Below are 115,343 nucleotides of genomic sequence, written 5' to 3' on the forward strand. Positions count from 1 at the left end.
GCAAATTTTACCCCTAGCGCCATACAAGCACACATAATAGCTGACACATGATGGACATCATCTAAAGCACTTGTTTCCAGTACTTCTAACTCTAAATAAGATGGATCTACATTTTTATGCTCAGCAAGTAGTGCCGTTAATCGCTGCGTAAAATCAGATTGCTGTAATTGAATACCTGCAATATTAACACTGGTATTAAATGGCTGTTGCAGTCCCATAGCTTGCCACTCACCAATTTGTGCTAAGGCAGTGTCAATTACCCATTCCCCTAATTCAATCATCATAGACGTATTTTCAATAACGGATAAGAATTCTATTGGACTTAGCAAACCACGCTTAGGATGTTGCCAACGAATAAGTGCTTCAACCCCAACCACTGTACCTGTTTTCATATTCACTTTAGGTTGATAGTAGAGTACAAACTGGTTATTTTCTAAAGCACTGCGAACTGCCTCTAAGCTTTCTCGCTGCACTTTAACAGCAACATCTTGTGCTGTATCAAATAAGTGATAACGGTTTTTCCCTGACTCTTTAGCCACATACATAGCTTGATCCGCATGACGCATCAGTTGGTCGGCATTGACATTATCTTGTGGGTACAAGGTTACTCCAATACTGGCAGATACATTCAACACGATCTCGCCGATAATAATAGGCTCGGAGACTGCACGTAATAATCGTGTTAATACTGGCTCACAATCATCAGCTGCTGTTGATAATGTTAAATCTGTTAACACTGCAACAAATTCATCACCACCAAGACGCGCTAAACTATCACCTTCTCGCAATGCTTTTTGCATGCGAGCGGAAATAGCAATCAAGACTTCATCACCCATTTTATGGCCATAAGTATCATTTACCGCTTTAAAGCCATCCAGATCTAAAAAAACAACGGCAAGAGATTCTTCATGACGATTACAGTGCAACATAGTTTGAGATAATCGATCAGAAAGTAATACTCGATTAGGAAGGTTAGTCAATATGTCGTAATGAGCAATACGCTCTAATTGATCTTGATGCTCTTTTATTAAAGTAATATCGTTTCCTAAAGATACATAATGAGTTGTAACACCTTGTTCATCACGTACTGCGCTGACTGTTTTAATTTCAGCATATACTTCGCCATTTTTACGACGTTTCCACATTTCGCCTGACCAATAGCCATCTTTTAATAACACTTGCCACATGTCAGCATAGTTTTGTTTTGCTTGTCTTCCAGGCTGAAGCTCACTTGGGTAATGCCCAATAGCTTCTTCACGACTAAACCCCGTTGTGGAGGAAAAGGTATCATTAACATCAACAATAATGCCCGTAGCATCAGTGATCATGATGCTTTCCCTAGCGTGTGTAAATACACTGGCAGCTAACTTAATTTTTTCCTCTACCAACTTACGACGAGTAATATCTTGAATTATGCCAACAACCCATAAAGGCTTACCTTGCTCATTATGCTCAAGAATAATTCCTCTATCCCAAATCCAAATTTGTTTATTATCACTTGGACGTATCATTCTATATTCAATACTATAAGGAACATTTTCGGTAACTAGCTTTTCAATAGCCTCATTGACTTTTTCTTTATCACCGGCAAAAATGCAACGTTGAAATTCTTCAAACGAATTCTCTAAATCAACAACACCTGTAATTTTTTCCCATCTTTTATTATGAAATACATCATTAGTTTCAGTATTCCAGTCCCACATTCCTTCGTGTGATACTTCTAAAACCCCTGCCAACCTTTTTTCATTTTTTTCAGCTTTATCTTTTAAGATAGTGATATCGGTAATATTATTGGCAATAATAACAACATTATCTTCCCCTTTACTGTTAACAAATGGGGTTTTTAAAGAAAGAAAATTGTTAATTTTTCCAGTTTTTATATCTGTAACATTCTCATAGACAACCTGGGGCTTTTTACTTTTAATAATGGCTTGTACACTTTCAGTGAAAAACTCTGTTTGCTCTTTATTACAGTTGAAATGTGAGTCATCTTTGCCAATTAAATTCTGAGGTGTGGTATTGTAAAAGTCAGCAAGAGCTTTATTCGAAAAAATAAACTTACCATGCCAATTTTTTGCCATTATCGGCTCAGGAATAGCATTAATAATATCTAGCAAAAACCTAGTTTTTTCTTGTTCTTCTTTAAGTTGTTGCTGATAATTAGCTGCCATTCTAAAGAATTCCTTATTTTACTTAACAATTCAATGAAGCATATAAACTTAATTATAAAGTAATAATTGTAGTCAATTTTTTAAAATAAGTGACATTAAATTCAAAAGTAATACTTCCACTTGCCAAATAAACAATTCAACTTGAACTCTGATTATTTAAGAAAACAGCGCTATTTCGTCTTCGGTTAGCGATCGCCACTCTCCCGGTGCTAACTCACCAAGTTCAATACCGCCAATTTTTTCTCGATGTAAACCTACAACACGATTACCAACAGCCGCAAACATTCGTTTTACTTGGTGGTATTTACCTTCCGTGATAGTGAGTAATACCTCACTCGTTGCCTTCTCTCGAGTATCAATTTCATCGTTACTTTCTGTACTGTTATGTTCCTCATCGTTATAAACTAACTCTAGAATCGCCGGACGTGTTAATGCCGGCTCTCCTTGTAGTTGAATACCTTGTTTAAATTGCTCAATTAATTCATCGGCTTGATGTTCAACAATTGCATTCCTAAGCCATACACGATATGTTTTTTGGCAATCTTTTTTCGGTGAAATAACATTATGTGACCATCTACCATCATCCGTAATAAGTACTAAACCTGTGGTATCGGCATCTAACCGACCAGCAATATGCAAATCAAATGCTTTATCAACATCAATAAAATTTAACACTGAAGGATAAATTTCATCCACGTTAGAACAAATAGAATCAACCATTTTGTGGAGCATAAAATAACGTGAAGTACGAGCAGTTAATACTTGACCATCTATGGTAATGGTATTGTTTTCATGTACCTGCATCGCTGAATTTTTTGCTACTTCACCATTAACACGTACTTCACCACTTTTAAGCAGTTTCTTTGCTTCGTTTCGTGTTAACTCCGTACTTTTACAAATAAATTTATCTAAACGCATGCTATTTCCTGGTAAATCAGCTTATGTCGATGTTTTGTTTGTTCAAACATATTAGTTTTAATGTTTTATCTCTTTCTAATACATAATTTTATTGCGCTATAAGTTTTAAATTATTCGGCTTCAGTCCAAAACCAATAACCTTGATCAAGTAACCCTACCATCAAAGTAACAAAGTGCTCATTTGTACTCCATGGCGCTAATTCACTTGGCGTAACGACTACCTGATTACATAAAAGTTTAATCACCGGCGCTATTTCACTATTAAAATTAATTTGCTCACCGTTGAGATAAAAAACGCCATCGTTTAACGTATCTTCAAAATAAAAAGCACGTAATCCACCTAAGCGTTTAATCGCATGAATAGCTAGAAGTTCACTAACTTCAGCTGCTTCAAAAGGCTCATCACTCGGCATTAGATCTAATTCATGTTTTGCATTAGTTAAAAAATTACCCACAAAATTTTTGAATAATTTATCGTCATCAAGTAAATTTTGTAACTGCTGTTTAATATTCGCATAATCACTATTAGTAATTTCTCCGCTATTGGTAATTGCTTTTCGCTGCGGGTCTTGAAGTAATTGACCACCTAATTCATTATCAATTAAGTGATCTGCAAAACCACTTAACAAGCTAATAGCAGAATTAGCACGAAAGCCTATTGAGAAACTCATTGATGGCTCTAAAGCAACACCTTCATGTGGAAAACCAGGTGGAATATATAAGATATCACCAGCTTCTAATTCAACATCGATAATCGCTTCAAAAGGCTCTACATGTAATAACGCTTCATGGGCAATAACTTCGCTATGTCGACCATTATCTCCAACTCTCCAATGACGCTTACCAGATCCTTGACAAATAAAAGTATCATAGTTATCAACATGAGGACCAACACTACCGCCTTCAGTAGCAAAGCTAGCCATTAAATCATCTAAGCGCCAATGCGGTAAAAATCTAAAGGGCTCTATTAATTCAGCTGCTTCTTCAGAAAAGTTATCTAGGGCTTGAATAACTAAAGACCAATCACGTTCACCTAAATGTTCATAACTTTCAAACGGGCCAAATTCGGCTTGCCACTCACCATTTCTTTTAGAGATCAGACGAGATTGCACCATTTCTTCCATCGCAATACCAGCAAATTCATCTGCTGCAATAGGGTCAACAAAATCTTTAAAACCTTGACGAATCACCACTGGTTTTTTCTGCCAATAAGTCGTTAAAAATTCATTTTTGCTCATTTGATTTAAATCTAAGTTATACATAATGCTCTCTAAGGTGTTTAAGTGTGGTTACTACTATTGGCTTACGCTTTATTATTGAGATTATACGGGGAAGTGAACCTAGTTTGAATGTTATTAAGTACAAAAAATTTACTTCCTTACAAAATTAGTTTTCTATTGTTACCTTTCCCACATAGATGCACCAATAAAGTAATAAATAAGTTACTTTTAAGGAATATACTTAATCAACAAGAATAACCCACCATTAAGCTTCTGTTACATTTGTTATTATGGGGCAGTCTTGCATCATAAACTAACAATTAACAACATAAAAAGTAATGAAAACAATTTAATAAATTGATTTTATTGACTTTATTAAATGGCACGAATACTGCTTCATTCTATAAAATATACGTTATTAGTTAATTTAATTTGAATAAATTGAAAAAAAGCACTTTATCATTATCTAAAAATAATCATATAAAAGAGCCAACTGCTAAGTTGAAAGTATTACTTGCAGAAAATAATCATGTAAAAGCGAAAGCTTTAATGGATGTGCTCACAAATACTGAATATGACATCTATCATATCGCTAATTCAGGTGTTCCTTTGTTAAAGGATGTAGAACAACTAAATCCTGATGTCATCATTATCGACATAGAGTCACCTGATCGGGATATGCTCGAGAATCTTAATAAAATATCTCAATTCGCCCCTAAACCTATTGTTGTTTTTTCTGAACAAGAAAACGATAAAACAACAATTAATCAAATAGTTAAATCAGGTGTCAGTGCTTATGTGGTCGGTGATATTGGTCAAGATAGAGTAAAATCAATTATTGATGTCGCAATTGCTAGATTCGGCCTTTTTCAAGGCATGAAACAAGAGCTTGCTGATACTAAGCAAAAACTATCGAGTCAAAAAAATATTGATAAAGCTAAACGATGGCTAATGGAAACAAGACAGCTTTCTGAAAGTGATGCCTATAATTTCATCCGAAAAATAGCTATGGATAACAGCCAGAAAATGGACGATGTTGCTAAAAACATTCTATCTGTTGCAAGTATATTTTAGAGAAAAAATCATGTTTAAAATTGAAAAGAAAAATATAAACTTAGGGTTTATGCCCTTAACAGATAGCGCTCCTGTGGTCATTGCTTACGAAATGGGCATGTTCAAAAAATGGGGGTTAAATGTTACCTTAACCAAGCAAAATTCTTGGGCTACCCTAAGGGATAAGCTCCATTTAGGTGTAATTGATGCTGCACAAATGTTGGCACCCATGCCAATAGCAAGTAACTTAGGTTTGTATGGTCAAGAATCACAAGTGATATCGCCATTGATCTTAAGTCGAAACGGCAACGGTATCACCATATCAACAGCCCTATATCAAAAATTATTAGCACATAAAAATAATACTGAAATTAGCATGCCATTTTCAGCAAATATTCTTAGCCCTGAAATAAAAGAACGTAAAAAAGAGGGCGAAAAACTTACCTTTGCTGTGGTATTTCCTTATAGCTGTCATTACTATGAACTCATTGAATGGTTAAAAGAAGGTAATATCGCTTTATCAGATATAAACTTGTTATTTGTACCGCCTTCTGGAATGGTACCATCAATGCAGTCAGGCGATCTTGATGGTTTTTGTGTCGGTGGCCCGTGGAATGCTAAAGCCGTTCGTGAAGGCGTAGGCGTAACCGGTGTAACTTCATCAGATTTATTGCAAGACTCCCCAGAAAAAGTACTTGGGTTAATGTCGTCTTGGCAAAGTAAATACCCTCAAACAACGCTCGCTTTAGTGTCAGCTTTATATGAAGCCTGCCAATGGCTTGAAAATGTTCCCAATCGTTTTGAAGCAGCAAGATTATTGAGCCGTGCCTGCTACCTAGACACACACATTGATGTAATAGCACCTTCATTGCTTGGCAGTTGCTTAACCTTTAACGGCACAACACCGCGAAAAGTAACAAGTTATAATCAATTTTCCACACTAGACGACCCAGAGTTTAACAAGCCTGCCCTAAATTGCGGTGAAAAAATTGCCGATTTAATGCAAGAATGTGGGCATATAAGCACCAAACAACGAACTAAACTGAGCATTGCCAATATTTATAGAGAAGATATATATCTAACGGCTATTAGCATTTGAAACAAACTTAATTCTACATAATAGCTAATCTCGAATATTAGTATAAATTATCAACTTATAAATTCGATTCACACTGAACATTAATTAAGGCTGATAATGTAAAGTAGAGGTTAAGCGGACAAATAAGCGCACCAAATTAAGGCGAGACTTTCCCAACATTGGATCAATTAAACAGTTTGAGCACCACAAAAAAAACCTAAAAAACACTAAACCATTGATTTAAATACAAATAAAAACAGTGGCACTAAATATGCTTTATTATTAGCATTATGTTTTCGAATTAATACAATCAACAGCGGTTGCATTAATATAAGTTGAAAACAATATAAGCTAAAAAATTACTAAAAATTTATCTCGTTAAAACTAATCGCACTGCAACGGCGTAGTCACTATTAGTTTGGCATTGTAGCCCATAGCACTTGGATTTTATCCAAAGTGCTATGGGCTTTTTTATTTGGAGAAAAGTATGTTGAAAATACCTTTAAAAAAGAAATGTAAAAAGTTATACCATGCTGCCATTGCCAGTATATGTATATCAGGTGCCTTGCTAACCTCGACTTTACAAGCAGCTGAATTAGGTTATCCAGAAAAAGAAGAACTGAAATTCGGTTTTATTAAACTAACTGATATGGCCCCTATTGCTATTGCATATGAAAAAGGCTTTTTTGAGGATGAAGGCTTATACGTCACCATTGAATCTCAAGCAAACTGGAAGGTTTTACTTGATGGCGTCATAGATGGTCGCTTAGACGGCGCTCATATGCTAGCTGGTCAACCAATAGCAGCGACAATAGGTTATGGCACTAAGGCTGATATTATCACGCCTTTTTCAATGGATTTAAATGGCAATGCCATTACTGTTTCTAATGATGTTTGGAAACAAATGAAGGTTAATATTCCTAAACAAGCCGATGGACGTCCTGTTCATCCAATTAAAGCTGATGCACTAAAACCTGTAGTAAGCAAATTCCTTAATGAAGGTACCCCTTTTAAAATGGGGATGGTCTTTCCTGTTTCTACACATAACTATGAATTACGCTACTGGTTGGCTGCTGGTGGTATTCACCCTGGATTTTATGCACCTCATAAAGGTGATACTTCTGGCCAGATTGATGCCCAAGCATTGCTATCAGTTACGCCTCCACCGCAAATGCCTTCAACATTAGAGGCTGGCACTATCCATGGATATTGCGTAGGTGAACCTTGGAATCAACAAGCGGTATTTAAAGGTATTGGTGTACCCGTAGTTACTGATTATGAAATTTGGAAAAACAACCCTGAAAAAGTCTTTGGTATCACAAAAGAGTTCGCCGAAAAATACCCGAATACCACTATTCGCTTAACCCGAGCGCTTATTCGCGCTGCAAAATGGTTAGACGATAACAATAATGCCAATCGCCCTGAAGCCGTTAAAATTTTATCTCAATCTAACTATGTTGGTGCTGATTATAAAGTTATTGCAAATAGCATGACCGGAACCTTTGAGTATGAAAAAGGCGATATACGTTCATTACCTGATTTCAACGTATTCTTCCGTTATAACGCAACTTACCCTTACTACTCAGATGCAATTTGGTATTTAACACAAATGCGCCGTTGGGGACAAATTAGCGATGACAAGCCAGATAGCTGGTACAAGGAGATTGCCGCAAAAGTTTATCGTCCTGATATTTATATGGCTGCCGCTCAATCTTTAGTTGATGAAAAAATAATGTCAAAAAGCGATTTCTCAGATCTAGCTGATGAAGACGGTTTCCGTGCCCCACAAAAACACTTTATTGACAATATTGTATATGACGGCACAACACCAAACGCTTATATCAATAAGTTTAATATTGGTTTGAAAAATGGTGACAAGCTTTAGCCCTTGAACAAACTTTAATGCGCATTAGTGCGCTGTAACCAGCGCACTAGGGAGAGAAAATGACTGCCTTAATAAATAAACAAAAGACAGGTATAACGCCTATGAATAGGAACAAAATCATCATGCCCTTGTTGTTAAAAAAAGTACAAACCTTTATTTTACCTATGGCCGGTATTTGCTGTTTCTTGCTGCTATGGTCATTAACTGCCAATAGCATTGAAACTTCACTAGGTAAGTTTCCAGGCCCTAGTGCTGTTGCAACTCAAATGGTTAACTTAGTTAATGAGCACAATACAGAACGTGATAAAGAAAAAGCTTTTTATATACGCCAAGATGAACGAAATGAAGCTCACATGGCAAAGGATCCTAGTTATCAACCAAAAGTACGCATGTACACCGGCAAAGAGACCTTCTTAGATCAAATAGTTACCAGTTTAATTACCGTATTAAGTGGTTTTTTAGTGGCTGCAATTATTGCTATTCCCTTAGGTATTGCTATCGGATTAAGTAAAAACTTGAATCGAGCGATTAACCCAATAATACAAGTATTCAAGCCGGTATCCCCTTTGGCTTGGTTACCCCTAGTTACCATGGTAGTAAGTGCTGTGTACGTATCTCCGGATCCAATGTTTGCAAAATCATTTGTTAACTCATTAATCACAGTAACCCTATGTAGCCTTTGGCCTATGGTTATTAACACTTCGTTTGGTGTTGTGTCGATGAATCAAGATTGGGTAAATGTCAGTAAAGTATTAAGTCTGCCAAAACTCGTACATATTCAAAAAATTGTTTTACCTGCGTCTGTTCCTGCCATTTTTACGGGTATGAGAATGTCATTAGGTATTGCGTGGATGGTACTTATTGCGGCAGAAATGTTGGCACAGAATCCAGGGTTAGGAAAGTTCGTTTGGGATGAATTCCAAAACGGTAGTTCACAGTCATTAAGTCGAATCATGACAGCCGTTATTGTTATTGGCCTTATTGGCTACATGCTTGACCGCACCATGCTGCAATTACAAAGAATGTTGTCTTGGGACAAATCAAGTGCGCAACTGTAATCAATAACAAAGAGGAAATCACATGAGTATTATTTTAGACATCAGTAAAGTAGATATGGTATTTCCAACCCCTAAAGGTGATTTCACCGCATTAAAGGGAGTTGACTTACAAATTAAAAAAGGGGAGTTCATTTCACTTATTGGCCATTCTGGTTGTGGTAAATCAACTGTATTAAATATTGTTGCCTGTATACACAAAGCAACTATTGGCGGTGTTTTACTGAACAATAAAGAAGTAACTGAACCGGGTCCTGAACGCGCAGTAGTTTTTCAAAACCATTCATTATTACCTTGGCTAACCGCTTATCAAAATATTGAATTAGCCGTAAAACGTGTATTTAAAAATAAAATGTCAAAAGCAGAGATGAAGGAATGGATTGAACATAATTTACGTTTAGTTCATATGGATCATGCGAAAGATAAACGTCCTGATGAAATTTCAGGTGGTATGAAGCAACGAATTGGTATTGCCAGAGCTCTTGCAATGAAGCCAGAAGTTCTCTTAATGGATGAGCCGTTTGGTGCACTTGATGCTTTAACGCGTGCACATATGCAAGACTCTTTAATGGAGATCCAGCAAAAGCTTAATAATACCGTGATTATGATTACTCATGACGTAGATGAAGCCGTTTTATTATCTGATCGCATTGTCATGATGACCAATGGTCCTGCCGCAACAATTGGTGAAATATTAGATGTTAATTTACCTCACCCACGAAACCGTTTAGCCCTCGCAGAAGATCCTGAATATAACCGACTTCGATCAGCCGTCTTAACTTTCTTATATGAAAAACAAAGAAAAGTTGAACATATATCGGTACCTGATACAGACAAAGTAAAACAGAAATCATCGAGTGTAGCTTAATTAATTGAGCAAAATAAAAAATATAAAAATAAGAAAAAAAAATAAAAAACATCAAAAAAATTTAAGGGATAACCATGCAAACAGAATATAAATTATACACAATTGCTGCCTTGACTTTATTAGCCACTATAGGTATTTCAGCTAACGCCAATGCAGAAAATCAAGCGAAAACAACCATTGATTTAAACTTACGTTACGAAGCAGTAGACCAAGAAAATACGTTAAAAGACGCATCAGCATTAACATTAAGAACGCGATTAAATCATACTACTGCTAGCTACAATGGCTTCTCAGGTGTGGTTGAATTTGAAGACTCTCGTCAAATTGCAGGAGTGGATGACTATAACGATACCGTTGGTAATAACGCAGAGTACTCTGTAATTGCCGACCCTGAGTCAACCGAACTTGATCAAGCTTTTGTACAATATAAACAAGGTAAGCTTACCGCAAAAGTTGGCCGCCAAGTCATCACGTTAGATAATCACCGTTATGTTGGCCATGTAGGATGGCGTCAAGATAGACAAACTTTCGATGCTGCAACAATCAACTACAACGCCTTAGAAAATCTTAATATCAGCTACAGTTTTCTTAATAAACGTAATCGCATATTTGCACAAGCAAATGACCTTCATTCAAAAGATCATTTAATTAATATTGCTTACAAAACCCAATACGGGCAACTAACTACTTATGGCTACCTTTTAGAAGTTGATGAAGGCACAACCAATGGTTTAGATACTTTTGGTCTGAGTTTTAAAGGACAAAAGGATAACTTTTCATATTTTGCTGAATTTTCTACTCAAGACTCTGAAAGTGGCACAACAGACTATTCGGCAACTTACATAGCGCTTGAAGGTGGCTATAGCTTTAATGCCGTAACATTAAAACTAGGTGCTGAAGTGTTAGGTAGCGATGACGGAATGTACGGTTTTTCAACGCCACTAGCAACCCTTCATAAATTTAATGGTTGGTCAGATCAATTCTTAGCAACACCTAAAGAAGGCTTAGTTGATCTATATGCATCATTATCAGGTAAAGCATTCGGTGGCGGTTGGACAGTAGTAGTACATGACTTTTCAGCTGATGAAGCAAGTGAATCTGTTGACGATTTAGGTAGCGAGATCAATGCCGTATATGCGAAAAAATTTGCTAACAATTATACCGCTGGTATCAAGTATTCAGCTTATTCAGCAGGTGATACTGCCTCAGGTAAAGTTGATACCGATAAGGTTTGGGTCTGGGTTAGCGCTAAGTTTTAACTCAGTGAAAACCGTTAATTATCTCACCCGACAATCACTAACTTGAACGAATAACAATATACAAGGTTAACTCCCGATATTTAAATGAGGAGTTAACAAAATTTATAAAACCAATATCAATATTGAAGCAGGTATCCAAATGAGCTCAAATAATCAACAATCAATAAAAAAACAAAGCGTGGTCGTTGTCGGTAACGGCATGGTTGGTCATCATTTTGTTGAGCAATTAGCTCAATTGAGAACAGCTAACCAAGCAATAGAGATAACCGTTTTATCAGCCGAATCTCGACTAGCTTATGATCGTGTGCACCTTTCAGAATACTTTAGCGGCAAAAGCGCTGAAGATTTAGCAATGACTGATGAGAAAACCTATCAAGATTGGGGGGTTAATTTTCAAACTAATGCAAAAGTCGTTGATATTGATCGTAGCAATAAAAATGTTGTAACAGAAAGTGGTCAAATAATCGATTACGACAAACTTATCTTAGCAACAGGTTCTTATCCATTTGTTCCTCCTATTCCAGGAAAAGATCGCGACCATTGTTTAGTGTATCGAACTATCGATGATCTTGATGAAATTCAAGCTAGTGCTAATGTCAGTAAAGTGGGGGTTGTTATCGGTGGTGGTTTACTTGGTCTTGAAGCTGCAAACGCCCTAACCCACCTAGGTTTAAAAACACATGTTGTTGAGTTTGCGCCACAATTAATGGGCGTTCAAATTGATGCTGGTGGTGGTCGATTATTAAAAGAAAAAATTGAAGCATTAGGCGTAGAAGTTCATACCTCAAAGGCAACAAATGTTATCGAAGATGGCGATAAGTGTCGTTATAAGCTTTGTTTTAGCGATGATACTACCTTAGAAACTGACCTTATTTTATTCTCAGCAGGCATTCGTCCTTACGACAACCTTGCGCGAACTTTCGATTTAGAATTAGGTGAACGTGGCGGTATTGTTATTAATAACCAATGCCAAACGTCTGATAAAGATATATACGCTATTGGTGAGTGTGCACTTTGGAACAACTTTATCTTCGGGTTAGTTGCCCCTGGTTACAGCATGGCCAAAGTGGCCGCAAAACATGTTATGGGGGAAAAAGAATCGTTTACTGGTGCTGATATGAGTACCAAATTAAAACTAATGGGCGTTGAAGTAGGCTCAATAGGTGATGCACATGCAAAAACATCAGGCGCATTAACTTATACTTATGAGAATCAGCCTGAAGGCGTTTACAAAAAAATAGTTGTTTCAAGTGATAAAAGTAAAATGCTTGGTGCCGTATTAATTGGTGATACTAGTGAATATGACTCGTTACTACAATACATGCTTAACGGTATTGATTTACCTGAATCACCAGAAGCATTAATACTCCCTTCTTCAGGTGAAAAACCAACATTAGGTGCAGATGCATTACCTGATACGGCCATGATTTGTTCATGTCATAACGTCACTAAAGGCGATATTATTGCCTCAATAGACCAAGGTGCATGTACTGTTGGTGATGTAAAAACCTGTACTAAAGCCAGTACTGGTTGTGGTGGTTGTGCTGCTTTATTAAAAAATGTTGCTGACGCAGAATTTGAAAATCGTGGTGTTGAAGTTAAAAAGGATATTTGTGAGCATTTTGCTTATTCACGTCGTGAAATTTTTGACATTATTACCGTCGAAGAAATAAAAACATTTGATGAACTTCTATCCTCGCATGGTAAAGGACATGGCTGTGAGGTCTGTAAACCTCTTACTGGCTCCATATTAGCCTCAGTATGGAATGACTATATTCTTAAAAAGCCACACTTATCACTACAAGACACTAACGATACTTACCTAGGTAACATGCAAAAAGATGGGACTTATTCCGTTGTACCACGCGTCGCTGGTGGCGAAATTACTCCCGATAAATTAATAGTGTTAGGTCAAGTAGCGAAGAAATATAACCTGTATACCAAAATAACTGGTGGCCAACGTGTTGATCTATTTGGCGCACGTGTTGAAGAGCTACCGCCTATTTGGCAAGAGCTTATCGATGCCGGTTTTGAAACAGGCCATGCCTACGGTAAATCACTTCGTACTGTTAAATCTTGCGTTGGCTCTACCTGGTGTCGATTTGGTGTGCAAGACTCAACCGCAATGGCAATATATTTAGAGAATCGCTACAAAGGGTTACGAGCGCCACATAAAATAAAATTTGGTGTATCTGGTTGTACTCGCGAATGTGCAGAAGCACAAAGTAAAGATATAGGCATTATAGCGACAGACAAAGGATGGAACTTATACGTTTGTGGCAATGGTGGCATGAAACCTCGACATGGTGATCTCTTTGCTATCGACCTAGATGATGAAACCTTAGTTAAATACATAGACTGTATTTTAATGTTTTATGTTCGTACAGGTGATCGTTTGCAAAGAACCTCTGTCTGGATGGACAATATGGAAGGCGGTTTAGATTATTTAAAACAAGTCATTATAGAAGATAGCCTTGAATTATCTGAAAGCTTAGAACAACAAATGGCATTAATTGTTGATACCTACCAATGTGAATGGAAAACAACGTTAGAAGACCCTGAAGCATTAAAACGTTTTAAACCTTTTGTTAATTCATCTAAACCCGATAGCAATATCATTTTTGTGCAAGAGCGCGACCAAATACGCCCGGCCACTAAAGATGAAAAAGCAACAAAAGTGTTAATTGAAGAAAAAATAAAGAAAATTGCTGAAGAAGCCTAAGGAATTAATCATGTCAGATCAAAATATAGCAGTAAAAAATAAAGACTGGCTAACAGTGTGTAGAACAAGTGATTTAATTAAAGATTCTGGTGTTTGTGCTTTAGTAGAGCAAGGTTTAGAACAGAAGCAAATCGCTATTTTTCATTTACCAAATACAGATAAAAAAGTATACGCCGTAGATAATTATGACCCTATTGGCGATGCTAATGTGCTGTATAGAGGCATTGTTGGCAGTGTAGGTGACGATATTGTCGTCTCCTCCCCTTTGTATAAGCAGCACTATTGTTTAACCACAGGAAAATGCTTACAAGAAGATATCAGTATTGATGTCTTCCCCGTAAGAATAATTGAAGACCAAGTACAGCTTTTTGTCTAATAACACCAGCTGACTATTAACTATATGCAAACAATCTCAGTACACACGTTTTCCCCCTGTAGTACTGAGTATTCTCTCTGTTGTTGAAAAGGTAAATTTTATGAGTTGTTCTCAATCGTCACATATTGTTCAATCTACTTGTGCGTACTGTGGTGTAGGCTGCGGTATTGATATTACGGTTGAAAATAATGAAGCCAATGCTCTCGTGGGTACGCCAGAGCATCCCGCTAATTTTGGTAAACTGTGCGTAAAAGGTAGCAATTTATTACAAACAACTGACTTAACCAATCGTTTACTTACACCACAAATAAACAATAAAACAGTTAATTGGCCTACAGCAACAAGCCATGTAGCAGAAAAGTTTTCAAAAATTATTAAAGAACATGGCCCCGATTCAGTTGCTTTTTATGTTTCTGGACAAATTCTAACAGAAGATTATTACCTTGCTAATAAGTTAATGAAGGGCTACATAGGCTCGGCCAATATTGATACTAATTCTCGGCTTTGCATGTCATCAGCCGTTGCCGCTTATAAACGCAGTTTTGGCGAAGATGTCGTCCCTTGTAGTTATGAGGATCTAGATACGGCTGAACTTATTCTCATAACAGGATCCAATGCAGCTTGGACACACCCGGTTTTATTTCAACGTATTGAAAGAGCTAAAAAGCGTAATCCAAAAATGAAAGTTGTTGTTATTGATCCTCGTAAAACAGCGACCTGTCAAATAGCTGATTACTTTTTACCGGTCAAACCAGGCAGTGATGCAGCATTTTTCAATGGTTTACTGAATTATTTAGCCCTCAATGAAGGACTCGATAACGATTATATCAACAATAACACTCAAGGTTTCGACGCAGCATTAGTAGAAGCAAGCCACTGGTCAATAGAGAAAGTCGCAACTTATTGCGATATTGAGCAACAAGATATTGAAAGTGTGTACCAATTATTTTTAACAACAGAAAAGGCAATTACCTTTTACTCAATGGGCATAAATCAATCAAGCTCAGGCGTTGATAAATGTCATAGCATTATAAATTGCCACTTAGCTACTGGTAAAATAGCCAAAGATGGTTGTGGTCCATTTTCAATAACGGGGCAACCTAACGCCATGGGTGGTAGAGAAGTTGGTGGCTTATCGAATCAATTAACAGCACATATGGATCTCGAAAACCCCAAACATCGTTCTACGGTTCAGCGTTTTTGGCAATCCCCCACTATGGCAAATAAAGCAGGTTATAAAGCCGTAGATTTATTTGATGCCATCGATGAAGGTAAAATAAAAGCCGTTTGGATTATGGCAACAAACCCATTAGTGAGCATGCCTGATCGTAAAAAAATAGCCAGAGCATTAACTAAATGTGAATTTGTAGTTGTGTCTGACTGTGTTGAAAATAATGATACTTTAGACTTTGCTGATGTAAAATTACCCGCAACACCTTGGTTAGAAAAAAATGGTACTGTCACCAACTCAGAACGTCGTATTTCGCGTCAAACTAATGCGATAGTACCTAACGGACAAGCAAAGCATGACTGGGAAATTATTGCAGACGTTGCGACGGCGATGGGGTATTCAGGCTTTAAATACTCACATGTAAGTGACGTTTTTCGAGAGTTTTCTCAATTATCTGGTTTTGAAAATAATGGTGAACGGATATTTGATATTTCTGCTTTTTCAACGATTACAACAGCACAGTATAATCATTTAAAACCAGTACAATGGCCTGTTAATGATACCTACCCTGAAGGTAAAAAACGTGTTTTTGAAGATGGTAAGTTTTCTACCCCTTCTGGCAAAGCTGTATTTTTTCCTATTAACCCTCAGATACCAACACAGAAAAAATCTGCTAAATATCCTTTTAGATTAAATAGTGGTCGCTTAAGAGACCAGTGGCATACTATGTCACGCACTGGTAAGGCATCACAACTTACCGCTCACACAGATAAATGTTATCTTTACATTAATCCAAATGATGCCGCACAGTTGCACATAGTTGATGATGAAATAGTCGATGTTTTGTCAAGCACAGGCAAAGCGACTGTTCATGTAAAATTAGATAAAAATCAACGAAGCAAAGAATGTTTCATGCCTATTCATTGGAATGAGCAATTTGCTTCTAGCGCTAACGTCAGTAATTTATATGCGAGTATTGCCGACCCTATTTCTGGTCAACCTGAAAGTAAACATGGTGCAATTACATTAAGCAAAACATCCTTTAAGCAGTTTGGTCAACTACATGTTGATAAAGACTTTATTGTTCAAACACAAGTTAATAACGAATTTTGGACTAAAGCCAAAACCAGTTATGGCATGCGCTTTGAATTTGCCAATACGCACGTTGAAACAGATATGTTAAATTGGTGTCAAACCACTAGTTGCATCTCAGGTGAATGGATGCAATTCACAACAGAAAACACCCATTATATCATTTGTTTACAAGCAGGAAAGTTAGTCTTTTTATGTTACTGTGCAGCAACAACCCCAACAATAGAAAGCGCATGGCTTGAGCATGCTTTTAGTCAAAACAATCTGCCTGAAACCGATATACAATCATTATTGTCTGGTACATCAAATGAGAGCTTTGCTAAAGGTAGACAAATCTGTAGTTGTTTTAATATTGGAGAAAAAGAAGTTATTAACGCAATAAAATCGGGGTGTCATTCAATTAGCCAGTTAGGCGATACGTTAAAGTGCGGTACTAACTGTGGCTCTTGTAAGACGGAATTAGGTGTATTACTTAGTGAACATAAGGAAAATAAAGAAGAAATAATGTTAACCATGCTTTAATCAGGTTTCAATCACATGCCATATAACGAATTGTTTTTAAAGGCAACATGTCAATATGGGGTCAAAGCTGGTTAGATATATTACTTCTATTATGGTTACTACTACGATTCACTCTTAATTTAACTGGCTACTCAGTAGCTTCTAACGGGCTAGTCGAATCATCTAAACTAATTCGGCGCGCTTCACTTTCCAGTAAAACAGGAATATCTTGCTCAATGGCATAAGCTAGTTTATCAAATTTACAAATAAGCTCTTGCTGTTCTTTATCATATTCCAGCTTACCTTTACACACAGGGCACGCTAATATTTCCATTAATTTTACATCAAAAGCCATAATTTCACTCTCTTCATTGGTTTTATCTTTAAGTAGAATCAGTTCACTTCTACCTTGGTAATTAAATTAACTAATTAGTTACTAGCTAAGTTTATAGCTAAACTAATAACTAGCTTAATAGTTTAACTCGTCATTATTGTCACTTTACTTAAAAAAACTTTATACTTTAAAGCTACTTATAGCCTGAATTAATACTTCTTTGTCTTGCTCTGAAAACTGGGCACTAACAGGTAAATACCACCAGTTCTTTTGCGCGAAGGCTCGACATTTTACCGCATCTTTCTCTGTCATTAATAGCGGTAAATCTGTTTTAAATTCAACAAAGTCATTAACAGTGAAGTTCTTATGGTCAATAAAGCCTTGTTGTGTTGCTAAATCAAAGCCTAGCGTTTGTAACGTATCAAAAAAACGTTGCGGCTCGCCAATACCGGCAATAGCGTTAACGATTTGCCATTGTTGAATAAAATCCGGTAACAACATTTTTTCACCCGTTATTACTTGAATTAATTCACAGCCTGCTAACGTCATGAATAAAGGCTTACTCACTAGCTGTTTAGTATGGTCTGAGTTGTTACCATTATAAATAATCAAGTCAGCTTTTTTTAAACGCCAAGTACCTTCTCGTAAAGGTCCTGCCGGCAACAGTAAGCCATTGCCAAAAAGACGCTTGGCATCAATAATTACCAACTCTAAATCACGTTGTAATCGATAATGCTGTAAACCATCATCGCTGATGACAATATTACACCCTTGCTCAATTAACTTTTCTGCATTAGCAACACGATCAGCGCCGATAACAACCGGAATATTACAACGTAGATAAATTAAAAGCGGTTCGTCACCTGCTTGATAACTCGTGCTATTTTCATCCAATAAATAAGGATAAACGTCAGCTTGACTGCCATAACCACGAGAGATAACACCAGGCTTTAATCCTAACACTTTCGCAAGTTCAACTAAGTGTATAACAACAGGAGTTTTCCCATTGCCACCTACGCTAATATTACCCACAACAATAACAGGAACGTCAACTTTATACGATTTTAATAAACCAAAACGAAAAGCGACTCGCCTTACTAAACTTATTAAATAAAATAATCCAGTGAGTGGTAATAATAAAGGGACAAGCCAATATTTTGCAGAGTGTTTTTTAAACCATACTTTTTCAATTAGTCGCACACTAACTCCACTCTTCAAATTGAGCACTGATAGCACAAAAAAATAGCATCACTTTACGATTCAAATTGAAAACGATGTAATTGTGCATATGCACCTTCTTTACCAAGTAAACTTTGGTGATTACCTTGCTCAACGATTTTTCCTTGTTCCATTACAATAATTTTATCTGCATTTTCAATGGTTGATAATCGATGAGCAATAACAATAGAGGTTCTATTTTTTTGTAATGTTTGCAACGCATCCTGAATATGACGTTCAGATTCAGTATCTAAAGCACTGGTTGCTTCATCTAAAATTAAAAAGGGCGCATCACATAATAAAGCTCGGGCAATAGCCACACGCTGCCTTTGACCTCCAGATAACAAAGCACCATTCTCACCAATATTGGTTTGTAAACCTTGCTCCATCTTCTCAGCAAACTCCATCACGTGAGCACTTTTCGCCGCAGCGATAATCTCATTGATACTTGCCTCAGGTTTCCCGTAGGCAATATTGTTAGCCAAACTGTCATTAAATAACACAACATCTTGTGAAACATAGGCAAATTGTTGTCGTAAGTCGTTTAAATAATATTCTTCAATATTCACACCATCGATAAGTATTTCACCTTCACTAGCATCATAAAAACGTAATAACAGTGCACTCGCTGTTGATTTACCACTACCAGATCGCCCTACTAACGCTAAGGTTTCACCGGTATCTAGTTCAAATGAGACGTTTTCAAGCGCCCACTTAGCTGGAGTAAGTGCATTTTTATCAAAATCATAAGCAAAATTAACCGACTTAAAAGCAATTTTACCCTGTGCTTTAGTTAAATGTTTACTACCAGTATCCTTTTCTTTTTCTTGATCTAATACAGAGAAAATACTAACACAAGCAGCCATGCCTCGTTGAAATTCACTATTTACATTAGTTAGCATTTTTAATGGTCTGAGCAACATAACCATGTAAGTAATAATACTCACAAAGCTACCGGCAGAAATACTGTCACGTAAAGTTTCAGAGTTAACAGCATAAAAAACAAAAGCTAAAGCAAATGACGCTATAATTTGGATAACCGGTACACTAGCAGATTTTGCCGCGACTAATTTCATACGCTGATATCGATTTTGGTTATTTATCTGCTGAAATCGCTTAAATTCTTCTGCTTGACCACCAAAAGTTAATACAACTTTATGGCCATTAAAAGTTTGCTCTGCTGCCGTCGTCACTTCCCCCATCGCACCTTGGATATTTTTACTTATTTTACGGAAACGTTTAGAGACTAAATTAACAATAATAGTAATAATTGGCGTGATCAGTATAAAAATAGCCGAAAGTTGCCAGCTGATATAAAACATTAACCCTAGTAATCCTAGAACAAACGCACTTTGTTGCACAATAACCAAGATAGATTTACTCACAGAATTCAAAACTTGCTCGGTGTCATAGGTTAATTTAGAAATTAACCCTCCGGTTGACTCCTTATCATGAAAAGCCACCGGCATTCCCATGATATGCTCAAACAAGCTTTGCTTAAGATCGGTGACCACATTATTTCCTACCCAAGCTAAGCAGTAATTAGCAACAAAGTGAAAAATTCCGCGAAAAACAAAGGCTGCCACAACAAAAACAGGCGCCCATTTCATAAAATCAGGATTACTGCCAGCAAGTCCTTCATCAATTAACGCTTGTAACTTTGACAAAAAGTAAACATCGATAGCTGCGTAACCTAACATACCAATAATAGATACAATAAAACCAAGTTTATAAGGTTTAGCATAACCAAAAAGACGCTTGAAGTTTTGCCTTGTTGTGCCGTTTGTTGAATTTTCCATGGGAGAAGTTATTTCACTATATCTGAAGGATATTATAATGAGCTGATTTTAACGTAGTTTAAGTCAACAACCAACTAATCAAAGCGAATTTGCAAACCAAAACGGCCATAAATCCTCGTGATAAGTATATTGAGTAATACCCTTTTCTGATAAATCTAAAACGATTTGTCCCGAAGTAGCACTATTAAGCATTTCAATATTGTTTGACTGATATCGTTCTACAACCTCAGTAACAGGCATACGCCAACGATTTAAATATCCAGCACTGACAATAGCAAGCTTAGGGTTAACATGACTAATAAAAGCATCGCTTGATGAAGTTTTCGATCCATGATGAGGTACAACTAACACCTCAGCCTGTAATTGTGGATACTGTTCAACAAGTTTACGTTCAACTTTTCTAGAGATATCACCTGTTAATAAAACTCGGTTATTTTTATCTGAAATAAGTAACACGCAAGAATCATCGTTATTATCGCCAACTAAGCTATCAGGCCATAAAAATTCAAACTTTACCTTTTGCCAATAAAATTCTCGTCCTTGTATGCAGTGACTGTTTTTATGAGCGTTACCACTTTCACTGTCAACGTTATAAATAAGCTCTTTAATTGCAATTGACTGCTTTAAAATTGCTAACCCGCCAGCATGATCGTTATCGCTGTGGCTGATAATCACTTTATCTAACTGAGTAATTCCTGAGTATTGCAAATACGGTAAAATCACAGCATCAACCATATTAAAACCACTTTTATATGCTGCACCCGTATCGTATAAAATAGCATTATCATCACGTTTCACTAATATTGATAAACCTTGACCAACATCAAATACAACTAATTGCCAATTATTAAGGCCATCATCTGATTTATCACTCACTTTTAACATGAGTAAGAAGAAGATAGCGCACATCAACGTGATGCTCATAGCTTTAGAAGGAAGTTTTATTGTTGCTTGAAAAAATATTAAAAATACACTTAATATTCCAAACAAAACGATCAAGCTAACATCAAAACTTGATAACCTAATTATCGCCCACGAGACATTTGATAAATAAGTCAAATAGTGCCAAAGAAGCATTATTGACTCTAAACAGATAAATATTACAACCTGAGATAATTCTGGCGAAATCAACATAACAAGCACTGATAATAAGCACAAAGGAATAACGATAACACTCATCCAGGGCACTGCAATAATATTGGCTAATAAAGCAACAAGGGATATTTGTTGAAAAAATATGGCACTAATAGGCATTAAAAATAAGGTTAAACTTAACTGAATAACCACCAGTCCTTTGATAAATAACCACAATTTATTGCCTGATGATAATAAACTTTTAAAGCGCCACAATGTGATAAAAATAATAATAACGGCATACACTGATAACCAAAAACTTGCGGTAAATAAACTAAAAGGCGTTGTTAAGGTGATCATAAACAAAGTAAGTAATAACCAACGTTTGATAGATACTTTTATACCTAATAGTCTTGAGCACCAATAAAGACTAAGCATGACAAGTGCTCGAACTGTTGGTAACGAAAAACCAGCCAAGTAGCCATAACTTAGCGCTGCCACCATACTTAAAGCAATAGCCAAATAGCGACTGTTTATTCTTTGAATCTTGTGACTATTGACAAAGAATCTCAGTGGTAGGTTTTTCATTAAAAACATGAATAAAAAGAATATTCCTGTTGCTACCAATCCAATATGCAAACCTGAAATAGCAATAAGGTGCCCTGTGCCTGTTGCTTGTAAAACCTGCCATAACGCTTGACTTAACTCAGTACGAGAGCCAAAACCTAATGCTAGTAATAAAGGAGACAAATCATGTTTTGGTAATAACTGTTGATAAGAACTAAAACTTTGCTGCCGTACAGAGACTTCATCTATAAGTACCCTGTTGTCTTTATTATTGACAACATAACCTGTCGCACTTATTTGTTTACTATTAAGCCATGTCTGATAACTAAAACTCCCTAAATTAGCTAAACCATGCGCTGGCTTAAATTTAACCTGCAAGCTAACTATTTGACCTTGTTGTAAAGATAACGTTGCATTATTCCAACTTAACCTGAGTTTTAATGCGTTGGTTAATTGGTTATTATTAATGTGAGTTACGTTAATATTAAACCGTATGCGATTTTCAGGTGACAACTTTTTACTTGAAGGATCTGGCAGCTCCCTTAGAGGTGAATGTAAAGTGAGAATATCTCCTTGTACCCACTGTGTTGTACTCGATAAAGCTAAAGCATCTAAATTATTTTTTTGCCATAATTGTTGAAAATTTACGGCATGAAATAACATCCAGCTTGCACCAAAGAGTAAACCTGAGCTTAGTCGAAAGGGTTTAAAAGAAGGATTAATACGTGAAGAGTAATAAAAAAAGGTAATAGATATAAATATAAGTGAAAATAGCACAAAAATATCTGGCACTATTGGTGAGAATAATGAGAATATAGCACCCAGAAAAAAACACGCTAACCACCAGTCCATAGTGAATAAAATACTTCCTGTATCAATTGCTGTGTAATCAATGTATTAACGAATAATCGACGATAAAAACTTGAATCTAATAGTAAGTATATGCCAAAAAAACTAATTAAGCGCATAATGCCAGACAATCAGCGTATCAAAGACAATAAACACTTAAGAATCTTTGGTGCTTTATTGCACAATCCTAACTTATGGCATATGAACCGTCATTCAGTAGCAAAAGCTTTTGCTGTTGGGCTGTTTTTCGCTTTTATTCCAGTACCTTTTCAAATGGTGTTAGCTGCAGGTACAGCCATTATGGTACATTCAAATTTACCACTTTCAGTTGCTTTAGTTTGGTTAACAAACCCGTTCACCATGCCTGCAATCTTTTATTTTTGCTATTCTGTCGGCGCATGGTTAATAAGCGCTCCTGTTCATGATTTTAAGTTTGAAGCAAACTGGCAATGGATAGCAGATAGTTTATCATCAATAGGTCCTGCATTTTTATTGGGCTGTGGCGTATTAGCCATAATTTTTTCTGTGTTAGGCTATTTTGGTATGCAACTCTTATGGCGTTACAGTGCGGTTAAAGCATGGAAAAAACGTAGCAAGAATGAAAAATAACTCAAAAACATCGTAATCCTAAATCAATTCGGGTTACGATGCCGCTAGATAAAATCAAATTATTAACGAGATAACGAACAATTTACTTCGGCTCTGGCCGCGTGATTGAAAAATGCTGATATGCCCTATCGGTAGCAATTCTGCCACGAGGTGTACGCTGTAAGAAGCCTTGTTGAATCAAAAATGGCTCAAGAACATCTTCTATGGTTTCGCGCTCTTCACCAATAGCAGCAGCCACATTATCAAGTCCAACAGGCCCTCCCATAAACTTGTCAATAATCGCATGTAATAGCTTTCTGTCCATAATGTCAAACCCTTCATTATCAACTTCTAACATATCAAGAGCTGATGCCGCGGTTTCTTGATTCACTAGACCATGAGTTTTAATATCAGCATAGTCCCGTACACGACGTAACAATCGATTAGCGATACGAGGTGTACCTCGAGAGCGGCGTGCAACTTCAAAAGCCCCTAGCTCATCAATATCTAAATTTAGAAAATGTGCTGAACGTTTAACAATACTGGTTAAATCTTCAACATTGTAAAACTCTAAACGTTGCACAATACCAAATCTATCTCTTAGTGGCGATGTTAACGCACCGGCTCTAGTGGTAGCACCAATTAAAGTAAAAGGCGGTAAATCTAATTTTATAGAACGAGCAGCAGGCCCTTCCCCAATCATGATATCAAGTTGATAATCTTCCATTGCAGGATAAAGTATTTCCTCAACTACAGGGCTTAATCGATGGATTTCATCAATAAAAAGAATATCATTTTCTTCTAAATTGGTTAACAGTGCCGCTAAATCGCCTGCCTTTTCTAACACAGGGCCAGAAGTGGTTCGAATATTAACGCCCATTTCATTAGCAACAATATTGGCTAAGGTTGTTTTACCTAGACCTGGAGGCCCAAAAATAAGTAAATGATCTAGGGGCTCTTCGCGTTTTTTAGCCGCAGGAATAAAAATTTCCATTTGTGCTTTAACATGAGCTTGCCCAGTATAGTCAGTGAGCATTTTAGGACGAATGGCACGATCAACACCTTCATCTTCAATACTTGCGACAGGCTCAATTAAACGATCTGCTTCTATCATTTTTATTTCCTATGATTACCGACACGCTTTGCGTTGCAATAATTAATATTATTTATGTTAGTAAAGGTTCTGCTTTAGGAGAGTACAGTGGCAGTATGAGTATTTACAACATCGATTTTAAAGAAAGGCGTATAATATCCTCGCTCGACATACCTTCATTATAAACAGCTTTAACAGCTTTATCTGCTTGTACTTGTTTATAACCTAATGAAATAAGAGCATTAATCGCGTCACCTTTATTATTACGGAAGGGATCATTCACAAAAGTATTTTCGGTGGTCAATTGTACTGGCATTGCATCCGTTGCTGGTGTTAACGAAGTGACTTGCCAGTCCTTTAAGCGATCTCGCATTTCAATTAACAAACGTTCAGCTGTTTTTTTACCGACCCCAGGAATTTTAACAATACCAGAGACATCATCATGGGCAACATAACTCACAAATTGATCAGCTGACATTGCTGATAATACCGCTAAGGCTAATTTAGGGCCAACACCATTCACTTTAATTAATAACCGAAAAAGCTTTCGTTCCGTCGTATTAGCGAAACCATACAATAATTGTGCATCTTCACGAACAACAAAATGAGTGTAGATAATCACTTGCTCATGCAATTCAGGTAGTGCATAAATACTTGTCATTGGCATCGTTACTTCGTAACCAACACCTGCACACTCAATGAGAATTTCGGGGGGGAATTTTTCAACTAAAGTACCAGATAAACGACCAATCACAAGATAAACCTAAAGAAAACAATTAATATGATAAAATCATACCACTAGATATTTATACAGTAAACTATTTTAATTCTGATAATATTTTAGTTAGTTTATATTTTCTGATAGTTTAGACTGTGAAGAACCAAAATACAGTGAATACAATTTTTCCTTATCGTTTAACTAAACGAGCAGTTACTAAAAATCAATTATTTACCAACAAGTATTAAGCATACAAATACATTATGAAAAAGACTTCTTTACCCAACAGAAAAATAAACATGGCTATTATTGGCAGTAATTTTATCGTGGATACCTTCTTAACTGCCGCAGTAGAAGTTGAGGAATTTAACTTTTACGCTATATATTCTCGTCAACAAGCGACAGGTGAAGCTAAGGCGTTACAGTATGATTATATAAATGATGGTAAAAAAGTAAAAGTATTTACTGATTTAGCTGTAATGCTTGATGATGACAATATTGACGCTGTATATATTGCGTCTCCAAATAGCTTTCATGCTAAACAAGCTATTCAATGTTTGAACGCCGGAAAACATGTCTTAGGCGAAAAACCGAGTGCATCAAATAGTAAAGAGTTAAGCGAAATATTATCTGCTGCAATAGAAAATAATTGTTGTTTTATGGAAGCATTAATGAGCTTACATCTACCAAACTTTTCATTGGTCAAACAGCATATTTATCGTATTGGAAAGCCGCGTAAATATTTTGGCCAATATTGCCAATACAGTTCAAGATACTCCCTAGCGCTCGACTCTTTAGCAAAAAATATATTAACGCCAGATAAACCAAGTCAAATACCTAATACTTTTTTACCCGAGTTTGCTAACGGCGCATTAATTGATATTGGTATATACCCACTTTATCCTGTTGTCGCTTTATGGGGCGAGCCTGACACTATTTCTGCCCAAGGCGTAAAACTCGAAACAGGAGTAGACGGTGCTGGTGATTTACAACTAAATTATGGAGATAAGATCGCTAATATCAGCTATTCAAAAATAAGTAATGGTGAAAACTTTGTAGAATTTCAAGGCGAATTAGGTCGATTAAGAATTGAATTTGTTGCATTAATGAGTAAAGTTGAACTGTTTTTGAATAATGGCAGTTATGAGTTACTCAGCATGAATAAAGGCACAAATTCAGATAAAGGTGTAATTGAAAATCATCAACCAATGAGTTATGAAATATCACATTTTATTGAATTAGTTCAAGCACATAAACACCTAAATAAACCAGTGAAAACAGTAAATATTGACGCTTTACAATCACCAGTAACCACCTGGGAATTAAGCAGACAGGTAATATCAATTATTGACCAAGCACGAAAGAAAATAGGGGTCATTTACCCTAATGATTAATTCCATTAGTTTATTTAAACTAATGGAATTAACTTAACTAAACTAAACTTAACTAAACTTGGCATTAGTATTAGTTAAGTATTATCTTAATCTTCTTCTCACTGTCTTTTGTGCTTGTCCGGTGAGTTTTGCTAAACTTTCATGGCTATTAGCATGGCATAATGCCACGGCTAATGCATCGGCTGCATCGGCTTGTGGTGTGCCAGGTAACCTAAGAATAGTTTTGACCATATGTTGCACTTGGCTTTTATCGGCAGCTCCTGTGCCAACAACAGCCTGCTTAATTTGCCTTGCGGAGTATTCAGCAATCAATAAATCATGATTAGTTGCTGCAACGATAGCAGCCCCACGAGCTTGTCCTAATTTAAGTGCAGAGTCTGGGTTTTTTGCCATAAAGACTTGTTCAATTGCGAACATATCAGGCTTAAATTGAAGAATTATTTCAGAAACGCCCGCAAAAATAGTTTGTAAGCGTGAGCCAAGATCTTCACCTTGACTAAGCGCTTTAATACAACCACTACCAAGATAGGTAAAACTGCGTCCTTCATAATTAATAACACCGTAGCCTGTAAAGCGCGAACCGGGATCAATACCGAGGATTATTGACATAGTAAATAACGAATCATTAGTTATAAGAACGACCGCCAGTATAACTGGCAATCGCTACTCAATACTATTTATTCGTCATCACTACTCTTTTCAAGCTTTTGGATACCTAACTCAGCTAACTGATCAGGATTAGCATTACCAGGCGCATTAGTTAATGGACAAGCCGCAGTAGTCGTTTTAGGGAACGCCATTACTTCACGAATTGAAGTTGTGCCAGTCATTAACATCACTAAACGATCAAGACCAAAAGCAAGACCAGCATGAGGTGGAGCACCATATTGTAGCGCTTCAAGTAAGAAGCCAAACTTTTCTTGTGCTTCAGCTTCATCAATACCTAAAATTCTAAAAGCAGCTGACTGCATATCTTGCTTATGGATACGTACTGAACCACCACCTAATTCACAGCCATTTAGAACCATGTCGTAAGCATCAGATAAAGCACCTAATGGATTAGCTTCAAGTTGCTCAGGTGTTAAATTCGTTGGTGCAGTAAATGGATGATGAAGCGCATGCATACGACCATCTATTTCTTCAAACATAGGGAAGTCAACAACCCATAATGGTTTCCATTCACCTTCTAATAAATCTAAATCTTCACCGATTTTAAGACGTAATGCACCAAGTGATTCACTTACTACACTATAAGTATCTGCACCAAAGAAAATAATATCACCTGTCGCCGCTTTAGTGCGTTCAAGTAATGCTTTTGCGGCATCCGCTGATAAGAATTTTAATATTGGTGATTGTAAACCTTCAACACCCGTGGATAAGGCAGCATCAATATCATTTACTTTCATCCATGGCATACCTTTAGCGCCATAAATACCAACAAACTTAGTAAGATCATCAATGCCTTTTCTTGAAAACTTCGCCGCTCCACCAGGAACACAAATAACAGCTACACGACCATTTTCATCATTTGCAGGGCCTGAAAACACTTTAAACTCAACGTCTTTGACTAAATCATCAACATCAACTAGCTCTAATGGATTTCGTAAATCTGGTTTATCTGAACCATAACGTGCCATTGCTTCAGAAAATGGCATACGAGGAAAATCACCTAAATCAACATCAAGCATTTCTTTGAATAGTTCACGGATCATTGTTTCAGTGACTTCCATCACCTGATCACTCGACATAAATGACGTTTCAATATCTATTTGTGTAAATTCAGGTTGTCTATCAGCACGTAAATCTTCATCACGGAAACACTTAACGATTTGATAATAACGTTCCATGCCAGACATCATTAACAATTGTTTAAATAATTGTGGTGATTGTGGTAAAGCAAAAAACTTACCTTTATGAGTACGACTTGGTACTAAATAATCACGCGCACCTTCAGGTGTTGCCGCCGTTAAAATAGGTGTTTCTATATCTAAAAAGCCTAAATTTTCTAATGAACTACGTACTTTTGACGTTACTTTTGCACGAAAACGAAGTCGCTCTGTCATTTCAACACGACGTAAATCAAGATAACGGTACTTTAAACGTTGCTCTTCTGAGTTTGTTTGATTTGAGTCTAATGGTAGTGGCGCTGACTTATTTAAAATCGTTAACTCTAAACCTAATACTTCAATAGCACCCGTTTTCATGTCTTTATTTACTTGACCTTCTGGGCGTGCTCTTACTTTACCTTTTAACTGAACACAAAATTCATTACGTAAAGTGTTTGCCGTGGCAAGTACTTCAGGTAAATCTGGATCATAAACTACCTGCACTAATCCTTCACGATCACGAAGATCTAAAAAGATAACAGCACCTAAGTCACGACGACGGTTTACCCAGCCACAAAGAGTGACTTCTTGACCAATATGAGATTCATTAACCTCACCACAATAAAGACTACGCATAGTTTTTGCCTTGATAATAATAGAAACTACTGCTTGCAGGTACATCATGAACAACCCATGAATAACTTAGTGCAAGCTTATAAATGCCGGATATTATAAAGCAATGAATAGTAAAGTCACCCTAACTCAGAGTGATTATTTCATTAACTTAACTGAACAGACATTCAAAAAGGACAGTTATGGCTTTATCCCATGTAAATCGATATTAAAATTCAACTTTGCAGGTTCCTTTGCTTATATATCGAATAAATATCAGTTAAAATAACTCAAACTGTTACAACAATGAAAGCCATGAATACTTCAGACACTAACTTAACCAATACTGATTTAATTTATTCAAACCCACACGCACAAGTAAAAGACTTTGCTTTTGACGCACAAGTTGTGGAAGTTTTCCCCGATATGATTTCGCGTTCTGTGCCGGGCTATAACACAATTATTGACACTATTGGCCGTCTGAGCCAACGCTTTGTACAACAAGACACCTTGATATATGATTTAGGCTGTTCTTTAGGTGCAGCAACATTAGCCATGCGCAAGCGTATAAAAAACACGAAATGTAAAATTATAGCCGTTGATAATTCACCAGCAATGATTGAACGCTGCACAATGCATATTAATGCTTTTAAAGGTGAAACACCCGTCGAAGTGATTGAAGCTAATATACAAGATGTAGAGGTGACTAATGCTTCAATGGTCGTGCTCAATTTTACGCTGCAGTTTGTTGATAAAGCTGATCGTCAAAGCTTAATTAATAATATAGCCGAAGGCATTAATGATGGTGGTATTCTTGTTATTTCAGAAAAAATATCTCATGGTGATTCTGTTATTGATGAGCACTTAATCGATTTACATCATAACTTTAAACGTGCAAATGGCTATAGTGAATTAGAAGTAGCACAAAAGCGTACCGCATTAGAAAACGTGATGCGCACTGACTCAGTAGAGCAACATATTCAACGTTTAAAAGAGGCTGGCTTTAGCCATGTTTCACCTTGGTTTCAGTGTTTTAATTTTATTTCTTTTATTGCAATAAAATAGTTAACCTAACAAATACTTTACCTTATATATTAATTTCTAAATAGAAGTAATCTACAGACAAACACTATGACAAATTTTAGTAACTTTTATCAACAAATTGCGACTAACCGTTTAAGCCATTGGTTAAACACTTTGCCTGCACAGCTTGATCACTGGCAAAAGAACGAACTTCATGGCGAATTTAAACATTGGCAGAAAACGCTAGAAGCCTTACCTAATGGTCAGAGTAACAACGTAGATTTAACCACAAGTGTTACTGTGGGTAGTAAGGGTGATTTAAATCCCGGTGAAGAAAAACGCTTAGAAAACTTAATGAAAAAGTTTAAACCTTGGCGTAAAGGTCCATACCATATTCATGGCCTGCACATAGATACAGAATGGCGTAGCGACTTTAAATGGGATCGATTAGCGGAACATATTGGCGATTTATCAGGTAAGTATGTTTTAGATATAGGTTGTGGCAGCGGCTATCATTTATGGCGAATGCGCGGTGCCGGAGCTAAATTTGTTGTTGGCGTAGATCCCACACAACTCTTTTTAATGCAATTTAATGCTGTACAACATTTCATTCAAGATAAAGCGGTTAACTTATTACCTTTAGGTGTTGAACAATTACCGGAATTAAAATCTTTTGACACTGTTTTTGCCATGGGCGTTTTATATCATCGCCGCTCTCCTATCGATTTCCTTTACCAGTTAAAATCACAATTAGTCAAAGGTGGTGAGCTAGTGCTAGAAACCTTAATTGTAGACGGCGATGAAAATACGGTATTAGTACCTGGTGAACGCTATGCTAAAATGCGCAACGTTTGGTTTTTACCAAGCGCTAAGGCAATGTGCGCATGGTTAGAGCGCTGTGGCTTTAGCAATATTCGAGTTGTAAATACAGATATTACCGCCTTAGATGAGCAACGAAAAACAGAGTGGATAGATACTGAATCATTGTCTGACTTTTTAGACCCAGAAGATAACAGTAAAACAATCGAGGGCTACCCAGCGCCACAAAGGGCTATTTTTATTGCTAATGCTTAATGAACCTAAGATCTCAGGTTCATTATTCTTTCCTACTAAATCCTAGGCTTTCTAAGCTAGTTTTGAGTTTGAGGTTTTAGGTAACTATCAATAATTTTTTGATAGTTACCGTTCGCCTTAATCTCGCTGATGCCATTATCAAAATCTTTCTGCAGTTGCTGATTGCTAAAGCCAGCAACATAATCAATATTTCCGAACAATGGATGAACGACAAATTCGGCATTATAAATATTCTTACTTAAGCCTTCTTTTTTCATTAAAGTGAGTAAATACTTAAAAATATCTATATCAATTACCAGAGCATCAACTCGTTGAGTAAATAATAATGCTACTTGGCTTTTCTGATCAGCTAATTCAACATAACTATTCGACTCTTTGAAAATATCATTGTATTCCTTTCCTAAAAACTTGAGCGCATTTTGAAATCCAGCAACGCGCATACCTGATAAATCTGAAATTTTTGTTATATTGACGTTATTATCTGCCAGTGTCACCACTACATTTCGGTAACTTATATAAGGTTTTGAAAGATATAACCCTAATTCATTTTCTGTCGTTGATAAGGTAATCAAGCCTTGAATATTACGTTTTTTATACACCTCTATATGCCTAGTCATTGGCAAATAAAAAAAGCTTATTTGATAGTGATATTTATCAAGTGCCGCCTGGATAATTTCAATTTGCATACCTTTATCATTCTCAACAAAAATAAAAGGCGGTTTAGATAAGCCGGCAAGCAAGATAATGTGATTATCTTCAGCACAAAATGCATTAGGCTGAATATAGGCAAAAAATAGCATTATAAAAACACTTGTTTTAACTAAAAATTTCAAAACAATTCACTCCTAAATTAATACCTAAATTAATACCCAAATTAATACTTAGCTCACTTCGAAATAAAGACTGATTGATACTATTTATTATTCGCTATAGTATCAATCAGTGTAACATCAATTGGTATATTGTTATTCATGAAAAATCAAGACGGTATGAGAAAGCTATGAATGAAGTTTGGTTGGAAAGACGTTTAAAGAAAGTATCAAAAAGACAACATGATCATCGTGATCCTTTTCAACGAGATCGTGCTAGAATTCTACACTCCGCCGCTTTTAGACGATTACAATCAAAAACTCAGGTCATGGGTAGCGGTCAAAGTGATTTTTATCGCACACGGTTAACTCATTCTCTTGAAGCTGCGCAAATTGGCTCAGGTATTACCGCACAACTTCGCTGTAAATACCCTCAATTATGCCAAACATTATTTCCAGTTACTGATAGCTTAGTGGAAGCCATTTGTTTAGCGCATGATATTGGTCACCCTCCTTTCGGGCATGGCGGTGAAGTAGCATTACATTACATGATGCGAGATCATGGCGGTTTTGAAGGCAATGGACAAACCTTTAGAATTGTTGCTCGTTTAGAGCCTTTTAGCGAACATCATGGTATGAATTTAAGCCGAAGAACGCTATTAGGTTTATTAAAATATCCACAAACATTAGAAAAATTAAGCAACGCCTCTAATCATTCAGTTATTGATAATTTCAGGCAGTTAAAAGCCGGTGAATGGCATCCACCTAAAGGGTTATATTATGATGATGAAGAAATAATTAATTGGCTACTAGCCCCTCTATCAGAAACCGATCGTGAATTATTTCAACAAATAAAAATCCAACAAAAAGGTCATAACAAAACTCGCTTTAAATCACTAGACTGCTCAATTATGGAACTAGCTGATGATATTGCTTATGGTATCCATGATCTTGAAGATGCTATTGTTACAGGGGTTGTTAATCAGAATGACTTTGACACTCATGTTATTCAAAAATTATTGCAATTAGATGACGCTTGGATTTTACAGTATTGCCAATCATTAACGAGCAACCTATTTAGCGAACAACATTATTTACAAAAAGACGCGATTGGTGGCTTAGTCAATTACCTAATAACCGCGATAGAATTAACTGATTTAAATGAACGTTATACTAATGTTAACTTCAAAGAGCCATTATTAAAGTACAATGCGACACTACCTAAAGTGACAATGCAAGTACTACAAATATTCAAAGACTTCGTTTATAACTTTGTTATAAAACAAACGAGTATTCAGCGACTTGAATATAGAGGCCAACAAATAGTGATGGAGCTATTTGAAGCATTATCATCTGATCCATTAAGGTTATTGCCCAAAAATAGTGCTAAACGTTGGCAACAAGCTAAAGATAATGGTGAAAATGAATACCGTGTTATTGCTGATTATATTGCAGGAATGACAGATGACTATGCTACAAGATTGTACCAAACGTTATTCTTCCCTAACGCCAATAGCGGTTATAATTTAAGCTAAGTAAATCACATAAAACGTAACTCATTGTTACTTTAATCAGTGAATGAGAATAACATTATTAGACTCATGATGACTTTGCATAATGATCTTTAAGGTCATAAGGTTAATAGCGATAGTCGTTAAATAGCCTTAGAAATATATCTACAAAGAGAATTGTTCAAATTCTTCTTCACTTTCACTAATCAAATAAGCTATATTCTCTAACGTTAAAAGCACGGCTGAAAACGACCACTTGTGCTTATTTATTACAAAGTAATATAACATTCCCCAACAGGTTATAGAGATAAATACAGGCCGATTTTATATAAAGAGTAACTTAGGCCAACCTCACTGGCTATATGATCATTTTTACTTGCTAAAATCACTAACAGCCTCGTTATTTAGTAAATTATTTATTTAGTAAATAACACAACTCGTTATTGCAATAAATGCCTTGTATTTGGCCGTTTTTGCTACGTATACAATTGTTCAATTAATTAATGAAATTGGTATTAGCTTAACTTTCCAATAACTAGCACAAATAAAAACAATTATCATTTGTATTACAAGTTACTAAATGTATAATGGCGAGAAATTTGCTAATAACAGAATAGATAACCTGAGGATAAACATGAAACTTAAATGTACTTTTGCATTTTCTACGTTAATTTTGGCTATGGGACTTCCGGCTTATGCACAAGCTGTACAAACAGAAAAAAGTGCAGAAATAGAAAATAATAATGTTGAGAAAATACTTATTGTAGGCGTTCGTCAAGACCGAGTTAGCAAAGGTGCCACCGGTTTAACGATGGAGCTTAATGAAACTCCACAATCAATTAGCGTTATAAGTGCAGAACAAATTGAAAACTTTGCTGCGAATAGTATTAATGACGTTATGAAAATGGCGACAGGTATTACCGTAGAACAAGGTGAAACTAACCGTACTCGATATACAGCCCGCGGTTTTGATATTCAAAGTACTCAAATAGATGGTATCGGCCTACCTAATGGTTGGGGACTTGTTACCGGTGCAATGGAAAGTTACGCTTATGAAAAAATTGAAGTTATTCGTGGTGCTAATGGTCAATTAACCGGTGTTGGTAACTCTGCTGGTACAATTAACTATGTACGTAAACGTCCAACCAATGAAAATGAAGGTGAAGTAGGTGTAACTTTAGGCTCGTACGATCTTAAACGTTTACAAGCCGATTATTCATTCTTTTTAACTGATAGCGGTAGTTGGGCAGCGCGCGTTATTGCTGTTGCAGAAGATTCTGGTTCATACCTTGATGCTTTAGAGGATGATCGCACTTATATTTCTTTTGTGGTTGATGGCCAACTAACAGATAATTCAACACTAGCCTTTGGTGCGTCACACCAAGATGCTAATAGTGATGGTGTTATGTGGGGAGGTTTATCATTAGCATACGCCGATGGCACACAGGCAGACTTTGATGTAAGTAGTAGTCCGACTCAAGACTGGACTATGTGGGATGCTGTAAATACAAACTTTTTTGCTGAATATACTTATACTTTTAATAACGATTGGGAAGTGAAAGCTACCTATAATAGACAAGCATCTAAGGATCAAAGTAAATTACTCTATGTTTATGATGCGCTAGGTTTGTTTGACAGCGAAACTAACTTAGGTTTAATTGCTTTACCTGGCCGTTATGATTCTGAGTTTAAAGCTGATTTATTCGATGTAACTGTTAAAGGTGAATATAACTTAGCGGGTAAAAATCACGAGTTAATGTTTGGTACAAGTTCCTCCAAAAGTACTTCTACTTCATTTACAAACCCTTCTATTGCCTCAGCACCATACTTTAAATATAACGGTTCAACTGTAACATACGCTCCAGCTTTCCCCTATTCAACAAACTCTGACGCGTTGCCTGAACCAGAATGGGATGATCAAGTTACATATGCCGATCTTGATGTCACTCTTACGCGTATATTTGGATCGACTAAGTTGAATATAACGGATGATTTATTTGTTATCGCTGGGTTTAATGCGATTGATTATAACCGTAAAGGTAATAATTCAGGTGTGGCTGTTGATAATGATGAAAGTGAAATTAGTCCATACCTTGCTGCAACATATATGATTAATGACGATGTTAATGTATATGTAAGTTACTCAGATATTTATCAACCATTAGATCAGTACGATATTGATGGTGAATTTCTAGACCCTAGCAAAGGTGTTAATTACGAAGTGGGCGTAAAAGCCCAATGGTTTGACGATAATCTATTGACTACATTTGCAGTATTTAGTGCTGAGCAAGAAAATATCGCCGTTTTTGCTGGTATTGATGATAACGGAACTTATTATTACGAAGGCGCAACAATGGATTCAACCGGTTTTGAGGTTGAAGTTGCAGGTAATATTACCGATAACCTAAATGCTAATTTCTCTTATACCTTTGTCGATATAGAAGATGAACTTGGTGAGAGCACTAGTGCATGGGAACCAAAAAACACGGTTAAATTCTCATTAGGGTATGCTTTACCGAAGTTACCAGAAGTTGAACTTGGTTTGGGTGGTAAATGGCAATCAGACGTTGAAAATGCTGCTGGCTCAGTGAAACAAGACGCTTACTTACTTCTTAATGCTTTTGCTAAATGGAGCGTAACTAACGATCTTTCTATACAAGCTAATGTTGATAACATTACAGATGAAAAGTATATCACTAGTTTAAAAGACATTGGTTTTTATGGCGCGCCTATCACAGCCAGTGTTGGCTTAACTTATAGCTTTTAAGCTTTAGTTAAAAGTTAAAAGTTAAAAGTATTCATTTTAACGCATTAAATATAATTCATCCTGAACACGATTAACTCCTGTTTGGTCATGTTAAATAGTTAATGCGTTTATTTTTTATAATCGGTATTATTGAAGCACATGCTACAAAGCTCCTTATAATCTGTTACATAAGCTGTTCTCATCTTCTAATTCCCTCGCTATACTGTAAAAATTAACAAGAACACCATTATTATTCAAAGCATTAGAAAGAATTATGATTAATACTTTATTTAAATGTAATATCAATTATCTATCGCGCCAAAATAATACTCCAACTCCATTAAACGATACCATTTAATAACTTATGCTAGACATTTACGCAGGCGAAAACGCCTTAACAACGATTCAAGAAAATGGCTTTAAACAAGAGCTGTTTACTAATTTCTTAGGTGCATCAGGTGGACCAAAATGGTTTACCCTTTTCGGCTTAGATAAATACCTATTCGGTGACTTCTTTAAAGAACGCACTACAGAATTAAACCTTATTGGCTCTAGTGCTGGAGCATTTCGTGCGGCTTGCTTCGCGCAAAAAGATCCTGTAGCAGCTATTTCTCGTTTAGCCGATAAGTACGCGCGTACAGTGTATGATGATAAGCCGACCACTGCTGATATATCAGATTCAGCTGTTGATATGCTGTCCCATATTTTTGGCACATCCGGTGTAAATGAAGTGTTAAGCAATAAAATTTTCAAAGCACATTTTATTGTCGCTAAGTGTAACGGGCTGACAAGCTATGAAAATAAAGCGGTTCAATGCGCTGGCTTACTTGGTAGTATGTTATTAAATAAAATAGATAGACGTTTATTAAGTTACCAATATGATCGATTTATCTATCGTCCTAAATCAAGCAATTTGATCATAAATGATCCATACAACTTTACTAGTCACTACATAGACTTTACCCAAGACAATATTCCTGATGCCCTTCTTGCTTCAGGCTCAATTCCCATGGTGATGTCTGGCATTAAAAATATTGCTAATTCCCCCCAAGGTACCTATAGAGATGGTGGTATTATTGATTATCATTTTGACTTTGCACTTCACAATGAAAAAGTGATTGATACCAAACAAAAAAAATTCGATAACCTTACCCTATATCCTCATTTTAGTGATACACCTAAAGCGGGTTGGTTTGATAAGAGCTCGTCTCGTCAAGTGCTCGATAAACATTATGAAAACACCGTATTACTAGTGCCTTCAGAAAAATTTATCCAATCATTACCTTATAATAAAATTCCTGATAGAAATGACTTTAAAACATTAGACGCTCCTACTCGTATTAAATATTGGCTTAAAGTATTGAGCGAAACAGACCGATTAGCAGATGCGTTTAATGAGTTTATTGCTAAACAAGATATCAATAAAATTCAGCGTTTTTAATTTACTCTTTTAACCTAATATCTTTAGCTTAATCAGTAGACTGATTAATATTATGTATGGTTATTGGTGATTTTATTTTAGATTACCTAGAGGAACTTTGCTAAAACGCTCTAGGCATGAGAAATAGCTATGCTAACTATACTAATGAATGAGCTTTATCCATAGTTCAAACGATGGCTAATCCGAAACAAATAAGCGAAAATAGTAATTAACTAACAGTATGTTGTGCTTGCATATTAATGAATAATCTAAAAATATGAGAGGAAATACCATGTATAAAATTGTTATCGTTGGCGGCGGAGCCGGAGGATTAGAGCTTGCCACTAAACTTGGTAATAAACTCGGTAGGAAAGGTAAGGCTCATATAACTTTAGTAGACAAAAACCACACGCATTTATGGAAACCTTTATTACATGAGGTTGCCGCTGGGTCACTTGATGATGGTATTGATGCGTTAAGTTATCGCGTGCATGCAAAGAGTCATGGTTTTAATTTCAAACTAGCTGCATTAAAAAATATTGATCGCGCAGCAAAGATTATCCAATTAGATAAAATCATTGATCCTGATGGCACTGAAATCTTACCAGAAAGCACACTAGATTATGACATATTAGTGATGGCATTAGGCAGTGTTACTAATGACTTTAATACAAAAGGTGTTAGTGATAACTGTATATTTTTAGATAATCCTCAACAAGCAAAAAGATTTCATCATTTAATGCTTAATAAGTATTTGCAATTAGGCGTTAAAGAAACCAATAAGGTCAGTATTGCTATTGTGGGCGCAGGAGCTACTGGCGTTGAACTTTCGGCTGAGCTGTATAATTCATTAGAGCAAGTCTCCAGTTATGGTTTTGAGCATATTAATAACACCGACTTAAAGGTTAGCCTAGTAGAAGCTGGCGAAAAAATATTACCCGCCTTGCCAGAGCGCATTTCTAGCTCTGCACACCAAGAATTACTTAACCTAGGTGTTGATGTTCGTACTAAAACAATGGTGACTGAAGCAACAAAAGCAGGCTTAATAACGAAAGATGGCGAACTTATTGAGGCTGACTTAATGGTATGGGCTGCAGGTATTAAAGCCCCCAATTTCTTAAAAGATATTGGAAGATTAGAAACGAACCGCATTAATCAACTAGTCGTTAAGCAAACATTACAAACAACGCTAGATGATAACATTTATGCCATTGGTGATTGTGCAAGTTGCCCGCTACCGCAAGGTGGTTTTGTTCCTCCTCGCGCTCAATCAGCTCATCAAATGGCTTCTTTGGTAGCAAAAAATATTTTTGCCACCCTTAAACAAAAGCCACTTAGAGAGTACAAATACACTGACTATGGATCATTAGTTTCCCTTAGTAATTACAGTACTGTGGGTAGTTTAATGGGAAGCCTTACTAAAGGTTCAATGAAAGTTGAAGGAAGCTTAGCACGCTTAGTTTACGCTTCTTTATATCGCATGCATAAGGTTGCACTGCACGGTTATATTAAAACGGCTTTAATGATGTTAGTTGAACGGATTAACCGTATTTTACGTCCTAGGTTAAAATTGCATTAACCTTGTATATATCTCTGACTGTATAACTAAAGGTAGGTCGACATTTATATCGACCTACCGAACAATCAGTCATCTATCTGCTAACTGATTATCAATACCTAAATAACGTTAAAAATATTACTTTAACTTTATAATACCAGCTAAAACTGCAATTGCTCCACCAGCCATTCCTGCCCAAGCTTCAATAGGTGTATCTCCATTTAATGTACGACTTAGCTGAGAACTAGCTGAATCATAAACGTCGTACCCCCATAAACCGAGAGCCGCCCCAGCAATGATAAGGATCACACCAATAATTCTGTTATCCATTTTTTACTCCTAATTAATTTTGTTGTTTACATGCAAGAAAAAAGATTGCACTAATCTTTTGTTATCAACCAAAGGGCATGTAAAATACCTGGGACATAAAAACATAAGCATAAGATAATGTTTATTAATAAATCTTTACCTACACCACTTTTCAAAAATACCGCTACAGGTGGCAATAGCAAAGCTAAAATAATGTGTATTAGTTTATTCATAAAATATATTTCCTTGTAATCATCTAAGTGTAAATTTTCCTGATCATATTGGCATACACGTGCTTTTTTAACTAAAAACATAAAACACCTTAGTTACCAATTATCATGGCTATTGTTTAAGCCTTCTCGTCAGCTTCAAACCATCGATAAACTATCCCGGCTAATATAGCTCCTACAATGGGTGCTACCCAAAAAAGCCATAATTGAGATACAGCCCAATCGCCCTGAAAAATGGCAACGCCTGTACTTCTTGCCGGATTAACTGATGTATTTGTGACAGGAATACTAATAAGGTGAATTAATGTAAGACCAAGACCGATAGCTAAAGGAGCGAATCCTTGTGGAGCACGTTTATCTGTAGCACCTAAAATAATTATAAGAAACATAAATGTCATTACAATCTCAATTACTAATGCCGCTGTTAAACTATAACCACCTGGAGAGTGCTCTGCATAGCCATTCGAGGCAAATCCCGCTGTAACATCAAAACCCGCTTGTCCACTAGCAATAATGTACAACACTGCTGCTCCTGCAATACCACCAGCAACTTGTGCAACAATGTATGGACCCAGTTCAGCAGCTGAAAATCGACCACCAGACCAAAGACCAATTGAAACGGCAGGATTAAGATGACAACCAGAGATATGCCCAATAGCAAACGCCATTGTTAATACCGTTAAACCAAATGCTAAAGAAACACCTAATAGCCCAATGCCAACATCTGGAAATGCTGCTGCAAGCACAGCACTACCACAGCCACCAAGTACTAACCAAAAAGTGCCTATAAACTCTGCACCCAATTTTTTTGTTAATGTCATTTTTATCCCTTTATAATTATAGAAGTAATATTCTGTTGGGCTCTTTATATATCAAGTTGAAGGTTACGCCATGCCAATTTACCTAATTAACTATAGCAGCTCGGCTATATTTCCAAGGTTTAATTTTTTGGCTTATGACATAGTAAAATGCCAACAGGTATTTTGAGTACTATGCTAGTACTAGCTCTAAAACGGATAAGAAACTCAAAAGTCACAATTTTTTATCTATTTAATAAAATTAATACAAAAAATTAAAAAACAATCGAATAATATAATCTACAAAGATTTAAAAAGTGCAGGAATAATAGCTGTCATTTAAGTAACCTTAGCTCGGTTTAATAAATCTTTCTCTAACCGTTATTTCTCCTTACTTCCTCGTTAAATTTACTTGCAATAGACTAGGTATTAACGCGAAATTTGCCTTGAATTAAGCAAAACTATCAAGTTAGAGTATAAAATATAGTTATATTATTAATAATTTCAATAAATTAAAAACATCTTAAACCGAGTTCAGGTTAAGTAAACTTAAATTAACTTGGGGTTTTTAGGGTAAAAACGTTCGGGTAGACTATTAATATGTTCAAAAAAGCGTGTATCTTTATAAGGCAATTTCATAAAACCTGAAATACCAATGCCGTCAATGGTTGGTAATAGTGCCATTAATTCTGCTAAGCATTGACTAAATTCTTCGCCTTTATCATGATTAAGTAACATCAAATAGCTGTGTATTTTTAAATGCTTAGGTAATACCTCAAAGATGATGCACCCTGTGTGATGAATTAAATTAATACGCGCCAAAACTTCCATCATTTTTTCAGGTAAATATAAATACTCATCGGGATCTTTGCCATCTTCAAAATAAGAATGAAGACGGGTAACATCGTCAATATCAGCAACATCACTGACTTCAAACGGTATATATTGCTTAGGGTCGGCGATAAAAGGCTTATTTGAATTATTACGTTCAATATGAAGGGTATTTCTGGCATTAAATAAGCAACTCTTAAACATACCAATACGAAAAATCCCTTGTGCTAAATGAATCATATTATTCACTGCACTTTCAAAAGAGTATTTTAAGCTGGGTTCAAACAAAGTTAAGTTTGAATCAACATAAACCCCTTCTTTGGCCCAACGAATAGCTAAACCACCAACAACAGGGAAGTTACCTAATCTACCCAATGCAGCAATAAAGGCTTTTTCATTATCGCCCATGCCCATTAAATAGTTTTTATAATATTTTTCTAGCTGCACATCATCAATATCACTTAAGCTATCACCATTAGCTTCTTCTCTTAAGAATGATTTGCGTGAGCCATAAACAACTGTATCTATTTCTCCTGCTTTACTCGCTGATTTTGATTTAACCCACACAGGAATAAGTGCTTCAGCTTTTATAACCGTCGGTTTATCTGATAACACTATTTGCTTTAAATAAGATAAATTTTTAAAAAAATAGTCACCTGCCTCACAACGTTTTTTTTCATCATCACTCAACATAGCCGTTAAGACATTAGCTAGCATCTTAGGTAGACCTAACGAATTTGGTTCGATGATTTTAGTGCCATATCGACACGATTGTCCCGACGCTATGGCATACAATGTGGCAGCTAAACCTTGTTCATCAAAACGCGGCGAAGACAAGCCACCACTAATTTGCTCTGGCCCTATAAAATAAACATCACCCAGCCTAGCATTGCTGTGTTGTAAATCACTACTCATCAAGTCCATGACATTATTACTGGTACTTTGTCCTTTTACATCAAGCTGCGCAATAACAGACGATCCCCAATCAATCAGTTGCACTAACCCTGTATTTTCATCAAAAACAATGTTTGAAGGCTTTATATCACCATGCACATAAGGTTTCCCTTTAGATTGGCTGTGTTGATGTGCCCTTTCGTCGCGTAAATACAGCAAAATTTCAGCTAACTGAATGGCAATACTAACGACTAACTCAGGGGCAAGAGGACCCCGTTGATGAGAAAGCTTTTCTAAATCAATACCTTTCGCTCGAGTCATTTGTAGAATTGATTGACGTTTGATTTTTTGATAATCAATCACTTTAGGGATTCTAGGGTGATTAAGCTGGCTTTGAATATCAGCTTCTTCACTCAACCTATCTTGAACATGCTGTGGTAAATTAGCACGAGAAAATTTGAAAACGACCTCTTCTTCAGCAATATTTACGGCGGAAAAAACAAAACCATAAGCTCCTTTCCCCAACAGCGCAATATTATGATAACCAAGAAACTTCAATTGTTGTTGACACAGCTCAACCCATTTCTTTAATTTTGTCGCATCTTTGTGGTTTAGCAGGTAAATAGATTGCTCTTCAGCAATATAGAAATGCTGAAGTTTTTTTTCTCCACTTTTTGTATTATTTTTAATTAAGATCTCGGTCACAAAAATATCGCCTGCCCTGCATTATTCTCTAAAAACTATTTATAAAAACGGCCTTCTGTTCAGTATACCTACTCTAGCAAGCTTTATTATCGGCTATTTATACTAAAACACATCTGCAAATACAAAAACACGCCCAATTTGAGCGTGTTTCAATCTATAACTTACCAATTAATTATATCAACGAGTTATACTTTTATACCCAGTGGTAAATAATTTATAAAGGCTCAGCGATAAACTATAAAACTCTCATCCTTGGGTAAATTAACTCATATGAACTAACATATTGCTTGGTTTTTCTAAAAAGGATTTCCACAAATTACAAAAACGCGCAATACTGCCGCCATCAATAACACGATGATCACCAGACCAGCTAACTTGCATAATACTGCGAGCTTCAACTTCACCTTTATCATTGAACCTTGGTAGCACTTGTACTTTACCTAAAGCAACAATAGCCGATTCAGGCTTATTTATAATAGGTGTTGCCACAGTGCCACCAATAGCGCCAATATTAGAAATTGTTATAGTGCCAAATTTTAAGTCACTACTTTGCACTCTCCCACTTCGCGCATCATTAGTTAAACGTGTAATATCAATCGCTAAATCTAAAATTGATTTAGTTTGTACTTGCTTAACATTAGGGACTAACAAGCCCACTTTTGAATCTACCGCCATTCCAATATTATGATCATTGAAGTAAGTTAATTCGGTACAATCTTCATTTACTTGACTATTAATTACAGGAAATTCTTTCAATGCTAACGAAATAGCTTTCATAAAAAAGGGCATCATCGTCAATTTACTATCAGCTTTTTCCAATACAGCCTTAATGGTAGGATCTTCTTTAAAGGCTAAACGTAGCTTTATCAACTCCGTCATGTCAATTTCTTCACAATAAGTAAAATGAGGAATCGTGCTCACAGAATCAACCATGGCTTTTGCCATTAATGCTTTAACACCTTTGATTTTTTCAACATAACTAGACTCTACTTGTGCTGACAATGTACTAGTAGCACTAATAGCATTATTGCCACCTTGCTCAAAAGCAACCACATCATCTTTGTATACCCGACCTTTTTTACCTGACCCTTTCACTTCACTAATATCAATATCTAATTCACGTGCAACACGGCGTACTGCTGGGCTAGCAATAGCCTTACCATGGCATAATTTATTATGATCTTCTTGAACTGACTTGGTATTACTTTCACTTATCGCTGCACTGCTTGATTCAACAACTGGTTTAATATTTTCAGCTGAAGCTGTTTCTTCAACCAACGTTTCTTCTGATTGTAAATCATCGGGTCTCATCGAATAAAGCGGTGCATGAACTTGTGCTATTTCACCTTGTTGATAAAATAATTTTTCTATTACACCAGCATGCATTGCCGGTATTTGTACTAATGCTTTATCTGTCATAACATCGGCAATAGGTTGATCTTCAGCTACTTGCTCACCTTCTTCTACAAGCCATTCAACAAGCTCACATTCAACAATTCCTTCACCTATATCAGGTAAAATAAAATCAATACTCATATTTTTTTCCTATTTTCTTAATCAGAAATCATTCAGTAAATTAATAGTTTACGCTGCGTTTAATAGCTTCATAAATTTTTAGATGATCGGCAACATATTCCTTTTCAAGTGCTAATGGGTAAGGTGTATCTAACCCACACACTCGCTCTACAGGTGATTCCAAATGTAAAAAACATTCTTGTTGAATAGTTGCTGCTATTTCACTAGCAAAACCTGCCGTTAATGGCGCTTCTTGAGTGACCAACAAACGACCCGTTTTAATAACAGAATTAGCAATTGTGTCGACATCCCAAGGTAATATGCTGCGTAAATCTATTACTTCACAAGAGATACCATCATTAGCTGCTAAATCAGCTGCTTTTTGTAATATTTCCATTTGAGCACCCCAAGCTAATAGGGTGATATCACTTCCTGTTTGTACAATTTCAGCTTTACCTAGTGGTAGTTGATAGTCTTCTGTTGGTACTTCCCCCACAGAAGCACGATAAAGGCGTTTAGGTTCAAAAAATAGAACTGGGTTATCATCACGTATCGAGGCTAATAGTAGACCTTTAGCTTGATAAGGATTACGAGGAATAATAATTTTTAACCCTGGCGTATGAGCAAAATAAGCTTCAGGTGATTGGCTATGGTATAAACCGCCTGCAATGCCGCCTCCATAAGGCGAGCGAATAGTTAATTTGCCCACATCAAATTCATTACCACTTCTGTAACGAAATTTAGCGGCTTCATTTACAATTTGATCAAAAGCAGGAAAAATATAATCCGCAAATTGAATTTCAGCTATCGGGCGTGATCCTTGAGCTGCTAAACCATTAGCAAAACCAATAATACCTTGCTCAACTAACGGGGTATTAAAACAACGCATTTTTCCATATTTATCTTGTAAACCAGAAGTCGCCCGGAAAACGCCACCAAAATGGCCAACATCTTCCCCAAAACATAAGGTACTTTCATCTTCATCCATCGCAATATCAAGGGCATTATTAATCGCGTGTAACATATTCATTTGTGCCATAACTAAAATTTCCCTGCAGTAAATGGATAGGCTTCTGGGTATTTATTTATATGTGTTTTAACTTGTTCTAATTGTGCTGTTAACTGAGCTGATGGGACATCGTAAACGTCGCTAATTAAGGTATCAATGTGAGGTTTTTCTATTTTTTCAGCAACCTTCACAGCAGCTAATACTTTTTCTCTTAGTTTTTCATACAATGCAGTTTCTTGCGCTTCATCCCACCAATTCTGTGCAAGCATCCAATTTTTCATGCGTACAATAGGATCGTTAGCTTGCCATTTTTGTTCTTCTTCACGCGTACGATAACCAGAAGGATCATCAGAGGTAGAATGAGCACCTAAGCGATACGACATGGCTTCAATTAACACTGGCGCATTTTCTTTTAACGCATACGCTCGCGCGATTTGGGTCGCTTTAACTACAGCTAAAATATCATTACCATCAACACGTAATGTTTTAATACCATAACCAACACCGCGAGAAGCAATACCGTTACCTTTAAATTGTTCATCTGCTGGTGTGGAAATTGCGTAACCATTATTACGACAGAAAAATATAACCGGTGCTTCTTGTACTGCAGCCATATTTAAACCGGCATGAAAATCACCTTCTGATGCGGCCCCTTCGCCAAAATAACATAGCGTTACTGCATCTAAGCCTTGTAGCTTTTGTCCATACGCATAACCTGTTGCCTGTGGAATTTGAGTGCCTAAAGGAGAAGAAATAGTCATATAGTTCAATTCTTTTGAACCATAATGAATGGGCATTTGACGGCCTTTACCTAAATCTTTATCGTTAGAAAACATTTGATTCATAAAGTTTTCAAGACTAAAACCACGAAACATTAATGCGCCTTGCTCACGGTATTGGCTCATAATCATATCTTGTGGCTTCAAACCTGCAGCACCACCAATACTTGCAGCTTCTTCACCTAACGCCGCCATATAAAAGCTTAAACGACCTTGGCGCTGTGATGCCACCATACGTTCATCTAAGACTCGATGAAAAGCAAAGGTTTTATATACTTTGACTGCTAATGCTTCATCGATATCTGGCATATCACTGCCTTCATAAACAGTGCCGTCTTGTTGTAAAATTTTTAATTCAGGAATTTCAACACTTGTACCGTCGATAAAAGTAGGTTTATGTACTACCGGTCCATCATTATAAAGTTCATTGCTCATAACATTCTCTTATTGTATTGTGCTTTTTTTAATCATTATTTAACCAACGTTTGTTGGATGATGATGAAAATAATTTATACTTTTTTATTTGCACATTTTATTTATTGCTATAAAAGTATAGTCAATAATGTTTGACTTTCGAACAAAACTTTACCTTTACGTAAACTGATTAACAAGATTCTACCTTAATGAAGTTGACCTATTTTTATAAGAAGTGAGCAAAAATGTTTACAGTAGGAAAGGAGGTGTAATTATTTGTCAATAAAATGAGCCACTTTAATAAAAGCAGCTCATGGATGATATGTTTCAAAGTAAGTATGTCTGGTGCTACATACTTATATTTTCGACTTTAACAGGAAGATAAAGACGATGGCAGTTATAGAATCGTTTATTAAAAAGGGGCTGGATATTTTTTTAAAATATTATTAATTTCAATTAGTAACTGCTCAGGTAATTCAGTGCTAAATGCGGCTATATTGTCTTCTAACTGTTGCAAGGTTGTTGCACCGATAATAGTAGAAGTTACGCCTCTAATTTGATCACACCAAGCCAACGCTAATTGTGCCGGAGTTATATCAAACTTATTCGCTAAATTAACATACGCTTGAGCAGCAGCATTGCTATTTTCTGTGTCTCTAAATAAGCCATTTCTTTGCATATAAGTCCATCTACTGCCCTCTGGACGAGCTCCATTTAGATATTTACCTGTTAATATCCCTGTCGCTAACGGCGACCAAGGTAAATAAGCAATATTTTCACGAACACAGCTTTCAATTAAATAAGGCCAGTCTTTTGTATGTAATAAGTTGAATTCATTTTGGATAGACACCATACGTGGGAGATCATATTTTTCACTTAAGCGTAAATATTGGTTTATTCCCCAAGGCGTATCGTCTGATAGACCGCAATACCGGATTTTTCCTGCTTTAACACTATCCGCTAACCCTTGTAATATATCTAACATTTTCTCAGTTTCTTCAGCAGTATCTTCTGCCAAGAAGCCATCACTATTTGGCCAATGTTTACCAAAATGTGGCGAAGTACGGTTAGGCCAATGTAATTGGTATAAATCAATATAATCGGTTTGTAAGCGCGCTAACGAAGTGTCGATCGCTTCAATAACGGTTTTACCTGAAATCTGGCTTCCTTCACGTATATATGAAAAGCCTGGCCCAGCTATTTTTGATGCAAGTACAATATCTTTACGTTTAGCTGGATTAGCTGCTAACCAGTTACCAATAATCGCTTCTGTTTTACCATAGGTTTGCTCTGATGGCGGCACTGCATACATTTCAGCGGTATCAATAAAGTTAACATTTTTCGCTAATGCATAGTCAATTTGAGCATTAGCATCTTGTTGATTATTTTGTACTCCCCAAGTCATACTACCTAAACACACTCGAGAAACATTTAAAGAACTACTGCCTAATGGAACATACTTCATAAAATTTTTATAACCTGATAATAAGTGTATATGAAGATTAACAAAAGAATTCAAAGTTGCACAGCCCCACAACCTTCAGCAATCTACTTCAACAATCAACTTCGAGAATTTTTTGAAAAAGAATTTTAACCACAAAATACCAACCACATGATTCTGGTTAATTAATACATTCGTTATGAGGTAAGTGTGTATTGATTAGGCCGTTAACAGTAAAAGGTTCTTTAACTGAGTTTTTATTAAATGTAACTTTAGTTCCATCGAGATAACTAAAATCTCCTGCTGCATTCAAATGCCATAAGTTATCATCAAGCTTTTCAAAACAAAAATCACCTGTATCGCCATGACTAATTAATATAGGTTTATTAATTCGTTTTGCTAGTTCTGTAAATGCTTTTCGGTACTGTATAAAAGCATCGCATTTTTTCAATGTAACGGTGTCGCACATACCACTTTCCAACACTTCCTTTTGATAAATATCAGCTTGAAAGCCTATGATTAAAGCATCATAATCTTCTGCTTTACTCTCAATGGTACTAAGCCAAGCAAAGTTGAACTCATCGCGTTTATCTGCCTTTTTTAATGCCAATGCTACATTTGACTTATCGATATGATTTCTGCCATTACTAGTGCCAACTATGTGTAGAGTACCTACAGCTAAGCGATCATTAATCCATAATTTATTTTCTATTTGTGCAGGCTGCGCCTTAATAGCGGTTAAATATTTATCTAATAATGGCGGTGTTTGATACATCAATGTAGTGATGAAATCTAACCGTTCTAACTCATTAAAGCTGTAAGTTAACGTATCACGGTCACAATCAGTCCATTCATTATCACCAGGGGTATAAATTATCTTCCCAGGATAAACTTGATTAATAATGGCCTTATGCTGTTTTAGCAGCTCATCAGTACACGACTCACCACCACTTTTCATATCACCCAGATGCATAACGACTGTTGGCTTAACGTTGTTAACTAGTTGGTATAAGACACCATCGGGCCCTTGCAGCATTGTTTTTTCTTTATCGCTATAGGGAGTATCAGCCAAGATAACAAGTGATTGTGCCCAAATCATGGAGCTTGTCATTACCAATGAAAGAAACACTAAATTAGAGATAAGCTTTCTGCGAAAAAAACAACTTAAAATCATAAGGAAACCTAATAAATTAAAATAATACAATATAAAAGGCTAGCGTAACTAAGTCAGTAGTATAATGCAGCTTTTATCTTAATAAACCTCTGACAGTTCACTCGTGCTATTTAGGTGATAATACCCAACAGATAGAGATTGGGCTTTTATTTTACTGTTGAATAAAATGTTTATAGACGTAAAATCAGAGTGTCTTCTCCTATAAACAGGTATTTACTAAATGAAAAAAATTGTTTTTATAAGTCGGTTAGACAATAAAGTCCAATTACAATGGTTATCATGTTTAAGACAGCAATTACCTGAGGAAACCATTCTACTGCCTGAACACGTGAGTGAAGATGAGTTTCAATATGTTGATATTGCCATTGTTGCAAATCCTGAACCAAGCGTTATTGCTAAGTTTCCAAATTTAGTTTGGATACAAAGTCTATGGGCTGGTGTAGAAAAATTAATAAGTGAAAAATCCCTTCAACACATTAAAATTGTAAGGTTAATTGATCCTGAATTGGCAAAAACCATGGCGGAAGCGGTTGTTGCCTGGACCTTATATTTACATAGAAACATGCCGGAATATGCTCTTCAGCAACGTAACAAACAATGGCAACAATTACCTTACATAGCAGCTAGAGATACACGTGTTGGTGTATTAGGAGCTGGTAATTTAGGGGGAACGTCTTTAAAAAGCCTACAACAATTACAATACCCAGTAAGTTGTTGGAGCCGAACACCAAAACAGCTTGAAGGAATAAAGAGTTATTCCGGTAATAGTGGTTTGCACTCTATTGTTAAAAATAGTGATATTTTGATCAGTTTATTACCACTTACCGCTGAAACACATCACTTACTAAACGCACCTTTATTAACGTTACTTCCTTGGGGAGCCAAAATAATAAACTTCTCTCGCGGTGCTATCATCGACACTAAGGCAATGCTTGAGTTATTAGAGAGTAGGCATATTTCACATGCCGTGCTTGATGTATTTGAACATGAGCCATTACCTGTCACAGATCCTATATGGAGCAATCCAAATATAACCGTGCTTCCGCATATTTCAGCGCCAACAGATATGAGTTCATCAATAAAAGTTGCAGCTGACAATATAAAGAATTATCGTGAATTTTTGATCATCCCTGAGACGGTCAATACTCAATTAGGCTATTAAGCGCTTAGCCTAACGTAATCAAGGTAAAGTAACGAATATATATTTAGCTTCAATATATTTAACCTGAATTTACTTAAGTTTAAGCTGAATATATACATATAACTAAGAAGTGAGTACACACAACAATAAAAATGAGACCTTAGCCTCATTTTTATAAATAATTTTAAGCTTGTTATTATGCTAAATTTTATTAAAAATCAGCACTTATTCTGGATTAACAACCACTGGAATTACCGTTAACAAGGCACGTTGGCCAATAGCAACATTCGCATTTGGAAAAATAATAGCTTCGCCCTGCTGCTTAGTTTTTATCGCTTTATCACCATCAGTGGCAATAACAGTACCAATGGGAAAATCGGTAAAATTCTCTACATCATCAGCAAAATGAAACTTAAAATCTTTATTTTTCCTATCAATAATTTGATCAATTTCAAAAAAACTAAAGTCGTCTTTATTATACTCAGGTAACGTTAACGACTTTTGTGAAATTAATGCCGATAAGCTCGTTTTTACCTTTGAGAATTTTGCCATATCATTTTCACCAAAAGGCATCACTTTACCTAATTCAACAGTAAAAGCATGTGCACCAAACTCATTTGATGAAAAATAACTAAATGTTGTCGTAGGTGAATTAGAAAACAAAATAGTGTTTATACCACAGGCAAACATAAACTGTAGCTGAGTTTTCACCCAAGGTTTATTATGCTGAAATGGATAAACTGCAAACTTGTCATTTTTAGAGCCACGTATTGCCGTATGTAAGTCATAATGAAAACGTTCAATTGCCTTACTACTAGGTAAGCTAGCTTGTTCAGAGCCGGCAATAAAAAAATCTCGAACGGTGTTTTCTAATAACAAGGCTCGATCACGTTCTTTGTTTATTAAACCTGCCCCCTGCCCTTGGTCAATAGAATGACCACCAGAAAAAAGACGATTCAAATTTTCTTCAACAAAGCGTTTACTAATATTAATAGACGGCGGATTACCAAAAATAAATAAGGTTCTATGTTCTACATTTAATTCACCTAAGATAACTTGCTTAATAAGTTCATTACAAATTTCAATTGGTGCGGTTTCATTACCGTGGACAGCACTTGATAAAACAATATCTTTGCTTGAACTATGACTTAAGGGTTCAAAAACAATAATACCTGTATCAAGTACTGAGACCTTTGTTTTCGCCGAGCTGTAACGACAAACAACCTCAAAATTAAACCTAGCCATTGAAAACTCATGACTACGCGTTAAATGTAAAAAGTCTCCATTTGCCAATAATTCTTTTTTTAACTTTTCTGCCGACAATTGTTTTTGTGGGTATGACATTGTTAACCTTTATATTTTTATACTGTTGAGCGTAACATTAAGTCTTATTTAATTTAAAGCCCTGCAGCTTGAAAAGCAGCACTAACAATATCTTGCGCTTCTTTAATAATCATGTGTAAATGTTGTTCATCAATAAAGCTTTCAGCATATATTTTGTATATTTCTTCGGTACCAGATGGGCGAGCAGCAAACCAGCCATTTTCAGTAACTACTTTAATACCACCAATAGCAGCATTATTGCCTGGTGCATGTGAAAGAATTTCAGTTATTTTTTCACCAGCCAAAACATCTGCCGTAATATCACTGCTTGATAATGCTGTAAGTACTTTTTTCTGTTCAAAAGTAGCGACCGCTTCAACTCGACCATAACAAGGCTCGCCTAATTCTTTTGCCAGTTCAAGATAATGCTGGTGAGGATCTTTACCTGTCACAGCTAAAATTTCTGCTGCTAGTAAAGCCATAATAAAACCGTCTTTATCAGTAGTCCATGTGCTGCCATCACGTGCTAGAAACGTTGCACCCGCACTTTCTTCTCCGCCAAAGGCGTAGCTTGAATCATGTAAACCATCAACAAACCACTTAAAACCAACAGGAACTTCAGATAAAGGACGCGCTATTTTTTTCGCAACGCGGTTAATTAATGAACTTGATACGAGGGTTTTACCAATTTTACAATCCGCTGACCAATTTCTATGAGTCATTAGGTAATTAATGGCGACCGCTAAATAATGATTAGGGTTCATTAAACCACCTAACTTAGTAACAATGCCGTGTCGATCAAAATCAGGATCATTACCCACACTTATATCAAAATCATCTTTCATAGCAATTAAACCAGCCATTGCATAAGGCGATGAACAATCCATACGAATTTTTCCATCTTTATCTAAAGGCATAAAAGCAAAACTGGCATCAACAACAGGGTTTACCACCTTAATATTTAAGCCATATTTTTTAGCAATAACTGGCCAATATGCGATACCTGAACCACCTAAAGGATCAACACCAATAGTTACACCAGCTTTTGCGATAGCCTCCATATCAATCACTTGATTAAGCTGACTAACATAATGCTCAATAAAATCTTGTTGAGAAAGCAATGGCGATTGTACCGCTTGAGCAAATGAAACTTGTTTTACGTCGACTAAACCCGCTTTAATTAACGCATTTGCTCTTTGTTCTATCTGTTTCGTTATTTCACCTTCTGCAGGCCCCCCATGAGGTGGGTTATATTTAATGCCACCATCTGTAGGAGGATTATGTGAAGGCGTTATAATTAAACCGTCAGCTAAATCACTTTGGTTCTCAATCTTATTATGACTAATAATTAAACGTGAGATAACAGGAGTCGGTGTAAAACCACCACCAGATAGTGAATCATTTTGAATAACAACATTAACGCCATTGGCAATAAGTACCGCGATTGTGCTAGCAAAAGCCGGCTCTGATAAAGCATGGGTGTCTTTACCTAAAAAAAGTGGCCCGGTAATTTTTTGTTCATGACGATATTCAACCACTGCTTGACATATTGCAAGAATATGAGCTTCATTAAAGCTAATTTTAGCAGACGAACCTCTATGTCCTGAAGTACCAAAGCTTACTCGCTGAGCCGTAATAGCTACATCTGGCACTTGTAAAAAATAGTCGCTAACTAATTGACCAATATTAATTCTATCTTCAGGGCGAACTGGCTTACCTGCGTGTGGATGAACTGACATAGTATTCCTTTTGTTAATCGACTTATTATTTATATTATTCGACGTATATTAATGTGAATATATTAGCGTTAAAGTAATTCTCTGATTTTTTCTACATCATCATCATTGTAACCAAGTGATGTTGCGGCTTTAGTTAGCATCATTTTTTTACGCGTAGTATTTGAGTTAGTTAATACCCAAAATGGACTATCTGGTATTTGTTTTGGTTTAGTGCTACTACCACTAGCAGCTAATTCAGCTTCTGAATTAGCAAAATACAAACGATCACGACCACAGATTTCTGTCACAACTCTAAAACGGTTTGGATGAGCTCGATAAAGTGCAGCTAATATAAGTAAAAATCGCCCAACAGCACCGCGCTGCATAGCCAGTTCTTCTTTATTAATAAAATTAAAGACACTTTCTGAACTATTATCAAGCGCTTCAATCTCACTCGATTCACTAGTATCTGCTTCAGTATTAGCAGAACTTTCTGATAAAGGCTCTTCTAAAACATCGTTGTCTACACTTTCTTCTGACAAAACTGCCTGTTGAGCTGTCTCATTAAGTTTAAGTAAACGACGCAAAATACTTGAAGCATTCTCACCAATAAACTGTGTATTGGCAACAATGTGAAGATATAAGTCATCGTCTATTTCAATATTTTTCATTTATCATTAGCTTCTATAATTTTTTAATGGCTACAAGATTATACCAATTAAATTAATTAAGGGTACAGAATTCAACGAGAAAAAACTTACAACAATGAGATAATTACTCAACATAAAATAAAAAAAATTTAATATTTCATGATAAAATTATCATAAATGAAATGTTAATGGCGAAAAATAAAATGGCAGCAAAGAACTTGTCACAGTTAAACGATGATCAATTACACAATAAACAACTAAGTGAGCGACATCTACATTATCAGCAGCTTGGCCAAGGTGAACATATTGTATTAATTCATGGTTTATTTGGCAGTTTAGAAAACTTAAACATGGTCGCTAAAGGGTTAAGTAAACACTATTGTGTTACCAGTATTGACGTTAGAAATCATGGTAATTCATTTCATCGCCAAGGGATGAATTACCATGAGCTTGCTCAAGATGTTATTAACCTATTAGATAGTTTAGCAATTGAGTCTTGTTGTATTTTAGGTCACTCAATGGGTGGAAAAATTGCAATGCAAATTGCACTATCCTTTCCTAAAAGAATAAAAAAACTAATCGTAGCGGATATTGCACCTATTAACTATCCAGCTCATCACCTAACGATTATTAAAGGTTTACAAGCGCTAGACTTAAGTAAAGTAAAAAAACGTAAAGATGCTGATGATCAATTAGCAATTTATGTAGACAATGTAGGCGTAAGACAATTTTTACTACGCAACCTATCTATCAATGAAGATGAGCAGTTTTCTTTTAGATGTAACCTAGCAAATATCGAACAAGGTTATCATCAAATAATGCAAGGAATTGAAATGAATAAAGGTCCTTTTACTGGCGATACTTTATTTATTAAAGGTGGGAATTCTGATTATATTTTACCTGAGCATCAAAGCGTTATAAATACTCTGTTTCCTAACGCGAAAGCTAAAGTAATTCAAGGTGCAGGTCATTGGTTGCATGCTGAAAAAACAGTTGCCTTTAACAAGTTAACCTTAGACTTTTTAAGTTAGTTTTCTCTTGAACAATGATTTGGAACAATTAACACAATTTTTCTTACAAAAAAACTCAAAATTTAGCTCGAATATCAATGAAAATAAATGAGTTTATGCCAACACTGTGCTATAGTTCCGCCAATTTTTATGCTTACTATACTAACTGATTAAAATGCTAGCTGAACATTTCGAACTAATAGAAACTATCGGTCTTAATTTATTTTTTCTTTTCATTTTTGGCTTTATTGGTTTGTCCATCCATGATGTGATGAATAAAAATGACGTCCCAAAAGTCGGTCGACTGGTCGTTTATTTTGTATTATTTTTAGGCTGTGCTGGTTTCATTGCCAAGGGTATTATTCAATTCATCTGGGAAAGTCAGGGAGTTGGCTAGTGGCAAAAGAGTTAACAGATTTAACCACCATTGATTTATTTAATGATGAAAAGCGTCCTGGACGACCGAAAACTAGTCCACATCCACGTAATGTTCAAATTAGAATCAATAAACGAAATCAGGTTAAACGAGATAAAAGTAACGGTTTAAAAAGGGTTGAATTTAAAGTTCACCTTAGCTTATTTGAGCAACTAGAAGAATTAGCTAAAAGTAAAAATATTAATCGTAGTGAATTAATCGAAACACTGTTGATTAAGTCATTAGCAAAAGAAAGTAATTAAATTAATACTAAATTAAAGTTATAAGGTAAATTTCCATGGCAATCGTAGGTTTATTTTTTGGTAGTGATACTGGTAATACTGAAGCAATAAGTAAGATGATCCAGAAAAAACTAGGCAAAAAAATGATCGATGTTAAAGACATCGCTAAAAGTACAAAAGAAGAAATCGCTGAATTTGATTTAATTATTTTAGGCATTCCAACCTGGTATTATGGTGAAAACCAGTGTGATTGGGATGATTTTTTACCTGAGCTAGAAGAAATTGACTTTACTGACAAACTTGTTGCTATATTTGGTTTAGGCGATCAAGAAGACTATGCTGAATACTTTTGTGATGCAATGGAGCCACTACGTGATATTGTGGAAAGCAAAGGTGCTATTGTTGTGGGTAATTGGCCAACTGAAGGTTATGAATTTGAAGCTTCTAAAGCCTTAATTGATGAAAATACCTTTATCGGTTTATGTATTGACGAAGATAGACAGTCAGAGCTAACTGAAGAACGTGTTGATAAATGGGTAAATCAACTCAATGATGAAATGTGTTTATCTGAACTCTCTTAATTGTTAGCTTTTGCGCTCATAAAGCAGAAGAGTCATCTTTGATAAAATACAAAAAGCTCATTTATTGAGCTTTTTGTATTTTAAAACGAAAAAATATAACATTTAACCAAACTATCACTTTCACCAAGCTTGATAACAACCTATACTTTCACTTTTATCATTATACATAGAGAAATTAATTCCATGGCAGATCAAAATGAAGAACTAAAAAGAGCTGGACTAAAAATTACCCTGCCACGTATTAAAATTCTTACCATTCTACAAAACCCAAAAAATCAGCATATTAGTGCTGAAGATGTTTATAAACTATTACTTGAGCAACAAGAAGAGATTGGCTTAGCAACAGTATATCGCGTGCTTAACCAATTTGATGATGCTGGTATTGTTAGCCGCCATCATTTTGAAGGTGGTAAATCTGTTTTTGAATTATCGCATAAAAAACATCATGACCACTTAGTTTGTTTAAAGTGCGGTAAAGTTGTTGAATTTGAAGATGATGTAATAGAACAAAGACAAAAAGATATTGCTGAATCACATCAAATCACATTAACAAACCATAGTTTATATCTATACGGGGAATGTAAAGATCAAGATGCGTGTGAAGCCTATAGAAAAGCGAACCTTTAATAAATAAACCTTATTAAAACATAGATACTTATTTTTAGCGTATGGGATAATCTTCCACGAGAATAAAGTTTTATCGGCTACCATAAGTAATTAAGGAGCAAAAATACTTATTTTTGTTCCTTATTCATTGACTTATCACTTCTTAATGCCACAACTATGTTGCTTCAAATTTTTAGTACTTAATTTTTAGTACTTTAGGTCGTATAAAAAAACTAATAATAGAGCCAAAAAGATCATCATATAATGATTCTATTTCCTCTTTACTAATACTGCCCTCACGTATCAACATCTCATACTTTTGATCAGGCTCTTTCACCATATACTCGGTAGAAATAAACCCGTTCTTTTCATAAAACGCTTTGCGCTTCACTCGCTGTTCATAGTTTTTAGCTTTTTTATCAAGTTCTTCGATATTTAATATTATTCTTTTCCCAATATATCTATCTTTTAATGATGCCATCACCTTACTTCCATACCCTTGAGAGCGTAATGATTCTGATATAGCCAAAAACTGTACAAAAACAATGTCCTTAAACTCAGCAGAATAAATCAGCCCAATCCACACATCATTTTCATAGAGTACATTAAAACCTTCCTTACCATTTCTAAGTTTATAACGAAGTAAAAATGTTGGTATGCGCTTAGCACCAGGGAACGCCTCTTTATAAAGTTTTATAACCTCAGTGTAATTAGCATCATGCTTATTAAGTGCTTTAAAATTTATATTCATATGCCGTACTCATAATAATGCTGTAGAACTTATCTTTTAGGAAATTATACCTTAAGAACGAGTAGATAAAATCCTGAAAAATACGTTATGTGAAACCTGAATCAATCTCTTACGATAAGCTAACTTTTGCATGCTCTACTAATACAAATATCCTCAGTTATTCGTAATTGAGAGTCAATTAGACAATACTGATGCCTGCTAATACACCCAGAATAATCAGCGAAAATATTAAATAGAGTCACAGCAACCAACAGTTATTCCCCCTGCTTAGCGCTTAACTGTCAGCTTATTATAGATTTTAATTTCTGGGGGTACATATAGAGTTAAAGTGATTTGAAATAAGTTACGTTGAGCAACTATAAAAAGGCACGTCTGCCCTTTTATAGTCAATAAACTAGAAAATCCCCCTAGCTTAAGCTTTCTTTAAATAGGCTGAAACAAGTACGATACGCGTACCATTAACTTTACCTTCAATATGTTCAGGGTTATCAGTTAACGTAATACCACGTACTAGAGTACCTTGTTTTGCCGTAAAGTTGGCACCTTTTACTTTTAAGTCTTTGATCAAAGTAACATCATCACCGTCATGTAACTCAGCACCATTACTATCACGTGTTGGGCCCTCACGTTGCTCAGCTGCAATACCTTGCTCTGCCCAAGTTTTTACGTCATCTTCCATATAAATCATGTCTAATGCGTCTTGTGCCCAACTTTCAGCTGATAACTTATGCAACATACGATAAGATATTACTTGTACAGCAGGCTCTTGGTTCCACATGCTGTCATTTAAACAGCGCCAGTGGTTCATATCTAATTCTGCTTCACCGTCAATTTGCTTTTGACAAGTATCACAAATATAAACACACTGTTGTGCACTTAAATCACTCGTTGGCGGTACAGGATATACTGAGAGGTTATTTGTTGCTGTGCAAAGTTCACAGCTATTATTACTACGTTGTTTTAATGCATTTTCGTTAGGCATATTGGTTCCTAATATTAACCTTGATGATATAAGATAAACTTAATTTTCAGTAACATAATTATACATTATTTTTTTATATCTTTTGTAAGAAAATCTATACTCACTTGGTAATTAAATATTGTTGCTAATGATAGACAAAGCTTAACTTCAATGATAAAAAGCTCGGCAATAAAAATATAATAAGGCGTCAGCATGACAATACATTCCAACACAGAAAAAAAATCACTACTAACTAAACTAAACGCATTCGGGTTAGTACCCCAAATCATCATTGCCATTATATTAGGGATAACACTTGCTGTACTAGCCCCAGAAGTCGCTATTTCATTTTCAATTCTTGGTAGTTTATTTGTTAATGCACTAAAAGCTGTAGCGCCAATTTTAGTATTAGTGTTAGTTGCCTCGAGTATCGCTAATCAAAAAATCAACAGTGATGCTAAATTAAAACCAATAGTTGGCTTATATTTACTTGGTACACTTTGTGCTGCTTTTGTCGCTGTAGTGCTTAGTTTTATATTCCCAACGACATTAACATTAGATATAGCTAGCGCGAGTGCTACTCCACCACAGGGCTTAGGTGAAGTATTATCAACCTTGGCTTTTAAAGTAGTCGAAAATCCAATTAGTGCCATCGTAAACGGAAATTTTATTGCCCTATTGGCTTGGGGGCTTGGCTTAGGCTTCTCACTTAAACATGCGAATGAACAAACAAAAATAATGGTACATGATTTCAGTGAAGCGATATCGAGCATTGTGCGTATTGTCATTCGCTTTGCCCCTATCGGTATTTTTGGTTTAGTTGCCAATACCATTGCGACTACCGGGTTTTCAGCATTAGCTGAATATAGCCATCTTGTTGTGATCCTACTTGCTGCAATGTTAATTATTGCATTAGCCGTTAATCCATTAATTGTATTTATTATTATGGGGAAAAATCCATATCCATTAATTTTTACGTGTCTTCGTGAGTCAGGTATCACCGCATTTTTTACTCGCAGCTCTGCTGCAAATATTCCAGTCAATATGGCGTTATGCAAAAAGTTAGATTTACATGAAGATACCTACTCTGTTTCAATTCCTTTAGGTGCAACTATAAATATGGCAGGTGCGGCAATAACAATTACCGTGTTAACCCTAGCGACAGCTAACAGCTTAAATATCGATGTAGATTTTGGCACAGCTATCTTATTATCAATCGTGGCGTCTATTTCAGCCTGTGGTGCATCAGGTGTCGCAGGTGGTTCACTATTACTAATACCTTTAGCTTGTAATTTATTTGGTATCAATAATGACATCGCAATGCAAGTGGTTGCTATTGGTTTTATTATTGGTGTTATTCAAGATTCAGCTGAAACAGCACTTAACAGCTCTACTGATGTTGTTTTTTCTGCTGCAGCTTCGCACAACATCACAAAATAGAGTTTAAGTAATACTAGAAGATATTATCTCGATTGGCTATTCTATAATATGTGTATTTTATAGTTCAGTTGTTAAACCTTATGCAGTGAAAGCACTTTAATAAACTGGCTATTACCGCATTAGTACAAGTATAGAAACACCATTACAGAGTAAAATGAATGCCAATAAAAAACGCCTCACAAAATGTGCGGCGTTTTTTATTAATCAAACTTAATCATTCTTTATTAGTGAATTTTTATAAACTAATAGAATAATTAAATTAAAGTGATTTTTTCTTACGACGTAAAGCTATACCAGCTAAACCAAGACCTAAAATAGCTAAAGAAGTAGGCTCAGATACTGGTGTAGGATTAGTAGTTTCAGTGTAGTTATATGTAACATTTAAGCTAGCACCAGCTACAGTATCTACTGAAATTACAGTGTTACTACCGCCAGTTCCACCAAAATTACCGAAAGCAGTTAAACCTGAAGTAGAAACATTACCAGTACCGATAAAGCTTAGGAAATCAGTATTTGAAGAATCGATAGTAGCGTTGATCGTATCAGTACCAGTTAAACCAAACGCGGTAAATATATCAGAGCCATCAAGTGCTCCATCTGCACCAAGAGCTACAAAACCAGTATCAGCACTCAAGTTTATAGTAAGTGAACCCAAACCTAAAAATGTACCTATAGTTTCAATACCTACACTGCCTCTTGTAGTTTGTGCTAGATTATCATTATTGTTTAGAGTGATGTCTGATAACATGCTAGCAGAAAAACTAATATTAATAGTATCAAGGTTACCTAAGCTAGCATCAAATTGTGAAACAGTTAATACATCACTCCATTCAGTGGTAGAAGCAGCATGGTTATCTGAAAAAGAAATCACACCGGCTTGAGCTAGTGGAGATAATGCCATAACAGTAACAGCAGCTAGTAATTTTTTCTTGAAAGTTTTCATTGTCATCCTTTATTTATCGATAAATTCATTCTGTTATCCTATGAATGATATGCAAATGTTTTACTATACCTTTCATATACTCTAGAAACAGTTTAAAAAAAGTACTGTTTTACAACAGCCTACCAAAATAAAGCACATATCATGCCAACAAAAATAGGAGCAATAAGGTGTTGATATATAAAGATATTTTACAACTTATTATTTTCCACTTATTTTAAAAGCTACTAGTGTAAAAAAACTCGACACAAAAATAATGATTTAATTTAATTAAAATAATCGCATAGGTTGTTTTTTGTACAGGTTATTTGTAGCGTGTGACTAAGAAAGGGACTGCTAGTTACCTGGTGATTATGACCAGTTTAAAAGAATACTATCATCATTATTTTTAGGGATATAACGTTGACAAACAAAGTGCCCTATCGCAGCGACTAATACATCATCATAATATAAAAAAGGGATCCTTTTCCGTTGCCAAACTGGAATATTTAACTCTTGAAGTATCTTTTTTAGACTACGAGAATGATTTCTATAATCAGGTAAACAAATAGGATTGCTATGATTAAAACGTATTGTCACTTTTTGTCCTGCATTCGGCATTATAATTCGTTGAGATGCTACGGTAATGTCTTGGCTAGTTTTCTTTAAAAAATATAATTTCCCCAAATTATCGGGTAGCTCAATTTCTGTTTTCGGCTCATTGAACACGATATCAGTATGCCAATTGCTAATATCTATAAAGTCAGCGGTTAAATATAAAGTCCCCTTATGACGACGAATCACATTATCACCAACTTTCACTACAGGGTTTTTATCACTATCCGCATTCAATTGTAGGTACAGTTGAGCTAGCTGTTCAGTACTTGGCATTAAACAATTATTTTTAGTTAAAAAATAACGAATTACATTATTAAACCGTTGTTGAGATAACTGAGTTAACGATCTCACCGTTAAGCTATTCACGCCACTAATACAAAGGTTAAGGTCTTCTTCAGCCAACTCATCAAGTAATAACTGCCCTTCTCTGCAATGTTCACTACTGCGATTAATGGTACTAGTAATGCTAGGCCAGCGCTTCATTAATAGTGGCATAATATTATTGCGAATAAAATTACGATCAAACCGAGTATCTGTATTTGACTCATCTTCGACCCAGGTTAAATCATTAATTTTGGCATAATCAATAATGTCAGCTCGAGATATTGATAATAATGGTCGCAGTAATAAATCTTTCTCTTGTCTAGTTTCATTACCCATAGCTGATAGACCTTTTAAACCTGACCCTCGCTTAAGGGCAAGTAAGAAAGTTTCTGCTTGGTCGTCACTATGGTGCCCAGTAATGATCAATGAAGGTGTTTGATAAATCGAATGTAAAGCTTGATACCTTGCATCACGCGCTAAAGACTCTAATGACTTCTGTGCTTGTGCTTGGACATTAACCCGACATATTTTTAACGGTAAATTAAGCGCTAAGCAAGCTTGTTCAGCAAAAACTTGCCAAGAAAAAGCATTGTCACTTAAACCATGATTAACATGACATACAGTTACAAGGTTAGTAATAGGTTGCGTTAAAGGAGATGCTTTCTTTAACGATGCTATGGCATGTAATAAGACTTGCGAATCGACACCACCACTATAAGCAACAACCACAGGCATGTTCGGATGTTTACTGATGGCGTTTAGCAGTGCTAACTCTATGGGATGCATAAATAGCCTAAACTTGTTTTAATCAATTTTTTTAACTGGTTAAACATTATAAAACCAAATTGATACTTGTGTGGATTGAAAATTAATAGAGGGGAGATAGTCATGAAAGACTGGTTGTAGATAAAGTCTTTAAGGGTATAAACACTTTATCTACAACCTATATTAATAATAAGTATTAATATAGGTTGGCAATATAATATATTAGCAGTAGCCAAATGACATTAACTTATCATATCGACTTTCAATCAACTGTTCTTTATCTAACAGATCAAGTTCTGCTAAGTTACTTTTTAAAGATTCTTTTAACATTGCTGCCATATGATCCATATCGCGATGTGCACCACCTAATGGCTCTTCCACAATATTATCAATTAACTCTAATTCTTTAATACGCTGTGCAGTTATACCCATAGCTTCTGCAGCTGTTGATGCTTTAGCAGCGGTTTTCCACAAAATAGATGCACAACCTTCAGGTGAGATTACAGCATAAGTAGAATATTGTAGCATATTAACTCTATCACCAACCCCAATTGCTAACGCACCACCAGAGCCACCTTCACCAATAACGGTACAAATAATAGGAACTGACAAGCGTGCCATTACTTTTAAGTTCGTTGCTATAGCTTCACTTTGACCACGCTCTTCTGCACCAATGCCAGGATAAGCACCAGGAGTGTCAATAAAAGTAATAATTGGCATATTAAAACGCTCTGCCATCTTCATTAGACGTAATGCTTTTCGATATCCTTCAGGACGAGGCATACCAAAATTACGTTTAACTTTTTCAGTGGTCGAACGACCTTTTTGATGACCAATAATCATCACAGGTCGACCATCTAAACGTGCAGTACCACCAACAATAGCGCTATCATCAGCATACGCTCTATCACCAGCTAATTCATCAAATTCAGTAAATATACGAGATAAGTAATCTAACGTATATGGACGTTGTGGATGACGGGCTACTCGTGCTGTTTGCCAAGGATCTAAATTGGCAAAAATCTTTTTGGTTTGTTCTTTATTTTTTTCACGTAACTGAGAAATTTGATCTTCTAAATCAAGATCTAGCTCCTGACCTGCATTAACAAGCTGAAGCTCTTCTATTTTTGCATCAAGTTCGGCAATAGGTTGTTCGAAATCTAAAAAATTTAATGACATATGCTATTTTGCACCTAAAAAATGGTCTTAATTTTCTTTCATTACCGATTTTATCATCGATAACACTTAATTATTAATTTTAACGGATAGCGTTAAAGCTAGCTCTGAAATATATATTATAAAAACTATTCAGCTACTTAAACTGTAAGGTGACATTTTCTTCACCTAATAGTTCTTTTAAATCATATAATAACATATCTGCTGGCGATACCCGCCATTGTACTCCAAGTTCTAACATGCCGCGAGCTTCTTCTCTTTGATAATAAACCCTCACAGGGCAAGTACCTTCTTTATGTGGCGTTAAAACTTGTGTAAATTGTTCAATAAAACTGTCGCCTAGTTTTTCTTTATGCACTCTAACATCTAAAGAAGTAACATAGTTTTCTCTAGCATCAGCTACCGTCATAATATCTCTGGCGGTCATTGTATTACCTCCAGAGTAATCATCAAAGCTGACCTGTCCACTACACACTAAAATTGCATCAATTTCGAGCAATTCAGAAAATCTATCATAGTCATCTGGAAATAATCGTATATCCATACGCGCACTTTTATCATCCAACGTTACTAATGCCCAGCGACGACCACGTTTATTAACCATAACGCGCACACCAATAACTAAACCGACAGCAACCGCTTGCTTATCACGACCGGTTGGCTGCATGCCCACTAAACGACTAGTAGAATATTTTTTAATTTCAGCTAAATAACGATTAATAGGGTGACCTGTTAAATATAAACCTAAGGTCTCTTTTTCACCATTAAGCCAAACTTCTTCCGGCCACTTTTTTACTTCTTTAAATGACTGCCTAGAATCGGTTTGTTCATCATTAATTAAACCAAATAAATCATTTTGTCCTAACGACTCAGCTTTTGCATGCTGCTCAGCTGCTTTTATTGCTTCTGGCAATGTTTCAAATAAAGCTGCTCGATGTGGTAAGTCTTTACCGTCACTTGTTAATTTATAGGTCGGTCCAAGTGCATCCATAGCACCTGATTTTATTAACTTCTCTAAAACACGTTTATTTGTTTTCTTTAAATCTAAACGCGCACAAAAATCAAAAAGATCAATAAAAGGACCGCCTGATTGACGTGCGGCAATAATCGCTTCAATAGGACCTTCTCCTACACCTTTTACCGCGCCAATACCATAAACAATTTGATTATTATCATTAACAGTAAATTTATACTGACCAGCATTAACATCTGGCGGTAATAAATCAATATTCATATTGCTACATTCATCGACTAATGTAACAATTTTTTCAGTGTTATCCATATCCGCAGACATAACGGCTGCCATGAACGGTGCCGGAAAGTGGGTTTTCATCCATAAAGTTTGATAGGAGACCAACGCATAGGCTGCTGAATGAGACTTGTTAAAGCCATAACCCGCAAATTTTTCTACTAAATCGAATATTTTAATAGCTAACTCGCCATCAACACCGCGATCTATTGCACCTTTTTCAAAGCCAGCACGCTGCTTTGCCATTTCTTCAGGCTTTTTCTTACCCATAGCACGACGCAGCATATCTGCACCACCTAATGAGTACCCAGCCAAGACTTGTGCAATTTGCATAACTTGTTCTTGATACAAGATAATACCGTAAGTTGGCTCTAAAACAGGCTTTAAATCTTCATGTTGCCATGTCGCATCTGGGTAGCTGATTTCTTCGCGGCCATGTTTACGCTCGATAAAGTTATCAACCATGCCTGATTGCAATGGCCCAGGGCGAAATAACGCCACCAAAGCGATAATATCTTCAAAACAATCGGGTTTTAATTTATCAATTAACGACTTCATACCGCTAGATTCAAGCTGAAAAACTGCGGTTGTTTGTGACGCAAGTAAAACTTTAAAACTGGCAGGGTCTTCAAGATCAATGGTCGTTATATCAATAGGCTCTTTACCGGCTTTTAACAGCTGAGCATCAGCCATCTCAATTGCCCACTGTAAAATAGTTAAGGTTCTTAACCCTAAGAAATCAAACTTAACTAAACCAGCATCTTCAACATCATTCTTATCAAACTGTGTAACTGGATTCTTACCTTCATCATCACAATATAAAGGTGCAAAATCAGTAATAGTGGTAGGCGAAATAACAACACCACCAGCATGTTTACCCGCATTACGTGTGGTGCCTTCAAGGATCCGACACATATCAATCAGATCTTTGACTTCAGAGTCTTGTGCATAAATTTCAGGTAGCTTCGGCTCTTCTTCAAATGCTTTTGCTAAAGTCATGCCCGGTGTTGGCGGAATAAGCTTAGAAATTCTATCAACAAAACCATAAGGATGCCCAAGTACACGACCTACATCGCGAATTACCGCTTTCGCCGCCATAGTACCAAAAGTAATAATTTGAGAAACCGCATCACGACCATAAAGTTCCGCAACATGATCAATAACCTCATCACGTCGATCCATGCAAAAATCAATATCAAAATCTGGCATGGAGACACGTTCAGGATTTAAAAAACGTTCAAAAAGTAAATCGTATTCAAGTGGATCAAGATCAGTAATATCAAGCGCATAAGCGATAAGTGAACCAGCCCCTGAACCACGACCCGGGCCAACAGGAATATTGTTATCCTTACTCCATTGAATAAATTCCATTACAATAAGGAAATAGCCAGGAAATCCCATATTATTTACAACTTCGAGCTCTATTGCTAAACGTTCGTCGTAAGGTTTTCTGATTTCACTAAAGTTATCAGCACTGGTATCAAATAATTTATTAAGGCGCTTTTCTAACCCTTCTTTAGATACCTTGATAAAATAATCATTAATTTCTAGACCATCTGTAGGAAAGTCAGGTAATACATATTCACCTAATGTCACTGTTACATTACAACGTTTAGCAATTTCTACAGAATTAGCTAGCGCTTCAGGAATATCACTAAACAACTCACACATTTCTGCTTCAGAGCGTAAGTATTGTTGTTCGCTATAACGTTTAGGGCGTCTTTTATCATCTAATGTATAACCATCATGAATAGCAACACGGATTTCATGTGCATCAAAATCCTCAGGCGAGAGAAACATCACTTCATTTGTGGCAACAACAGGCAGTTCGAAGTGTGTAGCTAAATCAACAACAAGATGTAGGTAATTTTCTTCATCAACTCTGCCAGTTCTTATTAATTCAAGATAAAAGCAATCATGAAAGTGTTGCTGATAAAAGCTAACCATTTGCTCAATAAGTTCATTATTACCTTTTAATAATGCTTTACCTATATCGCCTTCTCTACCTCCAGATAACAGTATTAAGCCTTGTTTATATTCAGCTAACCATGCTTTATCAATGACAGCTTTATCTTGAATATGTCCCCGCATATAGGCTTTGGAAATTAATTCAGTCAGGTTTTTATAGCCTACATTATCTGTAGCAAGAACTACGATACGAAAAAGCTCATTGCCTAATTCTTCACTTTTCACCCAAAAATCACAACCGATTATAGGCTTTAGACCTGCACCGTGAGCTGCGTGATAATACTTTACCAAGCCACAAAGGTTTGTTTGGTCCGTTAAAGCTATTGCAGGCATATTTAATTCAGCCGCTTTAGCAACAATAGGCTTAACCTTTTTCAAGCCATCACACATGGAATAATCACTGTGAACGCGCAAATGAATAAATTTAGGATCTGTAATCAATTCCTGGTTAGGATCCATCTGTGCTATTTCATTATTCACTGTATCACTCATTTATAAGGCCCAATACTCTAGCAACAGGTTTAAAACTTTGTCGATAACAATCGAGCACTCCAAGCTCAGTGATTTTTTCTAAATGCGCTTTCGTAGGATACCCTTTATGTTTAGCAAAACCATATTCAGGGTATAATTTATCAAGAGCAATCATTTCATTATCACGAGCAACCTTGGCAAGTATTGATGCCGCGCTTATTTCAATAACACGTGCATCTCCTTTCACTACCGCTAAACTAGCAATAGGGCCTTGCTCACTATTAAAGGTTGGTGTACGATTCCCATCAACTAACACATAGTCAGGAGTAACAGATAAACCTTGAACAGCTCGCTGCATAGCAAGCATAGTGGCATGTAAAATATTTAAGGTGTCAATTTCTTCCGGACTAGCTCGTCCGATAGACCATGCAACTGCTTTTTCTTTAATTTCTTCACTTAACAAGGCACGTTTTTTTTCAGTAAGTTTTTTCGAGTCCTTAAGTCCTTCAATAGAATTATCAGGATCTAAAATTACGGCAGCAGTAACCACATCGCCAACTAACGGGCCTCGCCCCACTTCATCGACCCCAGCAATACAATAAGCAACAGGGTATTCAAAATCAGGTAAAATTATTTTTGGAGCCATGGGAATTATTACTTATTTAAAAGAGGTGTATTTGAAGTATTAAGCAAATCAATCACTGCATTTGCTGCTTGCTTACTTGCATCACATTTTAACTGTTGATGAATAAGTGTAAACGTATCGTTTAATTGAGATTGATCTTGATACAAGCGTTCTTTTACCAAAGGAATAATCTTTTCTGGACACACTTCCTCTTGCAATAACTCAGGTACCAATGTTTTGTTTGCTAATAAATTAGGTAGAGAAAACCATTGGAGTTTTACTAACCATTTGGCTAGCAAGTGCGTAATCATATTAAACTTATAGCAAATTACCATAGGTCTTTTAATTAAAGCTGCTTCTAAAGTTACCGTTCCTGAAGCAGTCAATAAGCAATCACTAGCCGCCATAACCGTTTGAGTTTTATCAATAACAAGTTGTACCTTTAAATTAGGTGCTAATTGCGCTTTCAACGTATTGAACTGTTGTGCTCTTTTTTCGCTAACCATTGGCGCAATAAAGAGTAAGTTTTCATCCTCTTGCTGTAATTGCATCGCACTTTGAAAAAAAGGTGCTAATAAACGAGATAACTCACCACCTCTACTGCCAGGCATTAACGCAAGGATTTTATTTTCAAGAGGAAGATTAAGTATAGCTCTTGCTTGTTTTTTATCACTTTCCATTGGAATATCATCAGCTAAAGGATGACCCACAAAAGTACAAGGGACTTGATGTTTATCGTAAAAAGCTTTTTCAAAAGGTAATAAAGAAAGCACCATATCGGTTGCTTTCGCTATTTTAACAATTCTTTTTTCACGCCAGGCCCAAACAGAAGGGCTAACATAATGAACAGTTTTTATTGCTTGTTGTTTTAAACGAAGCTCTAAGCCAATATTAAAATCTGGGGCATCAATACCAATAAACACATCAGGTTTATTGGCAGTAAAATAGTCAACTAATGATTTTCTCACCGCAAATAATCGTCGAATGCGGCCCAGTACTTCAACAATCCCCATAACCGCTAATTCTTCCATAGAAAATAAACTTTCAAAGCCAAGTTTATCCATTTTAGCGCCGCCAATACCAATAAATTTAGCATCAGGATATTGAGATTTTAATGCAGTAATTAAGCCAGCTCCTAATGTGTCACCGGAGTGCTCACCAACAACAATGGCAAAAATGGGGGAAGAAGTATGAGTGGTTAAAATTGATGACACTAGTTAGCTCCTAGGTTTATTTTTCTAAGTAACCTGAACTTGGTTTATAATATTTATACTCTAGCTCAGTGGTTTGCTACTTTATTTTATAAAAAATCAAGGTGAACTTCATGTCGATAGCTAGCTATTGTGAGTAGATTTGACAATGAAGTTAAACAAGCACTTGCAAGAAAAATACTTATTAAACCAAGTTTAGACTAGTACTTATTATTACTAAGTACTAGCCCCTAGGTGCTAAAACTTAGTAATAATGCAATATTAAATCGCAATGTATTAACGAATAATACCGCGAGTAGAGTTTTTAATCGATTGAGTAAAAAGCTCTAATTCTGACGAAGGATCTCCGAGTGCAGCTATAGCATGTAAAGCGTCATCAACCGATTGTTTTTTACGATAAATCTCTTTATAAGATCGCTTAATTGATAAGATAGTATCACTTTTAAAACCTCGGCGTTTTAAACCTTCACTATTTAAGCCAAAAGGCTTCGCTGGATGACCTGAAGCCATAACATATGCAGGAACATCTTTTAATACAATCGCATTGGCAGCAATAAAACTATGAGCACCAACATGGCAAAATTGATGAACACCCGACATACCACCAAGAATAACATGGTCACCTATATGAACATGGCCAGCAATAGATGCATTGTTAGCCATAATACAGTGGTTACCTACCATGCAATCGTGTGCCACATGAGTGTAAGCCATAAATAAGTTATTATTACCAATTTGGGTAAGGCTGTTGTCTTGAGGTGTACCTCGATGAATAGTACAACATTCTCTAAAAATATTATTGTCGCCAATAACTAACTCTGTTGGCTCGCCATCATATTTTAAGTCTTGGCAATCTTCTCCTATACTAGCAAATTGGAAGATTCTATTACCTTGACCTATTTTAGTTGGTCCATTAATGACTACATGAGAACTAATATGACAATTGTCACCAATAATGACATTGCTTGCTATATGAGTCCAAGGACCAATAGTAACATTTTTTCCAATAATTGCGCCTGGCTCAATTATCGCTTGTGGATGAATCATAATATCTCTGTTATCTATTTCAATTAAAGTATAATGCTGGGAGTGTAAAACTTGAGAAGTGTTATATCGTGCTTAAAGCTTTCTTTTAGCACACATAAGATCAGCAGAACAAACGACTTTACCGTCAACTTTTGCTTCACCATAAAACTTCCACATACCACGTCGTTCTTTAATAAATTCGACATGAAGATGCATAGTATCACCAGGTAAAACTGGTTGTTTAAAACGTGCTTTATCTATAGAAGCAAAAAGGTACATTTCATTTTCTTCACGTCCTTCACTGCTTTTAAAGCCCAAAATACCTGTTGCTTGTGCAAGAGCTTCCAAAATTAACACACCAGGAAAAATGGCGGCATCTGGAAAATGTCCTGTAAAAATAGGCTCATTGATAGTTACATTTTTTATCGCATGTAAACTTTTAAGAGGCTCATGATCAAGAACTTTGTCAACAAGTAACATAGGGTAACGATGAGGAATTAATTCTTTAATTTCATTCAGTGATATTGGCTTTGCTATTCTATTTAAATCAAGAGTGTCCAATTGATTTTTTCCTTTCATTGGCTTGTGCTGACTTATTATATAAGATCAACGTACAAGTTTACATTAGATAATGTTGCCTTTGCAGCTATTATTATTTTTTATGTTATTTAATAAGCAAGTTTATTTGCTTTCGAGTAATTTTTCTAACGCTTTGACACGTTGAGTTAAACTATCTAGGCGTTTAACGCGTGCGTTTATTTTATGCCATTCACTATTATCTACTACAGGCATACCTGAAGAATAAACCCCAGGTTTAACAATAGATTTAGTTACCATTGACATGCCAGTAAAAACACAGTTATCTGTAATATTAATATGTCCATTAACACCAACAAGACCTGCTATCGTACAGTTTTTTCCAATGACAGTACTACCGGCAATAACACTACAGGCAGCCATAGCTGTATTTTCACCAATAACAACGTTATGAGCAATTTGAATTTGATTATCAAGAATAACACCATCTTTGATCACAGTATCTTCAAGTGCTCCTCGATCTATTGTAGTACTAGCTCCTATTTCAACCTTGTTACCAATAATAACTCGGCCTAATTGAGGAATTTTATGCCATTTATAGTTTGCATTAACTGGAGCATAACCAAAGCCATCAGAGCCAATAACGGTATTTGCTTGAATTAAGCAATCTTCACCAATAATAACATTATGATAAATACTAGTATTTGCCCAGAGACGTGTTCCTTTACCTATTGAGCTATTTTTACCAATAAAACAACCGGCACCAATACATACATCATCATTCAAATAAACACCTGATTCGATAACTGCATTAGCACCAATGCTAACATTTTCACCTAAGTGAACACTTTCGTCGATTACTGCGCTCGTATGAATGCCACTTGCCACCTTTGGTGTGGTATCAAGTAAATTAGCCAACAGAGCATACCCCATGTAAGGGTTATCCATTACTAAAGCATTCACAGGACATTGCGCTAACATATCTGGTGCAATAATAACTGCACTAGCCTTTGTATTACTGAGCTGTGATATATATTTTTTATTTGCTAGAAAAGCGACTTGCCCTATTTTAGCATTAGCCAGTGTTGCCAAACTTTCTATGGCGTCATTTGCTGAAGATTTATCTTCATCATAAGTCACTAGCTTCGCTTGAATATGTTTCGCTATTTCATCAAGAGTGTAAGCCATCTCTTATTTAATTTTGCTTACTTGTTCAACTACAGAAGCTGTAATATCTGTTGATTCTTTTGAAAAAACAACTGTTTGTTGAGATAACACTAAGTCATATTTTTCTTTAGCTGCAATATTGTCTACCGCTTGAGTTACTAAAGCTAACAATTTGTTTGTTTCTTCATTTCGACGTTGAGCAACCTTTTGTTGAAACTCTTTTACTTTGACTTGATATTCTTGGTATAAACCAGCCATTTTAGTTTGTAACTCAGTTTTTTCTTTTTCATTCATTAATGAACCATTACGTTTTAAGTTTTCATCTTCAAAAGATAAATCTTTTTGTAATTTCTCAATAACAGCTTTTTCGTCTTTAAATTCTGTTTCTAGCGTTTGCATTAAAACCGCGGCTTGAGGGATTTGACTAATCGCTTCTTGTACATTTACCACAGCAATTTTTTGTTCAAAAGCCATTGCGCTACTTGCTAATAACATGGTTGAAGCTGTAGCTGTAATAGCCATAGATTTGATAAATTTTTTCAAGGTATTTTCCTCTTCTTTTCTATAATTGGATTTAGAGTATTATTCGCTTAACTTAATTTAACAGCTAGACGATGTTCTTTACTAGATTATATTATCGGGTGAATCTTAAAATGTTTTACCAATATTAAAACTAAAGAATGCTGTGTCATCATCTTCTTCTTGTTTAATTGTTTTAGCAAAGTTAAAAACCATTGGTCCCATTGGAGATAACCACTGAATTGATAAACCTCCAGATGCACGATAATGACTTGGATCAGAATAATCACCAAGTTTTTCTAATTCTACAGCTGCTAAATCTTGATAGTCGGCTATATCAAATTCAGTATCCCAAACGTTACCAACATCAACAAAAAAGCTTGTTCTTACACTATTAGAATAACTTTCATCTAAAAATGGTGTAGGTACAATTAATTCAACACCACCTAAAGCAATAGCATTACCACCAACACTTCGCGGTGTAGCATAGATAAAATCATGATCAGGACCTAAACAACAAGCAGTTCCTCCTATTGAACTAGGCGTACCACTAACAGCTGTTGGGTAACGATATATAGCTCTAGGTCCTACAGTGTTGTTTTCAAAACCACGTAAAGTATCTGAACCACCTGCTCTAAAATTTTCCCAAAATGGTAGCAACTGATCATTACCACGTACATCGCCATAACCGTTACCATAACCTAACTGTAAACGAGTTAACACTGTCCAACGTTGGTTTCTAGTGAGTGGGAAGTAAAATTTACTGTCAAAATTAAGTTTAAAATATTGTACATCAGACGAGCTAGGAGTTGTCACTTTAAAAGACAAAAGTTGTGATGAACCTGCTGTTGGGAATGTACCTCTGTTCAACGTTGAGCGCGAAATATTGGCATTAATATCATAGTTTTTAAATGCTAGCGCTGCATCTGGATCACTCGGATCAGAATGTAGATCATAAAAGGTTTGAATTTGTTCATAGGTTTCTAATGAAGTAATTTCATTATTTTTAAAACCGACCCCAAAACCAACTCGAACGTATTCATTAATTGGGAAGCCCCAGTTAAGGCCAATACCGTATGTTCTATTATTATACTCAACTAGGTTAGCTTGTCCTGCATCAAAAGCTTGATAAAATATTTGACCACCAAGAGAGATAGCATCAACAGTAAAATAAGGATCTGTATATGAAAGGCTAGCACTTTTAGAGTATCTGTTTGTGTTAATGTTAAAGCCTACACGATTACCTGTTCCCAAGAAGTTATTCTGCTGAATACCAGCATTCAAACTTAAACTGGTTGAATCACCATAACCGATACCGGCAGTAAATGAACCTGATGCTTGTTCTTTTACGGCAAAATCTACATTAACTAAATCATCTTCACCGGCAATTTGATTAGTTTCAAATTCAACCGTTTCCATATAAGGCAATCGAGATAAGCGTGATTTAGAATGTTCAACTAGGCTATTAGATAGCCAAGCACCTTCCATTTGTCTTAGTTCACGACGTAAAACTTTATCTGCAGTAACATGGTTACCAGTAAAGTTTACTTTGTTAACATAAATACGTTTACCTGGATCGATAGATATTGACAGTTTAACAGTGTTATCTTCATCATTAATATTCGGAATAGTCGTAACTTTAGGGTAAGCATAACCAAAGCGGCCTAGAAATTTACTGATAACTTCTTCAGTGTAAGTAACTTCTGCACCATTATAAAGGTTGCCCGCTTGTAACGGGTTAATAGCTCTTATAGTTTTCTCAAAGCCAGCTAAATCACCAATAAAATCAACATCACTAATAGTATAGGTTTCGCCCTCTGTTACATTCAAAGCAATATAGACGGACTCTTTATCTGGCGTCATTGATACTTGAGTAGAATCAACATTAAAGCGAAGATAACCCCGATCTAAATAGTAGCTATTGATCGTTTCCATATCACCTTGTAGTGTTTGCTTTTGATATCTATCTTGCGCCATAAAATTCCACCATGGCGAATCAAAAGTGAGCTCTGTTTTTTCAAGAACTTCAGCATCAGTAAAAACTTCATTACCGATCAAGTTAATTTGCTTAATAGCTGCGGCATCACCCTCGACAAACTTAAACTCTAAATTTACCCTATTACGAGGTAAATGAGTAATACTTGCCGTTACGTCGGCATTATATTTTCCGACACTATGATAAAAATCTTCTAACCCGGTTTCAATACCTGAAATAACAGTTCGATCTAGTGTTTCACCAACACGTATATTACTGCCATCAAGACTTTCTGTTAACTGCTCATCTTTTAAATCACTATTACCGTCAAAAGTAATATCACTTATCGTTTCACGTTCTCTTACGCGATAGATAATGCGATTCCCGTCACGGTAAACACGGATATCATTAAAATGACCCGATTTATATAAAGACTTAATTGACTGAGAAATTCTAAATGGATTAAGATTATCACCAACATTAAAAGGAATATGTGTTAACGCAGCGCCTAAAGCAACACGCTGCAAGCCTTTTACTTCGATATCTTCAACCTGAAATTCTTCGGCTGCTTGAGCTGTTGTACCTAGAGCGCCTAATAAAACGGCAAAGGCTAATTTTTTAATTATCATAAATGCTTACTTTTATTACTTCTTTTAATTTCTAAACCTAGGTAATAGATTAAAATCTAATACCTACAATTAACCATTATTCTTTTAATTCTTTACTAAGTCGATATTAAAAATTATAGCGTAAAGGTTGATTATACCTTCTTCCTTTACTTCTTATCTATTTACCCTAATACCCGACTAAAATCATTAAATAGAGCTACACTCATTAATGCTAATAAAGCCAACGCACCAAACTTAAATCCTGCTTCTTGTATTTTTTCCGGAACAGGTTTTCCTGTTAAAAGCTCTATAAGATAATAGAGTAAGTGTCCGCCATCAAGTACCGGTAACGGTAAAAGGTTAATTATTCCTAAATTAATGCTAATTAACGCTAAAAAGCCTAAAAAATAAACAAAACCATACCCTGCACTATCACCTGCTCCTTGAGCAATTGCAATTGGACCACTTAAATTCTTAACTGATACATCACCTGTAATTAATTTGCCAATCATATTAAAACTTAGCGTAATTAAGTTCCAAGTCCGGTGAACACTTTCTCCAATTGCTGGAAATAAGCCATAGCTAATGTCAATACGGTATTCATCTGGCCAGTTATCAGATTTAGGAGAAACGCCTAAGTAACCAATTAATTTACCATTTTGTTCAATACCTTGCGGTGTTACTGCTATTACCTGTTGGTTACCAGCACGCTCAATAGTTAACGAAACTGTCTCATCTGGGTAACGTTTAATTTTATTAGCAAAATCTAACCAACCTTCAGCTATAGGCTCATTGTTAATAGCAACAAGCTTATCACCTACTTGTAAGCCACTTTTTTCTGCAGGACTATCTTTACCGATCGCTGCTAGTTCGTTATAAACAGCTGGTCTGTACGGTGTAATTCCTAAACTCGTTAAAGCAGTTGTTTTTTCTGGTGAAAACTGCCAATCTTTTGTTAATAGACTGTGACTACTTACATATTGGCTATCGCTACTTTTTGTTTTGATTACAATAGTATTAGCGCCAATTTCGCCAATTAAAGCTAAATTAACATCCTGCCAATCTTGTGTTGTTTTACCCGCAACCTCAACAACTTGCACATCACTTGGTACTTGTGCTTGAGCAGCTATAGAATTAGGGCTAATACTGCCGATAACTGGTTTAATACTTGGTACACCAATTAAAAACATGAGATAAAAAGCAAAGATAGCAAAAGCAAAGTTAGCAAAAGGACCGGCAGCAATAATTGCTATTCGTTGGTACACCGACTTTGAATTAAACGTTTTATCTTTATCTTCTTCAGCAACATCATCAACACGCTCATCAAGCATTTTGACATAACCACCAAGCGGGATCATAGCGACAACATATTCAGTACCATCTTTTCCCGTTTTACGCCAAAGTGCTTTACCAAAACCTACAGAAAAACGTTCAACCTTTACACCATTTTTACGTGCAACCCAAAAATGACCATATTCGTGCACAGTAACTAAAATACCTAGGGCAACAACAAAAGAGGCTGCATTCCAAATAAAATCAAACATTATGCTTTTTGTTCCTTAATATACAGGTAAAACTCATGAATACTCTACTAACAATTGTTGAGCAAATTCTCTAGCTCGTATATCTAAGGAAATAACCTCATTTATATTACTTACCTGTTCTGAGACAAATTTTTTCACAGAAGTTTCATTTATTTTGTAAATATCGTTAAATTTAATTGTTTCATCTAAAAATGCCGCTACTGCAATTTCATTCGCTGCATTAAGTGCTGTACATGCAGCTTGACCACTTTCACAAGCCTCAATTGCTAATTTCAAATTAGGATACCTTTTAAAATCAACAGATTGAAAATCAAATGACGCCGTATTAAAAAAGTCTAAGGGCGCAACGCCAGAGTCGATTCTTTCAGGATAAGCTAATGCATGAGCAATAGGTGTACGCATATCAGGATTTCCCATTTGCGCAATAACGGAGCCATCGATATATTGTACCATTGAATGAATAGTGCTTTGTGGGTGTAACACAACTTCGATATCATCTGCTGTCACATTGAACAACCATTTAGCTTCAATAAACTCTAAGCCTTTATTCATCATGGTAGCAGAATCGACCGATATCTTTCTGCCCATTTCCCAATTAGGATGTGCACAAGCTTGGTCTGGTGTTGCCATTTCAATGTCACTTAACGACCAAGTTCTAAATGGTCCGCCTGATCCTGTTAATAATATTTTACTAATACCATTTTGACCTAACTGGCAGTGCCCCACTCGTCCTTGCTCTTGCCAAGGTAAACTTTGAAAGATAGCATTGTGTTCACTATCTATTGGCAATAATTCTGCTCCTGATTTCTTAACAGCCTCAATAAAAATAGCACCAGAAGTGACTAAGGCTTCTTTATTAGCTAATAACACTCTTTTACCAGCTTCTACTGCTGCTAATGTTGCCATTAGCCCTGCTGCTCCGACAATTGCAGCCATAACTGTGTCAGAATCCTTTGAAGCAGCAATATCTAAAAGAGCGTCATTACCAGATTCTACCGTGATATTATTAAGCCCTTCTTCTGCTAGACGTAGCGTTAATAATTCAGCATGAGATTCAGAGGTCATTACAACCGTTTTAGGTAAAAACTCAATACATTGCTCAACAATTTTATCAACACTTTCATTGGCAGATAAACTCACTACGTTAAATTTTTCAGGGTGTAAACGAACAACCTCTAACGTACTCTGCCCAATAGAGCCTGTTGAACCTAAAATACAAAGCTCACGCACAGTTACTTGTTTGCCTGACTTTTCTTTTATCACAAATCTTACCAACCAAATAATACGTAACAAAGTGCAAAAACAGGCGCTGTTGCAGTTAAACTATCAATTCTATCTAAAATTCCGCCATGTCCTGGCAAGATAGATCCACTATCTTTAACACCTGCTTGGCGTTTAAGCATGCTTTCATTTAAGTCGCCTAATACCGAAACGGTTGTAATTAACACGGTCACTAACAAGACTGTAATAACCTGTCCTTGATTCCATGCTAATAGATAGGCAGCAATAGCAACCAGAATACAAGCAGAAGCAATACCACCAAGGAAACCTTCAAAGGTTTTTCCTGGACTAACATTTGGCATTAATTTATTTTTACCAAAAGCTTTACCAACAAAATAGGCACCTATATCAGCACTCCATACCATTAACAATAAAAACATTAACAACTGAGCACCATGATAGGTGTCGACTTGGTAGTCATTCGCACGAATTACCATAAATGCTAGCCAAGTAGGTACTAGTGTTAGCCAGCCAAAAACACCACGAACTGAGCGATGTTTAGACCAAAAACCACTCGCTTTAGGATATGAAAGCATTAAAAAAGCAGAGAATATCCACCACGCGACAGCTAGCCATAATACGGCCAAAGCATAGCTATGTAACTGCCCAGAACTTGTCCATAAATCATTCAGTGATACGGTAGTCCAAAGACCTGCAATCAGAAAAAGTGTCGTTCCAACGAAACCTACTCTTCGAGTTGTAGTGTCAAACCCCATAAAAGGTCCCCACTCCCAAGCACCAATACCAATAATAACTAGCAATAAAATTGCAAAATACATTAAAGGTAAATAAAAGATTGCCACAATTGCCGCAGGTGCCAAAATTAAAGCAGTAATAATACGTTGTTTAAGCAAGTTATATCCTTTTTATTTTAGTAAGTGCTAAGCCATCTTTGTTATAGTTTTTCTGACTTAACTACTTTTATTCTTCTATTTGTTTAACTTGTTCACCCGTTTTACCAAAACGGCGCTCTCTTTGAGTAAAAGCATCAATTGCTTTATCAAATTGCATTTCATCAAAGTCAGGCCATAATGTTTCAGTAAAATAAAACTCTGCATAAGCGGCTTGCCATAATAAAAAGTTGCTAATACGATAATCACCACCTGTGCGAATCAGTAGATCAAGTTCGGGTAAATCAGCTAAACAAGTTTGTTTGTGCAGTGAATTTTCATTGATATCGTCAAGCGACATCTCATTTTTTTGAACTTTGCTTGCCAGCAGTTTTGCCGCATTAGCAATATCCCAACGTCCACCATAATTTGCAGCTATCGATAACACTAAGCCATCATTTAATATCGTTAACTCTTCTGATTTTTTGATACTTTTTTGTAATTTTTCAGAAAAACGACTTAAGTCACCAATCACTTGAAAGCGAATATTATGCTTGTGCAAGCGTTTAACTTCTTTGGTGAGCACAAACATAAACAAGTCCATTAGGACACTAACTTCTTTTTCTGGTCGTTGCCAATTTTCACTACTAAAAGCAAATAAAGTTAGCGCTTTTACTCCTAATTGACGCGCGCCCTTAACAACAGCTTGAACAGAGGAAACACCAGCTTTATGACCGGCAACGCGCCCTTTTCCCTGAGCTTGCGCCCAACGACCATTACCATCCATTATAATAGCAATATGATCTGGAATTATTTTTCCTTCATCTAGTGATGCTATGTCAGTAGCCACTGATTATCCTTTCATGACAAGTAAATTTATTATACAAAAACGCCAGTCAGTAATTACTACTATCTGGCGTTATTTACAAAAAACGAATTAAATTTCCATTAATTCAGCTTCTTTTTTCTCTAAAATCTCATCAACTTGTTTCACATAAATATCGGTAACTTTTTGAATACTCTCTTCAGCTTGATGATGCTCATCTTCACTGATTTCTTTATCTTTTAACAAACTTTTGAAGTCAGAATTAGAGTCACGACGAATATTACGAATTGCTATTTTACCGCCTTCAGCTTCACCACGTACTACTTTAACTAAGTCTTTACGACGTTCTTCAGTTAATGGTGGCAACGGAATACGTATCAAGGTTCCGTTTGACTGTGGATTTAAACCAAGATCAGATTTCATGATGGCTTTTTCTACTGCTGCTATCATACCTTTATCAAAAACAGTAATTGAAAGGTTACGAGCATCCGGTACTGAGATATTACCTACTTGGTTTAAAGGGCTTTCCATTCCATAATAATCAACCGTAATATTATCTAGTAATGAAGCGTGAGCACGCCCAGTTCTAATCTTATTCAGACTACCCTTAAGAGATTCAATGCTTTTTGCCATACGCTCTTGCGCATCTTCGATAATTTCATCTATCACAATGTTTCTTCCTACAATTATTTAAATAATGTTAAATTCACAATTTATACAAACTTTATAAAGCTTAATTGCTTTTTTTTCTAAAAATCAATTAAGTTTATTTATTCTTAATTACTGTGCCTTCGTCTTGTCCCATGATGACAGCTTTAAGAGCACCAGGCTTGTTCATGTTAAAAACACGAATAGGCATATTATGGTCGCGTGCTAAAGTAAAAGCAGCTAAATCCATAACTTTTAATTCTTTGTCTAATACTTCATCAAACGTCAATTCGCTGTAAAGTTCAGCTGCCGGATTTTTCATTGGGTCTTCTGAATATATCCCATCAACTTTTGTTGCTTTTAACACAACATCAGCCTCAATTTCTATACCTCGCAAACATGCGGCAGAGTCTGTTGTAAAAAAGGGATTACCAGTACCAGCAGAAAAAATAACAACACGGCCTGATTTTAATAAACTAATGGCATTAGCCCAATTATAACGTTCACAAACACCCGCTAAATCAATTGCAGACATTAATCGAGTGTTCACAAAAGCACGATGTAATGCATCACGCATAGCCAGCCCATTCATTACTGTGGCTAGCATACCCATTTGGTCACCTACAACTCGATTCATTCCGGCTTGTGCAAGCCCTGCTCCACGAAATAGATTACCACCACCAATAACAAGACCTACTTGAATATCCATTTCAACTAACTCTTTAATTTCTTGCGCCATGCGATCAAGAATTTTTGGATCTATGCCAAAACCTTCTTCTCCCATAAGAGCTTCACCACTAAGTTTAAGAAGAATACGTCGATAAGATGATTTGGGGTTAGTACTCATATGTGAAAATTCCTATTTGGCTCGCTGAAAAAAGGCTAGGGTCAAAAAAGACCGCAAACATTTTAATACGTTTAGCTTATCCAAGAAAGCCTTAACTGAAAAAACCACTATTATTATTCCAATTTTATGAAAAACCTAAAAAAAAGTATAAAAAAATGTATAAAAAAACGCCTACCTTGCAAATGCAAAATAGACGTTTTTTATTAATTCAAAAATTTTGATGAATTTAACTTAACAACAGAAGGTATTATTGATATCACTCAGAAAAACTAGTGATTAAAATACCTCTTGATAATATTAACGCTATGACATCAAATATAAAGAATATTAAGCTTTAGCAGCTGCGATTTGCGCTTCAACTTCAGCGGCAAAATCTTCATCTTTCTTCTCAATACCTTCGCCCACTTCAAGACGAGTGAAAGAAGAAATTGTAATACCTTTTTCTTTTAATACTTCACCAACAGTTTTCTTAGGTTCCATAATAAAAGCTTGACCAGTTAAAGATACTTCACCTGTGAACTTACGCATGCGACCAGAAACCATTTTTTCAGCGATTTCTTGTGGCTTGCCTTCATTCATAGCAATTTCAATTTGAATTGCTTTTTCTTTTTCAACAACTTCAGCAGGAACGTCATCCGGAGTTAAAAATTCAGGCTTACTTGCAGCAACATGCATTGCAATATGTTTAAGTGATTCAGCATCACCTTCACCTGCAACAACAACACCAATAGTAGCACCGTGACGGTAAGAAGCTAACGCTGCACCTTCAACATACTCAACACGACGAATATTGATGTTTTCACCAATTTTAGTCACTAAAGCAATACGCTTTTCTTCAAATTGTGCTTGTAATTCTTCAATTGTTACTTTTGATTCAGCAGCAACATCTAATACTTCATTAGCAAACGCTAAGAAGTTAGCATCTTTTGCAACGAAATCAGTTTGACAGTTAACTTCTAATAATGCAGCAACGCCGTTTACATCTTTAATTAAGATAGTACCTTCAGCAGCAATGTTGCCTGCTTTTTTAGCCGCTTTTGCTTGACCGTTCTTACGCATATTTTCAATCGCAAGTTCCATGTCACCGTCAGCTTCTTGTAACGCTTTTTTACAATCCATCATGCCCGCAGCTGTGCGTTCACGAAGTTCTTTAACCATTGCAGCAGTAATTGCCATGAGTTAATTCCTCTGTTTGCAGTTACCCCCATCATTACCGCTTAAACATAAAGTGTTAAACAACAATGTGATGGGAATAAATAGTAAATTAGGTGTCATAAAAGCAAAGCTGTAAATATAAATTTTATAACAATGCTTTTATGATTAAACGAATTATTGTACTTAATTATTTTTAATTACGCTTAGTTAATGAAAAAGCGTAATCAAATAATTATTCAGTTTCAACAAAACCGTCTTTTTCTGCTTGAACAACAATGTTTTGTTCACGACCAGAAATTACAGCATTAGCAACAGCATCACAGTATAAAGTTACTGCACGGATTGCATCATCGTTACCAGGTACAATGTAATCAATGTTATCTGGATTTGAGTTAGTATCAACAACAGAAACTACTGGGATACCAAGGTTATTTGCTTCTTTAATAGCAATATGCTCATGATCAGCATCAATGATAAAAATAACATCAGGTAAACCACCCATGTTCTTAATACCACCTAAGCTCTTATCAAGCTTTTCCATTTCACGAGTACGCATTAACGCTTCTTTTTTAGTTAAAGCTTCAAAAGTACCGTCAGTGCTTTGAGACTCAAGATCTTTTAAACGTTTAATTGATTGACGAACTGTTTTCCAGTTAGTCAACATACCACCTAACCAACGGTGATTAACGAAGAATTGGTCTGATTTAATTGCTGCATCTTTGATAGCATCACTTGCAGCACGTTTAGTACCAACAAATAAAACTTTACCTTTCTTAGATGAAACATTGTTAATGAAAGCAAGTGCTTCATTAAACATAGGAACTGTTTGCTCAAGGTTGATGATATGAACTTTATCACGAGAACCGAAAATAAACGGCTTCATTTTTGGATTCCAGTAACGAGTTTTGTGACCGAAATGAACACCAGCTTTAAGCATATCGCGCATTGAAACGTTTGACATTGTATTTTCCTTTAATGGGGTTAAGCGTTCATACATCCAATACACACGACCCTTTTACTGTAATCTTGAGTTACTTTATTAAGTAAACAACAAGATATTTTCCAGCGGGGCACCCCGGTATATCTTTGATAGATGTATGTGAGTTTATAATATAATCAAGCTGACTTTAGCAGACATGACCTGTTTAATTGGCACTAAAATAAGGACTACTTTTCGTTAAAAAGTAAACTCCAATATTTCAGCGCCGCATTTTATACCATAAAAACGCATCTTTAACCAGAAAAAAATTCACTGGGATAATTACTATTATCACGGTAAAATTACCTGTAAGTAAGATAACTAATACGCTCAAACAATCAATTTTTAGGTAATCCATGACAACACAGAACATACCTGCACAGCTGTTTTTTCTATATGACAGCCATTGCCCTTGGAGTTATGTAACTACCAAGCTTGTAAATGAAATTAATCAAGCATTTCCTGCCATTACTATAAATTTATGGCATGCTGCTTTTTTTGATGGTAAGAATGATGATTCTACCAGTAGTAAGCTTAACGAAATTAAAGCCGTTGAAAACTTAGCTAATATAAAATTTCCACCGGTTTATAAAAAACTACTCGAAACCAATAAAAGCTCTATATTAGCGGCTAACTTAATGACTTGGGCACAACATAAAACGCCACATTTAGCATTAACGTTGCTAAATGCATTACAAAAGGCGCATTTTGAGCAAGGCAACAAGTTAACTAATCAAGCTGATTTAGATGATATTATCAATGAACTGAAATTATCACCACCAACGAAAGTGTTTAAAAATGATAAACACAGCAAAGATGTTTTTATGCAGCTAGAAGAAATATATTCACTGCAAGAAATGATGAATACTGAAGCAATTCCAGCTTTATTATTGGCAGTTAATGATCAATTAATATTATTGAACCACAATTTTTATTTAACTCAACCTAGCGCCATTATTGAAGCGGTTGAATTAGAGCTAAATAAATATCAATAGAAATAATCTATTTCAATTGATATAAACACACTTAAATTTAAGAAAGAAAAGAGAATTCAATGACCATACCAATTAAAAGCCAAGATGAAATTGCTAAAATGCGTATAGCAGGGCAACTCGCTTGTGATGTATTAGAAATGATTGCTCCACATGTAAAAGCAGGAGTCACAACTAATGAACTAGACGCCTTATGTGCTGAATATACTGAAAAGGTACAGCAAGCCATTTCTGCCCCCCTAAATTACCATAACTTCCCAAAGTCTATCTGTACCTCTATTAATCATGTTGTTTGTCATGGTATTCCAGACAATACAGTATTAAAAGATGGAGATATTATCAATCTTGATATTACCGTTATTAAAGATGGTTATCATGGTGATACCAGTAAAATGTTTTTAATTGGAGAAGTTTCTCCTGAAAACAGCCGCCTATGCCGTTTAGCTCAAGAAGCCTTATATATTGGTCTAAAAAAAGTAAAGCCTGGCGCTACTTTTGGAGAAATTGGTACTGCTATTCAAAAATTCATTAAAAGCAAAGGTCGCTATTCTATTGTTAAAGATTATTGCGGTCATGGCATTGGCGTTGAATTTCACGAAGAGCCACAAATTGTTCATTACAAAAACAATGATAAAACCAAAATGCAAGAAGGCATGTGTTTCACTATTGAGCCAATGATCAACTTAGGTAAGGCAACAACTGTTTTAGACAAAGATGACAATTGGACTGTTTATACCAGTGATAGTAAAAATTCTGCTCAATGGGAACATACACTGGTTGTTACTAAAACAGGCTGTGAGATTTTGACCTTAAGAAAAGAAGAAAGCATTAGCCGTATTTTACATAACTAAAAAATATCAGTCACTTTCTGAATCAAAGGTAAGCATGTGAATAATCATCCAATAGAAAGCCATATAATCCCTTCAGATTTTATAGAGCGCTTAGCCATTACCGCTGACACTTTATCTAGCAAAGATATTTGCCAATTAACACTTAACTTCAATGAGTGGCTAAAAGCAGCCTTTTCTGAACATGATGTTCAAGACCTTTTGACTGCTCGAGCAATGTTTGTTGATAACATACTTGCTAAGCTTTGGTGTCAACACCACCTTGACGAATCTCAAATAAGCTTAATCGCTGTAGGCGGTTATGGCCGTGGTGAACTGCATCCTTTTTCAGATATTGATATTTTATTATTAACTCAACCTGATATTGATTTAGTTTTAGAAGAAAGAATTTCGAGTTTTATCACTCAGCTATGGGATATAAAGCTAGATATAGGACACAGTGTACGTTCAATTAAAGAATGCATTAAACAAGCAATTAATGATGTCACTATAGCAACGAACTTAATGGAAATGAGGCAAATAGCTGGTAATGAAGCACTTACACAGCAACTATTACCTTTATTAAACGATGATGCATTTTGGACTTCTAAAAACTTCTTTCTAGCTAAACGAAAAGAGCAAAAACAGAGACATTTACAATATCACGGTGCAGCCTATACTCTAGAGCCGAACTTAAAAGCAAACCCAGGCGGATTACGTGATATTCAAACAATTGCTTGGGTTGCAAAGCGTCACTTTCTCGCTGATTCCCTTGAAGAGCTTGTAGAACATCAATACCTTTACCCTAATGAATTATCTGAACTAATTGAAGCACAAGACTATTTATGGCGTCTGCGTTTTGCCTTGCATTTTGTTGCTAAGCGTAGCGAAAATCGTTTGTTGTTTGATTATCAAGCCGATGTCGCGAAAATGATGGGCTTTGGTGATGAAGGTAAAGCACCTGTTGAACGAATGATGAAGCGTTTTTATCGCATCATTTCTCGAGTTTCAGAACTTAACACGATTTTATTGCATCGATTTCAACAAGAAACAATTCAAGATCCTAAAGAAGCTGATATTAAAGTAATTAATCAGGATTTTGAATCTGTTGATACCCTAATTAATGCAACCAGCAACAGAGTTTTTATGCGTTCAGCAAAAATGCTCGAAATGTTTTTAATTATTGCTCAAGAGCCCAATATCAAAGGTATTCATTCAAATACACTACGGTTAATGAGAAATGCAAGACGTCGGTTAGTTTCGGGGTTAGTTGATTATGCTCAGTGTCGTCAAATTTTCATGGCTATTATTAAACACCCAAGAGGACTAGGTTTAGCGTTTAATTTGATGCACCGTCATGGAATTATTGGTTCTTATCTCCCGTTATGGCGCAATATCGCAGGTCAAATGCAATTCGATTTATTTCATGCTTACTCTGTTGATGAACATAGCTACCGTGTTGTCAAAAACTTGTATCAGTTTAGCCAAAAAGAACATAACCACAAATTCCCTTTGTGTAGCAAAATAATGCAAAAAATACGTAAACCAGAAGTTTTGTATTTAGCAGGAATTTTTCATGATATAGCGAAAGGCCGTGGCGGCGATCATGCTAAATTAGGCGCTGTCGATGCGTTAATATTTTGTCAATCTCATCAAATGAGTAAACATGACAGTAGAATGGTTGCTTGGTTAGTTGAGCAACATTTAATAATGTCAGTAACAGCACAACGTCGCGATATTAATGATGAAAATGTTATTCGCACTTTTGCTGGCACTGTCCGTGATGAAGCACATTTAGATTATTTATACTGTTTAACCGTTGCAGATATGCGAGCGACTAATGAAAGCTTATGGAATAATTGGAAAGCCAACTTATTACATGACTTATACTTTAATACCCTAAGAGCACTACGTCGTGGTTTATCAAAGCCAGTTGAAACACGTTCTAAAATCCGTGAAAATCAGCAGCAAGCTAGAGATATATTAGCGACAACTCATATTGATAAAAGCCAATTGGATTCTTTATGGCGAGAATTCAGAGCCGATTATTTCTTACGGTACTCGCCAGAGCAAATAGCCAGACACTGTCAACGTATAATAGGTCACGATAGAACAGAGCCACTAGTCATTATTAGTACGAAGCCTTACCGAGGTGGAACAGAAGTTTTTGTTTTTGCGAAAGAAAAAGTAAATACCTTTGCTAGTATAGTACAAGTATTAGGGGCTAAAAAACTTTCCATACATGATGCAAAAATTATTACGACAAAAACAGGCTATACCGTCAATACCTTCATCATCCTAGACTCACGAGGAAAAGCCTTAAAAGAGAGCTACCAAACCGCTGAAATAACGAAAGCTCTTAGCGAAAAGCTTAAGCAAGATGATTGCGGTGATATTCCATTGCAACCAGCAAGAAGAGAAGTAAAACAATTTAAGTTTCCATTAAAAGTAAGCTTTATTAAAATTAAAGCCAAAAGTAAAACAATGATTGAAATTATTGCACTAGATAGAGCTGGCTTATTAGGTAATATCGCGCAAGTTTTTCAACAATTACATATTAATATTCATTCAGCTAAAATCACAACTTTTGGCGAAAAGGCTGATGATGTTTTCACTATATCAACCTATGAGAACATGGCATTAACCGAAGAAGAAAAACAACAGCTTTCTGATAAATTAACTCAGGAAATAGATTAAAATAAATTTAAATAAGTTTAAATAAGTAATAGGAATTTTAAATGACCGACTTAACGGCTTTAGCAAACACCATAGAGCAAGCTTTTGAAGATAGAGCAAACATAAGCCCTGCAACAGTTACCAATGAAGTAAAAACAGCTGTATTAGCATCTTTATCAGCACTAAATAATGGCTCTGCACGTGTTGCTGAAAAAATTAATGGCCAATGGCATGTCCATCAATGGTTAAAAAAAGCGGTATTACTTTCTTTTCGTATATGGGACAACCAAGTTATAGACGGTGCTGAAAGTACTTTTTTTGATAAAGTACCAATGAAGTACAGCGATTATACACAAGAAATGTTTGAGGCTGATGGGGTGCGTATTGTACCTGGCGCATCGGTACGTACGGGTAGTTTTATCGGTAAAAATGTCGTAGTGATGCCAAGCTTTGTTAATATTGGTGCTTTCGTTGATGAAGGGTGTATGGTTGACGGCTGGGCCACCGTTGGCTCGTGTGCTCAAATAGGTAAAAACGTACATTTATCTGGTGGTGTTGGTATTGGTGGCGTATTAGAGCCGCTACAAGCAGGTCCAACAATCATAGAAGATAATTGTTTTATCGGCGCACGCTCTGAAATAGTGGAAGGTGTTATTGTTGAAGAAGGTGCTGTTATTTCAATGGGCGTTTATATTGGCCAAAGTACACGTATTTATGACCGCGAAACCGGTGAAATACATTATGGTCGTGTTCCTGCAGGCTCGGTTGTTGTTCCAGGTAATCTTCCTTCTACTTGTGGAAAATACAGTTTATATGCCGCAATCATAGTAAAAAAAGTAGATGCTAAAACGCGTGAAAAAACAGGCATTAATGAGCTGTTACGTTTAGCTGACTAACAACCAGAAAATTGAGACATTAATGGTTCAATGATCTAATTCAGTTAAAATTACAAAAAAAGCATTACACAAAAAAGACGGTAAGTTAGCTAACTTACCGTCTTTTTAGTTTATTATACTCGGGATTGCCAACTATTTTTTAAGTTGCTCATCCATTTCTTCAATTTTCACTTTCCAAATCGCTGGTCCTGTAACATGAGCAGACTCACCTGCGCTGTCAACGGCAACGGTTACTGGCATATCCTCTACTTCAAATTCATAAATAGCTTCCATTCCTAGTTCTTCAAAAGCAACTACGCGCGCTTTCTTCACAGCCTTAGAGACTAAATATGCTGCACCACCAACGGCCATTAAATAGACAGACTTGTGCTTTTTAATATTTTCAACCGTTGCTGCGCCACGTTCAGATTTACCGATAGATCCTAAAAGGCCGGTTTCAGATAACATCATATCATTGAATTTATCCATACGTGTAGCTGTGGTAGGGCCTGCAGGACCAACAGCTTCATCACCAATTGCATCAACTGGGCCTACGTAATAAATAAACTTATTAGTAAAATCTACAGGTAATTTCTCACCTTTAGCTAACATGTCTTGAATACGTTTATGGGCGGCATCACGACCGGTTAAAATAGTACCACTAAGCAGAACAGTTTCTCCTGTTTTCCACTCAGCTATATCAGCTTTAGTTAAGCCATCAACGTTAACACGACGGACATTCTCGCCGACTTCCCAAGTAATATCAGGCCACTCTTCAAGTTTAGGTGGTGTTAAATCTGCTGGACCTGAGCCATCTAAATGAAAGTGAATATGGCGTGTAGCAGCACAATTTGGAATCATTACTACAGGTTTAGACGCTGCATGAGTGGGCACAGCATTAATTTTCACATCAACAACTGTTGTTAAGCCACCTAATCCCTGTGCGCCAATACCTAATTTATTAACACGTTCAAAAATCTCTAAACGTAATTCTTCTTCTGCGTTTTGTGGGCCTCTATCCATCAATTCTTGAATATTAACAGGGTCCATTAAACTTTCTTTTGCTAATACACCTGCTTTTTCAGCTGTACCACCAATACCAATACCTAACATACCTGGTGGGCACCAACCAGCTCCCATAGAAGGTAATGTAGCGACAACCCAATCAGCAATAGAATCAGACGGGTTTAACATCGCCATTTTTGTTTTATTTTCACTACCGCCGCCTTTGGCAGCAATCATAACTTCAATTTCATCACCTTCAACTAAGTCAATATGAACAACTGAAGGTGTGTTATCTTTTGTATTTTTGCGAGCTCCGACTGGGTCTGCAACAATAGATGCACGTAAAGGGTTATCTGGATTCATATAAGCACGACGTGTGCCTTCATCCACCATTTGCTGAACAGTCATATCAGTTTTATCCCACTGAACAGCCATACCTACCTTAACGAAACAAGTTACAATGCCTGTATCTTGGCAAATAGGACGTTTTCCTGTAGCTGACATACGTGAGTTAATAAGGATTTGTGCAATGGCGTCTTTTGCCGCGGTATTTTGCTCTTTATGGTAAGCTTTTTCTAGCGCTTGAATAAAATCGAGCGGATGATAATAAGAAATATATTGAAGTGCATCTTCAATACTATCGATTAAGTCTTGTTGCTTGATAATTTTATGGGACATGTTGCTCTCAGCTTTCGTTAAAAATATAAATTCATTTGGGTATATAAAATGTTTCCATTATAATACCTCTCTATTGAAACTGCTGCTAGTAGCCAATAGCAAAATTTGTAGATTTATACTCAACATAAACCGAACAAATACCTTATAAATACGTCAATTAGTAGAGTGACTATCACCTTGCATTCCAATACCCTACCTTCATTTAATCCATTGAAACTTTCAGTTGAGCAATTAACATTCGAAAATGAAGTTACTCCTTTAGATTTATTCACGCCATTATCAAATACTCCTTGGTCTATTTGGTTAGATTCAGGACAAAGCCAGCATATTGATGTTTGCTTTGATATTTTAGTGTGGCACCCCAACGTTACTTTATGTACATATGGTGACAAAACGACAATATGCGATGTAAAAACTAAACACACATATACAAGTGAAGAAGATCCTTTATCTTTAGTCGAAAAAGTTCAACAACAGGTATTATTGCCGCTTGAAGTATCACAACAAATGCTTCCTTTCTTAGGCGGAGCTTTAGGCTACTTTTCGTATGATTTAGGGCGACGTTTTGAGAAGTTGCCAGCACAAGCAGAGCAAGATATTACATTGCCAGAAATGGCTGTTGGTATATATAGTCAAGCAATAATATTTGATCATAAGCACCAACAATTCTATTTAGTTTGCCCTCCTGAAAACCGTTCAGAAATAACGTGTTTTTTACAAACGTTATTGAAAAAAGCAAAAAATAAAGCGACTAATGCTAAACAAACACAGTTTACCTTACTATCAGACTGGCAAAGTAATATGGATAAAGCCAGTTACACAGAAAAATTTGGTCAAGTTCAAAACTATTTACTATCAGGCGATTGTTATCAAATTAATTTAGCGCAACGTTTTAAAGCACAATACCAAGGTAATGAATTTGAAGCATATTGTGCTCTTAGAGCAAAAAATAAAGCCCCTTTTTCTGCTTTCATACAATTAGACAATGCTAGTATCTTAAGTGTTTCTCCTGAACGTTTTTTACAAAAGAAACAAAATAAAGTTCAAAGTAAGCCCATAAAAGGTACTATGCCTAGAAGCACTAATAAAACAGAAGATCAAAACAACGCTGACATTCTCGCTAATTCAACAAAAGATCGTGCTGAAAACTTGATGATTGTTGATTTACTTCGCAATGATATATCTAAAGTATGCAAGCCAGGGACAGTTGTTGTGCCTAAACTATTTGATATTGAAAGCTTTCCAGCAGTACATCATTTAGTTAGTACCGTCGAAGGAGAAATTGCAGAGCACAATAGTGCGAGTGATTTGTTACGAGGTGCATTTCCAGGTGGTTCAATTACTGGTGCACCAAAAATCCGCGCGATGCAAATTATTGAACAACTTGAACCACACCGACGTAGCGTATACTGTGGTAGTATTGGTTACATTTCAAGCTGTGGTACTATGGATACCAATATTACTATTCGCACATTAATTTGTGAAAAAAGCCAGAAAAACACGTCAACTACGCCTAATCATATATATTGTTGGGCTGGTGGTGGTTTAGTTGCTGATTCTATTGCAGCAAGTGAATATCAAGAAACATTTGATAAAGTAAATTGTATTTTGCCTGTGCTAAAAAAGTTGGGTAAATAAGAGGAAAATAGTAATGAATAAAAATGAATTTCTCTTTAGATTTCATCTGAAACAACACTATGATTCTTGTCATACATATCAACATAAAGCGCCATTAAAATCAGCTGCTGTATTAATTGCGCTGTTTGATAATAATAGTAAAGCTGATGACCCTTTTTCACCTGATGGCTTACAAGTATTACTAACAAAAAGAGCGAGCCACTTAAAACATCACCCCTCACAAATAAGTTTCCCCGGCGGTAAGGTGGAATTAACCGATACTAATTTAGTTCATACGGCATTAAGAGAAGCACAAGAAGAGGTGGGGTTGGATCCTAAAGCGGTCAATGTTATTGGTCAATTACCTAATTATGAAATTATTAGTGGTTATCAAGTGACACCAATTGTCGCCATGATTAACTCCCTTCAAACATACCAAAAAGATGAAAATGAAGTAGATGAAATATTTCATGTACCACTAAAGCATTTTTTACAGGATAAAAACCATCATATCGTCAAATCTTATCGTAACGGCTGCCATCACAATGTCCACTTCTATCCTTACCGACACTATAATATATGGGGAGCAACAGCTTCCATGATAAAAGACTTGGTCACGCGAATAAAATAATATAGGTTGTAACAAACAGCAAATTTCAGCTATCATCACATAAATTAATAACAACAAAATATAAGATTATTCAAATTTTATTCGGTATTTAATTATGATTAGTGTATTTGATATGTTTTCAATTGGCATCGGACCATCTAGCTCTCATACAGTTGGCCCGATGAAAGCTGCAAAACTTTTTGTGGATTCACTTAAAGCGGAGGCATTACTGACTAAAACGAATAGAGTAAAATGTGAGTTATTTGGCTCTTTAGGTCAAACAGGTATTGGGCACGGTACAGGTAAGGCCGTTATTTTAGGTTTATCTGGTGAAGCACCTGAAAGTATTCTAGTAGATTCCATTGATAAAATTCTTGCTCAAGTAGTTGAAACTAAAAAAATTAAACTCGATGGCAGTCATATCGTCAACTTTCCTAAAGATAATGCCATTATTTATCATCATAGAAAAACATTACCAGCACACGCGAATGCAATGACTCTTTTTGCCTATCACGAAGAAACCCTTCTTTTAGAACAAACATATTACTCTATTGGTGGTGGCTTTATCGTACAAGACATTGACTTTGAAAGAGAGAAAGATAAAGCGTTATCACTACATGAAAATATCGATAAACCACACAAGTTTACTAATGCCGCAGAATTATTAGCAATCGCTCAAGAAAAAGGCCTTAGTATTAGTACAATCATGATGGATAATGAAAAATGTTTAAATGATGAGGCATTTATTCGTGCTGAATTGATAAATATTTGGCAAGCTATGCGTAGCAGTGTCGATCGTGGCATCGCCACTGAAGGTATTTTACCAGGTGGTTTAAAAGTAACTCGCCGTGCACCTGCTCTATATCGCTCTTTAATGGTAGAAAGATCTAATGATCCATTAACAGCAATGGATTGGGTCAACTTATTTGCACTTGCTGTTAATGAGGAGAATGCGGCCGGTAGCCGTGTTGTTACGGCACCAACAAATGGAGCTGCGGGTATTATTCCAGCCGTATTATGTTACTACGATAAATTTGTCAAACCCGTTTCTGATGATGATTGTAGCCGATACCTACTTACTGCAGCAGCTATTGGTATTTTATATAAAACCAATGCTTCTATTTCCGGTGCAGAAGTAGGCTGTCAAGGAGAGGTAGGCGTTGCTTGTTCTATGGCTGCTGGTGCACTAACTGAAATTATGGGCGGAACACCTATCCAAGTAGAGAATGCAGCAGAAATAGGTATGGAGCACAATTTAGGTCTGACCTGCGACCCTGTTGGTGGTTTAGTCCAAGTACCTTGTATTGAACGAAATGCAATGGGCTCAGTAAAAGCAATTAATGCATCTAGATTAGCACTTCGTGGTAATGGCACATCGAAAGTATCTTTAGATAAAGTAATCAAAACCATGTGGGAAACAGGTAATGATATGAAAACAAAATATAAAGAAACTTCTCGAGGGGGTTTGGCAGTAAATATCACAGAGTGCTAATTCACTGCCAGTATAAAGTTTGGTTAATCAACAATTGATGTAATTGATACCGTAGCTAGTCGATGGTTTATTTAGTGGGTAACTCTATATCAGCAAACATTTCATCGACTTCTGTATTGTTTTTTAACAACATAGCTTGAGTTACAACATGCTTATTTAAATGTGGAGCAAATCGTTCAATAAAATCAAACATATAACCACGTAAAAAACTACCTCGTCTAAAGCCTATTTTTGTGGTACTTGCACTAAATAAATGACTAGCATCAATAGTTACAAGGTCATGATCAATTTTAGGATCAATCGCCATAGTAGCAATTACACCAATACCAATACCTAAACGAACATAAGTTTTAATTACATCAGCATCTGTGGCTGTAAAAGCAATTTTAGGTACAGCACCAGCTTTTTCAAATGCAGTGTCTAATTCAGAGCGCCCAGTAAAACCAAACACATAGGTAACTAAAGCATATTTAGCAATATCCTGAATCGTTATATCTGTTTTGCGTGCTAAAGGATGATCTTTACACACGATAATACTACGGTTCCAGTGATAACAAGGCAGCATAACCAAATCGTTATAGAGGTGTAGTGACTCAGTTGCTATAGCAAAGTCAGCATCACCTTTTGCCGCTGCATCACTAATTTGTGCAGGTGTCCCTTGAGACATTTGTAGTGATACTTTGGAGTATTTTTTAATAAAACCTTGTATCACTTCAGGTAAAGCATATCGTGCTTGTGTATGCGTAGTTGCAATACGTAACTTTCCTTCATCAGGCTGAGTATGCTCGCGAGCAACAGCTTTGATACCTTCAACCTTTGAAAGTATTTGTTGGGAAATATTAATAACTTCTTGGCCCGCAGGCGTAACATGAGTTAAATGCTTACCACTACGACCAAAAATTTGAATTCCTAATTCATCTTCCAGCATTCTAACTTGTTTAGAAATACCTGGTTGGGAGGTGAAAAGCACTTCTGCCGTAGCTGAAACATTCAGGTTATTATTCAGCACTTCAACGATGTAGCGCAATTGTTGCAATTTCATATATATACCAAAGCCAAGATTTTTAGGAACACTCTTAGACCAAAAGGATATACTTAATTGAACATTTATTCCATGTTAAATTGCATTTTTTGTAAATAAAATTCAACATTAATGGAAAAAACACCTAAAGATTATTTTATTATAATTTATAACCACCAATAAGATTGGTTAATTATTCCCTACACTTGAATGTTCATTTTAATATTCAGTTTTCAAAGATTAGTTTTAATATGAAGTACTCTAATTAAATCTGGTAATTAAATGTAAGTTAGGCTTTGCTAAACATGACATTTTTTGTAGACTGACAGCTATCAAAGTGAATAATTGTTCACATTATTAAAACAAGAGCTTTAACATGATCGCTATTATCATAGGTTTACTCATCACACTCGTTGTATTAGTTGTGGTTGTCAGTGCCTTTCAACAACATAAAGAAAAGCAAGATGCAGAAAAAAGAGTTAAGGTAGCAAAGCAAAAAGCTATTATGGATGAAAGCGAAGAACTGATACTTAATTTAGTTAATCTTCCTTCCAGCCCAAAACTAACCCGAATATTAGCTAATCGAAGCTTAACTGCCGCAACTACAATGCGAGAATTAAAGCCTGAGGTTAAGGGGCTTGAAGATAGAATTAACGCGCTTAAGGCTCAAATCAAGGCAGCAGAAGAATTAACAACTAGCCAAGGTAACGATGAAAATTTTGTACTTCCGGAGAATGAGCAGCAAGTATTAGCGGTTCTACAATGCATTAAAAAACTACGTGTCATAATTAAATCTGAGCAAAAAAAGGGTGCCCTTGATCCGCAAACGTTTACACAAGAGGATCAACGTTTAGACGCAATGCAATTGAAAATTAATATAGAAAGTTTAATGAAACGAGGCATACAAGCACAAAATAAAGAGATGTTTGGCTCAGCACGCCAATACTTTGAAAAAGCCTTACAAACAATGGCGAACCATCCAATAAAAACAGACTATATCAATACAAAAACTAGTGAAATAGAGCAACAATTAGAAGATATAACAGACTCATTAAAAACAACCAACGCGTCAGATGCCGCGAAAAGGGCGAAAGAAGAAGAAAATGAATTAGATATTTTATTCCAGCCTAAAAAGAAATGGTAGCAACACTACCTTTAGCTTGATATAGATTAAAACTAAGCCAGCTTTTGCTGGCTTTTTCTTATAGCTTTACCCAATGAGATTATAACGTGGAAAAAAATAATTCCATTACACTAAACTCCTTCTTACGTAGAACAATGAAGGCTTATGCTTTAAAGGCTCACATAAGAGAACAAGGCTGTGAACTTAAACGTATTGGTCGCTCTCGTCATTGGCTGCTTACTGCAAACTTTGAACAGCTACAGGCAATAATTACCTTTATAGAAGCCTCAAATGAACCGAGTTGGTCATGGTTAACTAAACTGTTAAAAAGTGAATACCAACACTTGAGTCATGATGAGCTACTCAGGATTGCATCAACAATAGACAATGTCACGATAAGTGCGCTTATTGCCAGAACAGACTGCACTATAGCGCAAGCAAGGAAAATTATCGATGAGTTGGAAGGGTTTGATTAGATCGATAAGCTTGTGGCGAGCCTTGAGTTAATAGTGATGAAGTTAACTTATAAATAATCAACTTCTCTTTTTAACTCACATGGCTCACCCCTTTAAAAATCAATCTTCTTTAGCAGTTGATTTTTTCTTATTGGCTACTTTCTTTTTTGCTACTTTTTTCTTGGGTTTAGGAATATCTTCAACCCACTCACCATCGATGTACTTTGCAGTCCATCCTGTAGCTTTAGGCTTATCATCAGTTACAATCTCAGTCATAACATACTGCTCTTTCGTTTTACGACTATAACGTACAACTGATAAGTTACCTTCATGATCTTCTGCTGGAGCATCTGCCAAGTAATAAAACTTAGGAGAAATTCTGTCTCTAAAGCGCTTCAACTCAGCAACTTTTGGCGCTCTGGTTTCACGAGACCGAGGAAACGTGTTCGCAGCCAAGAAAATACCCGCAGCACCATCACGCAAGACAAAATGTGCATCAGATTTTTCACACGCAAGTTCAGGTAATTGAACAGGATCTTCTTTTGGTGGCGCGGCCTCTCCGTTTGCCAATAGCTTACGTGTATTTTTACATTCAGCATTAGTGCAATCAAAATACTTACCAAAACGGCCTGACTTCAACTCCATATCAGCTTCACAACGATCACACTCTAACACCGGACCATCATAACCTTTAATTTTAAATGTGCCCTGCTCTACTTCAATACCATCACAAATAGGGTTATTACCACACACATGTAACTTACGGGTCTCATCAATAAGGTAACTATCCATAGCAGTGTTACATTTTTTACAACGATGCATTGCTCGTAACGCTTCTGTTTCTTGATCTTCAGCCAAGACACTAACGGCTTCTTCACCTGGTGTTAAGTTCATTGTAGTGGTACAACGCTCTTTAGGTGGCAAGGCATATCCTGAACAACCTAAAAACACCCCTGTAGATGCAGTTCTAATCCCCATTTTACGGCCACAAGTAGGACAGTCAATATCAGTTAAGACAGGGTTATTATTTGGCATACCACCTTCTTCAGAGTCCATATTAGCTAAAGCTAATTTTTTGCTGAAGTTCTTATAGAATTCATCTAAAACACTTTTCCAATCAAGTTCACCTGCAGCAATAGCATCAAGCTCTTGCTCCATATTCGCGGTAAAGTCATAGCTCATTAATTTTTCAAAACTAATTGACAGGCTATCTGTGATTATTTCACCCATTTTTTCAGCATAAAAACGTTTTTTATCTAAACGTACATAACCACGATCTTGAATGGTTGAAATAATCGATGCATACGTTGATGGTCGACCAATAGAGCGTTTTTCTAATTCTTTAACCAGTGAAGCTTCACCATAACGAGCTGGTGGCTTAGTAAAATGCTGAGTTGGCTCTAAATGATCAAGTGTTAATACCTCACCTACCGCTAAATCAGGTAAGTGTTTATCATCACCTTTAGCAAGTTGAGGGTGAACACGTGTCCAACCGTCAAATTGCATCACACGACCTTTCGCTTTTAAATCAAAATCAGCAGCGCTGATAGTAAGTGTACTAACCGTATAACGTGCTGCTGTCATTTGACAAGCAACAAACTGACGCCAGATTAAATCGTAAAGTTTTTTAGCATCAGCATCAATGCCTTCCATAAAGGCAGATTCAACTTTCACATTCGATGGACGAATCGCTTCATGCGCCTCTTGAGCACCAGCTTTAGAGCCGTATACCTTCGGTTTTTCAGGAAGGTAATTTTCACCAAAACTTTTACTAATAAAAGTACGACACATTTCCACAGCATCTTTACTTAAGTTAGTTGAATCGGTACGCATATAAGTAATGTGACCGGCTTCATATAAACGTTGAGCTAAACCCATCGTACGTTTAACACCATAACCTAATTTAGTACTTGCTGCTTGTTGTAATGTAGAAGTAATAAATGGCGCAGAAGGCATACTCTTTGACGGTTTATCTTCACGTTTACTAACAACATAATTGGCAGGTTTTAACAGCGCTAATGCTTTATCTGTATCTGCTTTATTGGTAGGCTTAAAAGCCTTACCATTTTCGTGAGTAACATCTAAGGTTAATGCTTCTCCCGTGCTAGCGTGTGTATCGGCAATAATATCCCAAAACTCTTTAGGATCGAATGCTTTAATTTCTCTTTCTTTTTCAACAACTAATTTAACAGCAACGGATTGAACACGCCCAGCCGATAATCCTCTAGCGACTTTTTTCCACAATAGAGGGCTAACCATAAAACCAACAACACGATCAAGAAAACGACGTGCTTGCTGCGCGTTAACACCAGGCATACTTAATTCACCGGGTGTTGAAAATGCTTGTTGAATAGAGCTTTCCGTTATTTCATTAAAAACAACTCGACGGAATTTAGCATCATCACCACCAATGAGCTCTTTTAAGTGCCATGCTATCGCCTCTCCCTCGCGATCCAAATCGGTTGCGAGATAGATGGTGTCAGCTTTTTCAGCAAGTTTTTGAAGTTCGGTTACAACTTTTTCTTTACCTGGAAGTATTTGATAATTAGCAGCCCAGTTCTTTTCTGGATCGATTCCCATTCGATTAACTAACGCTAATTTATCACGTTTTGCTTTATATTTAGCTTTTGCTTCCGGTGCCATTTTACGCACTTCTGCAGGTGATTTAGCGGCGACTTTTTTACCCGTACTACTATGAGGTAAATCGCGCACATGACCAACACTCGACTTTACAATAAAGTCTTTACCTAAATATTTATTAATTGTCTTCGCTTTGGCTGGCGACTCGACAATAACAAGTGATTTTGCCATAAAAATTTGTAATCCTGCTTATTCGACAGTTTATCTACACATGAAGATAAATTAATTTTTGTTTTATTATTCATTTATTATTTGAGTTAAAAAGTGCGAGCGTGCCCTTTAACCTCACCCAAACAAAGATAAAAATAGTTTCATTTTAAAAAATATAGTTGCATACCTATTTATACATATATCTATAAATATGCAAATTAACAAGTATTTATTTTTGCACTTACTTACTCGCCTATAACTAAAGGCTGCTTTTGGCTATAATAACCAAAGACGAATACCAACTAATAACATCAAGCTTAATTACACCACTTAATGCCCTTTTGAGCGCAATCATAATCGACTTTGCTAGAAAAAATAAGGGTTAAATTCTAAAAAACTAATTTAAGCTTGTAATTTTCAATAATAAAAACCGCTAACTGAGATAAATATGTCGCAATTACCAGAACAACTAAAAGATAAATTAACACAATGTTTATGCCCGCCTGGTAACGGTGTTTTTACCGTAAATACAGCCAAGGAGCGTAAAGCGCAATTACATCAAACAATCTTCGGTCAAGCCACTGGCATTGATGATTTATGGAAAAGCTCGTTAAATAGGCTTCCTGATGCTTCTAACGCCGTTATTTTAGGTATAGCATCAGATTGTGGCGGTGGAATATTACGTGGTGCCAATTGGGGGCCCTTATTTATTCGTTCGACACTACTTGAAAATTATCCTGACCTGAACACTTTTGATTTAGGTGATGTTCGCGTTATTCCTCACTTACTGTCAGATAAGTATTTAAACGAAGCCACCCTCAGCAATTGTCGTAAAGCTTTGTATCAAAATGTTCAAAGTAACTATTGCGTTAGCCCCTTAAGCATTACTGAAGATGTTCTGCATGATTTTTATGCTGCATTTCCTGAAAAAGGTATTTTTGGTTTAGGAGGGGACCATAGTGTTAGCTACCCTTTAACAAAAACATATTTACAAGCTAAGAAGGAACAAGGTAAGCGTGTTAGCATTATTCATTTTGATGCCCACACAGACTTATTAATAGAACGTTTAGGTATCGATTTATGTTTTGGCTCTTGGTGTACCCATATTTTAAATGACTTACCGGCACCTGAGCATTTAATTCAAATAGGTATTCGTTCAAGTGGTAAACCAAAGTCACATTGGGAAAATACCTTTGGCGTCAAACAACATTGGGCACATGAAATTAAAGAGGCAGGCATAGAGAAGGTTATCAGTAATATTCTTGCGCAATTAGCAGAACAAAATATTGATGAACTTTATGTTAGTTTTGATATTGATGCTATTGACGACAGTTATGCTTCAGCAACAGGAACACCAGAGCCTGACGGATTAATGCCACAAGAAGCCATGCAAATATTACAAGCCATTGCAGAAAAATACCCAATAACAGCTGCTGATATGATGGAAATAGCTCCCTTTACTGATAGTTCAGGGCTGGGCGTAATTAGCCAAGAAAAAACATTAAAAGTAGCGGGGGAAATTTCAGCTTTTTTGATAAATGAAATAAGTAAATAATAGTTATTAATCAGCCTGACATAGCCTAATTACAGTCAGCGATACTGATTAATAACTGTTACATTAGATAGGATACTACTTTCAAGTAAATGTGCTATTTATCAACCTCTGTCTTAAAGAAGTTAATTAATTATTTTTAAATTGATAAAAAAATCCGATAACAGTGTCCTGATATCGGATTTTCAATTATATAAAAAACTGTTAATGAATTTTTAAATAGTTATCACTTACGCCGCAATGCTCATATGGCGCCTGAACTGTATTAATAGTTAATTAATCGTGATACCTATCCCATTATAAATTGTTGAGCTACCACTAGGTGTGATAACTTCGACAATTAAGCTACCAGATTTAGGCTCTGTTTCACCTTTAATATTGACGCTAAACGTTTCACCGCCATTATGATTATCATTCCCCCAAACAAAACTACTTGGGCCAACAATAGAACCTACTGAAGAACTGAAATTAATCTGTGTACCTGCTGGCATAGGTTGATTATGTAAATCACTGATAGTTATTACAGCCCCACCAACCGATTCGCCATCAATATGTACAATGTCATCATTTAAGTTATAGTCTGGATTCATAATCTCAGCTGTATCTTCATCAGAATCATGATCATACGTTGCTGAAACACCATCCAATGTTGTTTCTCTGGTAAAAAAAGCCTTACTACCAGACATAACCAAAACAATTGAACCTCTTACATTTATTGATTTATCCGTTTCAGAGCAACCAGCATGAGCAGGAATAGCACATAAGACACCATTATATTTATTATCTTTATCTGTAAAAAGGTTATCACTATTAAAATCTGTAAACTCTTCTAATTTACCACTATCATTGACATCACGCCCTTCACTCGGGTTATAAAAACCATCTTCATTATGATCAACAAAAGCTTCTGTTAAATCATAGGAACGACCACTAATGTCCGTGGATAAGAAGGTTGTCATTTCATCAGCATCGAACCGACCATTCCCGTTTAAATCAGGAAAAGATTCTTCACCAATAGCCGTAGCAAGTATCGTCGCTCTACCGCCATACTTTTGTCCTAAGGTATTTAAACGCTCAGATGGGTGAACTCTATCCGCCAAAGTACCATCAATCAAGGTATATGGATCCGCAGTCGTATGTTGTAAAACATGACCTTCTGGTCTCGTATTCTGACTATTCCATACTACGCTACAAGTACCATTCACAGTAACACATGATGGTTCAATTCTCCCCCCTTCGGTGGTAAAGCTAACGGCAGTACCATCTGGAACTGGGTTATTATAAGCATCAGCTAATCGTGCGGTCACAACAACTTCAGTTCCATCAATATTCCAACCTTCTGGGTTAAGTATATCAGCAGATAAACTAAAACTATCTTGATCTGGTATCCCTGTAGAGATCACTAATAAACTAGATTGCGATGCGATTATAGGGTCACTATCATCAATCTCAGCTTTAACTCTCACCGATGTAGCAACAGTCCCCGAATTAACAACCGTTTGTGCAATACCTTCACTATTAGTAGTTGCACTTTCAGGAATTAACTTTATTCCACCAACATTGGAGTTTAAAGAGAAGTTAATAACTTGGTTATTCACTGGGTTACTGTTTGTATCTAATACTCTGAATTTAATTATTGAGCTTTCTGATCCGCCAACAGCACCAGTTCCTAAAATACCAATAACTTCAGGTGAAGATGAAACAAACTCGATACTACCAATATCCGCAGCCTGAACATTAACGACAGCAGTTGCAGATAAATTCATATCACCAACATTAGCAGTCACATCTATTTGATCATCATGAACGCAACCTTTGGCTAAATAGGTACTGGTAGCTACGCCATTAGAAGTAGTTACGGGGGAATTTAACGAAGCAGTTTCCGGCGTCGTACGCGTACAGCGTGAAGAAAAGTCAACTTCCACAGGATCTTTATAAAGATTACCTTGTTCATCAATAATTCTGACTGTCACTACTGTCGTCGCACCTGCTGATATTTGAGATAACCCTAATTCAGCTACTCCATCAGCAAAAGGTTCACCACTTCCTAGACGAACAACAACATCTATTGCGCCTTGATTCTTAAAATAAAATGGTTCACTTTCTTCGCCACTATCAAGGAGAGCTATTATCTGACCTGTACCTGCAGAAACACCAGAGTTTAATGTAATATTAGCGAGACCATTTATATCAGTTGTTGCAGTGCCTTTTTCTGGAGTAAAAAATCCATAGTCTGCATCATCGATTTGAAATAGAACACGTGTGTTGCTTAAAGGCACACCTGCATTCAAAACCGTTGCAGTTAACGTAGAAGGCAGTTCTTCATCAGCGAGAGCTAATGTAATAGTTATGGCATCATTCGAGCCATTACTGCTACCTGCCTCACCATCTACTGAAAACCCCTCATCACCGCCACCACATGCTACTAGTGTAGTTAACGTCATTAATAACAGAGTGAAACTAAAGCGTCGAAGTAACTCCATAAAAGGTATTCCTATTGTCTTTTAATTAATTTACATAAATCATATTAACTGATAAATAACAAAAAAGTACAATTTAATCCCTTAAATTTTCCAAAAAAGCTTAAGCATCAAGCAAGTTAAGAAAAAAATTAAATAATCCAAACGCTAAATTTGCAAAACAGTTTTTAATCCTCTTATTTATTGTTAATCTATTAAGCTAATAATATTAATAATGTATTTACACACTATGACAACTCTCCAAAAAAGCAGTTTAACTACCCGAATAGTTATCGGTATGATTTCAGGTATAGCCCTAGGTTCTTTTTTACAGGTGCTAATGCCTAATGGTGACGACTTAGTTTTCAACTTATATTTATTCGAGTTATCACTTCAAAATTTTCTTGTCGATGGCGTACTTGAAATTATTGGCCAAATATTTATGGCTAGCTTACGCATGCTAGTAGTGCCATTAGTTTTTGTATCACTTGTTTGTGGTGTTTGCTCACTTCAAGATACGACCAAGCTCGGCAGAATAGGCGGTAAAGCGATTGGTTTATACCTAATAACAACGGCAATAGCGATTAGTTTTGCTATTTTCGTTGCTATTATTATAGGCCCAGGAGAAGGCGTAGGTATGACAGCTAATACAAGCTTTAGTAGTCGAGAAGCTCCTTCATTTGCTCAAGTCATTATTCAAATGTTTCCAACCAACCCATTTGAAGCGTTTGCACAAGGAAAAATGCTACAAATTATCATTTTCGCCTTACTTTTTGGTATTGCTATTGCTTTATCTGGTAAGGCAGGTGAACGAATAGCGAGTTTATTTGAAGACTTAAGCGAAGTTATAATGCGCTTAGTAGCAATACTAATGAATCTTGCGCCTTACGGTGTATTTGCATTATTAGCGACGTTATTTACTACGGTTTCACTTGAAACCTTTGGTAATTTAATCGTTTATTTCTTAGTTGTATTGTTTGTATTAATTGGTCATGCCGTAATTACCTACCCCTTAATACTCAAACTAATGACAGGTTTAAACCCTATTATTTTCTTAAAGAAAATGCGTGATGCTACTATCTTTGCTTTTTCTACAGCGAGTTCTAACGCGACCATTCCCGTAACTCTAGAAACAGCAACAAAAAAGATGGGAGTGAAGAATTCAATTGCTTCATTTACAGTACCTTTAGGTGCAACTATTAATATGGACGGTACAGCAATTATGCAAGGTGTTGCTACTGTATTTATTGCACAAGTATTTAGTCAAGATTTGACCTTAGCAGATTATGTAACTGTAGTATTAACAGCAACACTTGCCTCTATTGGTACTGCTGGTGTTCCTGGTGTAGGTTTAATTATGTTAGCTATGGTACTAGAACAAGTCGGCCTACCGGTTGAAGGTATTGCTTTAATTATTGGTGTTGATCGCCTATTAGATATGACGAGAACAGCGGTTAATGTCACTGGGGATAGCATGGTAAGTATTATTGTCGCAAAATCAGAAGGACAATTTGATAATGATATGTATTTAGATGAAAAGGCTGGCAGTAAGATTGAAGATATCGATTTCCATCATTTGAAAGACTAAGTCTTAGCAGTTTTAAGTAAGCTGCATACTTTACTACACTATAAATACCTTCTATATGCTATTATCAGCAGCAATATAGAAGGTTATATAGTGGGTATTTTAAACGACCTAAACAAATATGATTTAAGTAAACATAAGTTAGATAAACCTTAGCAAGCCTTTCTAAGGTTTATCATTTATTTTTAGCCAGGAAAGATACGGTTTTTCTGCATTAACTTACCTAATATACCGTCAACAGAAAGTGACGCGGCTTTAGAAAACTTTTCTGCTAAACCTTTCTTAACTTCATACTTAATTGCAACAATTTTATGACTTTTACTTAAGTTTTGTAAATAATCATCACTTGTCTGAATACTATCAACTAAACCTAACGCTAATGCCGTTGTACCAAACCAATGTTCACCCGTGGCAACTTTAGCTAAATCTAAACTTGGTCTGTGTGCGCTAACAAAATCTTTAAACAGTACATGAGTTTCTTCAAGCTCTTCAATAAATTTTTCCTTACCTTTTTCGGTATTTTCACCAAACATTGTAACGGTACGCTTAAATTCACCCGCAGTGAATTGTTCAAAATCAATATCATTTTTCTTTAATAACTTATTAAAATTAGGTAATTGAGCAATAACCCCAATAGAGCCAAGAATAGCAAAAGGTGCTGCAATGATATTATTTGCAACACAAGCCATCATATAACCACCCGACGCAGCGACTTTATCAACAGACACTGTTAAAGGTATTTCATGTTGGCGAATTCGGTCTAACTGTGATGAGGCTAAACCATAGCCATGAACCATGCCGCCGCCACTTTCTAATCGAACAAAAACTTCATCATCTTTCGTAGCTACAGACAAAATAGCAGAAACTTCCTCACGTAAAGAGCTGACTTCTTTAGCGTCTATGCTGCCTTTAAAGTCAAGCACAAACACTTTGGGCTTACTCTTAGTTTCAGTTTCATCATCTGATTTTTCTTTTTGCTTAGCTAATGCTTTATCAGCCTTAGCTTTTTCTTTTGCTAATTTTTTATCCTTTTTTTCTTTCTGTTTTAACTCTTCGTCATTTAATAAAGCATGAACAATTTCCTGTTCAACTTCTTCAAATTGTTCAGACAAGTCGGTAATTTCTAACTCACCCTTTTTATGTTTATGCTTAATAGCTGAAGCTGTAGCTAACACAACAATAGCAACAACAGCGATGACAAAAGTTATTGTTTTAGCTAAAAACAAACCATATTCGTATAAAAATTCCAAGCTTATCTCCTGAGCGTTTTACGCTATTTTAAATTTTTCAAATCAAGGTGTTATATGGGGATAAAAAAAATAAAAAAAAGCCCTTAGTCTTGACCAAGAGCTATATTTCAAATCACATACCTAATTAGAACTAATATTTATTTCACTAATAATATTCGCACTAATATCTTCTTCGCTAAACAGTAATGGTCTTAAAGCTGTGGTTTCTGAATATAACCTATTCTGATCATCGACATGTACAGAGTCAGTATTTGATGACTGAGAATAGCTAAGTAACCCACGAGCACTTGGCCCATTATCTGTAAAATTAACAACAAACATCCAGCTTGAACCATAATTTATATGATACCCTTCTGTTGTTAACTCTGAAGGGAGCGGCTGTGCTGTTTCTATATCAACAACCGCTGGATATTGATGTATTGGCATTAAGGTATCATCAGATTGAGCTGAAGAAAACACATTAAACCCACCTTCCTGATGCATACTGCCTGCCCATGAAAATTTAGTTCCACTCGCATTACCACTTGCCATCGTTTTCTCGGTAAACTGTATATCACCTATCATTGCACCTAATGTTAAACCTGAGGCTTCCACGTTTTTAATTGCTGCAGCCAGTGACTTTAACGCTGAGCCGTCATTAACTAAGGTATTAGGTGTTGTGCTTGCTAAATCAGGATCAAACGGAACTGAAAATTGACTTGTACTATTAAATTTAAAAGAAAATTCTCTAAATAAGTGTGCACCACTACTCTCTTTATTAAAGCGTTTATCCCAATTAGCCAAAACTGAACAACCAGCAGAAACATCAACGGTAATACCGTTATCTAAGACCACTAATGTATTACCTTGTGCCTGACATTGTGCGACTAAATCATCAACCACTGCTTCTGCTAAATAAGCACGATTATTTAATAGCGCTTCCTCAACTTCTTGAGCGGAAAACTTATTATCCTCACCAGAGCTGTCTGCTAACATTTTCAACCCCATACGAGTCCTTAATGATAGGGGACTAAAATCATCGCCATATAAAATTGAAGCGCCCGATAACGGCGTTGTTGGATTGGTAAACCAATAAGGATCATTGGAGTTTTGGACATAGTCGGTATTTAACAGTTGTGGTGCTTGCTCATAACTATTCAATCCATTAGGTTCAAACAATGCAGTATTGCCCGGAAGAATATCAAAACCAACCGATTGACGTGTTCCTACTAATACAGGGTCTGTTCGCATTAAATCAAGGGCGGTATCATTTAAATTTAATACACGGGATTTATCTATATAAAAAGCATTTCCCTGATCATCTGCATACATAGTATTCACCCAAGGAATACCATCAAAATCTTTAAACGCCTGTTGAAACTCGTCAAGGTTAGTCGCTAAATTCATGGCTAACCAATGATCAATCATATCAGTATTTTCTTTAGCAGCATCTCGTAACGTAAAAGCATTACTCTCTGTCCACTCCATACCATTATTTGGCGGCGTCTCAATAATTAAACCATGATGTGAGTAATAGTAATCTTTAGATAAAATGACCGACTGCCCACCGCCAGCGGCTACTTCAACAAAGTAAGTTTTCTTTTCTATATCACGACTTTCGCCATCCATATTATATTGTTGCTTATTGTCACCTTCTAAGCTTAATTGATAAACAACAAACCGACGTGACTTAGAAACAGTATGTGTCCACCCTAAATTTTGGTTAAAGCCAATATTTTGAATAGGAAAGCCTTGCAGAGCGCCGCCCATAACATCCATAACGCCAGGAATAGTAATATGTGATTGATAGAATCGTAAGTGACCTGTGTGTGGAAAATGTGGATTAGCCAGAAGTATACCTTTGCCATTTTCTGTTTTATCTTTGCCTATTCCCCAACCATTCGATCCTAAATCTCCCAAATCTATATTTGTATTACCAAATGTAGAGGATACCGATGCAACATTAGCAATGATTTCATTTGCATAGCCAATTGACGATTGTTCAGGTGCACCTTTTGTTCTAGCACCAACATAAGGTAGATATTCAGTTGCACTATTTGGATTCGCTAAAAAGGCAAGTTGCATAAACGTTGAGTTAGCGCCACTCGCATATTGAGAAGTTGCAAATAAATAAGCGGTTAAGTCTATCGGTGTAATAGCTGTCACCCAAGATGCTCCTGCACAAAAAGGCGCTAAATTCTCATTCCCCGTTTCTTCTATATATTTATTGTAACCGGCCACATACCCCTCAATTGTTGCACGGGTATTTTCTGACAAGCTTGGGTATAATTCTTTTGCTGAGTTCATTACACCTAATGCATGATGGCCAAAGTCAGAAATAATATTACCAGAATCACCTGAGCCTAAAACTTTATCAGGACCAAAATATTTAGCACGTTCACTACGTACTTTCAGTATTTGATCTGCCAAAATACAAGCATTATCTTGTGCATAAGCGTAACCCGAACCGAAAGCAACACTTTGTAAATTATCACCTGTGATATGAGGTACGCCATAACTAGTTCGCCGTATATTAGCGCTTAGTGTTCCATCTTCATCAAAAGCCACCAAACTTGGAGACACTACAGGTGGCTCTACCGGTGCTGGCAACTCAGTGTTTTTATCATTATCACTGCCACAGGCGCTTAAGCCAAAGAGTATAGCCAAACTTAAGAAACATCCGTTTTTATTAATCATTTTATATCCCCGATTATTTATTATTGTCACACTTAGACTAACATTAATAAAAACAAAATCATCAGAGGATTAAGGTTAAATAACTATCAAACTTAATACTTTAATTACTATTTAGCATATGGCTATCCAATTTTATACACGCTCTTTTTAAGTAAAAAAAAGCCTTTAGTTATAAAACTAAAGGCTTTTGACAATTTAATGTCCCATTCTGATATGTGTTAGCAGTTATTTAACAACAGCATCATTTTGCACTGAAATAAGATGTCCGTTACTACTAAAGAAATTAGCAACTTGGCTTTGCATCTCTGTAGTGGCTGCACTAGTCATAGCTGCATCAGGGGCCTCACCTCTTGATCCTGGTGTAGGATCTAAGATCGAACCATGATGACCAAATAAGTAACGTACAGCACCAGATATTGATGAGTCTGCATCCTGAGTTGTTTCCGAAACACCTGGTAAGCCTAATAAAGCAATAGCACCTTCCGTACCAGCGAAAGGAGCTGTTGATACAGTATTAGGAATAACTTGGTCGCTTAAATTGTCACTACCATTACCAACAACTTCAATTAAGTGTGTTGGCGTATCGGTAGCAACCATCATAGCGGCATAGTTAGCTGGATCACCAGCATCAACCACTGTCTGTGCAGCAAAAGCAAATTGCGTAAAAGTACCATTTAATTCGGCTTGTTGCTCAGACGTAAGTAAGGCATAAAAGGCTCTGTAATAACCAACTAACTCAGTCTCTGAAGGTGCTGTTTCACTCAGGTGAGCCTGTGCAACATAACCTTGGAACGCTTCTGATGCTGAATAAGCTAAGTTTGATTTAATGACATCACCAAAAGCGCCTGATTCCATTAAGAAGTTAGCTACCATGATACCTGGCATTGCAAGGCTATTTGTTTGAACAGCAAATAATGGATCAACTTGTGGATCAAGAGAAGTATTCGCTAATGCGATAAAATTCATCCCCGTAATTGCACCTAAAGAATGACCTAGGAAATGTACATTAGAGCTATCAATATTAATTGAATTACCTTCTGTATGAGTCCCACCCAAAAAATTCAAACCTAATCGTAAGCCCATTAAGTCAGAGGTTGATTGGCGTAAGTTATCGCGGGTAGTCAATAAACTAGCTAAGTTCATATAATGTGTAGCAGATACCGTTGAAGCATTGATATCGTCTACACCATCAGGTGTTCCTGCAGGTCCAGTTATATCAAATCCTCGACTACCATGTAATGGATGATCGATAGCTACAGTTGAAAAACCATAAACTGAAAGAAGACCAGTAACTGCTAGCATATCTTCTTTTTTAGAAGTTATACCATGTTGCAGAATAACCACTGGCCAACCATTTTCAGGCTCAGCTAAATTAGCTGGTAAACCTAAGCCTTCTCGAACCGCATTAGCAACATTTACATCTGGCGTTGTCATTTGTACAACAAGCGACATCTCTGTATTAGCTTTAGGTACTGGACTATATTTAGTTAGGTTACGTTCTGTATCAATACCTAAATCACGAAGCCCTGGTGCTGCCAACCCTTGAGCTTGAGAAATAGCCATACAAGTTCCATCTGATACACTCGTCGCATCAGCAGGAATTACTTCAGGGTTACTTACTGCAAGACCAGCTAACATAGCGCCAGAGTCACATAAAGACTTCCACCAATCATTAATAGGTGCCATTGGGTTTTCAGCTGAAGGAATACCTAAATAATAAGGTAGTGTAATATTACCTTGCATAAAATTAGCAGCTGAATATAAAGGCACTAGAGTGTCAGGTATTTTTCCTACTAATATATCAGCAACTGTCATACCAGTATCTTGTACGCCGATAGTAGGTACTCCTTGCATCGCATTCGCGACCATAGCTGGAACATTATTAGCCATTAACGCTTTAGTTGTAGAAAGTACATCAACTGTCGACTGCGTAGTAAATGCCATGGTATAGATAAGTGAATCTTTATCAGCACCTGCCGCAACAACTGCAGCTTCGTAGCTATTAATAACGGCCTGTAAACCTTTTTGTGCATCAGTAGCTAGTGGGTGAGTGGTAATATTTTGACGAACTGATTCATAGGTTGTAGAGCCTGAAATAGCCTTACCATTATTATCTTGTAGATTGTTTGTTAATGCTAACACATAGCCTGTTTTAGCTTTAAAAGGCTTTAACGGGATAACAGCAACACTATTGCCTGATGCCTGAGTAATAAAATCAATACCAAAAGTTAATTCACCAACAACGGTACAAGCAGCACCACGAGGAACTTCTTCACACCCAGTATCACCTCCCATTAAGGTTTCATATATTTTTACAGATGCAGCGCTAAAAGCAGAGTTGCTATCAAGTGATGTACCTTCAGGAAAATCAATAGCAAGTACAAATGGGTTCGTTGTCGACCAACCATCTAAAGTGCTTAAAGCAAAAAATGGATCTGAAGAATCAGTAGGATCACTCACAGGTAGATTTAATGAGCCATCTTGACTACCTTGAAATAGTAAATCATTAGGTACTGATAAAACGCCTCCTGCAGGGTCAAAGACAATTCTTGCCGGTGCCACAATAGGTGCACCATTTTCAACCGCATCTTGTTTTACATCTTCAACGGTTTCACTATCACAGCCACTTAAACCAAGTGCGCTGATTATAGCTAAACTAAGAACTAATTTTTTCATTTTTATCTCCCCAATGCTTATTTTATTTCTATTATTTTTTAATAAGTATATGCTATTTGTTATAGTCGTTTACCTCAAATTACAAAGTAAACGTCAAATTAACTAATTAGACCAGTTAATAAACTTAACGCAAGCGCTGACAATGTGCCAGTTGTTTTTCTATTTTAATTGATTTATTTCTCGTTATTAGAAATAAACCTAAGTAAAATGCCTATTATACAAATTAAAAGTCATTAATACCTAAACTCGGATAAGAAATGTTTGAATATACTATTATAGATAAAAGTTTAGAAAATAAAATAATACTCATCACCGGTGCAGGTGCAGGTATAGGTAAAGAGGCAGCAATAACTTACGCGAAACTCGGTGCTACAGTTATTTTACTTGGAAAAACAGTAAGTAAACTTGAAGCAGTTTATGATGAAATAATCGCATTGGGCTTAGCTGAACCAGCAATTATTCCGTTAGATTTAAAAGGAGCAACTAAGCAAAACTATATTGATATGGCAGCGACAATTGCCAATCAATTCGGTCGATTAGACGGCGCATTACTGAATGCTTCTATATTGGGAGAGTTAACACCTTTTACTCAAATACATGAGCAGATATTTAAAGATGTGATGAAAGTCAATGTCAATGCTCAATACCTATTAGCACAAGCATTAATTCCAACGTTAAAGCTAGCACCCACCGCCTCGTTAATATTTACTTCTTCAGGCGTTGGTAACCAAGGTCGCGCATACTGGGGTGCATACAGCATATCTAAATTTGCTACCGAAGGGATGATGCAAGTAATTGCCGATGAGTATGAGAATTCAACTTTACGCACCAATGCAATTAACCCTGGAGCGACAAATACGGGAATGCGCACTAGCGCTTACCCCGCAGAAGATAAAGACAAATTAGCAACAGCAAAGGATATTATGCCGCTTTATGTTTATTTGATGTCAGATGACAGTATTGCGGTGAATGGAAAAACCATAAAAGCACAATAAACTAATTAAATCACAACTATTGTCTAGGAAAGTATTCTGATGAATACTTTCCTTAAACTAATCAGTTACAAATTACCTTAATTCTCTTCTTAATATTTTACCCACATTAGTTTTAGGTAATTCATCCCTAAATTCTACTAGTTTAGGTACCTTGTAATTGGTTAAATTTTCACGACAGTGCTTAATTATTGTTGCTTCATCTAAACCTTTTTGCTTAGCCACAACAAATATTTTTACCATTTCACCGCTAGCTTCATTAGGTATTCCGATAGCCGCAGCTTCAGCAACTCCTTCATGCATCATTACTACTTCTTCAATTTCATTAGGGAAAACATTAAAACCAGAAACAATAATCATATCTTTCTTACGATCGACTATTTTAAAATAACCATGCTCATCCATATAAGCAATATCACCTGTTGCTAACCATCCATCTTTTAAAATTTCAGCTGTTGCCTCATCACGATTATAATACCCCTTCATCACCTGAGGTCCTTTTACCCACATTTCGCCGGCTTCTCCTAAGGCAGCTTCACTACCATCATCTAACATAATTTTAATATCAGTTGATGGTGCAGGCAAACCTATGGTGCCATTATAATGTTCTTGGTTATAAGGACTTAGGGACACCATTGGCGCACATTCTGTTAAACCATAACCTTCTAACAGTCGAGAGCCTGTCACTTTTTCCCAACGTTCAGCCACAGGCCTTTGAACAGCCATACCGCCACCCAAAGACATTTTAAGAGTTGAAAAGTCGATATCTTTAAAGCCTGGTGTATTTAATAAACCATTAAACAATGTATTCACGCCAGTTATTGCAGAGAACGGATATTTACCTAACTCTTTAATAAACGCAGGCATATCTCGTGGATTAGTAATAAGTAGATTCGTGCCGCCTAAGGTGATAAAAGTTAAGCAATTCGCTGTCAATGCGAAGATATGATATAGCGGCAACGCAGTTACAACTAATTCTTTTCCTTCTTCAAGCAGCGGCTTTATTGCGGCTTTAGCTTGCTCTAAATTAGCAACCATATTGCGATGCGTTAACATAGCACCTTTTGATAAGCCAGTTGTTCCACCGGTATATTGCAGAAAAGCCAAATCATCACCGCAAAGCTCAACAGGAGTAAAGTCTAATTTTCTCCCTTTAGCTAAAGTAGTATTAAAAGGTACCGCATGAGGTAAGTTAAAAGCAGGCACCATTTTTTTAACATACTTTACAACCGCATTAACAACCTTACCTTTTACAAAACCAAGGCGATCACCTAAAGATGTCATAATGACATGTTTAACCGGCGTTTTATCTATAATATGTTCAAGTGTTTGTGCAAAATTTTCAATAATTAACATTGCTTTAGAATCAGAGTCTTTAAGCTGATGCTCTAATTCACGTGCTGTGTACAAAGGATTGACATTAACTACTGTTAAACCGGCCAGTAGTGCACCAAATAAAGCAATCGGGTACTGCAAAGTGTTAGGCACCATAATGGCAAATTTATCACCTTTAACCAGCCCAAGATCTCTTTGTAAATAAGCCGCAAAAGCAGTTGCTTGCTCTGCTAATTCAGCATACGTTATTTCTACTCCCATATTAATGAAAGCAGCCTTGTTACTATACTGACTAGTATACTTATTAAACATTGCCACTAATGAAGGATATTTATCTGGATTTATTTCAAACGGGACTCCAGGGGGGTAACTTTTTTCTAGCCAGATTCTTTCCACAATATCTTCCTCATATATTTTTTTAGCAACGACTTAATAGTGTAGCTTATTGTTTGTATATATCACTTCATCAATGGTGAAGCTTTAATTAGCAAACAGTTTTATCAAATTTCAACTGATACTACCAGTTAAATTTAAACACTTGTTTGAATTATTAACAAATTAAGACTAATTGACTATAAAACACTTAATTAATTCAGCAGTTTTCTCTGGGTTCTCCATATGAACATGATGCCCACCAATAAGCTTTTCGCTCGAAAAATTGGTAAATAAAGCACCAAAATCTTTCATTCCTGAACTCACCATATCTAAGCCATTACTTCCATAAATCAATTTCACTGGACATTGTATATCCCGAATAAGTTGCTGCGCCTGTTGAAGTGTTAATCGATAAGGAGAAGTATTACGTAAACGTGCATCACTTCTCCAACGGTAACCTTGTGCTTCTTTAATTATACCACGTTCAACAATTAGT

General features: G+C 36.2%; 90 protein-coding genes (1 of these 90 running past the window's edge). 36 read left to right on the top strand and 54 right to left on the bottom strand.

What is annotated here, in order from left to right; genetic code table 11:
* The 3 genes from Q4503_RS08665 to Q4503_RS08675 all read right to left on the bottom strand — a co-directional run.
* Positions 1 to 2,171: GGDEF and EAL domain-containing protein (locus Q4503_RS08665; protein ID WP_303602015.1), on the bottom strand; the 2,171-nt coding region annotated here is incomplete at its 3' end.
* A 156-nt stretch (positions 2,172 to 2,327) separates the two neighbouring features.
* Positions 2,328 to 3,089 (bottom strand): pseudouridine synthase, encoded by a 762-nt coding sequence (locus Q4503_RS08670; protein WP_303602016.1) that lies wholly within the window; start codon positions 3,087 to 3,089, stop codon positions 2,328 to 2,330.
* Positions 3,090 to 3,199: 110 nt separating this feature from the next.
* Complete coding sequence (locus Q4503_RS08675) at positions 3,200 to 4,351, bottom strand: cupin domain-containing protein (RefSeq protein ID WP_303602017.1); 1,152 nt, start codon at positions 4,349 to 4,351, stop codon at positions 3,200 to 3,202.
* A 399-nt stretch (positions 4,352 to 4,750) separates the two neighbouring features.
* Here Q4503_RS08675 and Q4503_RS08680 point away from each other — a divergent pair, with 399 nt between their 5' ends.
* The 9 genes from Q4503_RS08680 to Q4503_RS08720 all read left to right on the top strand — a co-directional run bounded on the left by Q4503_RS08680 (position 4,751) and on the right by Q4503_RS08720 (position 17,390).
* Positions 4,751 to 5,383, top strand: coding sequence for an ANTAR domain-containing response regulator (locus tag Q4503_RS08680; protein ID WP_252727589.1), 633 nt, complete (start codon positions 4,751 to 4,753; stop codon positions 5,381 to 5,383).
* 10 nt (positions 5,384 to 5,393) lie between these two features.
* A complete protein-coding gene (locus tag Q4503_RS08685) occupies positions 5,394 to 6,461 on the top strand; it encodes a CmpA/NrtA family ABC transporter substrate-binding protein (RefSeq protein WP_303602018.1) in 1,068 nt (355 codons plus the stop codon).
* 466 nt (positions 6,462 to 6,927) lie between these two features.
* Positions 6,928 to 8,325, top strand: coding sequence for a CmpA/NrtA family ABC transporter substrate-binding protein (locus Q4503_RS08690; RefSeq protein ID WP_215973779.1), 1,398 nt, complete (start codon positions 6,928 to 6,930; stop codon positions 8,323 to 8,325).
* Positions 8,326 to 8,426: 101 nt separating this feature from the next.
* The gene (locus Q4503_RS08695; RefSeq protein ID WP_303602062.1) at positions 8,427 to 9,383 is read left to right on the top strand and encodes an ABC transporter permease; all 957 of its coding nucleotides are present in this window, start codon (positions 8,427 to 8,429) and stop codon (positions 9,381 to 9,383) included.
* Between the two features lie 22 nt (positions 9,384 to 9,405).
* A complete protein-coding gene (locus Q4503_RS08700) occupies positions 9,406 to 10,248 on the top strand; it encodes an ABC transporter ATP-binding protein (protein WP_215973778.1) in 843 nt (280 codons plus the stop codon).
* Between the two features lie 74 nt (positions 10,249 to 10,322).
* Positions 10,323 to 11,507 (top strand): alginate export family protein, encoded by a 1,185-nt coding sequence (locus Q4503_RS08705; RefSeq protein WP_303602019.1) that lies wholly within the window; start codon positions 10,323 to 10,325, stop codon positions 11,505 to 11,507.
* A gap of 139 nt (positions 11,508 to 11,646) precedes the next feature.
* Positions 11,647 to 14,229, top strand: coding sequence for a nitrite reductase large subunit NirB (gene nirB / locus Q4503_RS08710; protein WP_303602020.1), 2,583 nt, complete (start codon positions 11,647 to 11,649; stop codon positions 14,227 to 14,229).
* A gap of 10 nt (positions 14,230 to 14,239) precedes the next feature.
* Positions 14,240 to 14,605: a nitrite reductase small subunit NirD gene (gene nirD / locus Q4503_RS08715; RefSeq protein WP_303602021.1), complete on the top strand. Its 366-nt coding sequence runs from the start codon at positions 14,240 to 14,242 to the stop codon at positions 14,603 to 14,605.
* Between the two features lie 100 nt (positions 14,606 to 14,705).
* Positions 14,706 to 17,390 carry a nitrate reductase gene (locus Q4503_RS08720; protein ID WP_303602022.1) on the top strand — a complete coding sequence of 895 codons (2,685 nt, stop codon included), beginning with the start codon at positions 14,706 to 14,708 and terminating at the stop codon, positions 17,388 to 17,390.
* A 127-nt stretch (positions 17,391 to 17,517) separates the two neighbouring features.
* Here the strand turns inward: Q4503_RS08720 and Q4503_RS08725 are convergent, their stop codons facing one another.
* The 4 genes from Q4503_RS08725 to Q4503_RS08740 form a co-directional block, all read right to left on the bottom strand.
* Complete coding sequence (locus Q4503_RS08725; protein WP_303602023.1) at positions 17,518 to 17,724, bottom strand: Trm112 family protein; 207 nt, start codon at positions 17,722 to 17,724, stop codon at positions 17,518 to 17,520.
* 159 nt (positions 17,725 to 17,883) lie between these two features.
* Positions 17,884 to 18,903: a tetraacyldisaccharide 4'-kinase gene (gene lpxK / locus Q4503_RS08730; protein ID WP_303602024.1), complete on the bottom strand. Its 1,020-nt coding sequence runs from the start codon at positions 18,901 to 18,903 to the stop codon at positions 17,884 to 17,886.
* A 53-nt stretch (positions 18,904 to 18,956) separates the two neighbouring features.
* Positions 18,957 to 20,720, bottom strand: a complete 1,764-nt coding sequence (msbA, locus tag Q4503_RS08735) for a lipid A export permease/ATP-binding protein MsbA (RefSeq protein ID WP_303602025.1) — start codon at positions 20,718 to 20,720, stop codon at positions 18,957 to 18,959.
* 78 nt (positions 20,721 to 20,798) lie between these two features.
* Positions 20,799 to 23,213, bottom strand: coding sequence for a DNA internalization-related competence protein ComEC/Rec2 (locus Q4503_RS08740; protein ID WP_303602026.1), 2,415 nt, complete (start codon positions 23,211 to 23,213; stop codon positions 20,799 to 20,801).
* Between the two features lie 90 nt (positions 23,214 to 23,303).
* Here Q4503_RS08740 and Q4503_RS08745 point away from each other — a divergent pair, with 90 nt between their 5' ends.
* Positions 23,304 to 23,819 (top strand): DUF2062 domain-containing protein, encoded by a 516-nt coding sequence (locus Q4503_RS08745; protein WP_215973770.1) that lies wholly within the window; start codon positions 23,304 to 23,306, stop codon positions 23,817 to 23,819.
* An 82-nt stretch (positions 23,820 to 23,901) separates the two neighbouring features.
* On the opposite strand, the gene ruvB is transcribed toward Q4503_RS08745, so the two are convergent.
* Together ruvB and ruvA are read right to left on the bottom strand one after the other, a co-directional pair.
* Positions 23,902 to 24,912 (bottom strand): Holliday junction branch migration DNA helicase RuvB, encoded by a 1,011-nt coding sequence (ruvB, locus tag Q4503_RS08750; protein WP_215973769.1) that lies wholly within the window; start codon positions 24,910 to 24,912, stop codon positions 23,902 to 23,904.
* Between the two features lie 103 nt (positions 24,913 to 25,015).
* Positions 25,016 to 25,645 (bottom strand): Holliday junction branch migration protein RuvA, encoded by a 630-nt coding sequence (ruvA, locus tag Q4503_RS08755; protein ID WP_215973768.1) that lies wholly within the window; start codon positions 25,643 to 25,645, stop codon positions 25,016 to 25,018.
* 257 nt (positions 25,646 to 25,902) lie between these two features.
* On the opposite strand from ruvA, the gene Q4503_RS08760 reads away from it, so the two are divergent.
* On the top strand, positions 25,903 to 27,003 hold the full coding sequence (locus Q4503_RS08760) for a Gfo/Idh/MocA family protein (protein ID WP_303602063.1): 1,101 nt from the start codon (positions 25,903 to 25,905) through the stop codon (positions 27,001 to 27,003).
* Between the two features lie 81 nt (positions 27,004 to 27,084).
* On the opposite strand, the gene ruvC is transcribed toward Q4503_RS08760, so the two are convergent.
* Positions 27,085 to 27,612, bottom strand: a complete 528-nt coding sequence (gene ruvC / locus Q4503_RS08765; RefSeq protein ID WP_215973767.1) for a crossover junction endodeoxyribonuclease RuvC — start codon at positions 27,610 to 27,612, stop codon at positions 27,085 to 27,087.
* 68 nt (positions 27,613 to 27,680) lie between these two features.
* A complete protein-coding gene (aspS, locus tag Q4503_RS08770) occupies positions 27,681 to 29,465 on the bottom strand; it encodes an aspartate--tRNA ligase (protein ID WP_215973871.1) in 1,785 nt (594 codons plus the stop codon).
* 291 nt (positions 29,466 to 29,756) lie between these two features.
* Here aspS and cmoA point away from each other — a divergent pair, with 291 nt between their 5' ends.
* Together cmoA and cmoB are read left to right on the top strand one after the other, a co-directional pair.
* Positions 29,757 to 30,506 (top strand): carboxy-S-adenosyl-L-methionine synthase CmoA, encoded by a 750-nt coding sequence (gene cmoA, locus Q4503_RS08775; RefSeq protein WP_303602027.1) that lies wholly within the window; start codon positions 29,757 to 29,759, stop codon positions 30,504 to 30,506.
* Between the two features lie 66 nt (positions 30,507 to 30,572).
* A complete protein-coding gene (gene cmoB, locus Q4503_RS08780) occupies positions 30,573 to 31,538 on the top strand; it encodes a tRNA 5-methoxyuridine(34)/uridine 5-oxyacetic acid(34) synthase CmoB (protein WP_215973765.1) in 966 nt (321 codons plus the stop codon).
* Between the two features lie 56 nt (positions 31,539 to 31,594).
* Here the strand turns inward: cmoB and Q4503_RS08785 are convergent, their stop codons facing one another.
* Positions 31,595 to 32,371 (bottom strand): ABC transporter substrate-binding protein, encoded by a 777-nt coding sequence (locus Q4503_RS08785; protein ID WP_303602028.1) that lies wholly within the window; start codon positions 32,369 to 32,371, stop codon positions 31,595 to 31,597.
* A gap of 167 nt (positions 32,372 to 32,538) precedes the next feature.
* On the opposite strand from Q4503_RS08785, the gene Q4503_RS08790 reads away from it, so the two are divergent.
* From Q4503_RS08790 to Q4503_RS08805, 4 genes are all read left to right on the top strand, one after another.
* Positions 32,539 to 33,882, top strand: a complete 1,344-nt coding sequence (locus tag Q4503_RS08790; RefSeq protein WP_303602029.1) for an anti-phage deoxyguanosine triphosphatase — start codon at positions 32,539 to 32,541, stop codon at positions 33,880 to 33,882.
* Positions 33,883 to 34,492: 610 nt separating this feature from the next.
* Entirely contained in the window at positions 34,493 to 36,625 is a 2,133-nt protein-coding gene (locus Q4503_RS08795) for a TonB-dependent siderophore receptor (protein ID WP_303602030.1), read from the top strand.
* Between the two features lie 343 nt (positions 36,626 to 36,968).
* The gene (locus Q4503_RS08800; protein ID WP_303602031.1) at positions 36,969 to 38,045 is read left to right on the top strand and encodes a patatin-like phospholipase family protein; all 1,077 of its coding nucleotides are present in this window, start codon (positions 36,969 to 36,971) and stop codon (positions 38,043 to 38,045) included.
* Between the two features lie 271 nt (positions 38,046 to 38,316).
* Complete coding sequence (locus tag Q4503_RS08805; protein ID WP_303602032.1) at positions 38,317 to 39,603, top strand: NAD(P)/FAD-dependent oxidoreductase; 1,287 nt, start codon at positions 38,317 to 38,319, stop codon at positions 39,601 to 39,603.
* Between the two features lie 117 nt (positions 39,604 to 39,720).
* Here Q4503_RS08805 and Q4503_RS08810 read toward each other — a convergent pair whose 3' ends face one another.
* From Q4503_RS08810 to Q4503_RS08850, 9 genes are all read right to left on the bottom strand, one after another.
* Positions 39,721 to 39,912, bottom strand: coding sequence for a DUF3185 family protein (locus Q4503_RS08810; RefSeq protein ID WP_215973759.1), 192 nt, complete (start codon positions 39,910 to 39,912; stop codon positions 39,721 to 39,723).
* A gap of 50 nt (positions 39,913 to 39,962) precedes the next feature.
* Positions 39,963 to 40,124 (bottom strand): YqaE/Pmp3 family membrane protein, encoded by a 162-nt coding sequence (locus tag Q4503_RS08815; RefSeq protein ID WP_159821012.1) that lies wholly within the window; start codon positions 40,122 to 40,124, stop codon positions 39,963 to 39,965.
* Between the two features lie 116 nt (positions 40,125 to 40,240).
* The gene (aqpZ, locus tag Q4503_RS08820; protein WP_303602033.1) at positions 40,241 to 40,942 is read right to left on the bottom strand and encodes an aquaporin Z; all 702 of its coding nucleotides are present in this window, start codon (positions 40,940 to 40,942) and stop codon (positions 40,241 to 40,243) included.
* Between the two features lie 525 nt (positions 40,943 to 41,467).
* Positions 41,468 to 43,348 (bottom strand): protein kinase, encoded by a 1,881-nt coding sequence (locus Q4503_RS08825; RefSeq protein WP_303602034.1) that lies wholly within the window; start codon positions 43,346 to 43,348, stop codon positions 41,468 to 41,470.
* A 261-nt stretch (positions 43,349 to 43,609) separates the two neighbouring features.
* Positions 43,610 to 44,884, bottom strand: a complete 1,275-nt coding sequence (locus tag Q4503_RS08830; protein WP_303602035.1) for a 2-oxo acid dehydrogenase subunit E2 — start codon at positions 44,882 to 44,884, stop codon at positions 43,610 to 43,612.
* Between the two features lie 40 nt (positions 44,885 to 44,924).
* The gene (locus tag Q4503_RS08835) at positions 44,925 to 45,902 is read right to left on the bottom strand and encodes an alpha-ketoacid dehydrogenase subunit beta (RefSeq protein WP_215973756.1); all 978 of its coding nucleotides are present in this window, start codon (positions 45,900 to 45,902) and stop codon (positions 44,925 to 44,927) included.
* A 2-nt stretch (positions 45,903 to 45,904) separates the two neighbouring features.
* Positions 45,905 to 47,086 carry a thiamine pyrophosphate-dependent dehydrogenase E1 component subunit alpha gene (locus Q4503_RS08840; RefSeq protein WP_215973755.1) on the bottom strand — a complete coding sequence of 394 codons (1,182 nt, stop codon included), beginning with the start codon at positions 47,084 to 47,086 and terminating at the stop codon, positions 45,905 to 45,907.
* Between the two features lie 391 nt (positions 47,087 to 47,477).
* On the bottom strand, positions 47,478 to 48,530 hold the full coding sequence (locus tag Q4503_RS08845; RefSeq protein WP_303602036.1) for an aldo/keto reductase: 1,053 nt from the start codon (positions 48,528 to 48,530) through the stop codon (positions 47,478 to 47,480).
* Positions 48,531 to 48,687: 157 nt separating this feature from the next.
* The gene (locus tag Q4503_RS08850; RefSeq protein ID WP_252727566.1) at positions 48,688 to 49,680 is read right to left on the bottom strand and encodes a hypothetical protein; all 993 of its coding nucleotides are present in this window, start codon (positions 49,678 to 49,680) and stop codon (positions 48,688 to 48,690) included.
* 220 nt (positions 49,681 to 49,900) lie between these two features.
* Between Q4503_RS08850 and Q4503_RS08855 the strand changes: the two genes are divergently transcribed.
* Positions 49,901 to 50,842 (top strand): glyoxylate/hydroxypyruvate reductase A, encoded by a 942-nt coding sequence (locus Q4503_RS08855; protein ID WP_303602037.1) that lies wholly within the window; start codon positions 49,901 to 49,903, stop codon positions 50,840 to 50,842.
* Between the two features lie 204 nt (positions 50,843 to 51,046).
* On the opposite strand, the gene astE is transcribed toward Q4503_RS08855, so the two are convergent.
* The 3 genes from astE to seqA all read right to left on the bottom strand — a co-directional run bounded on the left by astE (position 51,047) and on the right by seqA (position 54,533).
* On the bottom strand, positions 51,047 to 52,165 hold the full coding sequence (gene astE, locus Q4503_RS08860) for a succinylglutamate desuccinylase (protein WP_303602038.1): 1,119 nt from the start codon (positions 52,163 to 52,165) through the stop codon (positions 51,047 to 51,049).
* Between the two features lie 53 nt (positions 52,166 to 52,218).
* Positions 52,219 to 53,883 carry a phosphoglucomutase (alpha-D-glucose-1,6-bisphosphate-dependent) gene (gene pgm, locus Q4503_RS08865; protein WP_303602039.1) on the bottom strand — a complete coding sequence of 555 codons (1,665 nt, stop codon included), beginning with the start codon at positions 53,881 to 53,883 and terminating at the stop codon, positions 52,219 to 52,221.
* Positions 53,884 to 53,951: 68 nt separating this feature from the next.
* Entirely contained in the window at positions 53,952 to 54,533 is a 582-nt protein-coding gene (gene seqA / locus Q4503_RS08870; protein ID WP_303602040.1) for a replication initiation negative regulator SeqA, read from the bottom strand.
* Positions 54,534 to 54,700: 167 nt separating this feature from the next.
* Here seqA and Q4503_RS08875 point away from each other — a divergent pair, with 167 nt between their 5' ends.
* The 5 genes from Q4503_RS08875 (at position 54,701) to fur (ending at position 57,387) form a co-directional block, all read left to right on the top strand.
* Entirely contained in the window at positions 54,701 to 55,543 is an 843-nt protein-coding gene (locus tag Q4503_RS08875) for an alpha/beta fold hydrolase (protein WP_303602041.1), read from the top strand.
* A 154-nt stretch (positions 55,544 to 55,697) separates the two neighbouring features.
* Positions 55,698 to 55,919 carry a DUF2788 domain-containing protein gene (locus tag Q4503_RS08880; protein WP_215973749.1) on the top strand — a complete coding sequence of 74 codons (222 nt, stop codon included), beginning with the start codon at positions 55,698 to 55,700 and terminating at the stop codon, positions 55,917 to 55,919.
* On the top strand, positions 55,919 to 56,200 hold the full coding sequence (gene ybfE, locus Q4503_RS08885) for a LexA regulated protein (protein ID WP_215973748.1): 282 nt from the start codon (positions 55,919 to 55,921) through the stop codon (positions 56,198 to 56,200). Before Q4503_RS08880 ends, ybfE begins: the two co-directional genes overlap by 1 nt.
* A 35-nt stretch (positions 56,201 to 56,235) precedes the next feature.
* Positions 56,236 to 56,760, top strand: coding sequence for a flavodoxin FldA (gene fldA / locus Q4503_RS08890; RefSeq protein WP_215973747.1), 525 nt, complete (start codon positions 56,236 to 56,238; stop codon positions 56,758 to 56,760).
* A 183-nt stretch (positions 56,761 to 56,943) separates the two neighbouring features.
* Positions 56,944 to 57,387 carry a ferric iron uptake transcriptional regulator gene (gene fur, locus Q4503_RS08895; RefSeq protein ID WP_215973746.1) on the top strand — a complete coding sequence of 148 codons (444 nt, stop codon included), beginning with the start codon at positions 56,944 to 56,946 and terminating at the stop codon, positions 57,385 to 57,387.
* 172 nt (positions 57,388 to 57,559) lie between these two features.
* Here fur and Q4503_RS08900 read toward each other — a convergent pair whose 3' ends face one another.
* Together Q4503_RS08900 and Q4503_RS08905 are read right to left on the bottom strand one after the other, a co-directional pair.
* The gene (locus tag Q4503_RS08900) at positions 57,560 to 58,117 is read right to left on the bottom strand and encodes a GNAT family N-acetyltransferase (RefSeq protein ID WP_303602042.1); all 558 of its coding nucleotides are present in this window, start codon (positions 58,115 to 58,117) and stop codon (positions 57,560 to 57,562) included.
* Between the two features lie 412 nt (positions 58,118 to 58,529).
* Complete coding sequence (locus Q4503_RS08905; RefSeq protein ID WP_215973744.1) at positions 58,530 to 59,099, bottom strand: PhnA domain-containing protein; 570 nt, start codon at positions 59,097 to 59,099, stop codon at positions 58,530 to 58,532.
* 192 nt (positions 59,100 to 59,291) lie between these two features.
* Here Q4503_RS08905 and sstT point away from each other — a divergent pair, with 192 nt between their 5' ends.
* Positions 59,292 to 60,518 (top strand): serine/threonine transporter SstT, encoded by a 1,227-nt coding sequence (sstT, locus tag Q4503_RS08910; protein ID WP_215973743.1) that lies wholly within the window; start codon positions 59,292 to 59,294, stop codon positions 60,516 to 60,518.
* 259 nt (positions 60,519 to 60,777) lie between these two features.
* Here the strand turns inward: sstT and Q4503_RS08915 are convergent, their stop codons facing one another.
* The 19 genes from Q4503_RS08915 to rpsB form a co-directional block, all read right to left on the bottom strand.
* Positions 60,778 to 61,461: a PEP-CTERM sorting domain-containing protein gene (locus Q4503_RS08915; RefSeq protein WP_215973742.1), complete on the bottom strand. Its 684-nt coding sequence runs from the start codon at positions 61,459 to 61,461 to the stop codon at positions 60,778 to 60,780.
* A 348-nt stretch (positions 61,462 to 61,809) separates the two neighbouring features.
* Positions 61,810 to 63,165: a tRNA lysidine(34) synthetase TilS gene (gene tilS / locus Q4503_RS08920; RefSeq protein WP_303602043.1), complete on the bottom strand. Its 1,356-nt coding sequence runs from the start codon at positions 63,163 to 63,165 to the stop codon at positions 61,810 to 61,812.
* A gap of 201 nt (positions 63,166 to 63,366) precedes the next feature.
* On the bottom strand, positions 63,367 to 64,323 hold the full coding sequence (gene accA, locus Q4503_RS08925; RefSeq protein WP_215973740.1) for an acetyl-CoA carboxylase carboxyl transferase subunit alpha: 957 nt from the start codon (positions 64,321 to 64,323) through the stop codon (positions 63,367 to 63,369).
* 133 nt (positions 64,324 to 64,456) lie between these two features.
* Positions 64,457 to 67,975 (bottom strand): DNA polymerase III subunit alpha, encoded by a 3,519-nt coding sequence (gene dnaE / locus Q4503_RS08930; RefSeq protein ID WP_303602064.1) that lies wholly within the window; start codon positions 67,973 to 67,975, stop codon positions 64,457 to 64,459.
* A 46-nt stretch (positions 67,976 to 68,021) separates the two neighbouring features.
* Positions 68,022 to 68,654: a ribonuclease HII gene (gene rnhB / locus Q4503_RS08935; RefSeq protein WP_215973739.1), complete on the bottom strand. Its 633-nt coding sequence runs from the start codon at positions 68,652 to 68,654 to the stop codon at positions 68,022 to 68,024.
* A gap of 8 nt (positions 68,655 to 68,662) precedes the next feature.
* Complete coding sequence (gene lpxB / locus Q4503_RS08940; RefSeq protein ID WP_303495249.1) at positions 68,663 to 69,847, bottom strand: lipid-A-disaccharide synthase; 1,185 nt, start codon at positions 69,845 to 69,847, stop codon at positions 68,663 to 68,665.
* A 273-nt stretch (positions 69,848 to 70,120) separates the two neighbouring features.
* Positions 70,121 to 70,891, bottom strand: coding sequence for an acyl-ACP--UDP-N-acetylglucosamine O-acyltransferase (gene lpxA / locus Q4503_RS08945; RefSeq protein WP_303602044.1), 771 nt, complete (start codon positions 70,889 to 70,891; stop codon positions 70,121 to 70,123).
* Positions 70,892 to 70,963: 72 nt separating this feature from the next.
* Positions 70,964 to 71,407: a 3-hydroxyacyl-ACP dehydratase FabZ gene (gene fabZ / locus Q4503_RS08950; protein ID WP_303495251.1), complete on the bottom strand. Its 444-nt coding sequence runs from the start codon at positions 71,405 to 71,407 to the stop codon at positions 70,964 to 70,966.
* A 144-nt stretch (positions 71,408 to 71,551) separates the two neighbouring features.
* Complete coding sequence (gene lpxD, locus Q4503_RS08955) at positions 71,552 to 72,595, bottom strand: UDP-3-O-(3-hydroxymyristoyl)glucosamine N-acyltransferase (RefSeq protein ID WP_215973736.1); 1,044 nt, start codon at positions 72,593 to 72,595, stop codon at positions 71,552 to 71,554.
* Positions 72,596 to 72,598: 3 nt separating this feature from the next.
* Positions 72,599 to 73,117, bottom strand: coding sequence for an OmpH family outer membrane protein (locus tag Q4503_RS08960; RefSeq protein WP_215973735.1), 519 nt, complete (start codon positions 73,115 to 73,117; stop codon positions 72,599 to 72,601).
* A gap of 105 nt (positions 73,118 to 73,222) precedes the next feature.
* Positions 73,223 to 75,697 carry an outer membrane protein assembly factor BamA gene (gene bamA, locus Q4503_RS08965; RefSeq protein ID WP_215973734.1) on the bottom strand — a complete coding sequence of 825 codons (2,475 nt, stop codon included), beginning with the start codon at positions 75,695 to 75,697 and terminating at the stop codon, positions 73,223 to 73,225.
* A gap of 161 nt (positions 75,698 to 75,858) precedes the next feature.
* Positions 75,859 to 77,220: a sigma E protease regulator RseP gene (gene rseP / locus Q4503_RS08970; protein ID WP_303602045.1), complete on the bottom strand. Its 1,362-nt coding sequence runs from the start codon at positions 77,218 to 77,220 to the stop codon at positions 75,859 to 75,861.
* Positions 77,221 to 77,253: 33 nt separating this feature from the next.
* Positions 77,254 to 78,450 carry a 1-deoxy-D-xylulose-5-phosphate reductoisomerase gene (gene ispC, locus Q4503_RS08975; RefSeq protein ID WP_215973865.1) on the bottom strand — a complete coding sequence of 399 codons (1,197 nt, stop codon included), beginning with the start codon at positions 78,448 to 78,450 and terminating at the stop codon, positions 77,254 to 77,256.
* 38 nt (positions 78,451 to 78,488) lie between these two features.
* Positions 78,489 to 79,355, bottom strand: coding sequence for a phosphatidate cytidylyltransferase (locus tag Q4503_RS08980; protein WP_303602046.1), 867 nt, complete (start codon positions 79,353 to 79,355; stop codon positions 78,489 to 78,491).
* A gap of 67 nt (positions 79,356 to 79,422) precedes the next feature.
* Complete coding sequence (gene uppS / locus Q4503_RS08985; protein WP_215973731.1) at positions 79,423 to 80,181, bottom strand: polyprenyl diphosphate synthase; 759 nt, start codon at positions 80,179 to 80,181, stop codon at positions 79,423 to 79,425.
* Positions 80,182 to 80,268: 87 nt separating this feature from the next.
* Complete coding sequence (gene frr / locus Q4503_RS08990) at positions 80,269 to 80,826, bottom strand: ribosome recycling factor (RefSeq protein ID WP_303602047.1); 558 nt, start codon at positions 80,824 to 80,826, stop codon at positions 80,269 to 80,271.
* Positions 80,827 to 80,923: 97 nt separating this feature from the next.
* Complete coding sequence (gene pyrH / locus Q4503_RS08995) at positions 80,924 to 81,652, bottom strand: UMP kinase (RefSeq protein ID WP_215973729.1); 729 nt, start codon at positions 81,650 to 81,652, stop codon at positions 80,924 to 80,926.
* A gap of 327 nt (positions 81,653 to 81,979) precedes the next feature.
* Positions 81,980 to 82,828 carry a translation elongation factor Ts gene (gene tsf, locus Q4503_RS09000; protein ID WP_215973728.1) on the bottom strand — a complete coding sequence of 283 codons (849 nt, stop codon included), beginning with the start codon at positions 82,826 to 82,828 and terminating at the stop codon, positions 81,980 to 81,982.
* A 211-nt stretch (positions 82,829 to 83,039) separates the two neighbouring features.
* The gene (gene rpsB, locus Q4503_RS09005) at positions 83,040 to 83,768 is read right to left on the bottom strand and encodes a 30S ribosomal protein S2 (RefSeq protein WP_215973727.1); all 729 of its coding nucleotides are present in this window, start codon (positions 83,766 to 83,768) and stop codon (positions 83,040 to 83,042) included.
* Between the two features lie 374 nt (positions 83,769 to 84,142).
* On the opposite strand from rpsB, the gene Q4503_RS09010 reads away from it, so the two are divergent.
* From Q4503_RS09010 to dapD, 4 genes are read left to right on the top strand one after another with little or no spacing between them, the layout of a single operon-like run.
* Positions 84,143 to 84,781, top strand: a complete 639-nt coding sequence (locus tag Q4503_RS09010; protein ID WP_303602048.1) for a DsbA family protein — start codon at positions 84,143 to 84,145, stop codon at positions 84,779 to 84,781.
* 59 nt (positions 84,782 to 84,840) lie between these two features.
* Positions 84,841 to 85,629 carry a type I methionyl aminopeptidase gene (gene map / locus Q4503_RS09015; RefSeq protein ID WP_215973726.1) on the top strand — a complete coding sequence of 263 codons (789 nt, stop codon included), beginning with the start codon at positions 84,841 to 84,843 and terminating at the stop codon, positions 85,627 to 85,629.
* Between the two features lie 36 nt (positions 85,630 to 85,665).
* Complete coding sequence (gene glnD, locus Q4503_RS09020; protein WP_215973725.1) at positions 85,666 to 88,302, top strand: [protein-PII] uridylyltransferase; 2,637 nt, start codon at positions 85,666 to 85,668, stop codon at positions 88,300 to 88,302.
* Positions 88,303 to 88,343: 41 nt separating this feature from the next.
* Positions 88,344 to 89,177 carry a 2,3,4,5-tetrahydropyridine-2,6-dicarboxylate N-succinyltransferase gene (gene dapD / locus Q4503_RS09025; RefSeq protein ID WP_303602049.1) on the top strand — a complete coding sequence of 278 codons (834 nt, stop codon included), beginning with the start codon at positions 88,344 to 88,346 and terminating at the stop codon, positions 89,175 to 89,177.
* 132 nt (positions 89,178 to 89,309) lie between these two features.
* Here the strand turns inward: dapD and Q4503_RS09030 are convergent, their stop codons facing one another.
* Positions 89,310 to 90,839 (bottom strand): fumarate hydratase, encoded by a 1,530-nt coding sequence (locus Q4503_RS09030; protein WP_303602050.1) that lies wholly within the window; start codon positions 90,837 to 90,839, stop codon positions 89,310 to 89,312.
* Between the two features lie 210 nt (positions 90,840 to 91,049).
* Between Q4503_RS09030 and pabB the strand changes: the two genes are divergently transcribed.
* From pabB to Q4503_RS09045, 3 genes are all read left to right on the top strand, one after another.
* Entirely contained in the window at positions 91,050 to 92,477 is a 1,428-nt protein-coding gene (gene pabB, locus Q4503_RS09035; protein ID WP_303602065.1) for an aminodeoxychorismate synthase component I, read from the top strand.
* 13 nt (positions 92,478 to 92,490) lie between these two features.
* Positions 92,491 to 93,087: a CoA pyrophosphatase gene (locus tag Q4503_RS09040; protein WP_215973722.1), complete on the top strand. Its 597-nt coding sequence runs from the start codon at positions 92,491 to 92,493 to the stop codon at positions 93,085 to 93,087.
* Between the two features lie 94 nt (positions 93,088 to 93,181).
* The gene (locus tag Q4503_RS09045) at positions 93,182 to 94,558 is read left to right on the top strand and encodes an L-serine ammonia-lyase (RefSeq protein ID WP_303602051.1); all 1,377 of its coding nucleotides are present in this window, start codon (positions 93,182 to 93,184) and stop codon (positions 94,556 to 94,558) included.
* 67 nt (positions 94,559 to 94,625) lie between these two features.
* Here Q4503_RS09045 and cysB read toward each other — a convergent pair whose 3' ends face one another.
* Complete coding sequence (gene cysB, locus Q4503_RS09050) at positions 94,626 to 95,600, bottom strand: HTH-type transcriptional regulator CysB (RefSeq protein WP_215973720.1); 975 nt, start codon at positions 95,598 to 95,600, stop codon at positions 94,626 to 94,628.
* Between the two features lie 355 nt (positions 95,601 to 95,955).
* On the opposite strand from cysB, the gene Q4503_RS09055 reads away from it, so the two are divergent.
* Together Q4503_RS09055 and Q4503_RS09060 are read left to right on the top strand one after the other, a co-directional pair.
* Positions 95,956 to 96,723 carry a hypothetical protein gene (locus Q4503_RS09055; RefSeq protein ID WP_215973719.1) on the top strand — a complete coding sequence of 256 codons (768 nt, stop codon included), beginning with the start codon at positions 95,956 to 95,958 and terminating at the stop codon, positions 96,721 to 96,723.
* An 86-nt stretch (positions 96,724 to 96,809) separates the two neighbouring features.
* Complete coding sequence (locus Q4503_RS09060; protein ID WP_215973718.1) at positions 96,810 to 97,178, top strand: ribosome recycling factor family protein; 369 nt, start codon at positions 96,810 to 96,812, stop codon at positions 97,176 to 97,178.
* 99 nt (positions 97,179 to 97,277) lie between these two features.
* Here the strand turns inward: Q4503_RS09060 and topA are convergent, their stop codons facing one another.
* Positions 97,278 to 99,968 (bottom strand): type I DNA topoisomerase, encoded by a 2,691-nt coding sequence (topA, locus tag Q4503_RS09065; protein ID WP_215973717.1) that lies wholly within the window; start codon positions 99,966 to 99,968, stop codon positions 97,278 to 97,280.
* A gap of 427 nt (positions 99,969 to 100,395) precedes the next feature.
* Between topA and Q4503_RS09070 the strand changes: the two genes are divergently transcribed.
* Entirely contained in the window at positions 100,396 to 101,502 is a 1,107-nt protein-coding gene (locus tag Q4503_RS09070) for an arginase family protein (protein ID WP_303602052.1), read from the top strand.
* 269 nt (positions 101,503 to 101,771) lie between these two features.
* Here the strand turns inward: Q4503_RS09070 and Q4503_RS09075 are convergent, their stop codons facing one another.
* Positions 101,772 to 103,982, bottom strand: a complete 2,211-nt coding sequence (locus tag Q4503_RS09075; RefSeq protein WP_215973715.1) for an Ig-like domain-containing protein — start codon at positions 103,980 to 103,982, stop codon at positions 101,772 to 101,774.
* 226 nt (positions 103,983 to 104,208) lie between these two features.
* Here Q4503_RS09075 and Q4503_RS09080 point away from each other — a divergent pair, with 226 nt between their 5' ends.
* Positions 104,209 to 105,546, top strand: coding sequence for a dicarboxylate/amino acid:cation symporter (locus Q4503_RS09080; protein WP_215973714.1), 1,338 nt, complete (start codon positions 104,209 to 104,211; stop codon positions 105,544 to 105,546).
* 182 nt (positions 105,547 to 105,728) lie between these two features.
* On the opposite strand, the gene sohB is transcribed toward Q4503_RS09080, so the two are convergent.
* The 3 genes from sohB to Q4503_RS09095 all read right to left on the bottom strand — a co-directional run bounded on the left by sohB (position 105,729) and on the right by Q4503_RS09095 (position 112,145).
* On the bottom strand, positions 105,729 to 106,793 hold the full coding sequence (sohB, locus tag Q4503_RS09085; protein ID WP_215973713.1) for a protease SohB: 1,065 nt from the start codon (positions 106,791 to 106,793) through the stop codon (positions 105,729 to 105,731).
* Between the two features lie 120 nt (positions 106,794 to 106,913).
* A complete protein-coding gene (locus tag Q4503_RS09090; protein ID WP_303602053.1) occupies positions 106,914 to 109,469 on the bottom strand; it encodes an acylase in 2,556 nt (851 codons plus the stop codon).
* Positions 109,470 to 109,694: 225 nt separating this feature from the next.
* On the bottom strand, positions 109,695 to 112,145 hold the full coding sequence (locus Q4503_RS09095) for a VolA/Pla-1 family phospholipase (RefSeq protein ID WP_215973711.1): 2,451 nt from the start codon (positions 112,143 to 112,145) through the stop codon (positions 109,695 to 109,697).
* Positions 112,146 to 112,402: 257 nt separating this feature from the next.
* Here Q4503_RS09095 and Q4503_RS09100 point away from each other — a divergent pair, with 257 nt between their 5' ends.
* Positions 112,403 to 113,140 (top strand): YciK family oxidoreductase, encoded by a 738-nt coding sequence (locus Q4503_RS09100; RefSeq protein ID WP_303602054.1) that lies wholly within the window; start codon positions 112,403 to 112,405, stop codon positions 113,138 to 113,140.
* Positions 113,141 to 113,212: 72 nt separating this feature from the next.
* On the opposite strand, the gene fadD is transcribed toward Q4503_RS09100, so the two are convergent.
* Complete coding sequence (gene fadD, locus Q4503_RS09105; RefSeq protein ID WP_215973709.1) at positions 113,213 to 114,868, bottom strand: long-chain-fatty-acid--CoA ligase FadD; 1,656 nt, start codon at positions 114,866 to 114,868, stop codon at positions 113,213 to 113,215.
* A gap of 168 nt (positions 114,869 to 115,036) precedes the next feature.
* Positions 115,037 to 115,343 carry the final stretch of an alpha/beta fold hydrolase gene (locus Q4503_RS09110; RefSeq protein WP_215973708.1) on the bottom strand. The gene runs 590 nt beyond the window's last position, so 307 of the gene's 897 nt are visible here — the last part of the coding sequence; the start codon falls outside the window, past its right edge; the stop codon is at positions 115,037 to 115,039.

Source organism: Colwellia sp. 6_MG-2023 (genome assembly GCF_030547765.1).
In the GTDB taxonomy this organism is placed as follows: domain Bacteria; phylum Pseudomonadota; class Gammaproteobacteria; order Enterobacterales; family Alteromonadaceae; genus Colwellia.

Coding starts and splice junctions, on each gene's coding strand:
- Q4503_RS08745 (WP_215973770.1), top strand. CDS start 23,304: ATGCCAAAAAAACTAATTAAGCGCATAATGCCAGACAATCAGCGTATC.
- Q4503_RS09090 (WP_303602053.1), bottom strand. CDS start 109,469: ATGATTAATAAAAACGGATGTTTCTTAAGTTTGGCTATACTCTTTGGC.
- bamA (WP_215973734.1), bottom strand. CDS start 75,697: ATGATAATTAAAAAATTAGCCTTTGCCGTTTTATTAGGCGCTCTAGGT.
- topA (WP_215973717.1), bottom strand. CDS start 99,968: ATGGCAAAATCACTTGTTATTGTCGAGTCGCCAGCCAAAGCGAAGACA.
- Q4503_RS08670 (WP_303602016.1), bottom strand. CDS start 3,089: ATGCGTTTAGATAAATTTATTTGTAAAAGTACGGAGTTAACACGAAAC.
- lpxD (WP_215973736.1), bottom strand. CDS start 72,595: ATGGCTTACACTCTTGATGAAATAGCGAAACATATTCAAGCGAAGCTA.
- Q4503_RS08795 (WP_303602030.1), top strand. CDS start 34,493: ATGAAACTTAAATGTACTTTTGCATTTTCTACGTTAATTTTGGCTATG.
- Q4503_RS09010 (WP_303602048.1), top strand. CDS start 84,143: ATGACAACACAGAACATACCTGCACAGCTGTTTTTTCTATATGACAGC.
- Q4503_RS08845 (WP_303602036.1), bottom strand. CDS start 48,530: ATGAAGTATGTTCCATTAGGCAGTAGTTCTTTAAATGTTTCTCGAGTG.
- Q4503_RS08790 (WP_303602029.1), top strand. CDS start 32,539: ATGAATGAAGTTTGGTTGGAAAGACGTTTAAAGAAAGTATCAAAAAGA.
- seqA (WP_303602040.1), bottom strand. CDS start 54,533: ATGAAAAATATTGAAATAGACGATGACTTATATCTTCACATTGTTGCC.
- Q4503_RS09030 (WP_303602050.1), bottom strand. CDS start 90,839: ATGTCCCATAAAATTATCAAGCAACAAGACTTAATCGATAGTATTGAA.
- Q4503_RS08675 (WP_303602017.1), bottom strand. CDS start 4,351: ATGTATAACTTAGATTTAAATCAAATGAGCAAAAATGAATTTTTAACG.
- ruvB (WP_215973769.1), bottom strand. CDS start 24,912: ATGATAGAAGCAGATCGTTTAATTGAGCCTGTCGCAAGTATTGAAGAT.
- Q4503_RS08830 (WP_303602035.1), bottom strand. CDS start 44,884: ATGAGTATTGATTTTATTTTACCTGATATAGGTGAAGGAATTGTTGAA.
- Q4503_RS08700 (WP_215973778.1), top strand. CDS start 9,406: ATGAGTATTATTTTAGACATCAGTAAAGTAGATATGGTATTTCCAACC.
- Q4503_RS09070 (WP_303602052.1), top strand. CDS start 100,396: ATGTCGCAATTACCAGAACAACTAAAAGATAAATTAACACAATGTTTA.
- Q4503_RS08840 (WP_215973755.1), bottom strand. CDS start 47,086: ATGAGCAATGAACTTTATAATGATGGACCGGTAGTACATAAACCTACT.
- Q4503_RS08705 (WP_303602019.1), top strand. CDS start 10,323: ATGCAAACAGAATATAAATTATACACAATTGCTGCCTTGACTTTATTA.
- sstT (WP_215973743.1), top strand. CDS start 59,292: ATGACAATACATTCCAACACAGAAAAAAAATCACTACTAACTAAACTA.
- lpxA (WP_303602044.1), bottom strand. CDS start 70,891: ATGATTCATCCACAAGCGATAATTGAGCCAGGCGCAATTATTGGAAAA.
- cmoA (WP_303602027.1), top strand. CDS start 29,757: ATGAATACTTCAGACACTAACTTAACCAATACTGATTTAATTTATTCA.
- Q4503_RS08850 (WP_252727566.1), bottom strand. CDS start 49,680: ATGATTTTAAGTTGTTTTTTTCGCAGAAAGCTTATCTCTAATTTAGTG.
- Q4503_RS08900 (WP_303602042.1), bottom strand. CDS start 58,117: ATGAATATAAATTTTAAAGCACTTAATAAGCATGATGCTAATTACACT.
- astE (WP_303602038.1), bottom strand. CDS start 52,165: ATGTCATACCCACAAAAACAATTGTCGGCAGAAAAGTTAAAAAAAGAA.
- rpsB (WP_215973727.1), bottom strand. CDS start 83,768: ATGTCAAACGTTTCAATGCGCGATATGCTTAAAGCTGGTGTTCATTTC.
- fldA (WP_215973747.1), top strand. CDS start 56,236: ATGGCAATCGTAGGTTTATTTTTTGGTAGTGATACTGGTAATACTGAA.
- dapD (WP_303602049.1), top strand. CDS start 88,344: ATGACCGACTTAACGGCTTTAGCAAACACCATAGAGCAAGCTTTTGAA.
- pgm (WP_303602039.1), bottom strand. CDS start 53,883: ATGTCAGTTCATCCACACGCAGGTAAGCCAGTTCGCCCTGAAGATAGA.
- Q4503_RS08685 (WP_303602018.1), top strand. CDS start 5,394: ATGTTTAAAATTGAAAAGAAAAATATAAACTTAGGGTTTATGCCCTTA.
- accA (WP_215973740.1), bottom strand. CDS start 64,323: ATGTCATTAAATTTTTTAGATTTCGAACAACCTATTGCCGAACTTGAT.
- Q4503_RS09040 (WP_215973722.1), top strand. CDS start 92,491: ATGAATAAAAATGAATTTCTCTTTAGATTTCATCTGAAACAACACTAT.
- nirB (WP_303602020.1), top strand. CDS start 11,647: ATGAGCTCAAATAATCAACAATCAATAAAAAAACAAAGCGTGGTCGTT.
- Q4503_RS08805 (WP_303602032.1), top strand. CDS start 38,317: ATGTATAAAATTGTTATCGTTGGCGGCGGAGCCGGAGGATTAGAGCTT.
- Q4503_RS09095 (WP_215973711.1), bottom strand. CDS start 112,145: ATGAAAAAATTAGTTCTTAGTTTAGCTATAATCAGCGCACTTGGTTTA.
- aqpZ (WP_303602033.1), bottom strand. CDS start 40,942: ATGACATTAACAAAAAAATTGGGTGCAGAGTTTATAGGCACTTTTTGG.
- Q4503_RS08815 (WP_159821012.1), bottom strand. CDS start 40,124: ATGAATAAACTAATACACATTATTTTAGCTTTGCTATTGCCACCTGTA.
- Q4503_RS08695 (WP_303602062.1), top strand. CDS start 8,427: ATGAATAGGAACAAAATCATCATGCCCTTGTTGTTAAAAAAAGTACAA.
- Q4503_RS08690 (WP_215973779.1), top strand. CDS start 6,928: ATGTTGAAAATACCTTTAAAAAAGAAATGTAAAAAGTTATACCATGCT.
- Q4503_RS08915 (WP_215973742.1), bottom strand. CDS start 61,461: ATGAAAACTTTCAAGAAAAAATTACTAGCTGCTGTTACTGTTATGGCA.
- Q4503_RS09100 (WP_303602054.1), top strand. CDS start 112,403: ATGTTTGAATATACTATTATAGATAAAAGTTTAGAAAATAAAATAATA.
- Q4503_RS08855 (WP_303602037.1), top strand. CDS start 49,901: ATGAAAAAAATTGTTTTTATAAGTCGGTTAGACAATAAAGTCCAATTA.
- Q4503_RS08720 (WP_303602022.1), top strand. CDS start 14,706: ATGAGTTGTTCTCAATCGTCACATATTGTTCAATCTACTTGTGCGTAC.
- Q4503_RS08905 (WP_215973744.1), bottom strand. CDS start 59,099: ATGCCTAACGAAAATGCATTAAAACAACGTAGTAATAATAGCTGTGAA.
- ruvC (WP_215973767.1), bottom strand. CDS start 27,612: ATGTCAATAATCCTCGGTATTGATCCCGGTTCGCGCTTTACAGGCTAC.
- fur (WP_215973746.1), top strand. CDS start 56,944: ATGGCAGATCAAAATGAAGAACTAAAAAGAGCTGGACTAAAAATTACC.
- pyrH (WP_215973729.1), bottom strand. CDS start 81,652: ATGAGTACTAACCCCAAATCATCTTATCGACGTATTCTTCTTAAACTT.
- Q4503_RS08740 (WP_303602026.1), bottom strand. CDS start 23,213: ATGGACTGGTGGTTAGCGTGTTTTTTTCTGGGTGCTATATTCTCATTA.
- Q4503_RS09075 (WP_215973715.1), bottom strand. CDS start 103,982: ATGGAGTTACTTCGACGCTTTAGTTTCACTCTGTTATTAATGACGTTA.
- map (WP_215973726.1), top strand. CDS start 84,841: ATGACCATACCAATTAAAAGCCAAGATGAAATTGCTAAAATGCGTATA.
- rseP (WP_303602045.1), bottom strand. CDS start 77,220: ATGTTTGATTTTATTTGGAATGCAGCCTCTTTTGTTGTTGCCCTAGGT.
- Q4503_RS09080 (WP_215973714.1), top strand. CDS start 104,209: ATGACAACTCTCCAAAAAAGCAGTTTAACTACCCGAATAGTTATCGGT.
- tsf (WP_215973728.1), bottom strand. CDS start 82,828: ATGGCAATTACTGCTGCAATGGTTAAAGAACTTCGTGAACGCACAGCT.
- Q4503_RS08880 (WP_215973749.1), top strand. CDS start 55,698: ATGCTAGCTGAACATTTCGAACTAATAGAAACTATCGGTCTTAATTTA.
- Q4503_RS08810 (WP_215973759.1), bottom strand. CDS start 39,912: ATGGATAACAGAATTATTGGTGTGATCCTTATCATTGCTGGGGCGGCT.
- cysB (WP_215973720.1), bottom strand. CDS start 95,600: ATGAAATTGCAACAATTGCGCTACATCGTTGAAGTGCTGAATAATAAC.
- Q4503_RS09045 (WP_303602051.1), top strand. CDS start 93,182: ATGATTAGTGTATTTGATATGTTTTCAATTGGCATCGGACCATCTAGC.
- Q4503_RS08800 (WP_303602031.1), top strand. CDS start 36,969: ATGCTAGACATTTACGCAGGCGAAAACGCCTTAACAACGATTCAAGAA.
- Q4503_RS08725 (WP_303602023.1), bottom strand. CDS start 17,724: ATGGCTTTTGATGTAAAATTAATGGAAATATTAGCGTGCCCTGTGTGT.
- tilS (WP_303602043.1), bottom strand. CDS start 63,165: ATGCATCCCATAGAGTTAGCACTGCTAAACGCCATCAGTAAACATCCG.
- Q4503_RS08875 (WP_303602041.1), top strand. CDS start 54,701: ATGGCGAAAAATAAAATGGCAGCAAAGAACTTGTCACAGTTAAACGAT.
- cmoB (WP_215973765.1), top strand. CDS start 30,573: ATGACAAATTTTAGTAACTTTTATCAACAAATTGCGACTAACCGTTTA.
- Q4503_RS09055 (WP_215973719.1), top strand. CDS start 95,956: ATGATCGCTATTATCATAGGTTTACTCATCACACTCGTTGTATTAGTT.
- Q4503_RS08835 (WP_215973756.1), bottom strand. CDS start 45,902: ATGGCACAAATGAATATGTTACACGCGATTAATAATGCCCTTGATATT.
- rnhB (WP_215973739.1), bottom strand. CDS start 68,654: ATGGCTCCAAAAATAATTTTACCTGATTTTGAATACCCTGTTGCTTAT.
- aspS (WP_215973871.1), bottom strand. CDS start 29,465: ATGCGTAGTCTTTATTGTGGTGAGGTTAATGAATCTCATATTGGTCAA.
- msbA (WP_303602025.1), bottom strand. CDS start 20,720: ATGGAAAATTCAACAAACGGCACAACAAGGCAAAACTTCAAGCGTCTT.
- nirD (WP_303602021.1), top strand. CDS start 14,240: ATGTCAGATCAAAATATAGCAGTAAAAAATAAAGACTGGCTAACAGTG.